This is a genomic window from Shewanella sp. SM20, assembly GCF_025654545.1.
In the GTDB taxonomy this organism is placed as follows: Bacteria; Pseudomonadota; Gammaproteobacteria; order Enterobacterales; family Shewanellaceae; genus Shewanella; species Shewanella oncorhynchi.
Genome location: NZ_JAKKRK010000020.1, coordinates 1 through 84,410, shown reverse-complemented (window position 1 = coordinate 84,410; position 84,410 = coordinate 1). Strand labels below are relative to the sequence as shown.

Sequence of the window (84,410 nt, the reverse complement as noted above, 5' to 3'; positions counted from 1 at the left end):
ATAAATTGACCTGTATAACTCCTTACCAAGGTTTCCTTTTAATATTTTAAAACGGTACTTCGGAGTCCAAACAATATGATATTTGCAACGCCAATAAACATGTGATGAACTTCTATAATCGCCCATGCTTTTCGTTTCCTCTTACTTGTGGTGAATAAGAAGTCTCTTTTAGCATGGGCGTAATTCAGGCTATAGCCTCAAGGAACAATCACCACCGCCAGAGGCGGTGGTTTGGGGATGACAATAAAAAAGAGCCCTTAGGCTCTCTTTAACATGCAATCGATACAGCATTATCATCCGCTCATATGACAGCAGTGCGGGTAACGCCTATCGAATTATTTTCTTGCTAGGTAGAAAGCAATTTCTAACAGCTCGTCGTAGGATTTGATTGCCCCTGTTTCAACACGGTACTTACCGTTAACAACCAGAGCGGGTACACCCGTCAGCTTAGCGTTTTCAGTATCACGCTTCATCTTTGCCATTTGCGCCTTTACCATGAAAGACTCTGCGGCCGCATCGAAGGTTTTACCATCGACACCGTTAGCAATAAACACAGCACGAACATCATCGCGATTAGTAAAATGCTGTTTCTTCTCATGAATAGCAGAGAATAACGCCGCATCCATTTTCTCATCGACGTTTAACTGATGTGCGACTGCAAATGCGCGTGACATTTCAACCCCCATCTCTTTGCCGATAAAATCAACGTGTGCTTGGTTAAACGCAACGCCTTCTGGCTTATCGGTGAGAATTTTTGGCACTACGGTTTTAGAGAAAGTAAAACAATGCGGACAATAGAAAGAGAAAAACTCAGTAATCTCAGGCTTCGCTGTTGCTGGGCCATCGTTAATCACTGTGTAATGCACACCTTCTTGGTATTCCACAGCCGATACTGCCAGTGGCGCCAGTAATAAAGCCGCGGCCATGAGTAATACTTTTTTCATGAAAATTCCTTAAATCATTTTGATAAATTGGCTGGAGACTAACATATTCCATTTTTTGAGTGTAACTCAAGCTTAAGAGTTCAATCTAATGTCACAAGATACGTCTGTGACATCATATTTTGCTCAATGCTAATACGGCACTAGGCTCAGTGGTGGTTCGCTAAGGGCAAATAATTGCTCTTTGAACGCCAAAATCTGCTGTTCCCAATACTTTTCATCCCCAAACCACGGGAAGTTCATCGGGAAAGCAGGATCGTCCCAGCGACGGCCAATCCACGCGTTGTAATGCACCATACGCAGCGCTCGCAACGGTTCAATCAAGGCTAACTGTCTTGTATCAAACTCACAAAATTCTTCATAGGCTTCGAGTAAGATCTCAAGCTGCATCAGTTGCTGCGCTCTATCCCCGGTTAGCATCATCCATAAATCTTGAATCGCCGGTCCCATGCGAGCATCGTCTAAATCGACGAATCCGGGACCGTCTGGCGTCCACAAAATATTGCCTGGGTGTAAATCGCCGTGCAAACGAATGGCCGCAAAATCTTGGCGATCCCAAATCGCATTCGCCTTAGCCAGCACCTGCTCTACTACGGTAAAGAACGGCAAGCGTAGGCTATTAGGCACCAGATTAGATTGCTTTAACCACGCGAGCGGCTCGGCGCCTAAAATCTGCGGATTCAGCGGTTCACGTTCAGCAAATACCGTTTGCGCCGCGTACTGATGTATACGACCGATGAACCGACCCACTAATTCCAGCTGCTCTAAATTATCGACTTCGAAGGCGCGACCACCCAAGGAAGGAAACAGGGTAAATCGATAACCTTGGTACTTGTGTAACGTATGGCCTTCGATAATTACAGGTACGGCAATCGGGATATCTTCTGCCGCGAGTGCGAGCGCATAATCATGTTCCTCTTGGATCTGCGCATCGCTCCAACGGTCTGGGCGATAGAACTTCACCACATAACGCAGTCCTTCATCGCTACGGAACTGATAAACGCGGTTCTCGTAACTGTTCAGCGCGAGTAAGCCCGTTTCTGGGTACACGCCCAGACTTTCGATCGCATCTAAGATCAAATCCGGTGTTAGGGCTTGAAAATGGAACTCTGCGCCGCTAGAACTCGTGGTTGGTGGCGTCATATTCTGACTCATATTCAGTTCACTCTTAGGTGAGGTTGCAGCAAAGTGGCTAAGTATTCCAGCACCTCAAAATCGGCTTCTCGTTCGGTCGAGAGCCAGCAAATGTTGCCGTAAAACTCATAATTGAGCCATAACTGGCTGCCTTCAAATTCTAATAACCATTGATGCCTGTCAGCGCCCCACTGACGCTCGCGCACAGTGCAATCGAGCGCCGCAGCGAAAGGTTCGGCAAAGTCGGCGAAACGATCAAAATCGATATCCGCACTGACCGCTAAACTTAAGGCGCTTCTATCTAAGCGAATGGTATCTAAGCTAATGGCTTTTAGGTGCGTGCTTGGTAATTTCATGCTTGTTATCCAATCAACTACTACATGACATGATCAAACCTTGGCCCCAGTCCGGTGGACGCTTGGCCAAGTCTTCATGCTCTGCGTGTTCGGCAAAGGGCTGAGTTAAGATTTTTTGCAGCAAATGCAGCGGCGCAAGATTACCCTCTTCCACTGCGATTATCGCCTCTTGGGCTAAATAGTTACGCAAAATATATTTGGGATTCACACTATTGCGCCCAGTTTGCCACGCTGGGATATCAGCCACCACGCCCAATCGCTGTTGATAGGCTTGATACCAAACATCAAACTGACAGACATCGATAAAGTCATCCCGCAGCGCACTGTGTTTGCTGGTTGGATCTAACTTGCCTAATTGACGCCAAGTCTGAGTGTAATCGAGTTGATTTTTCTCCATCAGCACAGTAAATCGACCTATAAGTTCGAGATCCTGTTTGTCCTGCTCTACCGACGAAACATCAACTGCTGATAGACCTAGTTTTGCCCGCATCAAGCGCAAATAAGGCTGCACTAGCGCCTCTTGGTATTGATTAAGAATGGCAATTAAGTCATCGGATGGGATCACTGGTGTGAGCGCCTGTGCTAAACGTTGCAAGTTCCACAAACCGACGCCCGGCTGCTGACCAAAGGCATAGCGACCTTCGGGATCCGAATGATTACAGATAAAGTCTTCTTGGAATGTATCGAGGAACGCAAAGGGGCCGAAGTCAAAACTGTCACCTAGAATCGACATATTGTCTGTGTTCATCACGCCATGGGCAAAACCGACCGCCTGCCAGTGGGCAATCATCTTGGCGGTATCTTGCACTACCTGTAAAAACCACGCTTTATAGCCTGCGGCATCACAACTCAAATGGGGATAATGCTGAGTAATAGTGAAGTTGAGTAATTGAATCAGCTTATCGGCACGGCCGCGCTCACTGTGGCAGAAAAACTCGAAATGACCGAAACGAATATGGCTGCGGGCTAAACGCACGGTAATGGCTGCGGTTTCTTGGCTCTCGCGCCATACGGGTAGGTCAGAGCCAATCACCGCCAAGGCACGGGTCGTCGGCACATGTAAATGATGCAGCGCCTCAGAGACTAAAAACTCACGCACCGCGGAGCGCATCACAGCACGGCCATCACCACGGCGCGAATAAGGCGTCGGACCGCCGCCTTTAAGGGCGACATCCCATGCGCCATTTGGACCAATCGCTTCACCTAAAATGATCGAACGTCCATCCCCTAAGCGCGGCGTGTAACCGCCAAACTGGTGGCCACTATAGACTTGGGCATAGTAAGTCGCGCCATCGACGGCAGCATTGCCAGATAAGCCCAATAACAGCTCATCGGTGGGTTGACTTAAGCCTATCAATTGGGCGGCGTCATTACTCCATGCCAGCCATTCAGGCTTAGTTATCCCTTGTGGATATACTTGCGAGTAAAACTCAGGCAGCTGAGTAAAAAAATCCTGTTTAAACTTCATCTTGTCCACCTATTGGCTCATGGTCTTGCAAACCAGCACCGACTTATCGTCGAACTCGCATAGGTGCCCACATTGATAAGATCCAAGGCCAAAACCACTCACGCCAGAACGACTTAGGCGTTGCATACCATGAGCCTTGCTCTGGCATTGCGCTAGAGTATCGTAGTAACCATTAATATCTTCGGCCTGCAAAGGTGTCACCGGAATGGCACTCACATCGGGATAATAAAATAGGGTCCATTCTGGGGTTTTAGTACAGCCACTGAGTAGCAATAATCCAAGCCCGAATAAGACATTCGGTAAGGCATAGCTTAGTTTCATTTTTCCCCTATTAAGCCCATAAAAAAAGCGAACCTTAGTTCGCCTTTTGCGCATTCAGTTAGCAGGGATTCTACACTGCTTAGACGAGGGAAATAACCGCTTTTCGACTAAGGGTTTACCCGCTAAGCGCTCCCTACAACATATCAAGCCGTGGTTGCTTTAGTCTGTGCTTTCTCAATCCGGTTGATTCGGCCCTCAAAGCCAGTGACAGTGCCATCGCTCAGCCCAAGCTCGAGTGCTTTACGACAGATGACAATGGCGGCATCGAAGGCTTGGGTATCATTTAGCAAGGTGGCTAAATGCAGGAAACCGGAAGATTTAAGCTCAGTATCTTTGCCTTGCTCGGCGCTAGCCGCTTGGAACAGTGCAATATACTCTTCCGCTAATTGAGCACCATAGTTGAGGTAATCCGCCGATTTACGCTGTTTGTAGCATTCAGCAATCATATTTTGCAGCGCGGTATAGCGAGCACTGGCTGACGTCGCTCCTTGATACTCCTCAAAGGCCCGAACTAAAGTCACATTCGCCCAAGCCCCTGGCGCACCGACCTCAGAACGTGTGTTCGATGCTGGCTCTGCTTCAGTCTTAACGTCATCTTGTTCATCTGCAGGCGTGGCGCCTAAAATGATCACCGCCTCTTCATTATGGGCCGCAGGAATATCGACTTCGATGATATCTGTATCTAGCGCCACCGAAATGCTCGCAGGGCTTTCGGTCTCACGGGGCATTAATTCGGCTTCAACTTCGATAACGGGCTCTACTTCAGCCACACCAGTATCCTCAACCCTGTTAACTGGCTCAGGTTCTACACGCTCGGGCTCAACAGCGGAGAAAATAGGTGCCTCTTCGGTGGGAACTACAGGTTTTACCGAGGTCGACTTGGGTTTCATCGCCTCTTGTTCTTCTTTCGCCAATCGCTGCGCGCGAAGGAATAAAAACACCCCGACAGCAATCAGTATAAATACGACTAAGATCTTCATTCTTGTTCACCTTTGATGGCCGCTTCTCATCAGAAGCCGTGTCAATGGGTTTGCCAACGTCCATTAGGACAGTGTCCATGGCAACCGAGTCTAGCTAAAAATTGAGCAGAGATTAACCGCTATTAAAGTCCATTGTGTCGGTGCAAATCAAGTATTTATGCCTTTTTATACGATCTTGCGCTCAAATAGTTATAGCCAATTGCGCTAGACTGGCACAATCGAGTTCCCTAATCCCCCCATCCACCTGCTTATAACAAACATAAGGAAAACCTGATGCAAAGTATTCTTATCGTGGCCCATGCCAGTCCCTACGGAACAGAAAAGCTATTTAATAGCTTACGCATCGCATTAGCCCTGAAGGATCAGGACGAGCAAGCGGTCGATCTTAAACTTTTTCTCATGTCAGATGCCGTGTTTGGCGCACTCAAAAATCAAACCACACCTGACTTAAGCTACAACCTGCAGCAGATGTTTGAAATTCTCTCGGCACAACAAGTTCCTATTCTACTTTGCAAGACCTGCGCTCAAGCACGAGGCGTCACAGCGGAAATGATTATCGAAGGTGCGCACATAGGCACACTACAAGATTTAACTCGCTGGACACTGGCCGCCGACAAAGTGATGCATATCTAAGATTTATTTTTAGGTGTGACATTGGGGATAGTTGGATTATTTAAAGCCCCATTTTGTGCGCACCTTCATAAATTGGCGCTTTCGTTTTGTCAGCGCCAATTTCACTGCCTATGATGGGATATCCGAGTGACAAGCTAAGGTATTCCAATGGGCACAGCCACACTGCTTACGGGCAAACTCTTGTACGAACACCAAACCATTGCCGCAATGGTGACGATTTATTGCAAGGCGAAACACCAAGGCCAAGACGCGACGAGCCTATGTGCAGATTGCATTGAGTTATTGGATTATGCCGCAACACGCCTAGATCGCTGCCCCTACGGACAAAACAAACCCACCTGTAATAAATGCCCAGTGCATTGCTACAAACCCGCGCAGAAACAAATCGTCAAAGAGATCATGATCTTTTCTGGTCCACGGATGTTATTACCGCATCCCGTTCGTGCAATCAAACACTTACTCGCGGAACGCATTCCCGTTCCCAGCGTTGTGCCAGAGGCGGCTTCAAATCGTCATCGGCGCATAGCAAGCCAGCAGAAAAACTAACGGCGATACTTTTACCGAGCCGATTTCCCTGATATAACAGGGCTCGAGGTATCGCATATGAACGAGTTTCATAGTTTTTTCACTCAAGCTTACTGGTGGTTGTCATTATTTGGAGGCGTACATTGCCTCGCGTTAGCTATTTATATTCGCTATTTCTATCACCCAGACGCTAACCAAAAACTCCTCGCCGCTTTCTTAAGTCTTATTGCTCTATACTTCCTCACGGGTATGTTGAACCGCGATAACAGTCCAATTCCCATTCATATCCTATTCAATCTGATTAACCCTATCTATTTTTTGCTCATGCCTTTGCTCTATCTCTATTGCAAACGCAGTTTAGCGCCAACCAATAAACCGCTAGGTTTTTCAAAGCATTACTGGCCATCTGCATTAACATTAGTTTTCGCCATTTTAGATATTGCCCTAAGATTAACTGCGCATCCCATCAACGAGTGGCAACCCATAGCTCTGATGCTTAAAGAAATGAGTATCAGCCAATGGGGCGCTCTACTCCCAGCGCTGTTATCTGTACAAACCTGTTTTTACTTTATCGCGCTGTGGATGTTGTTTCGTCGACATAAGCGCAATCAAAGAGATGTCACTCAAACCCAAGAGGCGCTCGGCACCATTCGGTTTCGTTGGCTGATAAGCTTGACCTTGGCCATGTTGTTGAATTGGTTAATCCGCGTATTTGTGGTGATCTTGCCTTTCTATCTTGGTGATAATCTATCGCTACTTTCCCACGCATTGCCAAGGCTGACCTTACTACTGAGCATGTATATGCTGGCGGTGTATGGGCTAAAGCAAATCACCCGCTCTGCCTACTTAAAAGGCCGCATGGCCGAACCAGAGCTAGAGCAACGCCCACTCGTCATTGAAAATATTCTCACCCCAGAGGAGTATGACTTTTTGCATCAAGTTCAGCAGGACGATGCAGAAAAAAACCAAGGTTCTTCGCCACCTAAGAACTAATTGGCGAAACTGCACTCCAATCATCACCACCAATATCACTCCAACCATTAAGTCGAACACTGAACCTAAGCTGACACATATGTCACTTTTGGCTGTCATTTGTGTCGATAAAGGCTAGTCTGGAACAACTAAAGACTTGAAGAGGCGTTACCATGAAATCATTTTTAACAGCCATTGCGGCATCAACATGCCTTATTGTGAGCCTATTTGCAGCCCCAACTGTACATGCAGATGAAAGCTACGATCAGGCTGTAGTCAATTTCCAAAAAGCGAAAGAAACCAGTAAATTTTTCGACACAGCCTATGGCTATGCTTTATTCCCAACTGTGGGTAAAGGCGGAATTGGGATCGGTGCAGCCTATGGCAAGGGCCGAGTCTACCAAGGCGGTGCCTATATGGGTGATTCGAGTCTGACTCAATTATCCATCGGTTTTCAATTAGGTGGACAAGCCTACAGCGAGATCATCTTCTTTAAAGATGCCAAAGCCTATGAAGCCTTCACGAGCGGCAGTTTCGAGTTTGACGCCCAAGCGTCGGCAGTTGCCATCAACATGGGAGCAAGCGCTCAAGCAGGAACCACAGGCAACTCAGCAGGCGCAGGCCAATCGGGTGGTAATCGCTCGGCGAGCGGCTCTTATATCAACGGCATGGCAGTATTTACCGCAGCAAAAGGCGGCTTAATGTTTGAAGCCGCTCTTGCGGGTCAAGCCTTTAGCTTTGAGCCTAAAGCTAACTAAGACGAGCCATTCGGCTGTGATATCAAACGGCGAGCCTAAATGCTCGCCGTTTTTTCTTAAATAATTACCTCAAGCTTCTGACTCGGATGTTCTAACTAAAACCAAGTCATTAGGATTGAGCGAAATAAGTTGAAATGCATATTTAACTTAGCGAAGTAATAACAAGGGGATATGGCTTTTACTGATCATCCTTGTGGTGTTACTACCCACAAAAAACTCCCGAATACGCGAATGACCATAGGCGCCCATCACCATAAGATCGATTTGATGCTCAAGTTGATAGATCTCAAGGGCCGTTTGCACTTCTCCCTGACAAACGGCGGTAACCACATTGAAATCCGCCGCAATCAGAGATTCGGTCACCAACGCCAGTTCAGCTGTCGCCAGCGATTGATCATCAGACACCATCACTAAATGACATTCGAGCCCTTTCAAGAGCGGACTCGTTAGCACTTGATTAAGGGCTTTTTTCGCAGTAATGCTGCCATCATAGGCGATCATAAATCGCTTCGGTGCAGTAAACTCGTCCATCACCACTAAAATAGGCTGCTTAAGCGTGCGAATGACATTTTCTAAATGGCTGCCAATGGCCTGCGCTTGGTCTTGATGCTGCTCCCCTTGACGGCCCATCACCACCAGTCTGGCATGGGATTCTTGCTCTAACAGAGTTTCGACTAAATCGCCGTGACGCTGCAAGGTTGCAACCACTCTGCTAGGCTGTTTCTCAACAACGCGGACTTTTGCGTCTTGCAGCATATACTTACCCTGCTCAAGTGCGAGTTTGCCTCGACGCGCTTCAAGCTCAACCATTTCATTGAGTAAGTGCTCCCGTGTACCTAGACCAATATTTCCTGATAGATTTGACTCTATCGGATAAGCAGACTTATCCAATACATGCAATAGAGTTACTGGGGCATCCAGTTGCTGAGCGGCCCAGCCACTGGCGTCACATACGGCGAGTGTCACTTTTGAACCGTCGATACAGGCAATCACATTTGTCATCGTATTTTCCTTTTCCTGTGTTGCTAAGGGCTTAGTGACCAGACATCATGTTTTCAACGTCTTCAGGCTTATCGTGCACCCCAAATTTATCGACTATGGTTGCACTGGCTTGGTTAAGGCCAATTAACTCCACTTCAGTTCCCTCGCGACGGAATTTAATCACCACCTTGTCTAGGGCCGATACCGCAGTAATATCCCAGAAATGCGCTTGAGATAAGTCGATAGTCACCTTATCAACCACTTCCCTAAAATCAAATGAATTACTGAACTTATCTGCCGAGGCAAAAAAGACTTGCCCAATAACTTGATAATGGCGACCTGCGTCGGTAGCAGCCGTTACACTCTTAACCACCATAAAACGGCCCACTTTATTAGCAAAGAACAGGGACGCGAGTAATACCCCCACAAATACTCCCATAGCTAAGTTATGGGTAGCGACCACCACAGCAACGGTCGCCACCATCACAAGGTTGGTTGATATTGGATGATGCTTAAGATTACAAATTGAATCCCAAGAGAAAGTACCGATAGACACCATGATCATCACGGCAACCAGTGCCGCCATAGGGATGAGCTTTAACCATTCGCCGAGGAATACAATCAATATGAGTAGAAATACCCCCGCTGAAAAGGTCGATAACCGTCCGCGACCACCCGATTTAACGTTGATGATCGACTGACCAATCATAGCGCAACCAGCCATACCGCCCATTAAACCCGCGCCGATATTGGCAATACCTTGGCCCTTACACTCGCGATTCTTATCGCTTTGGGTATCGGTTAAATCATCGACTATGGTGGCAGTCATCATAGATTCCAGCAAACCCACCACGGCAAGGCCGGCCGAATAAGGGAAGATGATCATCAGAGTTTCAAGGGTCAATGGCACTTCAGGCCAGAGGAAAATAGGCAAAGTATCAGGTAGTTGCCCCATGTCACCGACAGTACGAATATCTAACCCCATATAAACCGCAAAAAGTGTTAATCCGACAATACACACGAGAGGCGAAGGTACGGATTTACCGATCACAGGGATAAGTGGGAATAAATAGATAATACCAAGACCTGCAATCGTCATCGCATAGACATGCCAAGTCACATTGGTCAGTTCGGGCAACTGGGCCATAAAGATCAGAATCGCCAGTGCATTCACAAAGCCCGTCACCACAGAGCGGGAGACGAAACGCATCAAGCTTCCTAGCTTTAAGTAACCCGCGGCAATTTGCAGCACACCAGTTAATAGGGTCGCCGCGAGTAAATACTCGAGGCCGTGTTCCTTCACTAAGGTCACCATCAACAACGCCATAGCACCCGTTGCGGCAGAGATCATGCCAGGACGGCCACCTGTAAACGCGATGACCACTGCGATACAGAATGAAGCATACAGGCCGACTTTAGGATCGACGCCTGCAATAATAGAAAAGGCAATTGCCTCAGGGACTAACGCCAGTGCAACCACAATACCGGCTAACAGATCTCCGCGTATGTTGGAGAACCACTCTTTTTTCATGGTTTGTATCATGTCACTCACTCTGATTGAAATTTAATCATATCTTCCAATAGCTAATATCAACACTTGACTCAAATGTCAGCGCATAGCCAATAAGGTACTTATGCGTCAAGGTGACGAAATGCAATTGGGATTATGGGGTACAGCAAAACAACTACCGAGTCGGTAGCGACTAAGGACGGATCTTAACGATCCAAGAAGGAAGGATTAAACTAATGCGGCTTAATGCTCATCACCGAAAAATAACCTCACTTATATGAGCCAACTCAAATTTGACTGCATTAAAAATAGTTGTGCTATTGGGAATAGCGACATAATGACGTGTATAAAACAGGCCGGAGTATAGAGAGTTGTTTGCTCAAAATCAAAAAACTTCAGTTAACATCAGAGTGATTAAAATACCCACCATACTTTGGCGGGCATTGAATAAAAAAACTGCAACAACTCAGGGATAGCTTAGGTAAGTATTAAGCACCATCTGATATCGCTTTATGCCGAGGCAGTTTGATTGAGATAAGCGCCGCTAACGCAATAAATGCCGCCGATATCCACAGACAAGCCGCCATGCCATACACTTGATACACCCAGCCAGACAACACAGTCCCGATCAAACGCCCCATAGCATTAGCCATGTAGTAAAAACCCACATCTAACGATACGCCATCTTCATCCGCATAACTGACGATAAGATAACTGTGTAATGAAGAGTTGATCGCGAATAAGGCGCCAAACAGCATCAATCCCCAAATCAGTATATTCGCGGCATGGAAGTCATAACTTATCGCCAGCGCAATGCCTGCCGGCACTATGCTCAATATCGCCGCCCAACCTAAGGCGCTACGTCCATCGGGAACCTTGTTTTGGCTCGCCGACTTTGTCCCCGTCAAGCGAGGTGCGAAGCCTTGCACTATGCCATAACCTATTACCCAGAGTGCGAGAAAACCGCCGACATACCAATGATCCCAACCAAAGGCTGAGGCCAAATAAACGGGTAAAGCCACCACAAACCACACATCACGCGCACCAAACAAAAACATGCGTGCGGCAGAAAGCGTGTTTACCGCCGGACTCTTAGAGAAAATTTCCGTGAACTTAGGTTTGTTTTTGGCTTTACCTAAATCGCGTTGCAAACTTAACAGACTAAAAATCCACACCAGCAATAGGCCAATCGCCATGCCTAACACGGCCTGCTGGAATCCAAACAGGGTCAGTAAGGCGCCGCCCAAGAAGAACCCCGCGCCCTTTAGCGCATTTTTGGATCCAGTGAGCATGGCAACCCACTTATACAGCTCACCCTGAGCATCACTAGGCACCAACAACTTGATACTGCTCTTAGCACTCATCTTATTGAGATCTTTAGCGATACCCGACAAGGCCTGCGCCGCCATCACCCAAGCAACCGTAAGCATACTGCTAGGCACAAGCAGCATGCTAAGGGCGACAATCTGCATAAATAGGCCCACATTCATGGTCTTATTTAAGCCTAAACGCGCCCCGAGCCAGCCGCCGACTAAGTTCGTTACCACCCCAAAGATTTCATAGAAAAGGAATAGCATGGCAATTTGCAGCGGGCTATAACCTAATCCATGGAAATGGAGCACCACTAACATACGTAATGCGCCATCGGTGAGCGTGAATGCCCAATAGTTGCCTGTGACTACCAAATACTGGCGGATCTCGGGTGATATGTTAGACAAGAACCCTGTCAGCTTAGCCATAAAACTTATGCCTTATCCATCAGACCGACCATGCGGGCCAATTCGACGGTGCGATTGGCATAACCCCACTCGTTGTCATACCAAGCGTAGAGTTTGACCTGAGTGCCATTGATAATCATGGTCGATAGCGCATCGATAATGCTCGAACGCGGATCGGTTTTATAATCGACCGAGACTAATGGACGTTCCTCATAACCTAAAATGCCTTTTAGCGGTCCATCTGCCGCTTCTTTTAACAGGCGATTGACCTCAGCTTCGGTCGTTTTGCGACTCACCTCGAACACGCAATCGGTTAATGAGGCGTTCGCTAATGGCACCCGCACCGCATGGCCGTTAAGCTTACCTTTGAGTTCAGGGAAAATATGGGTAATAGCCGTCGCAGAGCCTGTTGTCGTAGGGATTAGGCTTAAACCACAGGCCCGCGCACGGCGGAGATCTTTATGCGGGGCATCTAAAATAGTTTGAGTGTTGGTAATATCATGAATGGTTGTCATGGAACCATGCACTATGCCGAGGTTTTCGTGGATCACTTTGACGATTGGCGCCAAACAGTTAGTGGTACAGGAGGCCGCGGTTACAATAGGATGAATAGCTTTGTCATAGAGTTGATGATTCACCCCCATGACAACGTTTAACACGCCCTCTTCTTTAACGGGCGCTGTGACCACAACACGTTTAACGCCTTGATCTAAATAAGCTTGCAACACTTCTTTGGTTTTCATCTTACCCGAGGCTTCAATCACCACATCGCAGGCGGACCAATCGGTTTCGGCGATGGTTTTATTGCGAGTACAGCGAATACGCTTGCCATCGATAATGATGTCATCGCCATCGCTGCTCGCCTCATGTTGCCAGCGGCCATGCACAGAATCGAATGTCAGCAAATGGGCTAAGGTCGCCGCATCCCCTGCGGGATCATTAATCTGCACAAACTCAACCTCTTCCCAGCCCCAAGCAGCGCGCAATGCTAAACGTCCCATACGGCCAAAGCCATTTATCCCGATTTTGATTGTCATACCGGCATCCTTCACACTCAGTTTTATATTAGGTGTTTTATATTATTTGTTTAAGATTAAAGCGTTATCTGTTCGATATAGCCGCGTTGATGCCCTTCTCGTTGGCAATGGCGGTAATAATCTCAGCGGTTTTAGTGCATTTAGCGCATCCACTACCTAATACTTTGATATTTAACATTTTTATAATCCTCACAGAATGGGACCTATAGCGTTAAAGATCCAACCGATTAAGGTGAATGAAATCAATAAAATAGCAAAAACGATGGCCAGCAAACGCCATTGCATCACCTGCTTGAGCAAAATGAACTCGGGAAAACTGGCGGCAACCGTAGACATACAAAATGCCAATGTCGTCCCTACGGGCAAGCCATTAGTGATAAGGCTCTCCATGATAGGGATAACCCCTGTGGCATTGGAATACAGAGGAATACCAATCAATACCGCCGCAGGAACTGACCACCATTGACCATCGCCTAAGTGGGCTTCGATCCAACCGTCAGGCACAAATCCATGGAGTGCGGCGCCAAGCCCAACCCCAATAATGACCCATTTCCACACTCTGCCAAAAATCTCTAGGGTCTCGCCTTTCGCAAATTCATGCCGTTCCGTTAACGTCATGGATATTGATGTCATACCCTCGCTATTATCGTGACTTGCTTGCGCCTTACCTTGTTCGAGTGCTTTGGCGGCAAAGGACTGCAGCCAACGCTCAGCGCGAATCGAGTCTAAAAATGCCCCCGCCAACATACCCACTGACATGCCGACTAGCACGTATATCACAGTGAACTGCCAGCCCAGCAGACTCACAAGCAACAGAACGGCGACTTCATTAATTAACGGCGAAGTGATCAGAAACGCCATAGTGATCCCAACGGGGATCCCCGCGGAAGTGAAACCTAAAAAAACCGGAATGCTAGAACATGAGCAGAATGGGGTAACAGCGCCAAAACCCGATCCCATAAAGTAACCGACAAAACGATTTTTACCCGCCAAGTAATCCCGAACACGCTCAACATTGAGCGAAGCCCGCATCAAAGCGATGCCATAAATCATCAGCAACAGGAGCGCAAAAATCTTAGTGGTATCTTCAATAAAAAAATGGATGGCGTCGGCGAGCTTAGTATTGGGCTCTAAACCCATCAAATCAAAAGTTAACCAGCCCGCTAAATCTGAAAATATTTGCAGCATTGTTACGCCACCTTAATATTAAGCAAAACTTTAGACACGTAAACATATGAAAAAACGTATATTTGAGGTTAAATTTTTGCTGCTAGTCTTCTAGCAGCAAGCTTTAGCACGGTCAGGACGCCCGCCCATCTTGCACAAATTACGCATATTTTCTTCAAGGAATACAGTGTTTTGGTTGGTAACTTCACTCAGCACTAACTGACTCCATTTGGGTAAGTCATTATTGATACGATAGAAAATCCATTGCCCCTGACGGCGATCAACTAATAAACCGCATTTACGTAATTGGGCCAAATGTCGCGAAATCTTAGGCTGGGTCTCTTGCAATGCCTCGGTCAATTCACAGACACAGAGCTCCCCCTCTTGCTGTATCAACATCATGCAACGCAAGCGGGTTTCATCGGCTAAACATTTAAAAAACTGGGTTGGATTAATCATTGATGCCCTTAGACTGAACTAGTACAAACATTTTGATCCTTTTGTTAACTTTCCTAAAGGCTCATTCAAACAGCAAGCTGTGAGCGGTAAGAAACAACACTCATTTTTCATGGCTATGGATCTTTTGGAAAGACCTTGTACAATATATACGAATTTTCATATATGTAAATATCCGTATATAAGATCACTTTAAGTTTCACGCATTAGTCAAAATGGTGTTTGAGTATAGTGTTCAACACTAAGATACATACGAAAATTCACATATAAAAAATCATTCAGACCCACCGACAATATCGTTAGGTGAGGCATTATTTTATGGTTACGGGTAGACAATCTCTACTCTTTGAGGAGCTTGTATGTGGTTAGCAGGGGCAATTTTTGTTCTCACCATAGTGTTAGTAATTTGGCAACCTAAGGGGTTAGGCATAGGTTGGAGTGCTACCTTGGGCGCCGTATTGGCCTTACTACTGGGTGTGGTCCACTTAGGGGATATTCCTGTGGTATGGAATATTGTCTGGAATGCGACCGCCACCTTTATTGCCGTGATCATCATCAGTTTATTATTGGATGAGTCGGGATTTTTCGAATGGGCCGCGCTACATGTGGCCCGTTGGGGCAAAGGTCGTGGGCGTTTACTCTTTACTTACATAGTATTACTCGGCGCGACTGTTGCCGCATTGTTTGCCAATGATGGCGCGGCGCTGATCCTCACCCCCATAGTGATTGCTATGTTACTGGCTCTGGGCTTTAGCGCCGGAGCAACCTTAGCCTTTGTAATGGCGGCGGGTTTTATTGCCGATACCGCAAGTTTGCCGTTAATTGTCTCTAACCTAGTCAATATTGTTTCAGCGGACTTCTTCAACATAGGTTTTAACGAATACGCCTCTGTGATGGTGCCTGTCGATATTGCTGCTATTAGTGCCACCTTAGTCATGCTGCATCTGTTTTTCCGCAAAGATATTCCCGCGACCTACGACTTGCAAAAACTACGCGAACCTAAGGCCGCCATTCGCGACCTCAACACCTTTAAAACTGGTTGGGGCGTATTAGTCTTACTCTTGGTGGGCTTTTTTGGCTTAGAACCGCTCGGTGTGCCTGTGAGTTTAGTGGCTGCCGTGGGCGCCCTGATCCTGTTTATGGTCGCGAAAAAAGGCCAAGCCATAGATACCACTAAGGTACTTCGCGGCGCGCCATGGCAGATAGTGATCTTTTCATTAGGCATGTATTTGGTTGTTTATGGTCTTCGCAACGCAGGCTTAACCGATTACCTATCGAGCGTATTAAATAGCTTGGCAGAACAAGGGCTTTGGGCTGCCACTATGGGCACGGGCTTCTTGGTCGCGTTTTTATCCTCCATCATGAACAACATGCCCACAGTGTTAATCGGCGCCCTGTCGATAGACGGTAGCAATGCAACTGGCGTGATTAAAGAGGCCATGATTTACGCTAACGTAATTGGTAGCGATTTAGGTCCTAAAATCACCCCCATCGGCAGTTTAGCAACCCTGCTATGGCTGCATGTACTGGCGCAGAAAAATATTAATATTACCTGGGGTTATTATTTCCGCGTCGGCATTGTGATGACGCTACCGGTGCTATTTGTCACCCTAGCGGCACTGACGCTGCGCCTCTCCTTCTAATCTTCGTCCATGGGCACTAGAGCATCTGTTTAGTGCCTATGGATAAATTTATAAGCGATTATTTATCAGAGACATGTTATGACTAATATGATTGATGACAGCATTAAGATTTACCACAATCCAGCCTGTGGCACATCGCGCAACACTTTAGCATTGATCCGTAATAGTGGAGTCGAACCCCAAATCATCCACTACTTAGAAACGCCACCCTCCCGCGATGAATTACTTAAGCTAATTAATGAGATGAAAATCTCTGTGCGTTCATTGCTACGCAACAATGTTGAACCATTTGAACGACTAGGACTTTCTGAAGACACATTTAATGATGAAGAACTGGTTAACTTCATGCTGACTTATCCCATTTTAATTAACCGTCCTATCGTCGTTACGCCGCGAGGCACAAAACTCTGTCGCCCGTCTGAGACAGTGCTTGATATTTTGACCAAAGCACAACAAGGCCCTTTCACCAAAGAAGATGGCGAAATCATCATTAATGAACAGGGACAAAGAGTTCGCACATGAAACCACTAAACCACGATATGCCAGCGCTCAAACAAGAATTAATGGTTAATAACATGGATATGAACTGTTTTAATCTAACTCCTCTAACCCATCCGCCTAGAATACTGATGCTTTATGGCTCAGTACGAGAACGCTCCTATAGCCGACTGACGACGGAAGAAGCCGCTCGACTATTAACACACATGGGCGCAGAGGTGCGTATTTTTAACCCTTCTGGACTTCCACTTCCTGATGATGCGCCTGACAGTCATCCCAAAGTCATGGAACTAAGAGAAATGGTACGTTGGTGCGAAGGTATGGTGTGGTGTTCACCAGAACGCCACGGTGCGATGACCAGTATTATGAAAGCCCAAATCGATTGGATCCCTTTGGCTGAAGGTGCTGTCCGGCCTTCACAAGGTAAGACATTAGCAATAATGCAGGTGAGTGGTGGTTCACAGTCCTTCAACACACTAAACCAAATGCGTATATTGGGACGATGGATGCGCATGTTCACCATACCCAACCAGTCTTCAATCGCAAAAGCTTGGTTAGAGTTTGACGAGGCAGGCCGAATGAAACCTTCGCCTTACTACGATCGCGTAGTTGATGTTATGGAGGAATTGATGAAATTCACTTTACTCCTGAGGGGCAATGTTGATTTCCTCACGAACCGATATAGCGAACGCAAAGAAAGCGCTTCAGAGCTATCAACCCGAGTAAATCAAAAAGAAATATAGATTAAACACTAAAAGTATTCTCGACTATGGAGCAAAAGATTAGCCCTGCGCCAACTTTTGCTCCAGATAAGAACCATCACGCAAAATAAATACATTCCAAATACACGAGTGAGCACCTAAATCCTTAAAGCCAGCTAAAAACTCTCTGTAACTTGCCATCAACCAAGCCTTAATCAACCGCAGTTCACCCACCTTCTGGATTGATGAAGACGCCATGTACAGGATAAAGTATCTGCGAGGTGGTACGCTGAGGATGCGAAATGATAACGCTCAGGTGGGAGAGACTTACACCATGATAAAGGCTCTGAACAAGCTTATAGTGCTATTTATGCCTGAAACCCAGCATATCGTCCAATATTTAAACAGCCATAAAAGTTCTGCTCACTGAATCTGCTTAGGAAACAATGAGTTGACTGAGTTTAATGCAAGGCTGAGCCCGTGTAGTGTCGTTATCCACATAAACGGGCAACATAAGCAGGTGATGAACACAATTTTGAGCTAGCTTGATAACAACACTAGTCGTGTCCCCAAGGTTTGGGCGGTAATGCTACTGGCTGGGTAAGATCAAAATCGACTTTGAAATCGCGGTTTTCGCGCGTAAGTTGATAGCTAAACGTTGTTGGCGTAATTTCCATGTGCCACACATTCGTGATCGACTGGGTTAGCCCATTCTTAACGAAGTTATCGATAGATTCCCTATCAATTGGAAATGATTGTTTCTGTACTGTCCCATCATTCATAGTGTCGCCGCCATACATGGTCACAGCATCTTCACTTCCATCCTGATGGCGATGGTCGTGCTTCAACTTAAGTCCTTGCTGCGTTTTAGTCAGCACCCAAGTACGCGAGTGGTCATCACCCACATGGAACGGGATCTTAAGCTCAGTGTCGCTACATTCACGCACGTGCATAATTAACGACTTACCGCTAAAGGCTGAATCGGCACTGTCACCCGATACCACTTTTCCCGCAAAGGCTTGGCCACAATGGGCCGCGATTTGTGCGAAAAAAGTATTCTGCGTCTTGGTGGATAGCGACTCAACTTGAGCGGCGATGGATGGCAACGCGATAAAAGACAAACTGATGAGCCCGAGGCTCGGTAGGGTAATGTTGGGATTCATTATGTTCTCCACTTTTTTAGATGGAAAACACCCTAACACTAGGAAATAAATTCAAACTGAATTTCACCTAGTGTTAGTGATGATAAACCAAAGTGATTACCAGCCGATATAAGTACGCGATCGATTACCCAGACGCTTTTTGATAAAGCGAGCCGTCATAATACTGCCTACCATCATGAAAATGAAAATCCCAGCGGAAAAGAGCACGCTAGTCACAGCAGAATCTGGTGGGAAGCGGAAACGCATTACGGTTGCAGCCGTGTTAAATAGCATATCGAAGAGTGGATGAATAAAGAAAATTGCAAAACTCATCTCAGCGACTTCGACTAACCAAGGCAAACGACTTCGTCCCGACAACCATTCACAGAAATTCAGTACTAATACACATAAACAAAGTTTCTGAATAAACTGCCAATCGATACCGTTATACTCAAACGGTGCCTTATGATAATTACCAATATGCTGCACTATGTAAGTTTGTTCGACTAAGCTCACCACTAAAAAAATCATCGCTAGTGCGGTGAAAATAGAGCCAAAGCGCGTCACAATATGTTCATCTTGCGAATATAAAATACCAATCAAGTAGAAAGGTACAAAATACACAACTGAGTGGATGAAATTGACGTTACCTATAGGTCTATGCAATAGGATTGCTACCACACAGCTCAGTACAAATAGTGTCCAACGCATCTGCTGCGAGCAACGGATAAACCATAAAAAAATCGGCGAGAATAAAAACACCGCCATGATGAAGGGAATGTACCAGTGCGGATACAGAATATAACCGTTACGCACAGTATAAAAAATACTCAGCAAGACATTATCGAGCGGCTGATGCTCCATAAATATCCAGCGCAAACACAAACAAAATAGACCAATCAATGATACAACTAAAAAAGGATAAAGTACGTTTTGTACTTTGTTCTTCATAAACTTGCTGTAGTCGAAATCCTTATAAAAAATGCGATGGAAAAAGTATCCCGAGATAAACACAAATAACGCTGTGCCACCACGCAATAGATTTTCCAGCAACAGCGGGAAACCTTCACCAGAGTTGTAAATACTGTGGCCAAGCACGATAAAAATAATCGCAATGCCACGCATGTAGGTAAATTCGAGCTGATTTTTTCTCATTATTAATTCATCGCACAGTAGAGGGTTCTTCCATCAACAACACTCGCAGAAACCCTAATAGTTCCATGGACTTCCGCTTCGTTGAATACCAGATACTGACCCTCACGCTGAAAGGGGAATGCTAAAGGTAACAGAGTTGCCGCCTCAATGCCCTCACAAAAATTTTGTACCGGAACATCAAGTAATGGACTGCCACTCACTGACAAGTTACTAAATTGCGCGCTCATCCCTAAATAAGCTTGAGTCATTTCCTCTTGATAGGGCACCACATAAAAGCCAGAACGTACGTCACCCACATCAATAAAACTGCTGCTATCGCTCACGCTCGGCATAACCAATAACGGCACTTTTGGATCCTGCACATTCAACAACAACTGAGACAATTTTGCTTGAGTGGCAGGGTAATACGCTAGCATCTCCTGCAGCTGTTTCTTCTGTTTAGTGTCTTTCTTGTCTAACGGGGATACTGGCTTTACGCGGTTCAGTAGTAAATCCACAGGCAACATACCCGACATGACCGACTCTTTCCATACATAAGGGTCTTGAGTGCTATCCAACAATATGCCCGCCAGAGCGCCAATATTTGCCGCCTCAGCCGTCCAACCAACCCACATTTTCTGCTGTTGATAATAGTCATACACATATTTTGTCAGTATTTGCTGATAACCAAGTAAAGTTTGATTTTGACTCAATACACGCGCACCTGCGGCCAATTCCACATACTTAGCGCTGCCTTCAACGAGATCATTGATGTAACCGACTCTATCTTCATTCGGCGCAATTTGGCGCCATTGCTGCAACCAATAAGCAGCATAGCTAAGATGTAATGACTGTTGTTCGGGTTGTGCCAGCGCCGCCATTAAGGCATCAAATAACTGTAAACGATAATAGCGAGCATCGAAGTTGAGCGGAAAGACCTCACCCTCATAACGCTTACCGTCTTCTAATACTCGCCATTCGGATTGGGCATAAAAATGGAAGGCTTCATGCAAGCCATTGCTCGCCCAGATTAAAAAAGCTAAATCCGTTGGCTTAGTGTCGCGAGTAAATTGGATGTTCGGCACTTCGAGCTGGATCAATACGCCTGGCTGGCCATTATATTGTGGAAAGCCGAAGCTCACCGATAGACCAGAGTGCAGATTGACAGACTCTAACACACTGTTATCTTGGATTATTTCGCCACCAGGCTGTCGAAGCCAGACATTACCACCATAACTAAAGAGGTGTACTTTATCTTCAAGGCGAAAACCGGGCCACAAAGCTTCGCTCTGGCGACTATTCTGTGCCATAAAATCGAGGTAAAGACGGGCGAGTTGTTCCGGAGAGGCCTCATCGGCAAACGCGGGGGTAGCGGCAGAGACACCTAAAAGCCATAGGATCACTACCATAATATTTTTCATTTATCTGCCTAAACAAACACAAGGGGTTTACAAAACAGCGCTAGCATATAGCGCAATCAAGCAATAGTGAAACATTTGCAAAAAAATATTTTTACCCCAGAAAATCTCAGTCAAAACCAAATCAACGACTCCTAATGAAATCATATTTTTAGCACAATTTTGCATCACTTAGGCGATTGCTCTCGCAATAGGTTTAAGTCTTAGGTTCGCTCGGCTTATCTCCAAACCACAGTGTGAGTTTATCCGCTGCAAGGGATTTCACTTCATCATCGATATATAAGGTCACCATAGTCAGGGCCGCGGCAAGGGCACCTAAATCATCGGTAAAGCCAACTAAAGGAGTCAGATCGGGAATCGCATCTAAAGGCAAAACAAAATACGCTAAAGCGCCGTAGATGACTGACTTAGCCCACTTAGGCGTATTGGGTTGTTGCGCTGCATAATAAAGCCATAGTGCCCGCTCGATGACCTCTCTACCTGCTTGACGGCTAAAGAGTTTGATCTTGTTCCAAAATCCGCTGTCAGTAAATTGCTCATCCGCCATCATATTTCTCCAATACCCTAAAGTTGTTTGGGTATACACCCATGCCACTTCACAGTGTACGACGATAAGCCGCAGGGGTCAGGCCAAATTGCTGCTTAAAACGTAAGGAAAACTTTTCCGCAGATTGATAACCACAGGCCAAAGCCACTTGTAATACTGGCTCACTCGAATTCTGCAACATGGCTAAACCATGACAAAGCCGCACTTCTACCAGTAACTGCCTAAAACTGGTGTCTTCTAAGGCCAATTTACGCCTAAGGCTTGCCGTGCTCATGTGTAACTTGTCGGCAATATCCTCCTGCTGCCATGACGCCGAAGGACTCACACTCATCAAGGCCAAGGCCGCTTGAGTCACGCTGCGTTGGGTGTGTCCATACAACCAGTTCACACTGCGTTTATCCGGCAAACTTAACAGTAACGCGGCCAAATAATGTAGTTGAACAGGATCGGCCAGAGACAAGGTCAAACTCTGTAATAGCGCATTCCAAGCTAAGTCCACAGCGCGTGATATGTTTTGGACTGGCATAGGGTCACGCCAATCGGTAGCACTTGATAAAATGCCTTGGGGTAAATCGTGGGGGAGTAATAACTGCACCGCCCGATAACGCCCAAGAAAAGGTCGATTAACAAAGCTAATATGCGAACCAGCAGGAATTAACAGTAACTGCCCTTGGCCTACTAAAACAGATTCATCTTGCCAGAGCAGAGACTTTTCACCATAGATAACCCGAATAATCGACGGCTGATGTACAGGGACTTGAGATAAAGATTGTGCCTGCTTCGAATCATATTCAAACATACGGATCATGACACCAGCCTAATTATCAATGGATTATCGATTATATACCGCAGTCAACTTGGCGTTGCCGAGCGCTTGTGCCCTGAGCATAAAGCCCAATAAGGCAGGGCTAGCGTCCTTTGGCAATTCTAAAGCACTGGGTAATGCCCACACAGTAAATTCATACCTGTGAACGCCATGACCTTGGGGCGGGCATGCGCCACCAAAATTTGTAGTGCCAAAATCGTTCTTCAAGGCAATGGCGCCTTTGGGCAGTGCATCAACATGCGAGCCCGCACCTTGTGCGAGCGAAGTTTGCGCTAAGGGTAAGTTATATACGGCCCAGTGCCACCAACCGCTGCCCGTTGGTGCATCAGGATCATAAGCTGTCACTGCAAATGCTTTAGTTCCTGTGGGCACGTCAGTCCAAGTCAGTTGCGGCGAAATATTTTCCCCTTGGCAACCAAAGCCATTAAACACTAATTGCGATGTCAGTTTATTGCCCTCGCTCATATCTTTGCTCGTTAATGTCATAGCACTTGCCTGTCCAACGAATAACCCAAGCACTAAACTCGCCCCTAACCACCCTTTATTCATGTCTATCTCCTATTCATGTTCGACCTGACTCACTTTACGTCAATCAAAAAAATAACATCTGCCCTAAAACGACAACTTTCTGCCCCAAATGCTCAAATGTGAGAAAAAAGTTATCACTTTTGCACTTTTCAAGCGGAAGGATGATTTTGTAACGGAAATATCTGCATAACAATGCAGATATGGAATGCGGTATAAATCGGAATGATGATTACAGCAGCCTTTAAATTAAGATTAGATATTTGAAATAAGATATTTTATGCAAATAATATTATTTAAATAATGCTGACAATATTTACTTTCATTATTTAGATAAAGATACTTAAGCATGATTGACTCAATTTAATATCGATAAATTAAGTTAAATTGACGTGCTAATTATTTAAAAATAAGACATAGGTCATGATTTTATTTATAACTCGCATATAAACTTCATTACGTAATAAAAACCTAACCATTTTCTCTAAGTCATAATGGAGTCGTATATGAAGAGGAAATCTAAAATTATGGCGCATATCAGGCGCACACGGCATATCATGATGCCTAGTCAACGTGACTATTTCGATCACTCCTTTATCTTCCTCCGCTAACCTTAGCGTAGGTAGTAGGCCAATTAACAGGTCTAAAGTGCTATTGCTCTAATAGGCGCAAACACTTATCGTACTGTTTTCATTTGGTTTATTATCTAACACCTTAATCAAAGCATTCTTTTATCAGTGCAGTTTTACTGCGGCTAAGCTATTCATACGCTCAATAAATATATTTCTACTTATATTTATTTCGTAACTTTGGCATAACCACATTTAATCTGCGCACGGAATAGCTATATCTAATTTTCATACCATTAATGTTTTTAATTAGGTATAGGCACACTTGTATCTATTTTTTATAAAGTAAAAGGGAAATTAACTATGAAATCATTAAAAGTAGCCGCTAGCTTATCTGTTAGATCTTGTTTCGATATCGACAGAGAGGTTGTCAATGTATTAACCACAGATTTTTGCGATGTGGGCGCGGCTGTCGTCTCTGTTGATGATGTTAGAAATGGTATTGTTGAAAAGATTAAAAACACCGGATTGAAACTGCCCATTTTCGTTTCAGTTTGCTGTGAAGAAACCTTCCCTGATGATGTTTGCTCATCGATTACAGGGGTATTTGAACTCTGCGGTGATAACACTGACTTCTACGGAAAACAGGTTGAGACTGCAATAAGTAAATATGAACAAGCGCTATTGCCACCTTTCTTCGGTACGTTAAAAAAATACGTCGAAATGGGTAACTCTACCTTTGCTTGTCCTGGTCACCAAGGCGGACAATTCTTCCGTAAACACCCTGTGGGTCGCCAATTCTTCGACTTTTTTGGCGAAACAATTTTCCGCGCGGATATGTGTAATGCCGACGTAAAACTGGGTGATTTACTGATCCATGAAGGCGCTCCACTGGAAGCACAGAAATACGCTGCCAAAGTTTTTAATGCCGATAAAACCTATTTCGTACTTAACGGCACTTCGTCATCAAATAAAGTCGCGACTAATGCGCTGTTAGCGAAAGGCGACCTCGTGTTATTCGACCGCAATAACCACAAATCAAACCACCATGGCGCGTTAATTCAAGCAGGTGCTACACCTGTTTATTTAGAAACGGCACGTAATCCCTTCGGATTTATTGGTGGCATTGATGCCCACTGTTTCCAAGAGTCCTATCTAAGAGAGCAAATTCGTGAAGTCGCGCCAGAAAGAGCCGATGAAAAACGCCCATTCCGCTTGGCGATAATCCAACTCGGCACCTATGACGGCACCATCTACAATGCTCGCCAAGTGATTGATAAAATTGGCCATCTTTGTGACTACGTCTTATTCGACTCGGCTTGGGTGGGCTATGAACAGTTCATCCCTATGATGAATGACTGCTCACCACTCTTGCTCGAACTGACTGCTGAAGATCCAGGCATTATCGTGACTCAGTCGGTGCATAAACAGCAGGCAGGTTTCTCACAAACCTCGCAAATCCATAAAAAAGATAAACATATCAAAGGCCAAGATAGATATTGCAACCATAAACGCTTCAACAACGCCTTTATGATGCATGCCTCTACCAGTCCCTTCTATCCTTTATTTGCGGCGCTAGATGTAAACGCGAAAATGCATGAAGGCGCAAGCGGTCGTTATCTGTGGCGCGAAGCGGTAAAAGCGGGTATCGAAGCACGTAAGCTATTGCTCAAAAAGTGTAAATATATCAAGCCATTCGTGCCAACAATGATCGACGGCCGCCTATGGCAAGACTATGAAACCGAACAAATGGCCGATGACTTACGCTTCTTCGAATTCGAACCTGGTCAGAAATGGCACTCCTTCGAAGGTTATGAAAAAGGCCAATACTTTGTTGACCCTTGTAAGTTCTTATTAACAACACCGGGCATAGATGCTGAAACAGGCAAATATACCGAATTTGGTATTCCAGCGACTATTCTGGCTAACTTCTTACGGGAAAATAATATTATTCCAGAGAAGTGCGACTTGAATTCGATTTTATTCCTGATGACACCTGCGGAAGATATGGCCAAGATGCAACATCTGGTATCACAAATATCTCGTTTCGAGAAATTAGTCGATGAAGATGCGCCATTATCTGAAGTATTACCTAACGTTTATAACGCCAATAAAGCCCGTTATAAAGACTATTCTATCCGTCAACTCTGCCAAGAAATGCACAATCTTTATGTCAGCCATGACGTAAAACAACTGCAGAAAGAAATGTTCCGTAAAGCGCATTTTCCTACAAAAGTGATGGACCCACAGGAAGCAAACCTAGAGTTTATTCGCGGTAAAGTAGAACTAGTCCCACTCTCGCAAATTGAAGGCCGTATCGCTGCCGAAGGTGCGCTGCCATATCCACCAGGCGTGTTATGTATGGTGCCAGGTGAAATATGGGGTGGTTCTGTTCAGCGTTATTTCCTTGCCCTTGAAGAAGGCATCAACCTATTACCTGGATTCTCACCAGAACTGCAAGGTGTTTATCTCGAAAATACCGCAGACGGCAAAATTCAAGCAATGGGCTATGTACTAAATAAATAATGAAGACTGACTGCAGAGTTTATTAACCCCACTCTGCAGTCAAATTCATGCCTCCTATAATAAGTCACCTAAATTAGGTTATTAGTATGAGTAAATCAGAAAATAAAATTGGCGTCGTCCAATTAACTATTATCACCATAGTCAACATGATGGGTTCGGGCATTATTATGCTGCCAACCCAATTAGCTCAAGTCGGTACTATCTCCATTTTATCTTGGTTAGTAACAGCAGCAGGGTCAACGGCCCTCGCCTTCGCCTTTGCTAAGTGCGGTATGTTCAGTAAAAAATCCGGTGGTATGGGCGGTTATGCCGAGTATGCCTTCGGCCGTTCTGGCAACTTTATGGCCAACTACACCTATGCCGTCTCGCTGTTAATCGCCAACGTCGCGATTGCCATCTCTGCCGTGGGTTACGCTGCCGTGTTGCTGGACGTTAACTTAAGCCCGATGGCAATTTGTCTTGCGACCATTGGCGTACTTTGGTTGGCAACCATTGCTAACTTCGGTGGTGCCCGCATCACGGGTCGCGTCAGTAGCGTGACTGTGTGGGGGATTATTCTGCCAGTGATTGGCGTATCTTTAATTGGTTGGTTCTGGTTTGACATCGACCTCTATAAAGGCGCATGGAACCCGCATGATATGCCATTCTTCAAAGCGTTAGGCGGTTCTATCGCTATGACTTTGTGGGCGTTCCTCGGTTTAGAATCGGCCTGTGCAAACTCAGAAGCCGTCGATAACCCAGAAAAAAACGTACCTATCGCCGTGATGGGCGGTACCTTAGGTGCTGCAGTGATTTATATCGTTTCCACTAACGTCATTGCCGGTATTGTGCCAAATGCCGAGCTTGCCATGTCAAATGCGCCATTCGGCTTAGCCTTCGCACAAATGTTTAATCCAGTAGTCGGTAAAATCGTGATGGCCTGCGCCATTATCTCCTGTACTGGATCACTCTTAGGTTGGCAGTTCACTATTGCCCAAGTGTTTAAAGCCTCTGCTGATGAAGGATTTTTTCCTAAAATATTCTCTAAAGTCAGTAAAGCCGATGCGCCAATTTGGGGCATGACAATTATTGTTTCTATCCAAACCGTCCTTTCATTAATGACTATTAGTCCATCGCTAAGTAAGCAATTCGAAGCCTTAGTGAACCTCGCCGTTGTCACCAATATTGTGCCTTACATACTGTCGATGGCAGCCCTTGGGGTAATGCAAAAACAACTTAAAGTGCCTGCCCATAAGGCCCGTATTGCTAACGTAATTGCCGTGATCGGTGCTTTATATAGCTTCTATGCCCTGTATAGCTCAGGCGAAACTGCAGTAATGCTTGGCGCCATGGCCACCTTCTTCGGTTGGACTATCTTCGGTGTGATTTCCAACAAAGCAACGGTTAACGATACACGTCCAGCCTAAATCCGGCTAACGCACTATCAAAACGATTAACAACAGCATCTAAAAGAACGGTTACTCAGGGATCATAGGCTAAGCCTATGATCCCCTTGGAGAATACTTGCTCATTATCGGGGGATTTATGAATAAGACTTGTCTTGCTTTAGTGTTACCTATGCTATTAACAGCCACCAGCAGTCAGGCGGTTGAGCTTTATAAAGATCAAAAAAACACATTAGATTTAACCGGTTGGTTGGGGTTTGCCGCCTTGAATGACAGCCACGACACCTCGGTTATCGACGATTCATCACGCTTAAGATTTAGCTTCGAGCGCAGTGAGAGAAATGGCTGGACTGCCTTTGCTACCACGGAGTGGGGGATCAATATGGTCTCCAGCGACGATGGTTTAGTGATGCAAGGGGGCAAGCTCGCCGCCGAAAAGACCGATGATTTTCTCTATAACCGCTTAGGTTATGTTGGCATGTCCCACGATGTCTGGGGGAGTTTGAGCTTTGGTAAACAATGGGGCGCCTATTATGATGTCGCCGGCACCACAGATTTACCCAACGTTTTCGCAGGTTACAGCGTTGGCGCTTACACCTTTGGCGATGGCGGCCTCACCGGCACTGGCCGTGCCGACTCCGCCTTTATTTACCGCAATAGTGTCGGCCCAATGCAAATCGCCTTGCAATATGCCGCCAAAACCAATGGCGATGTCAGCTTAAAAAATGATGACGGCAGCGAAATGAGTAACTCTGAGTTGAGTTTCGACAGCAGTTACGGCGCCAGCATCACTTATGCGGCAACCGACAAATTCAAGCTACTCGCAGGCTTTAACCGCGGTGATTTTGAAGGCCACTTAGGTAATACCCAAGTCGATGAGACCAATGAAATTATTGGCATTGGTGCCATGTACGGTGACTACTATCACTATGCAGAAGGACGCGAAGCCAGCGGTCTTTATGTGGGTTTTAACGCTCACCAAAGTAAGAGTAATGAACTGGTCAATGGTGATCTCTACGACGCCACTGGTGCCGAGTTGATGACGGCCTATCAATTCGACAACGGTTTTGTGCCTATGGTCGTGCTCAGTTATTTAGATTTAGACACAGATGCAACTACGCCCATCCAAGGTAATTGGACCCGCCAATTTGCCATGCTGGGGCTGCACTATCGCTATAGCAACGACACTGTGATGTTTGCTGAAATGAAGTTAGATTTCAGTGATATGGATGATACCGCGCTCGAGGCCCAGGAAGACAACAGCTTCGCAGTCGGGATTAATTACTTCTTTTAAGGCTCAAGGGAATTTGACCAAGGTTGCTAAAGCGCTCATTCAACTTTGGCATTCCTTGGTCATATTTAGCGGGACTGTTTTTAATAACAGTCTTCAGTGGCTGTTTTAGTCACATGTTGAATTGAAACATGTTTTGCAGGACAAGCAGCTCGCGTCATCGCTCATATGCGTGAGCTTATTTGAGGCTGAGGTGCGGCGCACGTTTCGTCTACAAACGCTCGCCGTAACACTCATTGGATGGTACCGCAGGCTTACCATTATCTCTACGCCACTCCAAGTCAATTTCTGGAGTGGTTTTTTTCAATTTCGAGCGGCTAGCTCCAGATTTGCTTCGACCTTTGGCGGCACTAATTAATGACGACTGTCGTTCAGTTACCCCTTCGCTTTAAAGGCTAATCTGCAACATCATGATAAAGCAGCCAAGCCGCGCGTTAAGATCCCATGACCGACGTTTATCTATACTTCGCCATTTATCGCCTGAATACAGCGCTGCACGACTTCTTCGAAAGTGCCATCTATGCTCACTTGGATAACATCAGCTTCATCGGTCGCGGGCATTTCCAGCGTATCGAACTGACTCTTGAGTAGTTCAATCGGCATAAAGTGGGCTTTTCTGGCAAACATGCGTTCTTTGACTAATTCAAAATCACCATATAGATGAATAAACACCAGCTTACTGTTGTTCTGACGGATTAAGTCACGATACTGACGACGCAGCGCAGAGCAGACAATCACCCCCTGTTCACCTTTTTGTTCAATGCTATACACAGCATCGTTGATGCGCTCAAGCCAAGGTGCGCGATCGCTATCGTTAAGCGGTGAGCCAGATTTCATCTTGATAATATTGGCTCTAGGATGCAGGTCATCACCATCGATAAATTTCGTCTCTAACGCCTTTGCGACCGCAGCACCAATCGAAGATTTGCCACAACTAGAGACGCCCATGAACACATAGCTATTGCCTTTTTTTCTCACAGTCACTTTGTTAACCTCATGCCAATTCTCGAATTTAGTCACTTCCCACTCTATCATATTACGGGTAACATGTTACCGGTAACCTACAAAAATGTGGACAACTTAACTAACAAGGAAAAGTCCTCTTATGTCTGATATGTCATTGATTCTGACAGCGCTGGGTTCAATCGCCCTGCTACTGTTCTTAGTGATGAAAGTGAGATTACATGCAGTGGTATCACTGATACTGGTGTCGATCATTGCCGGTCTTTTCTCTGGCATGAACCCAGCCGATATCACTAATACTATTCAACAAGGTATGGGGGGAACACTGGGCTTTGTTGCGGTAGTGGTCGCTTTGGGGGCGATGTTTGGTCGCGTCATGGAAGAGACTGGTGCACTAGATCAGATAGCCCATACACTGCTGAATAAATTTGGTAACGACAAAGCCCACTGGGCGATGACCTTTACTGGTTTTATCTGTGCATTACCCCTCTTCTTCGACGTTGCTGTGGTGCTGCTGATTGGCATCGCCTTTGCCGTAGTTCGTAAAGGGGGTGGCAGCGTCGTTAAAATTGGTATTTCGTTGCTCGCGGGTATTGCCACCTGTCAGGCGTTTCTTATCCCTGCACCTGGGCCTATTTTGGTCGCTTCCCAGCTCAATGCCGACTTTGGCTACATGATAGTCTTTGGTCTGTTAGCATCCATTCCAGCGATGATTCTTGGCGGTCCACTCTTTGCCAGTCTCATCTCGCAAAAAGTCCATGTTGAGCTACCAGCCCACGAGCAGCAAGAAAAAGGTGAACGAGAAGGTGGACCTATCCCCTCATTCGCGCTATCAATCAGTATTGTGATTTTTCCACTGCTGCTTATCGGTTTGAAGACGGTGGTGTCGCGCTTTATTGATGAAAAATCCGATCTGCATAATTGGCTCGCCTTGATAGGTCATCCTTTCACCGCCATTTTGCTGGCCTGTTTAATCGCATTCTATGTGCTGGGCGTGAGACGTAACATTCCCAATGATCGCATCATGGAAATCTGCAGCAGTGCGCTCCAACCTGCGGGGGTTATTATTCTCGTCACCGGTGCTGGCGGCGTGTTCAAGCAAGTGCTGATTGATTCGGGTGTCGGCGATGCGTTAGGGAATATGCTGGCAGGTTCGGGATTACCGATTGTGATACTGGCATTTATTTTGTCGGCTTCGGTGCGCGTGATCCAAGGGTCGGCAACCGTGGCTATGTTAACGGCTTGCGGCCTTATCATCCCGATACTTGAACCACTAAACTTAGATGGTGCTCAATTGGCGGCGATTACGATTGCCATTGGCGGTGGTTCGATTGTGCTCTCGCACGTTAATGACTCAGGCTTCTGGCTCGCTAACCGTTTTCTTGGATTGTCAGAAAAACAAACGCTGCAAACGTGGACGGTAATGGAGACCATTATTGGCACGACGGGTGGCATAGTCGCCGTCATCATCTCAGCGTTTCTCTAACGCTAGCCAGTGATCAAAAACATTAGGCATTAGCCGTTAAGCGAAAGATCAAGGGGAAGTCTACAATGTTTCCCCTAGATCAATACGATAGCCCAGATCGATAACCGATTCTGCTATCTCTTTGCCATTTAACCTGTCTAATAACTCAGTGGCAGCAATTCGACCGATCTCCTTTCTCGGGGTAATAATGCTCGCCAATTTTGGCGTCATGGATTGCCCTATATCATGGCCATGAAACCCTGCAACGCCTATTTGTTCTGGGATCTTGATGCCTTGTCTTTGACACTCAAATATCACCCCCGCAGCCAAATCATCGTTAGTGCAGAAAAAGCTATCCACATAGGGATATTTCGCTAAGGTTTGTTGCAATAACGACGCCCCCAAGGAAAACGATGAAGCCTCATTTGTGGTCATCGTCAAAGGTGTGAGCTTGGCTTCCTGCATCGCTAACTCGTAGCCTCGCATCTTAAGCTGAGTGCGAATATCCATGCGCGCGCCTAAGTAAGCAATGTGGCGATAGCCTTGTGCAATCATGGCCTTAACCATTTCGTATGCGGCAGCTGTGTTATCGAAACCCACACACTGTTGAATCGAAGGCGACACACTATCCATCATTTCAATGACCGGAATGCCGGCCGTTTCAATCATTCGCACGGTACGCGGCGTGTGGTAACTTTCGGATAAAAGTAAGCCATCAATATTGTAAGAAAGCAGTGATGCCACCCGCTCCTCTTCCAATTCTGCCTGATATCCATAGTGAGCCAGCATGGTTTGATAACCTCGTTTGCCGGTAACATTCTCGATACCGCGCAGCACTTCGGCAAACACTTGGTTGGTTAACGACGGCACTAACACACCAATGGCGCGGCTGGTCGCTTGCGCCAAAATTTCCGGAGCGCGATTAGGTATATAACCTAAGGTTTCTAGCGCAATAGCTATCTTTTCTTGAGTGCTTTGCGCCACCCTTGTTGGATTTTTTAAATAGCGGCTCACCGTCATTTTGGTGATCCCAACTTGATCGGCAACGTCTTGAAGAGTGGGTCTACGCTTTTTATTCATAGTATCTAATGTTAGTTAACAAGCCGCGGATATGGGTGAGATGTATAGCTAAAATATCGAATATAAACAAATAGTAGACATAAGCATCAGACGAGATTTTATAATAGTTCGCCCTGCGATACCAGTTAGGACTCTTTTATCGCGGCGCCGCTCATTGTAAGCATTTATCGGTAAAGATGATGAGGGGCTGATAACAAAAAGCTCAAGTGCTAGCCCGTATATACATTAACTTATTTCAGACTGAGCTAAGGCAAACATACTGGCAAAATTGTGGCGAAATCAAAAAGGATTGTAAAAAAGGAGAGTATCGCGGGATGATCATGCTAGCTAGGCCGCTCCAAACCTATGTCAGGAGCGGCCTTTGCACATTATTTGTGATGGCTAAAAAAGTGATTACTTAGCCTGTTGGCGACCTTGGGATGGCTTACCTGCTGGTTTACCACCACTCTTTGATGGACTTCCACCTTTAGCCTGAGAACCGCTTTTAGCTTGAGAGCCGCCAGCCTTAAAACCAGACTGTCCGAAAGGCGCTTTCGCTCCAGGACGGCTCGAATGAGCTCCGCTAGGTTTAGAGCCAGTTGGTTTAGCTCCTGCTGGCTTAGCAGCATTCGCTGCAGGTTTTCCACCTTTTGCGGCCGGTTTTGATTCAGCACCAGCTTGCGCGCCGCCTTTAGCCGCACCTTTAGATTTGCCATCGCCCTTGCGGTCATCAAACTGATTACCCGAGAAGCGCGTAAAGGCTTTTTGGCCTTGGTTGGCATCTTTCATCCACTTAGGTCCGCGCTCATTTCGACCTTCTGGCGGCACTAATTGATGTGGGCTATTGCCGATCAAGTCTTCACGCCCCATGGCAGTTAACCCTTCACGGATCAATGGCCAACCCGCAGGATCGTGATAACGCAGCAATGCTTTATGCAAGCGACGTTGACGCCCTTTCTTCGGCACAGATACCACTTCGCTGGTGTGCTTGACGTTTTTCAGCGAGTTTAACTCGGTATGATAAATCGTGGTCGCATTCGCCATCGGTGACGGATAGAAGTTCTGCACTTGGTCGAGCTTGAACTTACGTTCCTTCAACCACAGCGCTAAGTTCACCATGTCTTCGTCAGTCGTGCCCGGATGCGCCGAAATAAAGTAAGGGATCAAGAACTGCTCTTTGCCCGCTTCCTTCGAAAACTTATCGAACAATTCTTTAAACTTATCGTAGGCGCCCATGCCGGGTTTCATCATCTTGCTGAGCGGACCTTCTTCGGTATGCTCAGGGGCGATTTTTAAGTAGCCGCCCACATGGTGCTGCACTAACTCTTTAACGTAGGCCGGATCTTCGATCGCCAAGTCGTAACGCACGCCAGAGGCGATCAATACTTTCTTGATGCCAGGAACAGCACGCGCCGCACGGTATAAGTCGATAGTGTGTTTATGATCTGTGCCTAAGTGGCCGCAAATCGATGGGAATACACAGGATAAACGCCGACAGGTTTTTTCGGCCTTTTCGCTAGTACAGCCTAAACGATACATGTTGGCGGTTGGGCCGCCTAAATCGGAAATTACCCCAGTAAAACCTGGCACTTTTTCCTGAATATCTTTGATTTCTTTAACAATCGACTCTTGTGAACGACTCTGAATGATTCGGCCTTCATGTTCGGTAATCGAACAGAAAGAACAACCCCCAAAACAGCCACGCATGATGTTGATAGACGTCTTGATCATGTCATAGGCAGGGATTTTTTCCTTGCCATAGATAGGATGAGGAATGCGCTGGTAAGGTAAATCGAATACGGCATCCATCTCATCGGTATTGAGCGGCCATGCGGGCGGGTTCACCCAAACGGCACGATCGCCATGGGGTTGAAATAACGCACGGGCACAACCAGGATTTTGCTCTTGGTGCAAAATCCGTGAAGCATGGGCATATAAATATTTGTCTTCGGAGACTTTTTCAAACGCTGGCAGCAGCACATAGGTTTTATCCCATGGCTTAGGTTTAGGCGGCTGAACGCTAATTGGCTTAGGGGCTTCGTTATCGAATATCTTCACATCCGACGGGCCAGACAAGTTAGCACAACCCACATCATCGGCGCCGTAAGGATTCGGCAACGGCTCTATCTTGTGCAGTTGGTCAATCTTGCGCGAGTCCATACCGCGCCATTCGGGCAGCGGCTCTTTACGGATAACAGCAGTGCCGCGTACATCGTGCAGCGAGCTAATCGGTTCGCCGGCAGCTAAGCGGCGTGCCACTTCAACTAAAGGACGCTCGGCGTTGCCATACATCAGAATGTCGGCCTTGGCATCGAAAATCACACTGCGACGCACTTTGTCCGACCAATAATCGTAATGGGCGATGCGGCGTAAACTGGCTTCGATACCGCCAATGATCACGGGCACATCTTTAAAGGCTTCTTTACAGCGCTGGGTGTACACAGTCACAGCGCGATCTGGGCGCTTACCGCCAATATCGCCAGCGGTATAAGCATCGTCAGAACGTAAACGGCGGTCAGCGGTGTAACGGTTGATCATCGAATCCATGTTGCCGGCGGTGACACCAAAAAACAGGTTCGGACGACCCAATTGCATAAAGGCGTCTTTGCTCGACCAATCGGGCTGGGAAATAATGCCGACTCGGTAACCTTGGGCCTCTAACATACGGCCGATCACTGCCATGCCAAAGCTTGGGTGATCCACATAAGCGTCGCCTGTGACTATGATAATGTCACAGCTATCCCAGCCAAGCTTATCCATCTCCTTGCGGGACATAGGTAAGAAAGGCGCAGTGCTATCGCCTGTAGCCCAATACTTGGGATGACTAAAGAGTGTGGATTCAACTTGCATCGATTATGACCCGAAAACGTAATGTCAAATAAAGGCGCCACTGAAAATAAGTTACACCAATTTAGGGACGCGGAGTATAGCAGGCAACGAGGGATAAGTGCGATTAAAAAAACATCAATCAAGGCGTTTTTCGGGGTATTTGAGCCTGAAGCGTAATACCCCTAAATCCGCTATGGATATGGCTTAGGGCGGAATTGACCGCCCAAACCTGCGAGCCTAGAGACCCTTTCCTAAACCTTGAGCAAAATGCAGTAAATTCACCAACGCCAAACTGATAATCACTAGCCAAGTGAGCAATACGCCCCAAAAACGACCAAAATGGTAACCACCTTGGCCTTGAGTTAAGCCAATAGCATGGAGTAAGCGCGCCACTATCCACACAGTCCCAAAACAGTGTAAATAAAATGCAGGCAAGCCACCCGCTTCGGCCACCAGCATTAAAATCAATACGATAGGCGCATTTTCGATCAGGTTAACATGCACTCGATTAGCCAAAGCTAAGGCGCTGTTACCACCATCCCCTAGGCCGATTTTCTGACCTCGCCTTAATTTCACTACTCGATAAGCCAAAGCGACAATTAATAGCCCTGTGAGGCTAGCGTAAAGACCCGTTACCATCAAAGACATGCCTATTTCCCCTTATCAAAAAGCTGACTATAGCCCGAGCTGCAAAAAATCAGCAATTTATTTGTATTAAGGTTAAAAGCCATTAACCTTTTATAGACAAGATAGGTTAATATGCGCGCGTCATTCCCTACAACTTTTTATACAGTGAATACCCCGATTGGATAACGACGAGTTTATCGAAAAACGCAGATTTATCATAAAGCTAGGCAAAGCCTTGCATAAGTTTGGCACACCCGCTTATCGTCTAGAAACCCACTTACAAACCGTTGCTCGCACCTTAGGTATCGAAGGCTATTTCCTTATATCTCCAACGTCGATGACCTTCGTTTTGCAACATGATACCGATCAAGAATATAACCATGCAGCTCGCGTTAAGCCCGGTGAACTCGATTTAGGTTCACTCGCCCGCACCGATGAATTGGTCGATGAGTTAACCTCAGGTAAACGCACTTTGGCCGAGGCCTTAGATCGCTTAGAAGAAATCGCCAATAAACCCAACCCCTATGGCCCTGTATTAACTTGCTTTTCTTTTGGAACTTCTGCCGCCGCTTTCGCTATGCTGATGGGCACGGGTTGGAACGATGTATTTTGGTCAGGATTATTAGGCTTATTCGTCTATGGCTTGGTATATCGTGCCGAACGCTCTGCCCGCATGGCAGAAGTGCTCGAACCCTTCGCCACTATCCTTTGCGCTATCGCAGCCTGTGGCATAGCGCGTATCGATCCAAATATTAATATCCCAGTAGTGATCCTCTCCTCCATTATTATTTTTATTCCCGGCTTAGCCTTAACCTTAGGTTTAGCCGAACTCGCCGCACGGGATTTAATTTCTGGCACGGCGCGCATCATGGATGCGAGCATGCAATTATTTAAGCTGTACTTTGGTGCAGTGCTCGGCATGGCAATCGGTAAGGCTATGTTCGGCGAAGCGATTCACATAGAACCTGAGGGTTTACCTCGCTGGGCAATTTGGTCGGCGGTTCCGATTCTATCTATGGCGCTGGTTTTTATCTTCAAAGCAAGGATGCAAGATTCGCCTTGGGGCGTATTGGCTGGGATAGTGGCGTTTTTCTCAGCCATGCTCGGCGGACATTATTTTGGTGATTCGGTGGGGATCTTCTTTGGTGCCTTGGCAGTAGGAATTTATTCTAACCTCTTCGCCCGCTGGATGAAGGCGCCAGCCTCCATCGCCCTGTTGCAGGGAATAGTGATCTTAGTCCCCGGCAGTAAAACCTATATCGGACTCAATGCACTGATCTCAGGTGAGACCATGCTCAATCAGTCGCACATAGGCTCGCAAATCTTTCTGATTTTTATGTCGCTGATTGCGGGGCTCATCTTTGCTAACGTCGCTGTCCCACCTAGGCGTACACTGTAACAATCGCTAATCCGGCTGGAGCCCGCGCCCAGCCGCCACCTCAAGATAGTCTTAAGCTAACCTTAAGTAAAATAAGAAACTTATTAAAATGTTTCCTTGACTAACACTCGTTTTCCATGTGTTATTAAATTGTGAATTGCAACGTGAAATTGTTTTCGCTGCAGTCGTCGATTTCATGGGAGTGGCCTTTTATGCAGAAATTTTTTCAGTATGCATGCATCCTATCTTGTTGTGTTGGCAACCTAATCAGGGTTGCCCAAGCAGAAGAGGCTAAGCTCGCCGATCCCGCAAACCAAGATCAAACAAAACAAAAAGTCAGCAAGATTGTGGTGGTCAACAACCCCATTTTTGATGAGTCAGATCCCGATGCTTTTTTCATTCACCGCTGGGCTAACGCCCTGCATATCAATACCAAAGAATATGTGGTTCTCGATAATCTAACCTTCAGCGAAAATGATACTGTTACACAAAAAGATCTCGACGAATCCCAACGCCTGTTACGCGCAGTGCCTTACATTCGCGACGCCAAAATTTATATCGCCGAGAAAGATCCCCAAGCCGATGTCGATCCATCCGTTGAGTCCGTGGTGGTGGAGACCTGGGATAATTGGTCATTATTACCGACAGCGAGTTTAAGTAGTTCAGGTGGCGACACCCGTTACTCCTTCGGGCTCAAAGAAGACAACTTGCTTGGAACTGGGATCCGCACTCGACTTAAATATCAATCTAATGAATCCCGGAATGGCTATAAATTTGCTTTCGAAGCGCCGCTCAGCATTATTGAGCACGGCACAGTTGCCGCTGAGTTCTACGACAATAGCGACGGCCAAGCTAAACACGTTTATGTCAGTAAGCCCTTCTATTCCCTCAATACGAGTACCATGTATTCGGCGGAGTTTTTAGACGATAACCGTACAGATACCCTCAGACAAAATGGACAAGAGGTGAATGAGTTCACACACACAGTCGACTATCTCAATCTGCAATATGGCTGGTTAATTAATAAAAACAGTCGGCACCTTTCTCGCTTTATTACTGGTGTCACCCAAGACAAGCACGAGTTTGCCCATTCTGAGCGCTATCCTACTTCCATGCTCCCTCAAGACAGGGACTTTATGTACCCTTGGGTCGCCTACGAGTTTATCGAAGATGATTTCCACGTACTGAATAATGTTCACCTGATCACCAACAATGAAGACTTTAACTTAGGTTGGCATCACTATGTACAATTCGGCATAGAAACCAATGATATAGGTGATAACAATCCCTTAGGCTACCACGTTAACTGGCAAAGCACTGGCGGGTATAAGTTTAACGATCAACTGTGGCTGTTAGAAATGGGGGGGACAAGCACTATCGGCACCACCCAAAAAGATACTTATAAGGTCGATATTCAAGCCGAATACTTCTATCAAATTCATCCTAAGTGGACGGCTTATGGCAAAGCTTGGGCTAGCCTTTCACAGAACACTTATCTGGATCTAACAAAAGGATTAGGGGATGAAACTGGCGTGCGCGGTTATCCAAACGAATACCAACAAGGGGATAATCAGTGGTTACTGACCGCCGAGATACGCAATTACCCCAATATCAACTTATACCAACTGGCTGAATTAGGCTGGGCAGTCTTTGCCGATCTGGGTCAAGCCTCCGGCGGCCAACTCGCCGAGAATAACGAAGTCAGCGGACCACTGGGTAGCATAGGCATAGGCGCGCGGATTTATTCCTCTCGATCCAGCTATGGCAACGTAGCCCATATTGATTTTTCACTCCCTTATACGGGCGGCGAGTCAGTAAACAGCTGGGAATGGCGATTCCTAGTGAAAAGCAGTTTTTAAACTAAGGTACATAATAATCGTATGAACTATGTACTTTTTAAGACAATCTTTGGCGCCTTGTGGCCTAAAATAATCCTGACGCTATCTGCCTGACCTCCTGTTCAACCCTCTGTACCAGAGAAGCGTCTGCCAATATGGGAGAACCGCAATTAAAGGGAGGTTTAGGATCATATTCAAACAATAACTGCAGTGTTTTAGCCTGTTGTTCACCCTCTATATTGGCAATGAGTGCCAAAGCAAAATCGAGCCCTGCAGTAATACCGCCGCCACTGATCCGATTACGGTCAATCACAATACGTTTATTTTCAAAGGTAATTTGAGGATATTGTACCAACACTGAAGCATAAGCCCAGTGAGTGGTCGTACGATAACCATTAAGTAAACCTGTTGCCGCAAGAATCAAGGCACCAGTGCATACAGATGTAATGTATTGTGCTTGCTCCCCCTTGCATTTTAAGAAAGAAATGACTTGCTCATCCTGTATTTGCGCCAAAGGATTTGCGCTCCCAGGCACTAAAAGGATATCTATCGGCGGACAATTATCGAAATCGTAATTAGGCTGTAAGTTAACGCCCGCATCACAGGGTAATAGCGTGCTGGTTTTCGCAAAAGTGAAGGTTTCAAATGATGGCACAAAGGCTAAAAACTGTAGTGGCCCATAGGCATCGAGCATCGTCATGCCGGGATAAAGGAAAATACCTACTCTTAATTTGTGCTTGATTGGATTATTTGTTTTATCACTTTGAGCCGCTTCAATATTTTCACTCATCACAGATTCTCCATCGGTAGTGACAATTTCATATTTCAGGTAACACTGTCGTTGCAGTTAACCCTATGACCGTCACTATAAAGCCCATTATTCCTAACCATCAGGCACAAACTCGCCCGAATGTTTCAAATGGTACACCTGAGCCTATCTGTTCCACTTAAGCAAAAATCACAACACAAGAGCCATTGAGGCTAATGTATAATCAAACGCCTGAATTGAATTTGGAGCAAAATCCAGTATGCACACCAAGCCCCACATGCGCATAGAACAAAGCCCACGAGCGATGCTCAAGGTTCTCCACGTTTTCAAGGAAATGCTTAAACAACAAGATTATCGTGATATTGCAGTGGCAGATATTGCGCACAAAGCCGATGTCGGGCGCACGACGTTTTATCGCTACTTCAAACGCAAGTTGGATATTCTTATTGCACTACATCAAAATATTTTTGAAAATATCTTTGAAGATCTACGGTCAACCGAAGACTGGCTTTCAACTAACACACCACCCTCATTGGAAAAACTGCTTATTACTTTTAGCCGAAACAGCATGTTTCGCCGCTCCATGTCATTTAGACTAGGTAGCGACCTCGATGCAGCAACTAAACAATTACAAACTAAACTTGTGCAACATATCGAAAATAAATTGATCAACACCTTCAACACTGACGAATTTATTATTCCAAGCTACACATTAGCCCATAGCATATGGGCTCTTTATTTAAGCCAAATTCAACAACTTATCGCCAGTCCCACACCTTGTCCTATACAACAAGCAAAATACTTACACTTACTGACTCGAGGCATAATTGTAGCGGCATTGACGACAACTAATAGCAGCGAAACCCACACCAATGGAAATCATTAAGGTAAAAATCACAGCATTTACATCATTCTCAAGCGATGAGTTTGGTAATCCAACGCAAGCCAAAAGTGCTACGCAGTAGTTTTACAGTGCTGTTATGGCGCATTTGAAACAGACAGCCAAGGCTAAAACTGACGATTAAACCTGGTGTCGACCCTATAAAATCACGACTGCTTTGCGCTAATTGTCGTTTCCTCATCAGTAACAAATCATGCTGCAACTGGCCTTGTTCCGTCAGCACAGTCAGCTTCAACTGCTGTTTTTTAAGTAACTGTTGAATTAGCATAGTCGCGCCTCCTATTTTTGATGTTCCGACTCTCGAGTCGAGAGCAAAAGCTGTAATTGCTGCCAAGTCTTCGAAAAGCCAGTTTGTGACAGCACATAGCCAAGACTACGCCAACACCAAAGCAATAAAACAAACTGTAGCACCACCAAAGAGATCACAGTGGCCAATAACGAACCGCTCAATTGAAACAGCATATAGCCCAACAGCAATAAAATACTGCCCCAGAATAACGTAATGCCAGTACCAAAACAGACGACTAAAGCCGCAGCAATAATCAGGCTACGCCCTGTTAACCGCCATTCTGCCGTTGCTATTTTCCCAGCCAACTTCAACTGCTCGAGATAGGCTTGCTTCACTGAACTACTAAGAACAGCTATTTCAGCCAGTTGCTCCATTGCCTGATCAATAACTTTATGCTGGGCAGCAGCTGATGCTGTCTGCCCAGTTTTGGCGGTTTGCGCACTATGCTGGACGGGCCTTTGTTCTGGCGCCTCTGACCTTGCACGGTTTTGCATAAATCCACCTTAGCGACGGCGCAATAAAGCCGTTAATACCACGCCAGCGGCAAAGGCAATCCCAGCTGTAGCCAATGGATTTTGCGCTGCCAACTCACGGGTTTTGCTATAAGAACTTTGCAGTTGTAATTTGATTTCCTCCTGCTTGAGCGCCAGAGTTTCCTGTGAGCTAGCCGCCGTTTTACGCAAAGTGTCTTCTGCAACTGCGGCTTTCTCTGCCACTGCATCAACTGCATGGTGCGTCACTTCAGTTGCTTTCGCTGTTGTGGGTGAATTTAAAGCACCGCTATCTTTACTGTTAGTTTGTTCTGCTACGCTTTTTGAACTGGCCATAAAAAGCCTCCTTGGTGAACACTGTGCAATGCAACAAGATGCTGCACTTTGCGTACAAACCAATGCAATGGCTATACCAAACAATATAAACACATAAAAACAAAAGGTTAGAACTCCATTATTTCTATTAACCCTCCAAGTTAACTGTAGATGTTACCTGCATTGAGTAATTTTTACCTACCCTATCAATACGTCACTTATTCGCTTGCTGCAGTAACGCTGCAATGCCGTAGAGTATAGGCGTAGCATGATCAAAAAAAGCACGAAATCCAGAACACAAGTAGTTCAAACCAAGCTCGCCATCTGGTGCTCGAATGAGACGATTTTTAGGACATTCTCCCCAGCACAATTTGAGATGCGAGCACTGTAAACAATAACTGGGCAGATTATCGCGCTTTGCCATCCCAAAGGCTTCTTGGCGAGTCGAAAAAACCAGATCATTCAAACCGTCTTTGGCAATGTCGCCAAGTTCGTATTCAGGATAAACATAGTGATCACAGGAATACACTTTGCCATCGTGCTCTACCGCAATGCCTTTGCCGCAAAACTCCGCCATCACGCAAATTTGAGCCGGCAAGCCCATCACCTGCGCAACTGCGGTCTCAAATAAGTTCACTAATACTCGGCCTAAATCATGGTTCACCCACTCTTCAAACACGGCTATCAAAAAGCGCCCCCACTCATCGGGATCAACAGACCAATCAGTGACCACAGACATAGGATGCCCAGGTTTAGCAAGCTCCGTACCTATGATAGGTAACATCTGCTCTTGCCAAAATTGTGGTGCGGTTTGCTTAAAATTATTCGCCTCAACACAAGGGGTAAATTGAATATAGGTGGCGCCGAGTTCTTGGGTAAGAAAACGATAAACCTCTAACGGATACATCACATTATGACGATTGATGACGGTCAAGGCATTGAAGGGAACTTGATGCTTTCTCAGCACAGCAGCCGCAGCCATTACTCGCTCAAATGTGGGTTTGCCGCTACGGGTGACGCGATATTTATCATGTAATGCTTGTGGACCATCAATTGACAAGCCGACGAGGAAATCATTCTCTTTGAGGAAAATCGCCCAGTTATCATCAAGTAGAATGCCATTAGTCTGTAAGTCATTTTTAATATTTACATTACTAGGCGCGTAAACTTTCTGTAGCTGGACGACTTTGTTAAAAAAATCCAGCCCCATGAGGGTAGGCTCACCGCCCTGCCATGAGAACACTATTTCATCGCCATCTTGGCTGTTAATGTAATTTTCGATAAACAATGCCAGTGTATCATCGGACATATATGTCTGCTTCGGTTGCCCTAACAACTCAGCTTTATGCAGATAGAAACAGTACTGACAATCAATATTACATTTCGAACCACTAGGCTTAGCCATCGCATGAAAACGTCGCACATATTCTGGGGTGTCACTCAAATCTTTCTTGGCTGTCAATAAGGGAATCACAGGCATATACGTGCTCTTTTTCATGGAAATAACACCATTTAAATTAATCCAATAAAACAAGTGCCCTGAATGCAATCGCACGCAGGACACATGAACACACGTTACTTTGTTTACTTTACAAAACTTGCTGGCTTTTGCCTGGGCGGGTAAGCGGCTAATGTTTGCTTCATTTTGGCGACTTCCGCCAGTGCTGGCATCATAATAAATGCATGGTCATACCACCAACGTTCGTATCCGATTCCAGTGTCTCCACGTTCGAAAGGATCGGTTTCCATATCAAAGAGCAAGGGCGCACGTAGCTGAGTAAAAGGCTCACGCCACACATCCATTCCGTTACTTTTCTGAATGTTAAAATGTATCTTCCAACGGCCATAACGCATAGCTAATAAGTCGCCATCATCACTCCAGTAGAAGAAGTTTTCCCGTGCGGTTGCCCCCTTACCTTCGATGAGTTTACTCTGGTCAAAGCCATCAAGATGAACCTTGTAAGTTATGTCGTTAACTTTATAGCCATTGAGCAGCTTGTCTTTCACTTGAGCGTCACCAGCAGCGGCCAATAATGTAGGAAACCAATCTTCACTGGCAAACATCTCCCTAATCACTGAACCCGGTTGAACATGCCCAGGCCATTTAATCATCGCAGGCACCCTAAAACCGCCTTCCCAGCCAGTATTTTTTTCACCGCGAAACGGTGCCATGCCAGCATCAGGCCAAGTGGCAATCATAGGACCGTTATCTGTGGTATAGATAATGATAGTGTTATCGTCTATGCCTAACTGCCCCACTTTATCGAGTAGCTTCCCCACTTGGTCATCATGCTGCAGCATGCCATCAGCATAAGTATTTAAGCCCGTTTTATCTTTGTATTCAGGGGGAACATGCGTCCAATTATGCATTCTAGAAGGATTCACCCACATAAAGAATGGCTTATCAGCCTTCACTTGACGGGTCATAAAATCAGCAGCAGCAGACATGAACTCATCATCTACTGTTTCCATGCGCTTACGCGTTAAAGGGCCAGTATCAACCACATCACCCGGAGTTGGCGCTACGCTGCCCCTAGGACTGTCTTTTTCGGCACTTTTTGCGGTTGCTTTCAACACCCCTCTTGGCGCAAAGTTTTTCAAAAACGCGGGATCTTTAGGATAATCCGCATTCTCCGGTTCTTCCTCGGCATTGAGGTGATATAAATTGCCGTAAAACTCATCGAATCCATGTCGAGTTGGCAAATACTCATCCCGATCGCCCAAATGATTTTTACCAAATTGGCCCGTGGCATAGCCCAGATTTCGCAACAAAGTAGCCATGGTCGGATCTTGCTCTGAAATACCCACCTTCGCCCCTGGAAAACCAACTTTACTCAGCCCAGTACGAATAGGCATTTGTCCAGTAATAAATGCCGAGCGGCCCGCTGTCGAACTCTGCTGAGCATAATAGGATGTAAACTTGGCGCCTTCTTTGGCGATCCTGTCAATATTAGGTGTGCTGTAACCCAGCATACCTTGGTTAAAGGTACTGAGATTCCAATAACCAATATCATCGCCCATAATCACTAATATATTCGGTTTATTTGCAGCGTAGATATTAGTTATATTACCGCCCAAGATTAACGTCACCGCTGTGGTAAGTAATTTTTTCTGCATGTGCATAATCCTTTCCCTCTCCTTGCTGTGATAATAAATTTATTATTTTTTATCCCGCAGCCATCGATTAATATAATAACCTGCACTCTGTAATTAAAACCGTTCCCATCTACAGAAGCTCTACACATTTCCACAAGGCTTTGTGCCATCGTTCAATATTTGATATCACCCTAATGAGATAATTTTATAAATTACTTTGCGGGTAAATACTGACCAAATGCATTGACCACACCTAAATCATGATTAATTTCATCATTTTCAAAAGCTATGTTGCCATTAATTATTACGGTATCAACTAGATGTGAATTTCGATTGACCAAACGTTGTAAATCAAAGTTTTCCATTTCAGCCCAACTGACCTGCTCTAAATCCAAATTAAAATACTCAGGATTAATAATGACAATATCAGCTCGATCACCTTGACGAATTTTCCCAGCGTCAATACCAAACCAATCGGCCTGATCACCAGTCATCTTCGACACCGCTTTTTCCATGGTCATAATTGCTTTACCTTCATCCATGCTTTCTTTAACTAACTTCAGCATTCTTAGCGGTAAATTATAAAAAGCCATATTTCGGATATGCGCACCAGCATCGCTAAAGGTGATCAGCGACTTATCATCCCCGACCATTTTCTTCAGCACGTCTTTTCGATGATTCGCGACTGTAGTGTACCAGCGCAGCTTAGTGCCAAATTCAACGACTAAATCAAGAAATAGATCAACAACATGCACATTACGGCTCTTAGCCACCTCAGAAAAGTTTTTGCCTATGATGCTATTATCGGGACAATCTAAAATAATCGCGTCGCCAAAATCCCGCTGCCACACTCTCGGACTTAACTTTTCCCCATAAAACTTCCTGAAGTTTCTGCGATAGGTTTCATCTTTTAATAATGCGTTACGCTCCACTTCGGCTTTTAAGTTTAAAGCCATCTCACCCGCGCCAAACTCTTCAAAGAACACCACATCAATGCCATCGGCATAAACGGTAAAAGGAGTAGGCAACACTTGCCAGCGAAAATCCCCCCTAAAGAAATTAGTCACTTGCGCCGCAATATTAGTGATCTTGCTTAAATAAACACTGCCCTTTAGATCCATTCGACTAATTAACGTTGTTTTTAACGGCTTTTTAAACAGTCCCATGCATTCACGCATATACTGATTAACTTGCAATATAGCGGCAGCATTCGGCGCCCCTTGATGCACACGATCAAACTTGCGCACCAGCGCATTTAGACGCGAGATCTCTTTCCATGGCGCATAGGTACTCGGCAAGCTTTTAGACCAAGCCCTATCACCATCCAATTTGTCCCACTTTAACCGCATAGTCGACAGTCCAATGAAACCAATCTCTAACGCTTCCTCGAGCAAGTCCTCCATCTTTTTGATTTCACTAGCACTAGGCACAACATTACGATCGGTGGCCCTTAATAGCCCCATAACACCGACTCTTAAATCGCTATGACCCAACATAGTAATGACATTTGGTCCAAGCGGATGCCCCTTAACAAAATCAACCCATTCCTTAGGTGTACTCCAGGTTTTATGCTGCTTTAAAATAGGTAACACTTTTTCCCTCGGCACAGTCTCTACTCGGGTAAAGATATCGGCGGCATCTTCATAATCACTGCAAATCATGCTCAATGAACAACTACCCACCAGCACCGTCGTTACCCCATGACGCACTGACTCAGATAGGCTCGGGCTTACGATAAGCTCTGCATCATAATGTGTATGACTATCAATAAAACCAGGCATGACCCACTTGTGATTGGCGTCTATCACTCGGTGACTTTGAGATTCATCTAGAGCCGTATCGCTCACTCGCATAATCTTGCCGGATTTAATACCGATATTTTGAATTGTGGCAGTATTCCCCATGCCATCAAAATAGAGTCCATTTTTGATAATTATGTCAAATTGCATCCTAAGCCTCGCCTTGTTATTGTTATTAGTCCAACCTGCCTTGTAAGGTAACAACATTTAGATTACGCTTTGCTAATTCAAAATTCTTGTCATTTGACGACATTTAAAAACATGAAATAAACAATAAAAACAGTGATGTAACAATTTCGCAGTGGATTTTATGGAAAATATAAGACAGCAAAACTGTGCCGAGGAAAGAGGCCAATGGAGCAGGAATATTTGATCCGCAGCGGATCTCTTCAAGGTTATGCCGAGCTAATGACATCTTTACAGGGTGATACTCATGCGCTGTTAAAACAGGTGAACTTATGCATTGACGATCTTAAAACCCATGAAAAACTCATTTCATTCAATTCAATGCAAAAGCTACTAGAAATTAGTGCCGATCAACTTAATATGCCCCATTTGGGACTCACACTATCACAGCGACAAAATATTGAGATGCTTGGGCCTTTAGGATTATTAATGGCGAGTTGCAACACAATAAAAGAAGCAATCTATACGGTGCAGCGATATATGTCTGCCCACTCTCCCGCAGAAAATTGGATATTAAGTGAAATAGGCAATACCGCATCCATCACTCGCTTTGAATACGCAACCAATACCATCCCATTAAAACAAGTCAAAGAATTAGCGCTGGGGGCATGTTACAGGATGCTGACTTTATTCATAGGGAATCAATTTAATGCCATCAGGCTTGAATTATCCCATAGTGCAATTTCTGACATTAAAATTTATCGCCACATTTTTAAAACGGATGTAAAATTCAATCAAGATGCAGATAGAATTATTTTTGATAAAAAATATCTCGATTATCCCGTAATATTCAATAGCAAAGAGAGAAGTCAATATTTAGAAAATTACATTAATCTTGCAACCCAACCCTTTGATAACCTCGAACGCAAAATAATTAGCTTAATTTCACAGGGAATAGAAACCAATCAGTCATTACTGGACAGTATTTCTACCGTACTCAAGATGAATAAAAGAACCCTACAACGCCACCTGACAACGCAAAACATAAGTTTTAAGGATCTTGTGGCACATGTTAAGGGAACTAAAGCTTGTTGGTACCTTAGTGCGAGTCAAATGAGTATTACCGCTATCAGTGCCGCGCTGGGCTACCACGATTGTAGTGCATTTTCAAAAGCCTTTAAGAAACAACATGGATGCTCGCCACTGCAATGGCGCAACAACAAACAAAATACAGCGAATAAACCTAACGCTAGATAACAAAAAGCCCGTTTGTCATTACGACAAACAGGCTTTTTGTTGAATGAGGTGAGTTGGCCGATAAGCCGGGTCCTGTCTTGGACAGTCATTCATCTAGGCCTGCAATCGCTCACAGGCTCAAGCGACCTACCCGGTTCCAACGCGAGCCACGCCATACGGAACCCTATTTGGTCTTGCTCCGGGTGGAGTTTACCTTGCTACGAACTATTGCTAGCCGCACGGTGCGCTCTTACCGCACCCTTTCACCCTTACCGACCTGATAAATCAGGTAGGCGGTCTACTCTCTGTTGCACTTGTCGTCGGTTCGCACCGCCCAGGCGTTACCTGGCACCCCGCTCTTTGGAGCCCGGACTTTCCTCCCCGTTCTTGCGAACGCGGCGACTGTCTGGCCAACTCGGCGCGGATTATAGCCTAAGCCACCCTGATGCACCACAGATAATCCGCACGTAACCGTTTTAGCGCTTATAAATCAGACTCTAGACCGTATTTGTACAGAGCGTTCTTTTTAAGTCCATGAATTTGCGCGGCAATTGCTGCGGCTTTCTTCAATGGCAATTCCTCACATAAGAGTTTGAGCGTATTAATAGCGACGGTGGGAATCGCTTCGTCATCACTCAAATGGTAGCCATGCACCATAAGCACGATTTCACCCTTCTGCTGATTCGGGTCAGTACTTACGGTGGCAAGCACCTCTGAGACAGGACCGGATAAAAAAGTTTCGAAGGTTTTGGTCACTTCACGCGCCATGACGACATGGCGATCACCGCCCAGCACTTCGGCCATAGTCGTTAAGCTATGCTCGATGCGGTGCGGTGATTCATAAAAAATCAGCGTGCGCGGATCTTCTTTCAGTGCCAATAACTTATCGGCGCGGGCTTTTTCTTTTGAGGGCAGAAAACCTTCGAAAGAAAAACGGTCCGATGGCAAACCCGAGGCGCTCAGGGCGGTAATTGCCGCGCAAGGGCCGGGTAAGGGGATCACATTAAACCCAGATTGGCGCACATGGGAAACCAAGTGATAACCCGGATCGGAAATCAACGGGGTACCCGCATCTGAAATTAATGCAATCGACAACCCAGCCGCAAGCTGATCGACAATCCACTGGGCACGAGCGCGCTCGTTATGGTCATGCAGCGCCGTAGTTTTTGTGGTAATACCAAAGTGGCTCAATAACTTACCGCTGTGGCGAGTATCTTCACAGGCGATCAATGAAACCTGATTCAGCACCTCTATTGCCCGTGAGCTCATATCGCCCAAATTACCTATGGGAGTAGGAACTATGTAGAGTGCGACGCTTTGGTCCATATATACCTCTGTAATGACAGTGCCAAGACTTTCGTCAAGCGCGAGAGAAGGTTAAACTAGAGGCTGCATCTTACCAGAGTGAAGCCCAGTGTTAAAAAGCCTGAATACAACTAAGTTCGTTTCCGTGGCCATTTTATCGGTAATCTTGGCGGGTTGTGGCACTTCAACGCCCACCTCGACCGGAACTGCACCCACAGTGGCTACCTCTTTAGCATCCGCACCTTTGTCGGCCAATGTGTATTTGGCACAAGCCGCCAATAGCAAAGATCCGCAGCAGCGCGATACTAATCTGCTGCTCGCAGCCCATGCCTATATCAATGCCAACGACTACGCAGCGGCGCAGAAGCTACTAAAATCGATACAGCCAAGCTTGAATCAGAGCCCAACATTTCTGGCCGAACATAAATACTTGACCGCGCGCGTGCTTGAACACACGTCCACCTATAGTGATGCACTTAAAGTTCTGAATTATCCAAGCAATTGGAGTTTGCCAAGCTGGCAGATGACGGCTTATCACCAATTCAAGGCGCATTTATACCAATTGAATAAACAGCCTATTGAGCAAGTGCGTGAACTGAGTTTACTGACGACTTACTTGCCCCCCGCCCAAGCCAACGAGGTGAATAACGCGATTTGGCAAGTTCTGCAGCCAATGCACGAACAAACCTTAAAAGCCTTTACCCAAGATGCTAAGACTCCTGTGTTTACGGGTTGGTTGCAACTGGCTTATATCGCGAAGCATTATGCTGTCGATCCGACACAGTTGGTACGCTACTTAGGCGAATGGCAGAAACAAAATCCTTATCATCCTGCAGCGGCTAAGCTACCCGCCGATCTTGACAGAGCCTTAAATGCTAAGCCATTTACGCCAAAAAACATTGCGGTGCTGTTGCCGCTGACGGGCCCAAGAGCTAACGCTGCCAATGCAATTCGCCAAGGCATATTAGCCAGTTACATGGCCAAGCAAAATGACCAAGTCGCAGTCAACTTTTATGACACGGCAAACGATGCTGCCAGCGCTTACCAACAGGCGCTAACTGCGGGAGCCGAATTTATTATTGGCCCATTATTGCCTACGGAAATTGAACAACTGCAAGTGATCAATGCGGCAAACACAGCCGCCACCAATACGGTGACTAATACTGCTAACCCAGACAAAACGGCCAATACAGCACCTGCTACGCCTGTGCCACAACTATTTTTAAATCAAGTAGATAAGTTCACCCCCGATCCGAATAAGTTCTACTTTGCATTATCTCCCGCACAAGAGGCGGCCGATGCGGCGGAGCATTTATATCAAGATGGTGTAACTATGCCGTTACTGCTGGCCAGTAACGATGCCCTTGGCAAACGCATGGCCGAAAGCTTTATTCAAGCATGGAAAAAGAAGAGCGATAACCCTGTCGAAGTTCACTACTTCGATGGCGGTGATAAAATGCGCACCACAGTACAAGATGCCCTTGGCGTGCGCGATAGCCAAGAGCGGATCGCCCGTATTAAAGAGCTGTTAGGCAATTCAGTACAAGCCGACTTCCGCTCGCGCCAAGATATTGATGCCATTTATATGATTTCAACGCCACAGGATCTAACCCTGCTCAAGGCCTTTATCGACGTAAACTTTAGCGTTTTCACACAACCTGTGCCTTTATATACCTCAAGCCGCAGCCGAGTTGAAAATGAAAGCACACAAACGGCGCAGGATTTAAATAACCTGACCCTAAGCGACGCACCTTGGCTAATGCAAAACGGCGAAGAAAATCTGATGGTCAACACACTATTTTCGGGCTGGAATAACAGTCAGAAACGTTTGTTTGTTATGGGTTATGATGCAATGGATTTGATCGGCCGTTTGGCGCAAATGCGCTCATTCACAGGCTATCAATTCAATGGTCGCAGTGGTGCTTTATCTGTCAGTCCAGATGGTATAGTCAACCGCCAATTAAGCTGGGGACGTTATGAAAGAGGTAGCTTCCGCCAGTTATGACACTCGGACAGCAGGCAGAATCGCACGCCCAACGTTACCTTGAACAACAAGGCTTAACTTTTGTCGAACGTAATGTCCGCTATCCGTTTGGGGAAATTGATTTAATCATGCGCCATAAAAACCATTGGGTATTTGTCGAAGTGAAGTATCGTTCGGCAAATCAATATGGCGGCGCATTACAGGCCCTGAGCAGCGCGCAGATTTCGCGAATTCGCAAAGCGGCTAGCCACTATTTACAACTCAATAGACTCGATGTGCCCTGTCGTTTCGATGTCATCGCCATGGAAGCCGAGCAAATTCATTGGCTAGTCGATGCCTTTTAAGTGCCAATAGTGAAAGAGTGACTACACAAATTATTTTAACGTCTGTGCCTCAACACGCTTGTGGAAATATGGCATGATAGCAACACTTTATCCTGAAAGGATTTATCCATGTTAGAACGCATTAAAGACAGCTTTACTGAATCTATCCAGACAAAAATCGATGCAGCCGAAGCACTGCCAGAATCCATCGCCAAAGCGGCCGAGATGATGGTGCACTGTCTTTTGGGTGGCAATAAAATCCTTGCTTGCGGTAACGGCGGCAGTGCTGGCGATGCGCAACATTTCTCAGCAGAATTGCTAAACCGCTACGAGATTGAACGTCCACCCTTACCGGCCATCGCTCTGTCTACCGATACCTCAACCATCACAGCTATCGCCAACGACTATAGCTATGATGAGATTTTCTCAAAACAGATTTTTGCCTTAGGTCAACCGGGCGACATTCTGCTAGCAATCTCGACCAGTGGTAACTCAGGTAACGTGATTAAAGCCATTGAAGCCGCATTAAGCCGCGACATGACTATCGTAGCGCTAACAGGTAAAGATGGTGGCGCTATGGCTGGCCTACTGAGCGTGAACGATGTGGAAATCCGCGTACCTTCAAATGTCACTGCACGTATCCAAGAAGTGCACTTACTGGTGATCCATTGCCTGTGTGACAATATTGACCGCACCCTCTTCCCACAGGACGAGCAGCAATGAGACACGCTGCCCCGCTGTTAATGGTTTGCTTGCTGCTTCAAGGCTGCGCCGGTGCCGTTATGGTGGGCGCAGTCAGTGGCGCTATGATGGCCAACGACGAACGTACTGTTAAGACTCAGCTTGATGATACCAATACTGATTTTAAGATCACCAGCGCACTGCTAGAGCAAGAAGATCTTAAAAAACAAACAAATATCACAGGTGTATCCGTCAATGGCAATGTACTTATGATAGGCCAAGCCCCTAACTCTACGTTAAGGGATAAAGCCATCAAGGTCGTACAAGATCTTAAGCTCGGCGGCAAAATACATAATCAAATCCGCATTGGCAATCCAACCTCTTTCACCACCCGCAGCAATGACACTTGGGTAACAACCAAAGTGAAGGGCCGCATGCTGAACGAAAAAGATTTGGATGTGACTCGCATTAAAGTCATCACTGAAAATGGTGAAGTCTTCCTGCTGGGGGTTATTCATCGCTCACAAGCAGACTTAGCTGTTGATATCGCCCGTAATACTGCTGGCGTGCGTAAAGTGGTGAAAGTATTTGAGTATGCTAAGTAATTTTGCAGTTTACCTATTTAAAACTTGAGCCTAAGTGGTGAGCCAACTCGCCCACTTAGGCTTAAACCCTCGCTGTTATTTTCCCGTGAGTGTATCCGCTATCTTAGGTGCCGATTTTGATAGGAGCGATCCTAGCCAAGGTAAAAACAACGAAGGCAATACGATTAAGGCGGCACCGAGCCAACTTAAGTTATCCAACCATTCATCGAACAACAACCAGCCTAAAAAGACAATAAACAACAAGCCTGTGTATTCCGCAATCGCGATATCACTCGCCTGGGCCTTGCGGTAAGCCAGCACACAAAACCAGTGATAAACCAATAAAAATGCGTTGCTCAGCAAGGCCACGCCCACCAGCTCCCAACTCAAACCCTCAATCCCCTGAAACGCTGCAATCACTAAAGTTGCCGGAATACCCAACAAGTTATATAGCATTAGTGTTAGCACGGGATGCTCAGCATGGGGCACTTTTTTAAGTGCTAACTGATTCACTGCAAAGGTAAAAGCAGAAAACAGCACAGCAATGCCGAACCAGTTCATTTCACTCGGTCGCAGGATAATCAAGATGCCGACAAAACCTAAGCCAGTACAGATTGTCTGAACAGCGGTGATCCTCTCGCTCAGGAAGAAATACCCCATCAAAATAATCATTAGCGGTGCGGAGTAAAACAATGAGCTAACTGTCGCGAGCGGTAATGCCATTAAGCCAATAATTAAAAAAAGCGCGCCAACTGAGCCTATGTTGGCACGCCAAAGGTGAACTGAGATATGTGTCGTCATCGGACGCTGCGAATACAGCCACACTGGCAACAACATAAATACTGAAGAGATTTGCCTGACAAGGAGGAAAGTCGAGGCACTCGCATCGTCCGGTAACCACTTGATCGATACATCATAGAAGGCACTGAATAGGTTACCTACTATCAATAAAATCAAACCAATAACTACTGGGCGTTGCATTTTTTAACATCCATAAATCTCAATGGCGGCATGATAATCCTCGCAAAACTTAAGCTGAAATGATGCTTTCTCATGCTAGATGAATTAAATTCATACTAAAGCCTTTAGATATTGAAAATCATGAGAAAGCTCCCGCCATTACGCGCTCTACAAGTGTTTGAAGCTGCCGCCAGACAGCAGCATTTTTCTAAGGCCGCCGATGAACTGTGCATCACCCAAAGTGCAGTGTCGCACCAAGTGCGAGTATTAGAAGAGTATTTTGGCGAGCTACTGTTCGACCGTCAGGGGCGTAAACTGCAGTTAACGCCTAAGGGGCACGGACTATTTTTAGAGTTAGAGAGGATATTCAACGAGTTAAGCGACCTCAACTTAAAAGTACGCGATACGCCAAATCAACAGCTCTGCCTAGCCGTTTACAGCTCATTCTCAGTAAAATGGTTGATCCCAAGACTCGCCGATTTTCGCCGCCAATATCCGAGCGTGAAAATTCGCCTCGAGATGATCACCCAAGATCCTGACCTAAGCACCAGCACCGCGGATATCTTCATCGCCGGTAAGCTAAATCAACGTGGCTATTGGCAACAGTTACTGCACAAAGAGCGTTTAATTCCTGTATGCAGCCCCAGTTTTTACCTTAAATGGCGCGACATAAGCCTGAGTAATTTCCAGCAACAAGCTCTACTGGTGGTTGATGAAGGCCCGCTCGGACTCGACTGGCATAAGTGGTCATCGGCGCACCAAATACCACTCGATAACGAACAACAGCATGTGTTTAGTCATATTGTGATGGCGATTGAAGCGGCGATTGCTGGCCAAGGCTTAGCCCTAGCGCCGGACTTTATGGTGGCTGGCGATATCACAACGGGGCGTTTAGTCGCCTTGAATCTGCCCGATGTGCATACCGGATTTGAATTTACCTTCTTTTGTAAGCAACGCCGTTTATCAGAACCTGCGATTGCCGCTTTCTCATCTTGGCTAAAATCACAGGCTTAGGATGAATTTACAGGCACAAAAAAGCCGACGCGAACGTCGGCTTAATTTATCGATCGATTGATTACACTAACAAACCAATCTTCTCATACACTTTCTTCAGGGTCACTTCGGCGCGCGCCTGCGCACTCTGTGCACCAGCTTTCATCACTTGGTCTAAGTAAGCGCGATCGCTACGAATCGCGCGGTAACGCTCTTGCAGTGGCTCTAACATACTCACAACCGCTTCACCTGCTGCACCTTTCAAATGGCCATACATCTTGCCTTCAAACTCGGCTTCTAGGCTCGCAATGCTTTGCCCTGTCACACCCGACATGAGACTCAGCAGGTTAGAAACACCCGGTTTATTATCCACATCAAAACGCACGACTGGCGGCTCATCACTGTCTGTCATGGCTTTTTTCAGCTTCTTCAGCACTGATTTCGGATCTTCTAGCAGGCCGATAACGTTATTACGGTTATCGTCTGACTTAGACATCTTCTTTAGCGGCTCCTGCAGTGACATGACTTTAGCGCCAAGCTCAGGAATAAAAGGCTCAGGAATGGTGAAAGTATCACCATAGGCATTGTTAAAACGAGTAGCGATATCACGTGTTAACTCAAGGTGTTGTTTCTGATCTTGGCCAACAGGGATTTCGTTCGCTTGATAAATCAGAATATCCGCCGCCATCAACACTGGGTAGCCAAATAAACCCACGTTGATGTTGTTAGCGTGCTTTTGTGATTTATCTTTAAACTGAGTCATGCGGCTCAACTCGCCCATTTGGGTATAGCAGTTTAATGCCCAACCCAATTGCGTATGTTGTGGCACCTGTGACTGGATAAACACTGTACTCTTTTTAGGATCTACGCCACAGGCCAAATACAGGGCTAAGGTATCTAAACACGCTTCACGCAATGCTTTAGGATCTTGGCGCACGGTAATGGCATGCAAATCAACTACACAATACAGGCAGTCGTGGCTATCTTGCATCGCAACCCATTGACGCAATGCACCCATGTAGTTACCTATGGTTAATTCGCCGGACGGCTGTGCACCGCTGAGTACTATGGGTTTGGTCATTACGTCATTGCTCCACTATCTATATATAAAAAGACTAAAAAAATCGACTAAAGAACAGGTAACCCTCCATTACTTGGTAGGTTTTACCCAGTTCAGAATCTCACTAAATTGCTCACATACGGCATCTGGGCCACTGAGCCCAATATCTTCACCGTAGTTGTAGCCGTAGGTCAAGCCGATTGACGCTATCCCAGCCGCTTTCGCCGCTAAAATGTCGTTTTTAGAATCGCCGACCATCAATAACTCAGTTTTCTCCAATTGCCACTCATGCAATAAATGCTGCAGCGGCAAAGGGTCAGGCTTCATCTTAGCTAAGGTATCGCCACCTAACACTAAGCTGAAAAAGTCGTTAATCCCAAAGGCATTGAGTAATGGCATGGTAAAACGATAGGGTTTATTAGTGACAACCGCTAACTTAAAGCCTGCATCAAACAAAGTTTGCAGCACTTGATGCACGTCGCTATACAGCGCACTGTGCTTTTCAAGATTTTCTTGATAATGATGCATAAAAATCGGCATGGCCGTATCAAGCGCAGTCTGCTCAACATCCGTACCCAAAGCATGACTCATAGCACGGCGCATTAACATTTCGGCGCCGTTACCGACCCAAGTACGCACTTGGGCCTCAGAGCAGCTCTTCAAACCTAACTCGGCTAAGGCTTCCTGCGTGGCAACGGTTAGGTCAGGCACACTGTCAATCAGCGTGCCATCTAGATCAAACGCAATCGCTTTAATCTTATCCCACATGGCTATGCCCCAACTTTAGCAAGTTCGGCACGCATCTCATCAACAACGGCCTTATAATCGGGCTTGCCGAAAATAGCCGAGCCCGCAACAAACATGTCCGCACCGGCGGCCGCGATTTCGGCGATATTGTCGACCTTAACGCCGCCATCGACTTCTAAGCGAATATCGAACCCACTGGCATCAATACGCGCACGCACTTGGCGCAGCTTATCTAAGGTTGATGGAATAAAGGATTGACCACCAAAACCAGGGTTCACTGACATCAATAGGATCACGTCGAGTTTATCCATCACATGGTCAAGATAATGCAGTGGTGTCGCAGGATTAAACACGAGACCCGCCTTGCAACCGCACTCTTTGATGAGCTGAAGAGTGCGATCGACGTGCTCAGAGGCTTCTGGGTGGAAAGTAATAATAGACGCGCCCGCTTTAGCAAAATCAGGCACGATACGGTCAACCGGCTTGACCATCAAATGCACATCAATATCAGCGGTAATACCGTAGTTACGCAGTGCCTGGCACACCATAGGGCCAATCGTTAAGTTAGGAACATAGTGATTATCCATCACATCAAAATGTACTACGTCGGTTCCCGCATCTAACACAGCTTTTACATCGTCACCCAAACGGGCAAAATCGGCAGATAAAATTGATGGAGCAATCAAGAATGGACGCATAAAACACTCGCTGCTATTTGGATAAAAAGTGCCTTATTTTACCCTGAGCCAAGCTAAGCCTCTATAGCTAAAGCCACATTTCTGGCAATTGATCCGCTATGCCTATGTCAGCAAAGCAGCACACTCTGCAGCTATCGCAGTAAATTGGGGCTTAGATTCGGTAAAATAAGCTAATATTTCCGAGCATTTTGGCTGGAATTGATAATTTTTTGTTCATAAACTAAGCGAGTTTGTTATACTCGAGGCGCAGTGCTGGTTCATTCCAAAGGAAGCGTTATGATGGAACGGTTTAGTCAGTTTTCACACTATGTTAGGTCGGTGACATTCAAGTCATCTATGATGTTGGCATTTACTGCAGTTGTAGTGGCCACGCTAGCTTTTGGCGTTGAAAAACTTACGGAAAATACCGAAACTGCATCTTGCGCTTGTAGCAATGACACTCGTTACAACAATGCACTGCCCAGTAGCCACCCTAATAATCGCTGCGCCGATCAAGCACAAACCTTAAGCTGGAAAACGTGGCTTACAGGTAAAAACCGTTCGAGTCAGTTCCACTTTGTCGATCTACTTGAGCTATTACATGGTCATCAAGATAAACCTATGGATGATCTCAAGCCCACTACGTCGCATCTCGCCTATTAATGCTTAGCCGCATTTGGCAAGTATTCCACAGTACCGTTGCCGCCTTTTTCGGGGTACAAACTAGCGAAAATCGTAAAAAAGATTTTCAAACCAGTTCCCCATTGCCCTACATAGTGATGGGCATAGTGTTAGCTGTTATCCTAGTGGCAAGTCTGATGTTTCTCGTAGGACAAGTGCTTAGCTAAACGTTATTTATGTTGAAACTAGTCGTCTTTTGGATCGTAGTTTTCATCATATAGCGCCATCAACTCATCCACTTTGTTACGACCACTGCCATTTTGGCTAATGTTGCGTTGCACTTGAATTTTCGCTAAATGCGCGCCGCGATATAACTCGCGAGTTAATGGAATATCGTGATTACTAATCAATACCGGAATACCACGCTCTAACGCGGTATGGCGCGAATGACGAGCCAGCAGTGCTTGATCGTCTAAACTAAAACCTGCGCCAACATATGTCGTGAAACTGGATGTAGTAGATAACGGTGCGTAAGGTGGATCGCAATAGATAACATCGCCACTGCGTGTCTGCTCAAAGGCTTTTTCGTAACCAATGCATTTAAACTCAGCACGTTGCGCTTTTTCAGAAAAGGCCCAGATTTCCTTTTCGGGGAAATAAGGTTTTTTATAGGAGCCGAAGGGCACATTGAAGCCACCCTTACGGTTATAACGGCATAAGCCATTAAAACCATGGCGATTTAAATAAAGAAAATACACAGAACGCTGGAAAGGGTCGCGACATTTATTAAAGTCGGTTCGCACCTGATAGTAAGCTTCCTTTTGATTCATCTCATCGACAAACAATGCTTTAGCTGCGGCAATGTATGCTTCTGGTTGATGCTTCACTATCTGATATAACTCGATCAAGTCCTGATTAATGTCACAGAGCAGGTAGCTAGGATAATCCGTATTCAAGAAAACGGATCCTGCACCCACAAACGGCTCGACCAAACGGTCTCCTGCGGGTAAATAACTGGCTAAATCATCCACCAATTTAAATTTACCGCCAGCCCACTTAAGGAAGGCTCTGTGTTTTTTTATCATTTAACTTGATGAATGCCGACAAAAATAAAGGTCATGATTGTACTCTGTTTATTCTGAAATTTCACGATTTGAGAGACTTTCTTCTACTTGATAATCTTTCAAATCGGCCCATTTTCTGACCCAAGGTTGCTCAAAACGATACTCCTTAACCAATTGAGCCGCCGCATTCGAAGCCAATTTGCTACTGCTGTAGTGACCAACGAGAACAACCCACCGCTGTTTATACTTTGCGACTCGAACGCCCTCGACATTCTCAAGACTCTTTAATGTCGAACTCAGGGTATCTAACTGAGCAACACTCGCTATTTGTACGGTATAACCTTTGAGTGGCTTTTGCGGTTCCAAAACTGTTTTATCAACCTTTGCAGCCTCTGGCGCTGGAGACTGAACATCTACCATTTTAGCTTGAGGCTCATCATCACCAAAAGACTTGCTACTCACTTCACCAACACTCACTAAGGCTGCATCATCAGGCTCTGGATGTGGTGCCTCACCATGAAATTCACTTAATGGATCGACAGCCTGTTCTGTTTTGGCTTTGGATGTATCTAGTTCGTTAACTTTCACGGTTACGGCCGCAAACTTTAATTGTTCAGCGCGCAGAGCAAAATAGGGGGCTAAGATTTTTTGCCCATAGGACAAGAAAGCGGGTGAATCTATCGCAGGAAAAGTCGCAGTCTCTATGGCTTGCTCTTCAGAAAATGGTTGAGTAACACCAAGCCAAATACCTAGCGCTAACAACATGCTCACAGCTGTCACCATCACAGCTTTATATTTCATCCAAGAAGATGTTTTCTCTTGCGGGCTATGCAAGGCTTTATCTAACAGATTGACCACTTCTTGCGGCGTACCCGTTTGCTTCTCAAGCTGACTGCGTACGATTTCCCTTGGCGTAAAAGGGTTTTGATCGCTGTATCTCAGTAATGTTTGATACAAAGCTTCACGCTCTGGCATGGCTAACGGCTCAATACTGATAGGTAATATTTGCCGCCGCAATTGCTCGGGTAATTGTGGCAATAGGTCCGCTAAGAATGCCGGTGGAACCGTGAGCGTGACGGCAATATTCTTACCCGCACACTGGATCTGATTGAGAATAATACACTCAGCCCATAGCGCCTTAGGCAATAAATGCGCATCATCGATAATGATATGTAGGGGTTTAGTTTGCGTGCTCGCAAGCCGTAACAGGGTATCGGCGAGGGGAATGTCGTCGTCAAAAATAGGGGATGAAATTAGCTGGACTAGAATTTTGCGGCGTATCTCAGCGTTATCGGCATGCATAGGACAAATCACAAATGCCGCATTTGACTCGTCAAAATCGGTCGCTAATCCGGTAACTAAGGTCGTTTTTCCTGAACCGCTGACACCAGAAAGCACCAGCAGCTGATCGCTATAACTGGCAACATGATGCATTCTTTGTATGAGGGCTTCCTGAGAAGGAAGCAAGACAGAACCCTGAAACGTCACTCGCCCACCACACAGTTTTTATGCGCAGCGAATAACCTGTTCAAGGGTAGATTCTGTGACTTGACTAAACACATCCGCGCGGCCTATTGCCGTTGGGAGCACCAGTCGAATCTGACCACCTAAAACTTTTTTATCGCGTCGCATATGTTGAATGAAACTGTCGAAATCCATAGATTCCGGCGCACTCACTGGAAGATCAAAAGCTTGTAGTAACTGTATGATACGACAAACTATTGACTCATCTATAAGCCCCAGTGCCTTAGCTGTTTTAGCAGCAAGGACTGTGCCAGCTGACACGGCTTCACCATGTAGCCAATTACCGTAGCCCATTTCGGCTTCAATCGCGTGACCAAAGGTATGACCCAGATTCAACAAAGCACGCACGCCCTGCTCAGTTTCATCTTGGCTAACAACATCGGCTTTAATCTCACAGCAACGAGAGATAGCATAAACTAATGCTTCGGCATCTAAGGTTTTTAGCGCCGTTACATTATCTTCAAGCCATTGAAAAAAATCAGCATCCCACATGATGCCATACTTGATGACTTCCGCCATTCCCGCCGCAAACTCGCGCGCTGGAAGCGTATGTAAACATAAAGTATCGATAAGCACGATTTGTGGCTGATAAAAGGCCCCAATCATGTTTTTACCAAGAGGATGGTTAACAGCCGTTTTACCGCCGACGGAAGAATCCACCTGCGACAATAAAGTTGTCGGAATTTGAATAAAATCGATCCCACGTTGATAACATGCCGCGGCAAAGCCCGTCATATCACCAATCACGCCGCCACCCAAAGCCACCAGCACAGAATCTCGACCATAGTTTTGCTGCAGCAGTGCAGTAAAAATAGTATCTAGATGTGCTAAGTCTTTGAATTGTTCGCCATCGGGAAGGATAACACTCTCTACCTCACCAAACGAAGCCATCGTCTCTTGTATCTGTTTAAGATACAAAGGCGCGACAGTTTCATTGGTGACGATAAGAATACGTTTTTTAAGCAGGTAGCGAGACAAAGTCTCGCCATCACTCATCAAATTCTGGCCAATGTAAATGGGATAACTACGTACACCTAAATCAACCTGAATTTGCTTCATAAATTCTGCCTAAAAACCTAATTGCTCAATGATCTGATTTGCGACGATCTTTGCGCTTTGATCATCGGTTTTGACAATCACATCGGCAATTTCTTCGTACAATGGATTACGGATCTCTGCAAGATTCTCCAACACTTCTCGAGGATCATCCACTTGCAATAATGGGCGTCGCTTGTCTCTTTGAGTACGAGCAACCTGTTTGTCGATAGTGGTTTCCAGGTAAACCACAATGCCACGAGCAGACAGATGATTACGGATATCTTTGCTTTGTACTGAACCACCACCGGTGGCAAGGACGATACCTTGTTTCTCAGACAAATCAGCAATAACCTGAGCTTCACGACGACGGAAGCCTTCTTCACCTTCGACGTCAAACACCCAAGCAATATCAGCGCCTGTGCGTTGTTCAATCTCTTGATCCGAATCGTGGAATTCTAAATGCAGCATTTGCGCCAGATGGCGACCAATTGTGCTTTTACCTGCGCCCATAGGGCCTACCAGAAAAATATTACGTTTTTCAGCCATTTCTTGTACGTCTGAATCTTATTGAAAAGTATGCCTATATCGACTCAACATCAAGCCGACCTATATGTTACCTTGCTCTTATGAGACTTGACCGAGGATTATCTCAGCTTAGGGTCTACTATGGCAAGCCATGTGCGCTATTTATGCAAAGAATTGTATTCCAGTAATAATAAAGCCAGCAATCACTGCTGGCTTTAGTCGATACATAGCAAGTGCTTAGATCTTCTCACCGACTATTTTGGGGGTTACGAAAATAAGTAGCTCTTGGCGCTCATTTTTGTCTGTTGTGTTCCTAAACAGGAAACCGACTAAGGGAATGTCACCGAGAATAGGGACTTTACTCACACGGCTGATCAAGTTTTGCTGATAAATACCACCAAGGACTATGGTTTCACCGTTATCAACTAGCACTTGAGTGCCAATACGCTGGGTATCGATGGCGACAGCGGGGCCCGTTGGTGTGTCAACCGTCTTGCCCTGAGAGTCTTGGGTGATTTCCAAATCTAAAATAACGCGGTTATCAGGTGTAATTTGTGGTGTAACTCGCAAGGACAACACGGCTTTCTTAAAAGTGACCGAGGTTGCACCGCTTGAAGTCGACTGCACATAAGGGATCTCCACACCCTGCTCAATATAAGCCGCCTTTTGGTTAGAGGTGGTAATACGAGGGCTGGCGATAATTTCACCCTTATTTTCTTGCTCTAACGCACTCAATTCCAAATCAAGAATAGTACCATCTGCCAACTTAGCAACGTGGAATGCGATACTTGTTGGATTGGTCACTGCCGCAGGCAAATTAACGTTTAAACGTTGGTCTGGAGTTGGAATGATGCCGTTGGCAATACTCTGAGCACCTTCTAATGTACCAGAGGTTCCCTTACTGCCCTGCTGATCCGTTACGCCCCAACGTATGCCTAAGTCTTCAGAGACATCATCTTTGACCGTTACCATACGTGACTCGATCAGTACTTGACGAATAGGGATATCGAGTACTTCGACTAAACGATGGATGTTCTCAATCGTTTCTGCCGTATCTTTCACGAGTACAGTGTTGGTACGTTCATCGACCGCAACTGAGCCGCGTGGCGATAGTAAGCTAGAATCTGCGCTTTTCAGCAGCTCAGCAATGTCGATCGCTTTGGCATAGTTAATTTGCAAGTACTCAGAATACAAAGGTGCTAACTCTTTAACTTCTTGCCTATTTTTGAGATTTTGGCTTTCACGAATAGCCAACTCTTCGCTCGGTGCCACCATTAAGATGTTGCCTTCGATACGCTTATCTAGGCCTTTGGTTTGTAGAATCAAATCTAATGCTTGGTCCCAGGGCACATCGTCCAACCTCAAGGTGATGTTGCCTTCAACAGTATCACTCGTGACTAAGTTAAAATTGTTATAGTCAGCAATGATCTGCAAAACAGTACGTACAGGGATATTTTGAAAGTTAAGCGATAAAGTACGGCCATTGTATTTTTTAACATCTTTCTTGGCGGCAACTCTCTCAACTTTATTCATAGAGAGTCTAAAGAGATTATCCTCTTGCTTATAACTGAACTCATATTCACCAGCAATATCAACTAAAATGCGCGTTGTTAGATCTTCTTTAAATGTCTCGAAGCTTTTTACTGGCGTTGAAAAATCTTTCACATCCATAACATAAAGCAGATCACTATTAATATCAGTGTTATATAACTTAACTTCGAGTTTAGCGCCCACTTGCTCAACGTTAACGGCAACAGAGCGGTTATTCAAATAGACCAATAACTCACCGCCACCATTTTCATTACGACGAAAATCGATATTTTTAATGCTATTAACGAAGGGATTTTCTGCCTGAGTCTGAGCGCCTGCAACCTCATCATTAATAGTGAGTCGATATGAGTTGCCCATGACTGAACCTTGGTAAGGTTTCACTTTGGACATACCTAAGGTGACTTTAAGACGAGTATCTTGCTGCTCAGTCATCATGTCAGTTACACCGACTTGATTAATGGGTAAGCGATCCTTAGATAAACCAGAAATACTATTATCAAAGGTTAATACGAGCTCTGCAGGCGAGGCATTAGAGTCAATAACTGGCGGAGTGACCGCTTCTTCAAATACCAACTCTAGCTCTAACTGGTGGTCAACCAAGGCATGGTACTTAACATCCATTAATCGGTTTGCAGCATAACTCGATGGCAAAATTCCAAATACCAATGCGATCCCAATAACAGACTTGATTAAGCCTGAAGAAATTAACGGGACTTTTATCGCGGCAGAAGATTTCATTATTCCCTCATCCTTCGCTCGTTATTCTCCAGAAAGTTCTAAATTGCTCGTCCTTTCGGACCAACAACCTGAACCATCTGGAATTAATTCTACTACTTCGACATTTTGTGAAGTAACTTTAGAAATGCGTCCATTAAACAGACCTAAATACTCACCAACGCCCATCCGATAAACACTGCCGTCATTTGTTTCAACTAACGCCCAAGTTGTATCGGCTTCACTTAAGGTGCCACGCATTTTTAAATTATCTAAAGGATAAGTTTCTAATCGTCCTTTTCGACGCTTTAAGTCCGGTTGTAAACAATCTTTGCTGGTATCAACAACTTCTTCCGTTAACTCACGCGAAGGTGGTACAAAAGGGCTACGCATTAATTCGGCTTGATAGGCAAAATGCTCAAATCTTGGCGGCTCTTTCAAGGGCGGAATATGAGCAACGTGTTGCGCTTTGGTTGTAGTAACAAATAGCTCTAAATCACTACGATCGCCAACACAACCCATTAAAAAAAGACTCAAGGCTAACAAAGGTAAGAATTTCATTATTTCTTCCCCTTATTAGCAGGTTTTTCTGGCGGTAATTCAGCCCCTTCTTTAAAGCGGTATGTCTTGGCTAAGATATCCATTGCTAAGTTGCCGGCTTCATCTCGCTTAATGGTGAAATCATGGAGGCTAACGATACGCGGCAGCTTAGCGACACCACTCACCATACTACCTAGCTGATGGTAATCTCCCGTCACAGACATTTTAATTGGAAACTCAATATAGAAATCCCGCTGAATTTCGGCCTCCCAATTCAAACTATTAATTTTGAGTCCTGCATCCGTAGCGACAAAAGTTAAATCGTCTAGCAAACCTGGCATTTCATTTTCAGAGGGCAGCATCTTCAGTAACTCTGCAAACTGCACTTCCATCGTCGCTAGCTGCTCTCGGTAGAGTTTTAAATTTGCCGCAAGTTGATACTTATTCTTGAAATCATCTCTGAGCTGCACTTCTTTATCTTGCTCTGCGGTATAAATATCTACCGAATCGGAGACGACCAAGAAATATCCCGCAGCAAAAACACAGAGTGCTAAAAGGATCGCGAAAAAGGTTTTAACTTGATTTGGCCAACCACCAATATTTTCAAAGTCGATATCATTAAATTGACTTAGATCGAGTTTCATTTACTCGCTCCTTTTGTCATTTTCTCAGGCTCATCTACACTCGCGCCTTTAATAGTGACTCTCAAACTAAAACGCTGTAATTGCCGTAACTCTTCATTTTGGGTCACGATCGATTGCATATTAGGATCGGTTAACCATTCGGAAGTTTTCACTTTTCGCATCATGTTGGCGACGTTATTGTTCGATTCACTACGCCCTTCAATCAGCAACAAACTGCCCTTTTTCTCTAGGCTAGATAGATATATTCCTGGAGGTACAATTCGAACAAGCTCATCTAACACGTGAGTAGGCAAATTACGGGATTGCTGTAGATTAAGAATAATTTCTGTACGCCGCTCAATATCTTTCTTACGTTCAGTAATTTTCTTGATCTCAGAAATTTGTGTTTCAAGCAGACTGATTTCCGATTGCAAATAAGCGTTACGTGCTTTTTGCTCATCTGTCATAACATCTAATAAAGAGACTGCGACATAGACTAAAATCGCCGACGCTAAAAATACTGCCGCTAAAATACCAATATAGTCGCGCTTTTGTTTTTCTCTCGCCTCTTCTCGCCAAGGGAGTAGGTTTATGTTCGCCATTGACCGTAACTCCTCAATGCTAAGCCACAAGCAACCATATATTTGCTGATTGTAGGTTGCAGCGCACTTTTAACAGACTCATCGGCATGCAAACACCCTTGAAAAGGATCGGCGATAATAGTGTGAACACCCAATTCATTCGTCAGTAAATTAGCCATACCTTCTAATTTAGATGTCCCACCGCATAATACGAGGTAGTCGACTTTATCTTTACCGCTGGAAGTGCAATAAATCTGCAGCGTACGTTTTATTTGTTGTAATAGCTGAGTTTGAAAAGGTGACAAAACTTCAAACATATAATTTCGTGGTAAGTCGCCTTCAATCTTTGCTTTCTCAGCTTGATCATAAGACATGCCATAGAAGGATAATATTGACTGAGTAAATTGCTCACCACCGAAAGCTTGCTCACGAATAAAAGTCGTCTCACCCGATTCAACCACAGAGAAAGTCGTCATATTCGCGCCGATATCAACCATAGCGACGGCTTTATGTTTCGCTCCTTCTGGAAGCTGAGCCAGAATTAACTCGGCAGCTCGACCTAAAGCGTAACCTTCAACATCCACCACTTTAGCCTCAAGTTCCACGCTATCCAGCGCATCGACTCTGACATCAATATTATCAGTGCGGCATGCGCTCAACAGCACATCAACTTTAGTAGGATCGGTACTGTTTACGTTTAGCGTTTCAAAATCTATGCTAACTTCATCGAGTGAATACGGAATAAGGTTATCGGCTTCAATTTCTATCTGTGCCTCCATTTCTTCCTCACTAAGGGAGGCATCCATGTAGATCACTTTCGTCATCACAGCAGAACCCGAAACAGAAACAGCGGCATATTTAACGGATTTAGGCAGGCTACGTTTTATTTGCTTAAGGCATTCAACAACGGCATCAGCATCACGAATATCATGATCGTTAACGGCCCCCTTCTTAATGGGTACCGCGGCATGACTCAATATTTTGTATCCGTCAGCAGTCTTACTCAACAAAATGGCCTTAACTTCATGGGAACCGATATCGATTCCCACCATCTGCGGAGCCTGACGCTTCCATAAATTTGAAAGCATATCCATTGTCACTTTTTTATTTATATTTCAGTAAAAGAGATTAGCACAAAATCAACTTGTTATACTTACTTGTATCGAATGTTTCATCATTTTACAAATGCTATTTTGTGAGTCTCACGTTTTTACTTCACCAAGACGTGTGCGCCTTATATACTGTCGCACTTAACAGAACATTAGGATAAATTTTGGTGAAGTGGTTAAAACGTATTGTTATAGCACTATTCAGTCTAGCCCTTTTGGGCGTAGGCGCCATTGTGGCAGCATACTTTTATGTTTTGCCGGATTTACCGGATGTTTCAACACTAAAAAATGTGCAACTTCAAACACCTTTACGTATTTACAGTAGTGACGGCAAACTTATTTCTCAATTCGGTGAGAAACGTCGCATTCCACTAACGTTAGACGAAGTGCCAAAACCTCTGCTACAGGCGTTTATCGCAACCGAAGATGCCCGCTTTTATGAACATGGTGGTATAGATCCTGTTGGCGTGCTTCGCGCTGCATTAGTGATGTTGACCACTGGCGAGAAAAAGCAAGGTGCGAGTACGATTACCATGCAGGTCGCACGTAACTTCTTCTTAACCCGCGATAAGACTATTATTCGTAAAGTGAAGGAGATTTTTATCTCCTATCATATTGAAGAGTTACTCACCAAAGATGAAATTTTAGAGCTCTACGTAAACCGCATTTACTTAGGCCAACGGGCCTACGGTGTTGGGGCTGCTGCGCAAGTGTATTTCGGTAAAAACGTGCAGGAACTCAGCTTATCTGAACTGGCCGTTATTGCAGGCCTACCCAAGGCGCCCTCTACACTCAATCCAATCACGTCACCTTCGCGTGCATTGGCTCGCCGTAATGTCGTCCTTATGCGGATGAATGAAGTCGGCTACATCAGCCAAACCGAATACCAAGCGGCACTACAAGAGCCATTGGTGGCCAGATATCATGGCGCTGAAATTGATCTCTATGCCCCTTATATTTCTGAAATGGCTCGGGATTACATGGTACAGAAGTACGGTGAAGAAGAGGCCTATACCAATGGCTACAACGTCTATACGACTATCTCATCGGATCTACAACTTAAAGCTCAACAGGCACTGCGTAATAACGTCTATGCCTATGATGAACGCCATGGCTACCGTGGTCCTGCTGCCGTATTGTGGACGGACGAAAAACCTGAGCCTGCTCAAATCAAAACTGAACTAGCCAAGATTGCTTCAGTACAAGAATTGCAACCCGCCGCAGTCATCAGCATTGCAGATCAGCAAGCCAGTATAATGACCGCCAAAGGCGAAACTAAAGTCATTACTTGGGATGGATTGAAGTGGGCACGTAAGTTTATTACTGATAAGCGTCAAGGCAGTGTACCGAAATCAGCTTCTGACATGCTCAAGGTCGGCGAGCGTATTTGGATCCGTGATAACGGCCAATATTTGCAACTATCGCAAGTACCAGAAGTCGCCAGCGCAACAGTATCACTCGACCCCAAAAATGGTGCTATTCGCACTTTAGTTGGTGGTTATAGCTTTAGCCAAAGCCAATACAACCGAGTGACTCAAGCGAAACGTCAATTAGGTTCGAATATTAAACCTTTCATCTATGCCGCAGCATTAGAGAAAGGCTTTACCTTAGCGACCCTCATAGACAATGCGCCAATTAATAAACCTGATATCAGCCAAGGCACTGCATGGCGCCCTAAAAACTCACCCGATATCTATGGCGGCCCCACTCGTTTACGTGTGGGTTTAGCGCAATCTATTAACGTTATGTCTGTGCGTGCAATGCGACATGTCGGACTCGACGAAACCATTGCTCAACTTGTTGAATTTGGTTTTGATCCTAACGACTTACCTCGCAACGAATCGATTGCATTAGGTTCGTCTTCAGTCACGCCATTGCAAGTAGTTACTGCATTTAACGTATTTGCTAATGGCGGTTTCTTACTCGAACCTTTCTATATTGATCGCGTAGAAGATGCTTACGGCAATGTTATCGAAAAAGCGAACCCTACATTGGCCTGTAAGCCTAGCCAAAGTCTTAGCCAACCAGTTACACCGAGCGATCCTATGGCGTTCAGCGTAAGTGGAGACTCTAGTGCTGAACCTAGTGCCCCCGTTGCGCAGTGTTTCGAACAAACTGGTCGCTACGCTCCGCAAATTATTTCAGAGCAAACGGCATTCCTCATTACCGAAGCACTGAAGAGCGTGATCTGGGGCGGCGGCGATTGGAGTAAAGGCACGGGTTGGCAAGGTACGGCTTGGCGCGCGGCAAAATTGATTAAGCGCCATGATATTGCAGGTAAAACGGGTACTACCAACGAATCGCGCGACACTTGGTTCAGTGGTTTTAGCCCAGTCATCACTAGCACCTTCTGGGTCGGTTTCGACGATCACGGTCGCCAACTGGGTAGAACCGCATGGAATGCAAACGGCGAAAAAGATCAGATAACTGGCGCCGAAGCGGGTGCGAAAACAGCTGGTCCGGGCTGGAACGAGTTTATGAACAGTGTCTTACAAGGCACACCTGAAACAACCTCGATTCCACCAGAAGGCATAGTTTCGGTACGCATCGATTTAGCGACGGGTAAACTGACCCGTAAAACCGACTATACCAGTGCGTTCGAGTACTTTATTTCAGGTACAGAGCCGAAGGAATACATCAGCGAAACTCAGGATGAAAACAATTTATTCATCGATGCACCAACCGATGATTTATTCCAATAAACAAATGCTAAAAAGTCATTACCACTAATTGTGGCCCAATAAAAAACGCGACCTAATGTCGCGTTTTTTATTGGCTTGAATTGTGGATTTGAATAACTCGCTAACGTACTTTCTTGGCCGCAATCGCCTGCTGAATTTGTGGCAATGCAGTACCACCGAGCACGTCACGTTTCGCTAAACAAGCTTCAATAGTCAGATTTGGATAGACATCATCTTCAATGATAGCGGCAAAAGTTTTTAATTCGGCCAAGGAGAAATCCTCGAGCGGAATTTGCTTCGCTATCGCAGCAACCACGACTTCACCCACAACATGGTGCGCCTCACGGAAAGGCATACCTTTAGACACGAGATAATCAGCAAGCTCAGTAGAATTTGCATAACCTTGCTGTGCGGCTAACAGTGCATTAGGACGATTGACCTTCAAACCTGACAACACTAACGCCGCCATATCGAGGCAAATTGCCCAGCTATCGACCACGTCAAACAGGCCTTCTTTATCTTCCTGCATATCTTTGTTGTACGCCAAAGGCAGCGCTTTCATCGTCGTGAGAATGCCCACTAAGCTGCCATAAACCCGGCCCGTTTTACCACGGATAAGCTCTAATGCATCAGGATTTTTCTTCTGTGGCATCAGGGATGAACCCGAAGTCACTTCATCACTCAGGGAAATAAAGTTCGCTTCACCTGAGTTAAAGAAAATCAAATCTTCAGCCATACGGCTTAAGTGCATCATGCTGATCGATGCGGTTGAACAAAGCTCTACCACGTGATCTCTGTCTGATACGCTATCTAAGCTATTCAGCGTTGGCGAGGCAAAATTCAGCGCCGCGGCCAGAGCATGTCGATCCATCTTATAAGCTGTGCCTGCTAATGCTCCAGAACCTAAAGGACAGGTATTAGCGCGGGTTAACGCATCGCTTAAACGGCTGATATCCCGCTCAGTCATTTCCACATACGCTAAACACCAGTGGCCAAATGTCACAGGTTGCGCGCGCTGCAAGTGAGTATAACCCGGCATTACCGCATCAAATTCACGCTCAGCCAACGCCAGTAATTCAGCATGTAAACCTTGAAGGCGCGCGAGTAATGCTTTGCCTTCGGATTGACACCAAAGCTTTAAATCGGTGGCAACTTGATCGTTACGGCTACGACCGGTGTGCAATTTCTTACCGAGATCGCCCACTTTGGCAATCAAGGCCGACTCGACGAAACTGTGAATATCTTCAGCGCCCGAGGCGAGAATAATCGCCGGATCGCCCTGTACTTCCACCAGTAAGTCATTAAGCGCTTTTTTCAAGTCACTGCATTCTGTGGCTGTGATAATTCCCACGCTGGCAATCGCATCCGCCCAAGCAATGGAGCCGACCACATCCTGTTCGAACAAGCGATAATCCACAGGCAACGAATCGTTGAATAATTTGAATAGCGCGCTCGTTTCGCCCTGAAATCTTCCCCCCCATAAAGCCATGCTAACTCCCCTTACTCACTGCTTATTTAAAATCGACTCATCTGAATCAAAAACTAAATCAAAACCTAAAAACAAAAAAGGGCGCTAGGCGCCCTTTTACACGACCTATTACTTACCCTTAACGTCATTAGCGTTGAGTGCGCGGATGCGGCTCGCTAATGAGTACAGGCGGATAAAGCCTTCTGCATGCTTTTGATCGTAAACTTGATCTTCACCGAAGGTGGCAAACGCTTCAGAGTACAAGCTGTTGGGTGAACGTTTCTTCACTGCGCTCGCTTGGCCTTTATAGAGTTTTACCACAACTTCACCATTAACTGACTCAGCCAATGACTCAGATGCTGCCAACAGTGACTTACACAGTGGTGTGAACCAACGGCCGTCATACACTAAATGCGCCATTTGTGCGGCGACTTGCTCACGCCAGTTACGGCTAGTCTTGTCGAGTACAAGCTCTTCAATCGCACGTAGTGCTGCGAACATCACAGTGCCGCCGGGTGTTTCATAACAGCCACGAGACTTCATGCCGACTAAACGGTTTTCAGTGATGTCGATACGACCCACACCGTGTGGCGCAGCAATCGCGTTTAATGTCATCAGTGCAGCATAAGGCGTTAGGGCTTCACCATTCACTTTAGTAATACGGCCATGTTCTACTTCTAGCGACACATATTCAGGCTTGTTCGGTGCATCTTCAGGATCGGCAGTCAGTGTCCATACGCCTTTGCTTGGCTCGTTCCATGGATCTTCTAACTCACCACCTTCATGGGAAATATGGAAAGCGTTGGCATCACGGCTATAGATTTTAGTCGCTGACGCTGACGTCTTGATGTCACGTTCAGCTAAATAGGCCAGCAGATCTTCACGGCTCTGCATAGTCCATTCACGCCATGGTGCAATCACTTTTAAATCAGGTGCTAATGCGGCGAAGCAACCTTCGAAACGCACTTGGTCGTTACCTTTGCCGGTACAACCGTGACACAGAGCATCGGCGCCCACTTTACGAGCCACTTCAACCTGCGCTTTGGCAATAATAGGACGCGCCATTGACGTACCGAGTAAATAAGTGCCTTCGTAAATCGCACCGCTCGCAATCGTTGGGTAAATATAGTCTTTAACGAATTCTTCTTTTAGATCGACGATATGACATTCAGAAGCACCTGAAGCTAAAGCTTTTTCAGTCAAGCCAACCAGCTCTTCTTCGCCTTGGCCAACGTCGGCGCAGAATGCGATGATTTCGCAGTTATCGTAGTTTTCTTTTAACCAAGGAATAATGGCCGAGGTATCTAGACCACCTGAATAGGCTAAAACCACTTTTTTCACGCCAGTATTTTTTATCTCGATAGACATCTTAAATTCCTATGACTCGTTTCTCACCTAGGAGAAAACAGGCTGCTAAACAGGGTTAATTTAACTAAATAAGGTTACCAGTACCGCATTTTGGGCATGCATCCGATTTTCGGCTTGTTGCAGAATTAAGGATCCTGCACCGTCCATCACTTCATCTGTTACTTCTACACCACGGTGGGCGGGCAAACAATGCATAAAAAAGTTAGCGCCCGCTTTCGCCATCAGAGCTTTGTTTACTTGGTATGGTGCAAACTTCGCTTTGATATCCGACAAAGGCGTTGGATCGCCCATTGAAATCCAAGTATCAGTATAAATAGCGTCGTGACCTTCAATCGCATCGATATCTGAAGTCAGCACTATCTTGCCGCCATATCGTTTGGCGAGCTCTTGCACTTCTGCCACTACGTAGCCATCAGGAAAGTGACCCGCAGGGCAGATCACTGTCATGGTGGCACCGAGAATAGCCGCACAGTACATCAGCGAGTTAGTGACATTATTACCATCACCAACATAAGCTAATTTAGCTTTACTGACATCCTCAAACTGCTCTGCCAGTGTTAAAAAGTCAGCTAAGGCTTGGCAAGGATGATAAAGATCCGACAGCGCATTGATCACGGGCACTGAGCCGAACTCGGCTAATTGTTCGATAGTGGTGTGTGAATAGGTTCTCGCCACAATTGCGTCGGCCCAACATGACAGGTTAGAAGCAAAGTCAGCAACCGATTCCCGTTTTCCCAGTTCACCATTTTGCTGGTCTAGGTATAAACAGTGGCCACCGAGCTTATTAATACCGATATCAAAGCTAACGCGTGTTCTGAGTGAGGGCTTTTCAAATAACATCACCACACTCTTGCCATCCAGCGCATGACGATACTCAGCCGGATTGGCTTTAATCGTTTTTGCCAAGGCAATTAGATCCTGTAACTGCTGCTGGGTTAAGTCTTTTATCGATAGTAAATGCTTCATAACCTACTCCACTTATGGTTGGATTTGTGTTCCTACGGCTTCACCTTTTGCTAATGCGATTAATTGGCTTGCATCACGCCACGAGGCAACTTGTACCGCCTGCCCCATCCACTGTGCTACTTCGAGCGCAGCTTCAACTTTGACCTTCATTCCCTTTTCGATCACACCTTGCTTAACAAGGTCTGCTATCTGCTTGCCATTTAAACTATGGATGAGCTGGCCTTTACCATCGAGCACCCCAGAAACATCCGACAGCAGCACTAACTTGCCGCCCACTAATTTGGCTAATGCCGTCGCCGCTTGGTCTGCATTAACGTTAAGCATTTGGCCATCGTCCATCATGGCGATGGAGCTACAAATCGGCATCCAACCTTGCTCGAGGATAAACTTAAGATAAGTGCCATCGTTTGGCGTGACTTCGCCCACTAGGCCTAAACGCTCATCTTTAATCTTAGCCGAAACAGTATTGCCATCGGCGAGGCTCATGCCCACACTCACAATGCCAGCCTTAGTCGCTGCGCCTTGAAGAATTTTGTTCGAAGTACCCGCAAGTGCGCCGGCAATAATCGGCATTTGCTCAGGCGGAGTCACACGCAAACCTTCTAACTTGACGGTTTCCATACCATTCGCTGCTAGCTGCTCATCCACCAGACAGCCGCCGCCATGCACCATCAACACTTGCTGACCATTGGCTAACATAGCCGCAGCCGTATCCATCAATCGCGCCATCCCCATTTCACATTGCAGCAGCGCGCCGCCCACTTTAAGCACTAATACTGAGTTGTTTGTAGACATCTTGACGACTCTCTTAAATAAGGATGAACAATTAAAGGTTAAAATGAATCTTTATGCATTGCAGCGCTTGGCTGGCAGCACCTTTCATCAAGTTATCGATGGCACTGGCTACCACTAAGTAACCACTATTCTCATCAAACTTCCAACCTAAGTGACAGTTAGGTGTCAGCACCACATCGTCCACTTTCGGGAACTGATTGTGCTTTACGGTTACCAATGGCGCCTGGTCATATACACTATAGGCCGCTGCCACATCGGCAGTCGTAGTGTCTGGTTTTAGCTGCACAGTAATGGTCGCTAAAATGCCACGCTTAAAGTTGCCAAGGTGCGGGGTAAATATCACTTCTTGGCCAAGTTGAGTGGCGATCTCGGGTTGATGTCTATGGCCTAATACGCCGTAAGGTGTCAGGCTCACTTCACAAAAACTGGTGTGTAACTGCGCTTTACGGCCCGCCCCTGTTACGCCGCTCACGGCATTGATAACCGGATAAGCCGATGTCAGTAAACTCACTAGCGGCTTTAACGCTGTCAATGATGCGGTCGGGTAACAACCTGGCACGGCAATCATCTTAGTCGCAGCGATTTCTTTAGCATTCCATTCGGCAAGGCCATACACGGCTTTGGCTAAAACTTCAGGATATTCATGCTCAAAGCCATACCACTTCGGATATTGCGCCACATCACTGAAACGATAGGCACCGCTTAAATCGAATACCGCTAACCCTTGGCTATAAAACCAAGCCGCTAAATGCAGGCTCACCGAGTGCTCAGTCGCGAGCACCACAGCATCGGCTTCGGCAACGATTTTTGCCTTAGCTTCATCGGACAATGGCGACAGCGTTAATGCGATATGGCTGTAGCTAGGATACAAATCCGCTAAAGGTTTACCTTTATCTAAACTGTTTTCAGAAACATACAAACCCTGAATCGTCAGATCTGCTTCTGCATGGATTAAAGCGGTCAGTTGCGCGCCTGTGTAACCACTGGCACCAATAATGGCGATATTTTTCATGTTTTTTGTCTTATTAACCGAATCAAAGAAACTTAAAGAGTAGATGAATAGCTTACACGCAACCGCGCATATCTATGATGACAAGACTATCGTCGCAGGAAATCGTAATAGGTTGTTATTTTATTCACTGTCAGGTTAATGCTGTGCATCATGATATTCACTCTACAGGTCACAGGGGGTGACTCATCTCAACTGATGGCTAGACTACCACAAAGATCTACTTATGCAATATATGTGAATATATATTTTTAATTTATTTTCATATTTTAAGCTCAAACTGGGATATCGAAAACACGCCGCCCACTCAGCTAACTCGTTAATAACTCAGTTATCCAGGGTCAATATGAGCCAAATCAGTCCTTTTCATTAACAGCTAAGATACATGTCTGCAAAGCATAAAATGATGCACTTCATATTCACTTGCACTAATCATCAAAAAATATTGCGTGACTTCGCATTTCTATTGAATATTCTTCATCAAATACCGTGATTGGTTGCATATCGGATAAGCCAGTCGTATAAGTTATAAGTTCTGCTGTTGACCATAGCCCCAAGTGATAGGTATTGTGCTAACGGGCTAAATGCACAGCGGAATTTTCATGTTTTTCTATTCGGAGTAACTATGTCAGTAACCATGGCAGACAATATGACAGATATGTATGCGTCATTAAGATCGAACGTGAGTATGTTAGGCCAAATCCTTGGCGATACTATGCGTACCCATCTTGGGGACTCTTTTCTTGAGAAGGTTGAACAGATCCGTAAGCTTGCCAAAGACTCACGCCGAGGCGATCAAGCCGCCAGAGAGCAAATGCTCGAGTTACTGACAGCTTTGCCAGACGAAGAATTAGTCCCTTTTGCAAAAGCTTTTAACCAATTTCTTAACTTAGCTAACTTATCCGAGCAATTTCATACTATCAGTCGTAATTGCGACGAACTTGTCTGCGTACCAGACCCAGTGGAACAACTCCTAGGCCGCATGCTCAATGGTCGTGTCGACCAAGCTAAAATGCTCGACTGTCTAAAAACACTGGATATCGATCTGGTGCTAACAGCGCACCCCACTGAAATTTCCCGTCGTACCCTGATCCAAAAATACGCCGCCATTGTCGACTGCTTAACAGAGCAAGAAAACGACCAACTGTCGGATAGAGAACGTCAACAGATCAATCTGCGCCTACGCCAATTAATCGCACAAATATGGCACACCAATGAGATCCGCCGCGAGCGCCCCACCCCAGTGGATGAAGCCCGCTGGGGATTATCCACCATTGAAGAGTCACTCTGGCATGCGGTGCCTGACTTCTTAAGACAACTTAACGATCGAGTGCAGCAACGCACAGGGCAGCAATTACCGATTGATATCGCGCCAGTGCGCTTTTCAAGCTGGATGGGCGGCGATCGCGACGGCAACCCGTTTGTAACTGCCAAAGTCACCCAAGAGGTGCTCGATCGTAACCGCCATGCTGCCGCCAGATTATTCTTAAAAGATATCGTGCTGCTGGTCGGTGAACTGTCGATGGAAGAAGCCAATGATGAGTTAAAGGCTTATACCAATAACAGCTGCGAACCTTACCGCCACGTGCTGCGATCTATTCGTCAAAGACTGCGTGACACCATAGATTATTTAAATGCGCGCATCGAAGGCCACAATCCTGAAGTCGATAAGTCGAGCCTGATTTGGCAAGAAAGCGATCTCAAAGCACCGTTAGAAATGCTTTATAAGAGTTTGACCGACTGCGGTATGCGCTTAATTGCCAACGGTTTATTGCTCGACATTCTCCGTCGCCTCGCCTGTTTTGGCATTCACATGCTCAGACTCGACATTCGCCAAGATGCCAGCCGTCACAGCGATGTGCTCGCCGAGTTAACTCGCTATCTCGGCATGGGTGATTTCAATCATTGGGATGAAACCGAGAAGCAAGCCTTCTTATTACGTGAACTCAGCAACCGTCGTCCACTGATCCCAAGTAACTGGCAACCCTCGGCCGATGTGGCCGAAGTGCTTAATACCTGTCGTTTGATTGCTAAACATCCGGCAAAAGCACTCGGATCATATGTGATTTCGATGGCAGGTAAACCATCGGATGTCTTAACGGTTTTACTGTTACTCAAAGAAACGGGCTGTTCGCACCCAATGCGTGTGGTACCGCTATTTGAAACCTTAAGTGACTTAAACAACGCCGCGGCCTGTATTACCGATTTGCTCGATATCGACTGGTATCGTGGCTATACCAAAGGCATGCAAGAAGTCATGATTGGTTACTCTGACTCTGCTAAAGATGCCGGTGTCATGGCGGCGGCTTGGGCTCAGTATTACGCTCAAGAGCAGTTAGTGGCGGTCTGTAAACAAGCAGGCGTCAAGCTCACATTATTCCATGGCCGTGGTGGCAGCATTGGTCGCGGGGGCGGTCCTGCACACAAAGCGATTCTATCCCAACCACCAGGTTCGGTAGATGGCCGCATTCGCGTGACTGAGCAGGGCGAGATGATCCGCTTCAAGTTTGGCTTACCAAAACTCGCGGTTCAAAGCTTGGCCCTGTATACCTCGGCCGTATTGGAAGCAACCCTGTTACCACCGCCAGAGCCGAAGCAAGAATGGCGCAATTGCATGCAACGTATCGCAGAAGAATCAGTGGGTGCTTACCGTGGCATAGTGCGTGATGAACCTGATTTTGTGGCTTATTTCCGCGCGGCAACGCCAGAAGTGGAATTAGGAAAACTACCACTCGGCAGCCGCCCTGCCAAACGTCGTGTCGATGGTGGGATCGAAAGTCTGCGAGCCATTCCGTGGATCTTTGCCTGGTCGCAAAACCGTTTGATGTTACCCGCATGGCTCGGCGCAGGTGAAGCACTACAAGCCGCCAGTGAACGTGGTGAGATGAGCTTACTGCAAGATATGGAGCGGGAATGGCCCTTCTTCAGCACTCGCATTTCAATGCTAGAAATGGTCTACGCCAAGGCGGAACCTAATTTGGCCCGCTACTACGAAACCTGTTTAGTACCTAAGGACTTGCATCACTTAGGCGAAACCTTGCGCCAACGCTTAGATCTGGGCATTAAAGTCGTGCTTGAGCTGACAAAATCGGATAGTTTAATGGCGCATACACCGTGGAATCGCGAATCAGTTAAACTGCGAAATCCGTATATCGATCCATTAAACTTCTTACAAACCGAGCTATTAGCGCGGACACGTAAGGAAACAACCGAAACTCCTGCGTCTGAACATGTACAGTTAGCGCTAATGCTGACCATTGCAGGTGTGGCAGCGGGAATGAGAAACACTGGTTAATGAAAAAACTTTCCCGCACGATTTGCTTGGGATTGACTGTACTGCTTGGCGGCTGCGTCTCGCAGTACAGTATCAGCGAGCACGAAATGGAGCAGTACCTCAGTAAAGAGATCCATTTTGAGATTAAACAAGGCAATCAGTTAGTTGGCGCAGAAGTGCGTATTAACGACATCAGTGTCAAGCTAGGTGCAAAACCTGACACTATGAGCGTAAGTGCCGCAACTCAAGTTTCAATTAAGAATCCAATCTTTCCATTGAGCGCCAAACTCACGACGACTTTCGAAGCCAAGCCTTGGTATGACAGTGCAACGCACAGTGTCTATCTGCGCCAACTCGAATTAGTCAAAGTGGAATCAACGCCCAAGGATATTGAAAAGGCGATTAGCAGTGCCACACCGCAGGTAATGAGTTATCTAAGGCAATTCTTAGAAAACCAGCCTGTGTATGTACTAGATACCAAGGACAGTAACCAAGCACTGATGGCAAAAATGACCGAAAGCATTCAAGTTGCCCCAGGCAAATTAGTGCTTAAGTTCACTAAATAATCTGCCATTTTTGTAGAAGTTAAAATGCTCCCTCGGGAGCATTTTTGTTGGCGGGCATAAACGGATATATACCCGTATAAGAGTTACTTACTGAATCGCCCAATCGACTGATAATCGACGATCACAGCTTCAGCTAAAAGCTCACGTCTTAGCATATCGTAAGCCACAGCAGCACTTAAACTGCGTACCAGATCCCGTGAACGTCTCGGTAGTTTAATCATCTGACTATAAACACCGCCGCGAGTTGCTAAAGCGATCGCCACAGTCCCCACAGGTTTCTCATCTGTGCCACCATCGGGCCCCGCAATTCCACTGGTTGCCAGTGCATAGTCACTGTCTAAAATTTGCCTTGCCCCCTTAGCCATTTCTTCCACAGTCGCAATAGAGACAGCACCATGATCATCTAAGGTTGAAGGATTAACACCTAACACGCGCACTTTAGATTCATTACTGTAAGTCACTAATCCGTGCTGTAAGTAAGATGAACTGCCAGGGAAATCAACTAACTGACTGGTGATCATGCCGCCAGTGCAAGACTCAGCAACGCTTAAGGTCAAGCCTGAGTTAAGTAGCTTATAATGAATTTCTTCGGCAAGAGTGGCTTTATCTTCCGCGACAACCGCAGTACCCAGCACCATTTTGATGTGCCCAGCGACGCGAGGTAATACTGCAATCGCTTTATCGCCACGGGCGAAAATCTTAATCTCAATATGCGGCATGGAAGAGCGGTAACCAATAGTAATGCCTTCTGGCAGCTCTAGCGGTTCTAACTTATCTGCCAAAGCGGACTCACCTTGACCTATGGTCAATAGTTTCTTTAAGGAGACCTTAGCATCAAGGTTAAACTCTTCGCGAATAAAGGGCACAAACTGCTCTGTAACCATGTGCTTCAGCTCAAAAGGCACACCAGGTGTAAAGAATAACCAAGCGCGGTTAAGCTTAACTCTAAAACCACAAGCGGTTCCCACGGGGTTATCAACCATCACAGCTGACGCTGGCAGCATAGCTTGCTTGAGATTACTTAAAGGCATTTCACGGTTATTACGGGTAAACCACTCCTCTAAACGCTCACGCCACTCCGCATTCTCAACCAATGGTTCGCCCTTCGCCTTCGCCATCGCTAAAGCAGACATATCATCACTCGTCGGCCCGAGACCACCATTAACGAGAATCACATCGGCATGTAAGCTACGTTCTTGGAAAACAGCAATCAGATCCTCGAGGCGATCGCCGACGGTTACTCGACGCTGGATCTCGACACCATGCTCCATCATAGTACTGGCAAACCAAGCGGCGTTGGTATCAACAATCTGTCCCGCCAACACCTCTTCCCCAGTGCAAATCATCTCTAACTTCATCTCAGATCCTTATCTACCCCAATAAATTAAAACATAAGGTAAGTAACCGCTTAACTAATAGCAATAGCTAGGCTCGATCGAGAACTAAGATAGCTGTAGCAAAATCGGAGCATTGACAAAATAACCGAACAAATAGTCGACAACCATTACTTATTATTGATGTCATGAAGAGTGAAAGAGAGTGTTAAGGAGAGAAAAATAGGAGGAAAACTGACTAATTGAATAGACACTAGGCTGGATTTCACAAATTACAGACGCAAAAAAGCCAGCTTATTCAGCTGGCTTGGTTGCATCTCAATGAGATAATTAGGCGCTTGGCGATGACCTACTCTCACATGGGGAGACCCCACACTACCATCGGCGCGTTTGCGTTTCACTTCTGAGTTCGGGATGGGATCAGGTGGTTCCACAAGGCTATTGTCACCAAGCAGTAAAACCCATCTGGGTTGTATGGTTAAGCCTCTCGAGTCATTAGTACATGTTAGCTCAACGCCTCACAACGCTTACACACCATGCCTATCAACGTCCTAGTCTCGAACGGCTCTTTAGAGGAATTAAATTCCTAGGGATGACTCATCTTAGGGCTCGCTTCCCGCTTAGATGCTTTCAGCGGTTATCGATTCCGAACGTAGCTACCGGGCAATGCCATTGGCATGACAACCCGAACACCAGCGGTTCGTCCACTCCGGTCCTCTCGTACTAGGAGCAGCTCCCTTCAATCATCCAACGCCCACGGCAGATAGGGACCGAACTGTCTCACGACGTTCTGAACCCAGCTCGCGTACCACTTTAAATGGCGAACAGCCATACCCTTGGGACCGACTTCAGCCCCAGGATGTGATGAGCCGACATCGAGGTGCCAAACACCGCCGTCGATATGAACTCTTGGGCGGTATCAGCCTGTTATCCCCGGAGTACCTTTTATCCGTTGAGCGATGGCCCTTCCATTCAGAACCACCGGATCACTATGACCTACTTTCGTACCTGCTCGACGTGTATGTCTCGCAGTTAAGCTGGCTTATGCCATTGCACTAACCGTACGATGTCCGACCGTACTTAGCCAACCTTCGTGCTCCTCCGTTACTCTTTGGGAGGAGACCGCCCCAGTCAAACTACCCACCAGGCACTGTCCCTAATCCCGATAAGGGACCTAGGTTAGAACATCAAAACTACAAGGGTGGTATTTCAAGGACGACTCCATCATGACTAGCGTCACAACTTCAWAGTCTCCCACCTATCCTACACATGTAGGTTCAATGTTCAGTGCCAAGCTATAGTAAAGGTTCACGGGGTCTTTCCGTCTAGCCGCGGGTATACGGCATCTTCACCGCAATTTCAACTTCACTGAGTCTCGGCTGGAGACAGCGTGGCCATCATTACGCCATTCGTGCAGGTCGGAACTTACCCGACAAGGAATTTCGCTACCTTAGGACCGTTATAGTTACGGCCGCCGTTTACCGGGGCTTCGATCATGAGCTTCTCTTGCGATAACCCAATCAATTAACCTTCCGGCACCGGGCAGGCGTCACACCGTATACTTCCTCTTGCGAGTTTGCACAGTGCTGTGTTTTTGATAAACAGTTGCAGCCACCTGGTATCTGCGACTCCCGTCAGCTTAGAGAGCAAGTCTCATCACCAACAGGAGCGTACCTTCTCCCGAAGTTACGGTACCATTTTGCCTAGTTCCTTCAGCCGAGTTCTCTCAAGCGCCTTGGTATTCTCTACCCGACCACCTGTGTCGGTTTGGGGTACGATTCCCRCTAACCTGAAGCTTAGAAGATTTTCCTGGAAGCATGGCATCAACTACTTCAGTCCCTTAGGACCTCGTCATCAGCTCTCAGTGTGTACATTWAAGTACGTGTCCCCGGATTTGCCTAAGAACACCACMTACCACCTTAAACGCGGACTACCAACGCCGCGCTAGCCTAGCCTTCTCCGTCTCTCCATCGCAGTTAGCGGAAGTACAGAAATATTAATCTGTTTCCCATCGATTACGCCTTTCGGCCTCACCTTAGGGGTCGACTCACCCTGCCCCGATTAACGTTGGACAGGAACCCTTGGTCTTTCGGCGAGGGGGTTTTTCACCCCCTTTATCGTTACTCATGTCAGCATTCGCACTTCTGATACCTCCAGCGTGGGTTACCCCTTCACCTTCAACGGCTTACAGAACGCTCCTCTACCGCGCACAGTAAACTGTGCACCCGTAGCTTCGGTGACTAGCTTAGCCCCGTTACATCTTCCGCGCAGGCCGACTCGACTAGTGAGCTATTACGCTTTCTTTAAATGATGGCTGCTTCTAAGCCAACATCCTAGCTGTCTAAGCCTTCCCACATCGTTTCCCACTTAGCTAGTACTTTGGGACCTTAGCTGACGGTCTGGGTTGTTTCCCTTTTGACGACGGACGTTAGCACCCGCCGTCTGTCTCCCGAGTAGTACTCATTGGTATTCGGAGTTTGCAAAGGGTTGGTAAGTCGGGATGACCCCCTAGCCTTAACAGTGCTCTACCCCCAATGGTATTCGCTCGAGGCGCTACCTAAATAGCTTTCGAGGAGAACCAGATATCTCCCGGTTTGATTGGCCTTTCACCCCCAGCCACAAGTCATCCGCTAATTTTTCAACATTAGTCGGTTCGGTCCTCCAGTTGATGTTACTCAACCTTCAACCTGCCCATGGCTAGATCACCGGGTTTCGGGTCTACACCTTGCAACTAAACGCGCAGTTAACACTCGGTTTCCCTACGGCTCCGCTATTCGCTTAACCTCGCTACAAAATGTAAGTCGCTGACCCATTATACAAAAGGTACGCAGTCACGGTCTCAAGAACCGCTCCCACTGCTTGTACGTATACGGTTTCAGGTTCTATTTCACTCCCCTCACAGGGGTTCTTTTCGCCTTTCCCTCACGGTACTGGTTCACTATCGGTCAGTCAGGAGTATTTAGCCTTGGAGGATGGTCCCCCCATATTCAAACAGGATGTCACGTGTCCCGCCTTACTCGTTTTCATCAATGGTTAGTTTTCATGTACGGGGCTATCACCCTGTGCCGCTGCGCTTTCCAACGCATTCCACTAACACCCCACTGACTTAAGGGCTAATCCCCGTTCGCTCGCCGCTACTAGGGGAATCTCGGTTGATTTCTTTTCCTAAGGGTACTTAGATGTTTCAGTTCCCCTCGTTCGCCTCGCAACACTATGTATTCATGTTGCGATAACAGCTTATGCTGCTGGGTTCCCCCATTCGGACATCGTTAGCTCAAATGCTTGTTACTAGCTCGCCAACGCTTTTCGCAAGTTACTACGTCCTTCATCGCCTCTGACTGCCAAGGCATCCACCGTATACGCTTAGTCGCTTAACCATACAACCCAAATGAGTTTCACTCA

The 84,410-nt window shown here is 46.0% G+C and carries 77 protein-coding genes, 2 rRNA genes, 1 other RNA gene and 1 pseudogene; 27 read left to right on the top strand and 54 right to left on the bottom strand.

The window, feature by feature from the left end; all coding sequences use genetic code 11:
* The 7 genes from L5M18_RS10385 to L5M18_RS10355 form a co-directional block, all read right to left on the bottom strand.
* Positions 1-126 (bottom strand): transposase (locus L5M18_RS10385; RefSeq protein WP_263196057.1); only part of this gene is annotated, 126 nt, incomplete at its 3' end.
* A 209-nt stretch (positions 127-335) separates the two neighbouring features.
* A complete protein-coding gene (locus tag L5M18_RS10380) occupies positions 336-944 on the bottom strand; it encodes a thiol:disulfide interchange protein DsbA/DsbL (RefSeq protein WP_113941610.1) in 609 nt (202 codons plus the stop codon).
* 129 nt (positions 945-1,073) lie between these two features.
* Positions 1,074-2,096, bottom strand: a complete 1,023-nt coding sequence (locus L5M18_RS10375) for a serine/threonine protein kinase (protein ID WP_263147576.1) — start codon at positions 2,094-2,096, stop codon at positions 1,074-1,076.
* 2 nt (positions 2,097-2,098) lie between these two features.
* Positions 2,099-2,431: a DUF3630 family protein gene (locus L5M18_RS10370; RefSeq protein WP_263196850.1), complete on the bottom strand. Its 333-nt coding sequence runs from the start codon at positions 2,429-2,431 to the stop codon at positions 2,099-2,101.
* Between the two features lie 13 nt (positions 2,432-2,444).
* Positions 2,445-3,899 (bottom strand): protein adenylyltransferase SelO, encoded by a 1,455-nt coding sequence (locus tag L5M18_RS10365; RefSeq protein WP_263196849.1) that lies wholly within the window; start codon positions 3,897-3,899, stop codon positions 2,445-2,447.
* Positions 3,900-3,908: 9 nt separating this feature from the next.
* A complete protein-coding gene (locus L5M18_RS10360; protein ID WP_131524950.1) occupies positions 3,909-4,220 on the bottom strand; it encodes a hypothetical protein in 312 nt (103 codons plus the stop codon).
* Positions 4,221-4,363: 143 nt separating this feature from the next.
* Positions 4,364-5,200 (bottom strand): hypothetical protein, encoded by an 837-nt coding sequence (locus tag L5M18_RS10355; protein WP_263196847.1) that lies wholly within the window; start codon positions 5,198-5,200, stop codon positions 4,364-4,366.
* 273 nt (positions 5,201-5,473) lie between these two features.
* Here L5M18_RS10355 and L5M18_RS10350 point away from each other — a divergent pair, with 273 nt between their 5' ends.
* From L5M18_RS10350 to L5M18_RS10335, 4 genes are all read left to right on the top strand, one after another.
* Positions 5,474-5,833 carry a DsrE/DsrF/TusD sulfur relay family protein gene (locus L5M18_RS10350; RefSeq protein WP_006083495.1) on the top strand — a complete coding sequence of 120 codons (360 nt, stop codon included), beginning with the start codon at positions 5,474-5,476 and terminating at the stop codon, positions 5,831-5,833.
* Positions 5,834-5,980: 147 nt separating this feature from the next.
* Complete coding sequence (locus L5M18_RS10345; protein ID WP_212600618.1) at positions 5,981-6,379, top strand: nitrous oxide-stimulated promoter family protein; 399 nt, start codon at positions 5,981-5,983, stop codon at positions 6,377-6,379.
* Positions 6,380-6,436: 57 nt separating this feature from the next.
* On the top strand, positions 6,437-7,351 hold the full coding sequence (locus tag L5M18_RS10340; protein ID WP_105250488.1) for a hypothetical protein: 915 nt from the start codon (positions 6,437-6,439) through the stop codon (positions 7,349-7,351).
* 152 nt (positions 7,352-7,503) lie between these two features.
* The gene (locus tag L5M18_RS10335; RefSeq protein WP_105250489.1) at positions 7,504-8,088 is read left to right on the top strand and encodes a YSC84-related protein; all 585 of its coding nucleotides are present in this window, start codon (positions 7,504-7,506) and stop codon (positions 8,086-8,088) included.
* 147 nt (positions 8,089-8,235) lie between these two features.
* On the opposite strand, the gene L5M18_RS10330 is transcribed toward L5M18_RS10335, so the two are convergent.
* From L5M18_RS10330 to L5M18_RS10300, 7 genes are all read right to left on the bottom strand, one after another.
* Positions 8,236-9,090: a universal stress protein gene (locus tag L5M18_RS10330; RefSeq protein WP_263196844.1), complete on the bottom strand. Its 855-nt coding sequence runs from the start codon at positions 9,088-9,090 to the stop codon at positions 8,236-8,238.
* A gap of 31 nt (positions 9,091-9,121) precedes the next feature.
* A complete protein-coding gene (locus L5M18_RS10325) occupies positions 9,122-10,612 on the bottom strand; it encodes a SulP family inorganic anion transporter (protein ID WP_263196843.1) in 1,491 nt (496 codons plus the stop codon).
* A gap of 455 nt (positions 10,613-11,067) precedes the next feature.
* The gene (gene arsJ, locus L5M18_RS10320) at positions 11,068-12,318 is read right to left on the bottom strand and encodes an organoarsenical effux MFS transporter ArsJ (protein WP_263196842.1); all 1,251 of its coding nucleotides are present in this window, start codon (positions 12,316-12,318) and stop codon (positions 11,068-11,070) included.
* Between the two features lie 5 nt (positions 12,319-12,323).
* Complete coding sequence (locus L5M18_RS10315) at positions 12,324-13,334, bottom strand: ArsJ-associated glyceraldehyde-3-phosphate dehydrogenase (protein ID WP_263196841.1); 1,011 nt, start codon at positions 13,332-13,334, stop codon at positions 12,324-12,326.
* Between the two features lie 64 nt (positions 13,335-13,398).
* Positions 13,399-13,512, bottom strand: a complete 114-nt coding sequence (locus L5M18_RS10310) for a thioredoxin family protein (protein ID WP_173248055.1) — start codon at positions 13,510-13,512, stop codon at positions 13,399-13,401.
* A gap of 11 nt (positions 13,513-13,523) precedes the next feature.
* Entirely contained in the window at positions 13,524-14,522 is a 999-nt protein-coding gene (locus tag L5M18_RS10305; protein WP_263196840.1) for a permease, read from the bottom strand.
* A gap of 90 nt (positions 14,523-14,612) precedes the next feature.
* On the bottom strand, positions 14,613-14,960 hold the full coding sequence (locus tag L5M18_RS10300; RefSeq protein WP_263147605.1) for a metalloregulator ArsR/SmtB family transcription factor: 348 nt from the start codon (positions 14,958-14,960) through the stop codon (positions 14,613-14,615).
* 356 nt (positions 14,961-15,316) lie between these two features.
* Here L5M18_RS10300 and L5M18_RS10295 point away from each other — a divergent pair, with 356 nt between their 5' ends.
* The 4 genes and pseudogenes from L5M18_RS10295 to L5M18_RS10280 form a co-directional block, all read left to right on the top strand.
* Positions 15,317-16,600, top strand: a complete 1,284-nt coding sequence (locus L5M18_RS10295; protein WP_263196838.1) for an arsenic transporter — start codon at positions 15,317-15,319, stop codon at positions 16,598-16,600.
* 87 nt (positions 16,601-16,687) lie between these two features.
* A complete protein-coding gene (arsC, locus tag L5M18_RS10290) occupies positions 16,688-17,122 on the top strand; it encodes a glutaredoxin-dependent arsenate reductase (RefSeq protein ID WP_263178934.1) in 435 nt (144 codons plus the stop codon).
* The gene (gene arsH / locus L5M18_RS10285) at positions 17,119-17,841 is read left to right on the top strand and encodes an arsenical resistance protein ArsH (protein ID WP_317629895.1); all 723 of its coding nucleotides are present in this window, start codon (positions 17,119-17,121) and stop codon (positions 17,839-17,841) included. Before arsC ends, arsH begins: the two co-directional genes overlap by 4 nt.
* A 199-nt stretch (positions 17,842-18,040) precedes the next feature.
* Positions 18,041-18,229: pseudogene (locus tag L5M18_RS10280) on the top strand (hypothetical protein); the annotation flags it as partial.
* A 127-nt stretch (positions 18,230-18,356) separates the two neighbouring features.
* On the opposite strand, the gene L5M18_RS10275 reads toward L5M18_RS10280, so the two are convergent.
* From L5M18_RS10275 to L5M18_RS10250, 6 genes are all read right to left on the bottom strand, one after another.
* Positions 18,357-18,962 (bottom strand): hypothetical protein, encoded by a 606-nt coding sequence (locus L5M18_RS10275; RefSeq protein ID WP_198573238.1) that lies wholly within the window; start codon positions 18,960-18,962, stop codon positions 18,357-18,359.
* A gap of 96 nt (positions 18,963-19,058) precedes the next feature.
* Complete coding sequence (locus tag L5M18_RS10270) at positions 19,059-20,096, bottom strand: acyltransferase family protein (protein ID WP_212600605.1); 1,038 nt, start codon at positions 20,094-20,096, stop codon at positions 19,059-19,061.
* A 2-nt stretch (positions 20,097-20,098) separates the two neighbouring features.
* Positions 20,099-21,496 carry a hypothetical protein gene (locus L5M18_RS10265; RefSeq protein ID WP_105250504.1) on the bottom strand — a complete coding sequence of 466 codons (1,398 nt, stop codon included), beginning with the start codon at positions 21,494-21,496 and terminating at the stop codon, positions 20,099-20,101.
* Between the two features lie 193 nt (positions 21,497-21,689).
* Entirely contained in the window at positions 21,690-22,040 is a 351-nt protein-coding gene (locus L5M18_RS10260) for a YkvA family protein (protein ID WP_263168460.1), read from the bottom strand.
* Positions 22,041-22,089: 49 nt separating this feature from the next.
* Positions 22,090-22,848, bottom strand: coding sequence for a helix-turn-helix transcriptional regulator (locus L5M18_RS10255; protein ID WP_113941435.1), 759 nt, complete (start codon positions 22,846-22,848; stop codon positions 22,090-22,092).
* A 24-nt stretch (positions 22,849-22,872) separates the two neighbouring features.
* Positions 22,873-23,415 (bottom strand): YbhB/YbcL family Raf kinase inhibitor-like protein, encoded by a 543-nt coding sequence (locus L5M18_RS10250; protein WP_173248074.1) that lies wholly within the window; start codon positions 23,413-23,415, stop codon positions 22,873-22,875.
* Positions 23,416-23,885: 470 nt separating this feature from the next.
* Between L5M18_RS10250 and speFL the strand changes: the two genes are divergently transcribed.
* The 4 genes from speFL to L5M18_RS10235 all read left to right on the top strand — a co-directional run bounded on the left by speFL (position 23,886) and on the right by L5M18_RS10235 (position 29,165).
* Positions 23,886-24,002, top strand: a complete 117-nt coding sequence (gene speFL, locus L5M18_RS23485; RefSeq protein WP_100199882.1) for a leader peptide SpeFL — start codon at positions 23,886-23,888, stop codon at positions 24,000-24,002.
* A 321-nt stretch (positions 24,003-24,323) separates the two neighbouring features.
* A complete protein-coding gene (gene speF / locus L5M18_RS10245; RefSeq protein ID WP_105250508.1) occupies positions 24,324-26,486 on the top strand; it encodes an ornithine decarboxylase SpeF in 2,163 nt (720 codons plus the stop codon).
* Positions 26,487-26,572: 86 nt separating this feature from the next.
* Positions 26,573-27,892, top strand: a complete 1,320-nt coding sequence (potE, locus tag L5M18_RS10240; RefSeq protein WP_263196836.1) for a putrescine-ornithine antiporter — start codon at positions 26,573-26,575, stop codon at positions 27,890-27,892.
* A 118-nt stretch (positions 27,893-28,010) separates the two neighbouring features.
* Positions 28,011-29,165: a porin gene (locus tag L5M18_RS10235; protein WP_263196834.1), complete on the top strand. Its 1,155-nt coding sequence runs from the start codon at positions 28,011-28,013 to the stop codon at positions 29,163-29,165.
* A gap of 456 nt (positions 29,166-29,621) precedes the next feature.
* Here the strand turns inward: L5M18_RS10235 and L5M18_RS10230 are convergent, their stop codons facing one another.
* Entirely contained in the window at positions 29,622-30,182 is a 561-nt protein-coding gene (locus L5M18_RS10230) for a gluconokinase (RefSeq protein WP_263196832.1), read from the bottom strand.
* A gap of 85 nt (positions 30,183-30,267) precedes the next feature.
* Here L5M18_RS10230 and gntU point away from each other — a divergent pair, with 85 nt between their 5' ends.
* On the top strand, positions 30,268-31,611 hold the full coding sequence (gene gntU / locus L5M18_RS10225; protein ID WP_006083518.1) for a gluconate transporter: 1,344 nt from the start codon (positions 30,268-30,270) through the stop codon (positions 31,609-31,611).
* 60 nt (positions 31,612-31,671) lie between these two features.
* Here the strand turns inward: gntU and gntR are convergent, their stop codons facing one another.
* The 3 genes from gntR to L5M18_RS10210 all read right to left on the bottom strand — a co-directional run bounded on the left by gntR (position 31,672) and on the right by L5M18_RS10210 (position 36,126).
* Positions 31,672-32,670: a gluconate operon transcriptional repressor GntR gene (gntR, locus tag L5M18_RS10220; protein ID WP_011848117.1), complete on the bottom strand. Its 999-nt coding sequence runs from the start codon at positions 32,668-32,670 to the stop codon at positions 31,672-31,674.
* A gap of 393 nt (positions 32,671-33,063) precedes the next feature.
* The gene (locus tag L5M18_RS10215; protein ID WP_263196827.1) at positions 33,064-35,499 is read right to left on the bottom strand and encodes a YgiQ family radical SAM protein; all 2,436 of its coding nucleotides are present in this window, start codon (positions 35,497-35,499) and stop codon (positions 33,064-33,066) included.
* Between the two features lie 216 nt (positions 35,500-35,715).
* A complete protein-coding gene (locus tag L5M18_RS10210) occupies positions 35,716-36,126 on the bottom strand; it encodes an MAPEG family protein (RefSeq protein WP_263140982.1) in 411 nt (136 codons plus the stop codon).
* A 157-nt stretch (positions 36,127-36,283) separates the two neighbouring features.
* On the opposite strand from L5M18_RS10210, the gene L5M18_RS10205 reads away from it, so the two are divergent.
* Together L5M18_RS10205 and L5M18_RS10200 are read left to right on the top strand one after the other, a co-directional pair.
* A complete protein-coding gene (locus L5M18_RS10205; protein WP_105250515.1) occupies positions 36,284-37,504 on the top strand; it encodes a threonine/serine exporter ThrE family protein in 1,221 nt (406 codons plus the stop codon).
* Between the two features lie 191 nt (positions 37,505-37,695).
* Entirely contained in the window at positions 37,696-39,342 is a 1,647-nt protein-coding gene (locus L5M18_RS10200) for a hypothetical protein (RefSeq protein WP_263196826.1), read from the top strand.
* Positions 39,343-39,406: 64 nt separating this feature from the next.
* Here the strand turns inward: L5M18_RS10200 and L5M18_RS10195 are convergent, their stop codons facing one another.
* A complete protein-coding gene (locus L5M18_RS10195; protein ID WP_263196824.1) occupies positions 39,407-40,111 on the bottom strand; it encodes a DJ-1/PfpI family protein in 705 nt (234 codons plus the stop codon).
* Between the two features lie 238 nt (positions 40,112-40,349).
* Here L5M18_RS10195 and L5M18_RS10190 point away from each other — a divergent pair, with 238 nt between their 5' ends.
* Positions 40,350-40,976: a TetR/AcrR family transcriptional regulator gene (locus L5M18_RS10190; protein ID WP_263196822.1), complete on the top strand. Its 627-nt coding sequence runs from the start codon at positions 40,350-40,352 to the stop codon at positions 40,974-40,976.
* Positions 40,977-41,004: 28 nt separating this feature from the next.
* Here L5M18_RS10190 and L5M18_RS10185 read toward each other — a convergent pair whose 3' ends face one another.
* The 6 genes from L5M18_RS10185 to L5M18_RS10160 form a co-directional block, all read right to left on the bottom strand.
* Positions 41,005-41,259, bottom strand: coding sequence for a hypothetical protein (locus L5M18_RS10185; RefSeq protein ID WP_113941445.1), 255 nt, complete (start codon positions 41,257-41,259; stop codon positions 41,005-41,007).
* 11 nt (positions 41,260-41,270) lie between these two features.
* Positions 41,271-41,774 (bottom strand): hypothetical protein, encoded by a 504-nt coding sequence (locus L5M18_RS10180; RefSeq protein ID WP_263196821.1) that lies wholly within the window; start codon positions 41,772-41,774, stop codon positions 41,271-41,273.
* A 9-nt stretch (positions 41,775-41,783) separates the two neighbouring features.
* Positions 41,784-42,107 carry a DUF883 C-terminal domain-containing protein gene (locus L5M18_RS10175; protein ID WP_113941447.1) on the bottom strand — a complete coding sequence of 108 codons (324 nt, stop codon included), beginning with the start codon at positions 42,105-42,107 and terminating at the stop codon, positions 41,784-41,786.
* Positions 42,108-42,300: 193 nt separating this feature from the next.
* Positions 42,301-43,584 carry an anaerobic sulfatase maturase gene (locus L5M18_RS10170; protein WP_263196820.1) on the bottom strand — a complete coding sequence of 428 codons (1,284 nt, stop codon included), beginning with the start codon at positions 43,582-43,584 and terminating at the stop codon, positions 42,301-42,303.
* Positions 43,585-43,670: 86 nt separating this feature from the next.
* Positions 43,671-45,209 carry an arylsulfatase gene (locus L5M18_RS10165; RefSeq protein ID WP_411569185.1) on the bottom strand — a complete coding sequence of 513 codons (1,539 nt, stop codon included), beginning with the start codon at positions 45,207-45,209 and terminating at the stop codon, positions 43,671-43,673.
* 185 nt (positions 45,210-45,394) lie between these two features.
* Positions 45,395-47,131: an N-acyl-D-amino-acid deacylase family protein gene (locus L5M18_RS10160; protein WP_263196817.1), complete on the bottom strand. Its 1,737-nt coding sequence runs from the start codon at positions 47,129-47,131 to the stop codon at positions 45,395-45,397.
* Between the two features lie 204 nt (positions 47,132-47,335).
* On the opposite strand from L5M18_RS10160, the gene L5M18_RS10155 reads away from it, so the two are divergent.
* Complete coding sequence (locus L5M18_RS10155) at positions 47,336-48,364, top strand: AraC family transcriptional regulator (protein WP_263196815.1); 1,029 nt, start codon at positions 47,336-47,338, stop codon at positions 48,362-48,364.
* Between the two features lie 45 nt (positions 48,365-48,409).
* Here the strand turns inward: L5M18_RS10155 and rnpB are convergent.
* Together rnpB and rsmI are read right to left on the bottom strand one after the other, a co-directional pair.
* Positions 48,410-48,761: RNase P RNA component class A (gene rnpB / locus L5M18_RS10150), an RNA gene on the bottom strand.
* A 65-nt stretch (positions 48,762-48,826) separates the two neighbouring features.
* Entirely contained in the window at positions 48,827-49,669 is an 843-nt protein-coding gene (rsmI, locus tag L5M18_RS10145; RefSeq protein ID WP_263196813.1) for a 16S rRNA (cytidine(1402)-2'-O)-methyltransferase, read from the bottom strand.
* 88 nt (positions 49,670-49,757) lie between these two features.
* Here rsmI and L5M18_RS10140 point away from each other — a divergent pair, with 88 nt between their 5' ends.
* From L5M18_RS10140 to dolP, 4 genes are all read left to right on the top strand, one after another.
* Positions 49,758-51,653 carry a penicillin-binding protein activator gene (locus tag L5M18_RS10140; protein WP_263196812.1) on the top strand — a complete coding sequence of 632 codons (1,896 nt, stop codon included), beginning with the start codon at positions 49,758-49,760 and terminating at the stop codon, positions 51,651-51,653.
* Entirely contained in the window at positions 51,650-51,976 is a 327-nt protein-coding gene (locus L5M18_RS10135; RefSeq protein WP_263196811.1) for a YraN family protein, read from the top strand. The genes L5M18_RS10140 and L5M18_RS10135 overlap by 4 nt, the downstream gene beginning before the upstream one ends.
* A gap of 108 nt (positions 51,977-52,084) precedes the next feature.
* Positions 52,085-52,678: a phosphoheptose isomerase gene (locus L5M18_RS10130; RefSeq protein WP_105250525.1), complete on the top strand. Its 594-nt coding sequence runs from the start codon at positions 52,085-52,087 to the stop codon at positions 52,676-52,678.
* Positions 52,675-53,241 (top strand): division/outer membrane stress-associated lipid-binding lipoprotein, encoded by a 567-nt coding sequence (dolP, locus tag L5M18_RS10125; RefSeq protein WP_105250526.1) that lies wholly within the window; start codon positions 52,675-52,677, stop codon positions 53,239-53,241. The genes L5M18_RS10130 and dolP overlap by 4 nt, the downstream gene beginning before the upstream one ends.
* A 75-nt stretch (positions 53,242-53,316) precedes the next feature.
* Here the strand turns inward: dolP and L5M18_RS10120 are convergent, their stop codons facing one another.
* On the bottom strand, positions 53,317-54,201 hold the full coding sequence (locus tag L5M18_RS10120; RefSeq protein ID WP_263196810.1) for a DMT family transporter: 885 nt from the start codon (positions 54,199-54,201) through the stop codon (positions 53,317-53,319).
* A 120-nt stretch (positions 54,202-54,321) separates the two neighbouring features.
* Here L5M18_RS10120 and L5M18_RS10115 point away from each other — a divergent pair, with 120 nt between their 5' ends.
* Positions 54,322-55,194: a LysR substrate-binding domain-containing protein gene (locus L5M18_RS10115; RefSeq protein WP_263196809.1), complete on the top strand. Its 873-nt coding sequence runs from the start codon at positions 54,322-54,324 to the stop codon at positions 55,192-55,194.
* Positions 55,195-55,255: 61 nt separating this feature from the next.
* On the opposite strand, the gene trpS is transcribed toward L5M18_RS10115, so the two are convergent.
* From trpS to rpe, 3 genes are all read right to left on the bottom strand, one after another.
* Complete coding sequence (gene trpS, locus L5M18_RS10110; protein WP_113941452.1) at positions 55,256-56,254, bottom strand: tryptophan--tRNA ligase; 999 nt, start codon at positions 56,252-56,254, stop codon at positions 55,256-55,258.
* Between the two features lie 69 nt (positions 56,255-56,323).
* Positions 56,324-57,001 (bottom strand): phosphoglycolate phosphatase, encoded by a 678-nt coding sequence (locus L5M18_RS10105; protein ID WP_263196807.1) that lies wholly within the window; start codon positions 56,999-57,001, stop codon positions 56,324-56,326.
* A 2-nt stretch (positions 57,002-57,003) separates the two neighbouring features.
* Positions 57,004-57,678, bottom strand: coding sequence for a ribulose-phosphate 3-epimerase (gene rpe, locus L5M18_RS10100; RefSeq protein ID WP_012090481.1), 675 nt, complete (start codon positions 57,676-57,678; stop codon positions 57,004-57,006).
* 276 nt (positions 57,679-57,954) lie between these two features.
* On the opposite strand from rpe, the gene L5M18_RS10095 reads away from it, so the two are divergent.
* A complete protein-coding gene (locus L5M18_RS10095; protein ID WP_105250531.1) occupies positions 57,955-58,320 on the top strand; it encodes a hypothetical protein in 366 nt (121 codons plus the stop codon).
* Positions 58,320-58,505 carry a DUF2970 domain-containing protein gene (locus L5M18_RS10090; RefSeq protein WP_105250532.1) on the top strand — a complete coding sequence of 62 codons (186 nt, stop codon included), beginning with the start codon at positions 58,320-58,322 and terminating at the stop codon, positions 58,503-58,505. Before L5M18_RS10095 ends, L5M18_RS10090 begins: the two co-directional genes overlap by 1 nt.
* Positions 58,506-58,523: 18 nt before the next feature.
* On the opposite strand, the gene L5M18_RS10085 is transcribed toward L5M18_RS10090, so the two are convergent.
* The 9 genes from L5M18_RS10085 to L5M18_RS10045 form a co-directional block, all read right to left on the bottom strand.
* Complete coding sequence (locus L5M18_RS10085; RefSeq protein WP_131525404.1) at positions 58,524-59,363, bottom strand: Dam family site-specific DNA-(adenine-N6)-methyltransferase; 840 nt, start codon at positions 59,361-59,363, stop codon at positions 58,524-58,526.
* Positions 59,364-59,411: 48 nt separating this feature from the next.
* Positions 59,412-60,830, bottom strand: a complete 1,419-nt coding sequence (locus L5M18_RS10080; protein ID WP_263196805.1) for an AAA family ATPase — start codon at positions 60,828-60,830, stop codon at positions 59,412-59,414.
* Between the two features lie 18 nt (positions 60,831-60,848).
* On the bottom strand, positions 60,849-61,925 hold the full coding sequence (aroB, locus tag L5M18_RS10075; RefSeq protein WP_113941457.1) for a 3-dehydroquinate synthase: 1,077 nt from the start codon (positions 61,923-61,925) through the stop codon (positions 60,849-60,851).
* 9 nt (positions 61,926-61,934) lie between these two features.
* Positions 61,935-62,450: a shikimate kinase AroK gene (gene aroK / locus L5M18_RS10070; RefSeq protein ID WP_006083542.1), complete on the bottom strand. Its 516-nt coding sequence runs from the start codon at positions 62,448-62,450 to the stop codon at positions 61,935-61,937.
* Between the two features lie 216 nt (positions 62,451-62,666).
* Entirely contained in the window at positions 62,667-64,718 is a 2,052-nt protein-coding gene (locus L5M18_RS10065) for a type IV pilus secretin PilQ (protein WP_113941458.1), read from the bottom strand.
* A 21-nt stretch (positions 64,719-64,739) separates the two neighbouring features.
* Positions 64,740-65,255, bottom strand: coding sequence for a pilus assembly protein PilP (locus tag L5M18_RS10060; RefSeq protein ID WP_105250537.1), 516 nt, complete (start codon positions 65,253-65,255; stop codon positions 64,740-64,742).
* A complete protein-coding gene (locus tag L5M18_RS10055; RefSeq protein ID WP_173496129.1) occupies positions 65,255-65,878 on the bottom strand; it encodes a type 4a pilus biogenesis protein PilO in 624 nt (207 codons plus the stop codon). Before L5M18_RS10055 ends, L5M18_RS10060 begins: the two co-directional genes overlap by 1 nt.
* Entirely contained in the window at positions 65,875-66,459 is a 585-nt protein-coding gene (locus L5M18_RS10050) for a PilN domain-containing protein (RefSeq protein ID WP_105250539.1), read from the bottom strand. Before L5M18_RS10050 ends, L5M18_RS10055 begins: the two co-directional genes overlap by 4 nt.
* Positions 66,447-67,526, bottom strand: a complete 1,080-nt coding sequence (locus L5M18_RS10045) for a pilus assembly protein PilM (protein ID WP_105253014.1) — start codon at positions 67,524-67,526, stop codon at positions 66,447-66,449. The genes L5M18_RS10050 and L5M18_RS10045 overlap by 13 nt, the downstream gene beginning before the upstream one ends.
* A 188-nt stretch (positions 67,527-67,714) precedes the next feature.
* Here L5M18_RS10045 and L5M18_RS10040 point away from each other — a divergent pair, with 188 nt between their 5' ends.
* Positions 67,715-70,249, top strand: coding sequence for a penicillin-binding protein 1A (locus L5M18_RS10040; protein WP_263196803.1), 2,535 nt, complete (start codon positions 67,715-67,717; stop codon positions 70,247-70,249).
* 100 nt (positions 70,250-70,349) lie between these two features.
* Here the strand turns inward: L5M18_RS10040 and argH are convergent, their stop codons facing one another.
* From argH to argC, 5 genes are all read right to left on the bottom strand, one after another.
* Positions 70,350-71,717, bottom strand: a complete 1,368-nt coding sequence (argH, locus tag L5M18_RS10035; RefSeq protein ID WP_263196802.1) for an argininosuccinate lyase — start codon at positions 71,715-71,717, stop codon at positions 70,350-70,352.
* Between the two features lie 108 nt (positions 71,718-71,825).
* Positions 71,826-73,064 (bottom strand): argininosuccinate synthase, encoded by a 1,239-nt coding sequence (locus L5M18_RS10030; RefSeq protein WP_168826067.1) that lies wholly within the window; start codon positions 73,062-73,064, stop codon positions 71,826-71,828.
* Between the two features lie 60 nt (positions 73,065-73,124).
* Positions 73,125-74,030, bottom strand: coding sequence for an ornithine carbamoyltransferase (locus L5M18_RS10025; protein ID WP_105250543.1), 906 nt, complete (start codon positions 74,028-74,030; stop codon positions 73,125-73,127).
* Between the two features lie 12 nt (positions 74,031-74,042).
* Entirely contained in the window at positions 74,043-74,825 is a 783-nt protein-coding gene (argB, locus tag L5M18_RS10020) for an acetylglutamate kinase (protein ID WP_212601371.1), read from the bottom strand.
* A 31-nt stretch (positions 74,826-74,856) separates the two neighbouring features.
* Positions 74,857-75,837 (bottom strand): N-acetyl-gamma-glutamyl-phosphate reductase, encoded by a 981-nt coding sequence (gene argC, locus L5M18_RS10015; protein WP_263196800.1) that lies wholly within the window; start codon positions 75,835-75,837, stop codon positions 74,857-74,859.
* 622 nt (positions 75,838-76,459) lie between these two features.
* Between argC and ppc the strand changes: the two genes are divergently transcribed.
* On the top strand, positions 76,460-79,129 hold the full coding sequence (gene ppc / locus L5M18_RS10010) for a phosphoenolpyruvate carboxylase (RefSeq protein WP_263196799.1): 2,670 nt from the start codon (positions 76,460-76,462) through the stop codon (positions 79,127-79,129).
* Positions 79,129-79,674, top strand: a complete 546-nt coding sequence (locus tag L5M18_RS10005) for a DUF1439 domain-containing protein (RefSeq protein WP_263196797.1) — start codon at positions 79,129-79,131, stop codon at positions 79,672-79,674. The genes ppc and L5M18_RS10005 overlap by 1 nt, the downstream gene beginning before the upstream one ends.
* A gap of 83 nt (positions 79,675-79,757) precedes the next feature.
* Here L5M18_RS10005 and L5M18_RS10000 read toward each other — a convergent pair whose 3' ends face one another.
* The 3 genes from L5M18_RS10000 to L5M18_RS09990 form a co-directional block, all read right to left on the bottom strand.
* Positions 79,758-81,032, bottom strand: coding sequence for a CinA family nicotinamide mononucleotide deamidase-related protein (locus L5M18_RS10000; RefSeq protein WP_263196796.1), 1,275 nt, complete (start codon positions 81,030-81,032; stop codon positions 79,758-79,760).
* Positions 81,033-81,344: 312 nt separating this feature from the next.
* Positions 81,345-81,460: ribosomal RNA gene (gene rrf / locus L5M18_RS09995) — 5S ribosomal RNA — on the bottom strand.
* 22 nt (positions 81,461-81,482) lie between these two features.
* A 23S ribosomal RNA gene (locus L5M18_RS09990) occupies positions 81,483-84,385 on the bottom strand.
* Positions 84,386-84,410 lie beyond the last annotated feature (25 nt).

Bases quoted from the DNA above. Each gene is read 5' to 3' on its own strand.
- L5M18_RS10380 (WP_113941610.1), bottom strand. From the start codon at position 944: ATGAAAAAAGTATTACTCATGGCCGCGGCTTTATTACTGGCGCCACTG.
- L5M18_RS10375 (WP_263147576.1), bottom strand. From the start codon at position 2,096: ATGAGTCAGAATATGACGCCACCAACCACGAGTTCTAGCGGCGCAGAG.
- L5M18_RS10370 (WP_263196850.1), bottom strand. From the start codon at position 2,431: ATGAAATTACCAAGCACGCACCTAAAAGCCATTAGCTTAGATACCATT.
- L5M18_RS10365 (WP_263196849.1), bottom strand. From the start codon at position 3,899: ATGAAGTTTAAACAGGATTTTTTTACTCAGCTGCCTGAGTTTTACTCG.
- L5M18_RS10360 (WP_131524950.1), bottom strand. From the start codon at position 4,220: ATGAAACTAAGCTATGCCTTACCGAATGTCTTATTCGGGCTTGGATTA.
- L5M18_RS10355 (WP_263196847.1), bottom strand. From the start codon at position 5,200: ATGAAGATCTTAGTCGTATTTATACTGATTGCTGTCGGGGTGTTTTTA.
- L5M18_RS10350 (WP_006083495.1), top strand. From the start codon at position 5,474: ATGCAAAGTATTCTTATCGTGGCCCATGCCAGTCCCTACGGAACAGAA.
- L5M18_RS10345 (WP_212600618.1), top strand. From the start codon at position 5,981: ATGGGCACAGCCACACTGCTTACGGGCAAACTCTTGTACGAACACCAA.
- L5M18_RS10340 (WP_105250488.1), top strand. From the start codon at position 6,437: ATGAACGAGTTTCATAGTTTTTTCACTCAAGCTTACTGGTGGTTGTCA.
- L5M18_RS10335 (WP_105250489.1), top strand. From the start codon at position 7,504: ATGAAATCATTTTTAACAGCCATTGCGGCATCAACATGCCTTATTGTG.
- L5M18_RS10330 (WP_263196844.1), bottom strand. From the start codon at position 9,090: ATGACAAATGTGATTGCCTGTATCGACGGTTCAAAAGTGACACTCGCC.
- L5M18_RS10325 (WP_263196843.1), bottom strand. From the start codon at position 10,612: ATGATACAAACCATGAAAAAAGAGTGGTTCTCCAACATACGCGGAGAT.
- arsJ (WP_263196842.1), bottom strand. From the start codon at position 12,318: ATGGCTAAGCTGACAGGGTTCTTGTCTAACATATCACCCGAGATCCGC.
- L5M18_RS10315 (WP_263196841.1), bottom strand. From the start codon at position 13,334: ATGACAATCAAAATCGGGATAAATGGCTTTGGCCGTATGGGACGTTTA.
- L5M18_RS10310 (WP_173248055.1), bottom strand. From the start codon at position 13,512: ATGTTAAATATCAAAGTATTAGGTAGTGGATGCGCTAAATGCACTAAA.
- L5M18_RS10305 (WP_263196840.1), bottom strand. From the start codon at position 14,522: ATGCTGCAAATATTTTCAGATTTAGCGGGCTGGTTAACTTTTGATTTG.
- L5M18_RS10300 (WP_263147605.1), bottom strand. From the start codon at position 14,960: ATGATTAATCCAACCCAGTTTTTTAAATGTTTAGCCGATGAAACCCGC.
- L5M18_RS10295 (WP_263196838.1), top strand. From the start codon at position 15,317: ATGTGGTTAGCAGGGGCAATTTTTGTTCTCACCATAGTGTTAGTAATT.
- arsC (WP_263178934.1), top strand. From the start codon at position 16,688: ATGATTGATGACAGCATTAAGATTTACCACAATCCAGCCTGTGGCACA.
- arsH (WP_317629895.1), top strand. From the start codon at position 17,119: ATGAAACCACTAAACCACGATATGCCAGCGCTCAAACAAGAATTAATG.
- L5M18_RS10275 (WP_198573238.1), bottom strand. From the start codon at position 18,962: ATGAATCCCAACATTACCCTACCGAGCCTCGGGCTCATCAGTTTGTCT.
- L5M18_RS10270 (WP_212600605.1), bottom strand. From the start codon at position 20,096: ATGAGAAAAAATCAGCTCGAATTTACCTACATGCGTGGCATTGCGATT.
- L5M18_RS10265 (WP_105250504.1), bottom strand. From the start codon at position 21,496: ATGAAAAATATTATGGTAGTGATCCTATGGCTTTTAGGTGTCTCTGCC.
- L5M18_RS10260 (WP_263168460.1), bottom strand. From the start codon at position 22,040: ATGGCGGATGAGCAATTTACTGACAGCGGATTTTGGAACAAGATCAAA.
- L5M18_RS10255 (WP_113941435.1), bottom strand. From the start codon at position 22,848: ATGATCCGTATGTTTGAATATGATTCGAAGCAGGCACAATCTTTATCT.
- L5M18_RS10250 (WP_173248074.1), bottom strand. From the start codon at position 23,415: ATGAATAAAGGGTGGTTAGGGGCGAGTTTAGTGCTTGGGTTATTCGTT.
- speFL (WP_100199882.1), top strand. From the start codon at position 23,886: ATGGAGTCGTATATGAAGAGGAAATCTAAAATTATGGCGCATATCAGG.
- speF (WP_105250508.1), top strand. From the start codon at position 24,324: ATGAAATCATTAAAAGTAGCCGCTAGCTTATCTGTTAGATCTTGTTTC.
- potE (WP_263196836.1), top strand. From the start codon at position 26,573: ATGAGTAAATCAGAAAATAAAATTGGCGTCGTCCAATTAACTATTATC.
- L5M18_RS10235 (WP_263196834.1), top strand. From the start codon at position 28,011: ATGAATAAGACTTGTCTTGCTTTAGTGTTACCTATGCTATTAACAGCC.
- gntU (WP_006083518.1), top strand. From the start codon at position 30,268: ATGTCTGATATGTCATTGATTCTGACAGCGCTGGGTTCAATCGCCCTG.
- gntR (WP_011848117.1), bottom strand. From the start codon at position 32,670: ATGAATAAAAAGCGTAGACCCACTCTTCAAGACGTTGCCGATCAAGTT.
- L5M18_RS10215 (WP_263196827.1), bottom strand. From the start codon at position 35,499: ATGCAAGTTGAATCCACACTCTTTAGTCATCCCAAGTATTGGGCTACA.
- L5M18_RS10210 (WP_263140982.1), bottom strand. From the start codon at position 36,126: ATGTCTTTGATGGTAACGGGTCTTTACGCTAGCCTCACAGGGCTATTA.
- L5M18_RS10200 (WP_263196826.1), top strand. From the start codon at position 37,696: ATGCAGAAATTTTTTCAGTATGCATGCATCCTATCTTGTTGTGTTGGC.
- L5M18_RS10195 (WP_263196824.1), bottom strand. From the start codon at position 40,111: ATGAGTGAAAATATTGAAGCGGCTCAAAGTGATAAAACAAATAATCCA.
- L5M18_RS10190 (WP_263196822.1), top strand. From the start codon at position 40,350: ATGCACACCAAGCCCCACATGCGCATAGAACAAAGCCCACGAGCGATG.
- L5M18_RS10185 (WP_113941445.1), bottom strand. From the start codon at position 41,259: ATGCTAATTCAACAGTTACTTAAAAAACAGCAGTTGAAGCTGACTGTG.
- L5M18_RS10180 (WP_263196821.1), bottom strand. From the start codon at position 41,774: ATGCAAAACCGTGCAAGGTCAGAGGCGCCAGAACAAAGGCCCGTCCAG.
- L5M18_RS10175 (WP_113941447.1), bottom strand. From the start codon at position 42,107: ATGGCCAGTTCAAAAAGCGTAGCAGAACAAACTAACAGTAAAGATAGC.
- L5M18_RS10170 (WP_263196820.1), bottom strand. From the start codon at position 43,584: ATGAAAAAGAGCACGTATATGCCTGTGATTCCCTTATTGACAGCCAAG.
- L5M18_RS10165 (WP_411569185.1), bottom strand. From the start codon at position 45,209: ATGCACATGCAGAAAAAATTACTTACCACAGCGGTGACGTTAATCTTG.
- L5M18_RS10160 (WP_263196817.1), bottom strand. From the start codon at position 47,131: ATGCAATTTGACATAATTATCAAAAATGGACTCTATTTTGATGGCATG.
- L5M18_RS10155 (WP_263196815.1), top strand. From the start codon at position 47,336: ATGGAGCAGGAATATTTGATCCGCAGCGGATCTCTTCAAGGTTATGCC.
- rsmI (WP_263196813.1), bottom strand. From the start codon at position 49,669: ATGGACCAAAGCGTCGCACTCTACATAGTTCCTACTCCCATAGGTAAT.
- L5M18_RS10135 (WP_263196811.1), top strand. From the start codon at position 51,650: ATGACACTCGGACAGCAGGCAGAATCGCACGCCCAACGTTACCTTGAA.
- L5M18_RS10130 (WP_105250525.1), top strand. From the start codon at position 52,085: ATGTTAGAACGCATTAAAGACAGCTTTACTGAATCTATCCAGACAAAA.
- dolP (WP_105250526.1), top strand. From the start codon at position 52,675: ATGAGACACGCTGCCCCGCTGTTAATGGTTTGCTTGCTGCTTCAAGGC.
- L5M18_RS10120 (WP_263196810.1), bottom strand. From the start codon at position 54,201: ATGCAACGCCCAGTAGTTATTGGTTTGATTTTATTGATAGTAGGTAAC.
- L5M18_RS10115 (WP_263196809.1), top strand. From the start codon at position 54,322: ATGAGAAAGCTCCCGCCATTACGCGCTCTACAAGTGTTTGAAGCTGCC.
- trpS (WP_113941452.1), bottom strand. From the start codon at position 56,254: ATGACCAAACCCATAGTACTCAGCGGTGCACAGCCGTCCGGCGAATTA.
- L5M18_RS10105 (WP_263196807.1), bottom strand. From the start codon at position 57,001: ATGTGGGATAAGATTAAAGCGATTGCGTTTGATCTAGATGGCACGCTG.
- rpe (WP_012090481.1), bottom strand. From the start codon at position 57,678: ATGCGTCCATTCTTGATTGCTCCATCAATTTTATCTGCCGATTTTGCC.
- L5M18_RS10095 (WP_105250531.1), top strand. From the start codon at position 57,955: ATGATGGAACGGTTTAGTCAGTTTTCACACTATGTTAGGTCGGTGACA.
- L5M18_RS10090 (WP_105250532.1), top strand. From the start codon at position 58,320: ATGCTTAGCCGCATTTGGCAAGTATTCCACAGTACCGTTGCCGCCTTT.
- L5M18_RS10085 (WP_131525404.1), bottom strand. From the start codon at position 59,363: ATGATAAAAAAACACAGAGCCTTCCTTAAGTGGGCTGGCGGTAAATTT.
- aroB (WP_113941457.1), bottom strand. From the start codon at position 61,925: ATGAAGCAAATTCAGGTTGATTTAGGTGTACGTAGTTATCCCATTTAC.
- aroK (WP_006083542.1), bottom strand. From the start codon at position 62,450: ATGGCTGAAAAACGTAATATTTTTCTGGTAGGCCCTATGGGCGCAGGT.
- L5M18_RS10065 (WP_113941458.1), bottom strand. From the start codon at position 64,718: ATGAAATCTTCTGCCGCGATAAAAGTCCCGTTAATTTCTTCAGGCTTA.
- L5M18_RS10060 (WP_105250537.1), bottom strand. From the start codon at position 65,255: ATGAAATTCTTACCTTTGTTAGCCTTGAGTCTTTTTTTAATGGGTTGT.
- L5M18_RS10055 (WP_173496129.1), bottom strand. From the start codon at position 65,878: ATGAAACTCGATCTAAGTCAATTTAATGATATCGACTTTGAAAATATT.
- L5M18_RS10050 (WP_105250539.1), bottom strand. From the start codon at position 66,459: ATGGCGAACATAAACCTACTCCCTTGGCGAGAAGAGGCGAGAGAAAAA.
- L5M18_RS10045 (WP_105253014.1), bottom strand. From the start codon at position 67,526: ATGCTTTCAAATTTATGGAAGCGTCAGGCTCCGCAGATGGTGGGAATC.
- argH (WP_263196802.1), bottom strand. From the start codon at position 71,717: ATGGCTTTATGGGGGGGAAGATTTCAGGGCGAAACGAGCGCGCTATTC.
- L5M18_RS10030 (WP_168826067.1), bottom strand. From the start codon at position 73,064: ATGTCTATCGAGATAAAAAATACTGGCGTGAAAAAAGTGGTTTTAGCC.
- L5M18_RS10025 (WP_105250543.1), bottom strand. From the start codon at position 74,030: ATGAAGCATTTACTATCGATAAAAGACTTAACCCAGCAGCAGTTACAG.
- argB (WP_212601371.1), bottom strand. From the start codon at position 74,825: ATGTCTACAAACAACTCAGTATTAGTGCTTAAAGTGGGCGGCGCGCTG.
- argC (WP_263196800.1), bottom strand. From the start codon at position 75,837: ATGAAAAATATCGCCATTATTGGTGCCAGTGGTTACACAGGCGCGCAA.
- ppc (WP_263196799.1), top strand. From the start codon at position 76,460: ATGTCAGTAACCATGGCAGACAATATGACAGATATGTATGCGTCATTA.
- L5M18_RS10005 (WP_263196797.1), top strand. From the start codon at position 79,129: ATGAAAAAACTTTCCCGCACGATTTGCTTGGGATTGACTGTACTGCTT.
- L5M18_RS10000 (WP_263196796.1), bottom strand. From the start codon at position 81,032: ATGAAGTTAGAGATGATTTGCACTGGGGAAGAGGTGTTGGCGGGACAG.